This window comes from Caldinitratiruptor microaerophilus, from assembly GCF_025999835.1.
GTDB lineage: Bacteria > Bacillota > Sulfobacillia > Symbiobacteriales > ZC4RG38 > Caldinitratiruptor > Caldinitratiruptor microaerophilus.
The window spans coordinates 459,084-574,426 of the sequence record NZ_AP025628.1; the positions used below are offsets into that span (position 1 = coordinate 459,084).

Sequence of the window (115,343 nt, forward strand, 5' to 3'; positions counted from 1 at the left end):
CGCGCCGGAGCTGGAGGAGATCCCGTCGTGATCACGGTGATCGGCGCCGGCCTGGCGGGCAGCGAAGCGGCCTGGCAGGCGGCCCGCCGGGGCGTCCGGGTGCACCTGTACGAGATGCGCCCGGTCCGGAGCACGGCCGTGCACCGCACAGATCGCTTCGCGGAGCTCGTGTGCTCGAACTCCCTGCGGGGAGCAGCGCTGGAGAACGCGGCCGGGCTCCTCAAGGAGGAGCTGCGCCGGCTCGGCTCCCTCATCATGGCGGCCGCCGACGCGAACGCGGTACCCGCCGGCGGGGCTCTCGCCGTCGACCGCGAGGGCTTCTCCGCGGCGGTCACCCGCGCCCTGGAGGAGCACCCGCTGGTGACCATCCACCGGGAGGAGGTCCGGCAGATCCCGCCCGAGGGGATCGTGGTGATCGCGACCGGCCCGCTCACTTCCGATGCGCTGGCCGAGGACATCCGCCGGTTCACGGGGGAGGAGTACCTGTCGTTTTACGACGCGGCCTCGCCCATCGTGACGGTGGAGTCCCTGGACATGACGAAGCTGTACAGGGCCTCGCGCTACGGGAAGGGCGAGGGCACCGAGTACCTCAACGCGCCGATGACCCGGGAGGAGTACGAGGCGTTCTGGTCCGAGCTGGTGCGGGCGGAGGTGGCCACGCCCCACAATCCGGAGGACCGCAACGTGTGCTTCTTCGAGGGGTGCCTGCCCGTCGAGGAGCTGGCGCGCCGGGGGCCCGACACCCTCCGCTTCGGCCCGATGAAGCCGGTCGGCCTGCCCGACCCCCGGACCGGGCGGGAGCCGTACGCCGTCGTGCAGCTGCGGCAGGACAACGCTGCGGCCACGCTGTACAACCTGGTCGGCTTCCAGACGGGGCTGCGCTGGGGCGAGCAGCAGCGCATCTTCCGGATGATCCCGGGGCTGGAGCGGGCAGAGTTCGTGCGCTTCGGCGTGATGCACCGGAACACGTTCATCAAGTCGCCGCGCGTCCTGCTGCCGACCCTCCAGACCCGCAGGCGCCCCACCCTCTTCTTCGCCGGGCAGATGACCGGCGTGGAGGGCTACGTCGAGTCGGCGGCGGGTGGCCTCGTGGCCGGGGTGAACGCCGCCCGCCTCGCCCTCGGTCAGGATCCGGTCGTGTTCCCGCCCGAGACGGCCGTCGGAGCCCTGGCGCGCTACATCACGGAGGCGGACCCGGAGAACTTCCAGCCGATGAACATCGCCTTCGGCCTGCTTCCGCCGGTCCCTGGCTCCGGGGGCAAGCGGGAGCGTCACCGTCGTGCCGCCGAGGCCGCGCTGCGCGCCCTGGAGGCCTTCTTGCCGGTGATCGAGCCGGAGCCGGCCGGCGTAGGACAGGAAATGACCGTTTCGGAGGCCACCACGGCGCGAAAAAACGAGACCTGAGGTCGTAATTGCCCCTCACCGCTAGCCATGGTCAGGCACCCCGGCTCGTTGTCACCGTTGCCTACAATTTTACGAATAGTAGTCTTGCCTCGGTGGGTATCCCTATGATAGAATGCCACTTGTGCAAGGGCTGGGAGATGGTTGGATGGGGCGGGAGGTCGCCCCACGGTCATCGGCTCCCGCTGGCGACCGCTCAACCGTCCGGTTCTAGCGTTGCGTTCATGTTCCAGCCACGTCAGCACCTGCGGTGGAAGGGGGCTGCCGGTGTTTTCGGGCACCACCATCGTGGCCGTGCGCCGTGACGGCCGTGGCGCCATGGCGGGAGACGGCCAGGTGACGATGGGGCAGAACACGATCGTCAAGCACACGGCCCGAAAGGTGCGTCGCATCTACGGAGGTCAGGTCCTCGCCGGGTTCGCCGGGGCCGTGGCGGATGCCCTCACCCTGTTCGAGAAGTTCGAGGCCCGGCTGGAGGAGGCACGAGGGCACCTACCCCGCGCCGCCGTGGCCGTGGCCAGGGAGTGGCGGACCGACCGGATCCTGCGTCAGCTGGAGGCGATCCTGATCGTCATGGACGCCCACCACCTGCTGCTGGTTTCGGGCAGCGGCGAGGTGCTGGAGCCTGATGACGGGATCGCGTCGGCCGGGTCCGGCGCCGCCTACGCGCTGGCCGCCGCGCGGGCGCTCGTGCGGCACTCCGGGCTCAGCGCCCGGGAGATCGCCGAGGAGTCGCTCCGCATCGCCGCCTCCATCTGCGTGTACACCAACGATCAGGTGACGGTGGAGGAGGTCGGCCCCGCTTGACCGAGTTGACCCCCCGGCAGATCGTTGCCGAGCTGGACAAGTACATCGTCGGGCAGGCCGCGGCGAAGCGGGCGGTGGCCGTGGCGCTGCGCAGCCGCTACCGCCGGAGCCGCCTGCCTCCCGAGCTCCAGAACGAGGTGATGCCGAAGAACATCCTGATGATCGGGCCAACCGGAGTGGGCAAGACGGAGATCGCCCGCCGGCTCGCCCGTCTGGTCGGGGCGCCGTTCGTGAAGGTCGAGGCGACCAAGTACACCGAGGTCGGCTACGTGGGCCGTGACGTGGAGTCCATGGTGCGCGACCTGGTGGAGACCGCCGTCCGGATGGTCAAGGCGGAGAAGGTGGAGGCGGTGAGGGAGCGGGCGGCGAAGGGCGCCCGGGAGCGCCTGCTGGACGTGCTCGTGCCCCTTCCCGGCCCGGAGCACCGTACGCCCCGCAATCCGCTGGAGGCCCTTTTCGGGTTCGGAGGTGGCCCTGCCACCCAGGAGCAGGACGAAGACCTGCTTCGCCGGCGCCGGGAGGCCTCCGAGCGCCGGCGGGAGGTCGCGGCTCGCCTCGACGCCGGCGAGCTCGAGGGCGAGTGGGTCGAGATCGAGGTGGAGGAGACCGGTCCTCCCGTCCTGGAGGTCTTCTCCGGGCAAGGCCTGGAGGGGATGGGGGTCAACTTCCAGGAACTCCTCGGCGGCCTGCTCCCGCACCGGCGGCGCCGGCGCAAGGTGACGGTGGCGGAGGCGCGGGAGATCCTGCTCCAGCAAGAGGCTTCCCGGCTCATCGACATGGACCGGGTTGCCGCCGAGGCGGTGCACCGCGCCGAGAACCACGGGATCATCTTCATCGACGAGATCGACAAGATCGCAGGCCGGGAATCCGGGCACGGGCCGGACGTGTCGCGGGAAGGGGTCCAGCGGGACATCCTCCCGATCGTGGAAGGTTCGACGGTGATGACGAAGTACGGCCCGGTGAAGACGGATCACATCCTGTTCATCGCGGCCGGGGCCTTCCACGTGTCCAAGCCCTCCGACCTCATCCCGGAACTGCAGGGACGCTTCCCGATCCGGGTGGAACTGACGCCGCTTGGCGAAGCGGACTTCGTCCGCATCCTGACGGAACCCGAGAACTCGCTCACCCGCCAGTATCAGGCGCTCCTGGCCGCCGACGGCGTGGACCTGCGCTTCACGGAGGACGGCATCCGGGCGATCGCCCGGGTTGCCGCCCAGGTGAACGCCGAGTCCGAGGACATCGGGGCCCGGCGCCTCCACACGGTGATGGAGCGCCTTCTCGAGGACGTGGCTTTCGAGGCCCCGGACGGGGCGCCCGCCGTCGTGGTCGTGGATCGCAAGTATGTGGAAGAAAAGTTGGCAGGCATCGTCGCACAGCGTGATGTCAGCCGCTTCATCCTTTGAATCCGCCGGAGAATGGAGGCACATTCATGGAAAGCTTGCTCGAAAAGACGCGCCGGATCAACCGACTCCTGCAGCGTAGCGCCGGAACGGCCGTCGACTTCAACGAGATGGCCGAGGTGCTGTCCGAGCTCCTCGGGGCCAACGTGTACGTGGCTTCCCGCAAGGGGAAGATCCTCGGCAGCGGCGTCCGCCACGGGTTCGCCGACGGTTCGGTCACCGGAGCGATGCTCCCGGAGGACGTGAACAACCGGCTGATGAAGATCGACGAAACGACCCCGAACACGAAGCTGGACCGGCTCACCCTCGTCAAGGAGGGGCAGGAGCTGTACTTCGAGGAGCCGGTGGTGACCATCGTCCCGATCGGCGGCGGCGGCGAGCGGCTCGGCACCCTCATCCTGGGCCGCTCGGAGGGCCAGTTCGGCGACGAGGAGCTGATCCTCGCCGAACTCGGCGCCACCGTCGTGGGCATGGAGATCCTGCGGGCGCACGCGGCGGAGATGGAGGAGGAGGCCCGGAAGAAGGCGGCGGTCCAGGTGGCCCTGGGCACGCTGTCGTACTCGGAGCTCGAGGCCGTCCAGCACATCTTCGACGAGCTCGAGGGCAACGAGGGGCTGCTCGTGGCCTCCAAGATCGCCGATCGGGTCGGCATCACCCGCTCGGTGATCGTGAACGCCCTGCGCAAGTTCGAGAGCGCCGGGGTGATCGAGAGCCGGTCGCTCGGGATGAAGGGTACCCACATCAAGGTGCTCAACGACCGCCTGATCGAGGAACTGCGGAAGATGCGCTGAGGGCGGCCGCCTGCCGCGGTGCCAGGAGGTTCCACTTCGCGAACCTCCTGGCACTTTTTGCATGGGTACGTGTAAAGCTGGAAGGAAGGTTGGATGCTGGCGTCGAAGTCAACGTGTGTTACACGCCTGGTACAGGGCGCCCGGATCTCCCCGTAATGTCTCGCAACGAGCAGCAGGAATGTCACTTCCACGTGTCGAAGGCAGGACCATGCATGCCTGGGAACAATCCCCTGGCGCGACGTAGCCGGCGGGGGTGACGCCGTGCAGGTCTTCACGGAGCACATCGGGATCCTGGAGCGGGCGCTGGGGGCGTCGGCCCTCCGGCAGCAGGCCCTGGCGCAGAACCTGGCGAACGTGAACACGCCCGGGTACAAGGCGCTGCGGGTGACCTTCGAGGACGCGCTCGCCAGCGCGCTGGCGGCGCGGGAGGGCCGGGAGACTCGCCTGCGCCTCGTGACCACCGATCCTCGCCACATCCCGGCGCCCACCCCGGCGGGTCCCGAGGCAGTCGCGCCTGTGGTCTGGCGGGACGCGTCCCACAGCGCGCGGGCCGACGGGAACAACGTCGACCTGGAGGCCGAGATGGCCCGGGTGGCGGCCAACCAGCTCTGGTACTGGGCGCTCAGCCGGCAGATCGGGGACGAGTTCGGGCGGCTGCGCCTGGCGGTCACGGAAGGGAGGCGGTAACCCGTGTGGACGGCCTGGTTCCGGGGACTCGAGATCAGCGCCAGCGGGCTGACCGCCGAGCGCCTGCGGATGGACGTGATCGCCAACAACATCGCCAACGCGAACACGACCCGCACCGCGGACGGCCCGGGTCCGTACCGCCGCCGCGTGGTCGTGCTGGCCGCCCGGGAACCCCAGCCCGACTTCGGGACGTGGCTGGCCCGCTTCCTCGGCGAAACCGGGGCCGGGCCCTGGGGGCCGCAGCCGGCGGCGATCGGGGATGGCGTCCGGGTGGTCCGGGTGGCGACGGACCCGTCGCCCACCCGGCGGAAGTACGACCCCGCGCACCCGGACGCCGGGCCGGACGGGTACGTGGAGCTGCCCAACGTCGACCCGATCACCGAGATGGTGGACCTGATCGGTGCGACCCGGGCGTACGAGGCGAACGTCACCGCCCTGAACGCGACGAAGGCCATGATGGTCCGGGCCCTGGAGATCGGGAGGTAACGGCCCATGGTTGACCTCGTGATCGGCTCTCGACTCGACGGGCTCTCGGATGCCCTTGCCGGCAGGTCGGGGGGACCGGCCGGGGCGGCGTCCGACCGCGAGATGTCCTTCAGCGAGTACCTGCGCGAGGCGCTGGCCGGGGTCGAGGCGGCACAGCGGGCAGCCGCACGAGCAGGGGACCGGCTGGCGGCGGGCCAGGTGACGGACCTCGCCCAGGTGGTCATCGCCTCCGAGAAGGCGACGTTGAGTCTCCAGCTCCTGGTGAGCGTGCGGAACCGCGCCCTCGAGGCGTATCAGGAAATCATGCGGATGCCGCTCTAGTTCCTGGGTGGGGGGAGGACCAGGACCTCCTAGATCAAAGGGGTTGAACCAGTGGCGGGGTGGCTTCAGCGGGCTTGGTCCCAGGCCAGGGAACTGTGGAGTCGGTGGCCTGGCTGGGTCAAGGGCCTGGTCCTCGGGCTCGTGGCAGCGCTCGTGATCGCTGCGGTCGTGGCTGTCCCGGGGAGAGGTCCACGCCTCGTACCTCTGCCGGGTCAGCCCTACGGGGGATCTGACACGGCCCTGGTGGTACAGAAGCTGAAGGAGGCGAAGATCCCCTACCGCACGGCCCCGGACGGTGCCACCCTCCTCGTCCCCGAGGATCAGGTCCTCGACGCACAGCTGGCTCTCGCGCAGGCGGGACTTCCCCGCCAGCCGGTGGGATGGGAGCTTTTTGACCGCACGAACCTGGCGGCGACGGAGTTCGACCGCAAGGTCGCCCTCCTCCGGGCGATGCAGGGCGAGCTCAGCCGGACGATCGCCCGGCTGGCGCCCCTCGAGGCGGCCGTGGTCCACCTGTCGATTCCCGAGCAATCCGTCTTCGTCCGGGAGAAGAAGCCCGTCAAGGCCGCGGTGATGGTCCAGCCCAAGCCGGGGGCCGAGCTGAGCCCCCGGGAGGTGGACGGCATCGTCCGCTTCCTGGCGGCCTCGGTACCGGATCTCGACCCGCAGAACGTCATCGTCATCGACAACGGCGGGCGGACCCTGGCCGTCGGCCTGCGAGGCGAGACCTCGCCCGAAGGGGTGCCGCAGACCGGCGACCAGCTGCAGGCGCAGCTGGCCTTCCAGCGCGCCCTGGAGGACAACCTCCAGCGGCGTGTGCTCGATCCCGTCTTCGGTCCCGGGAACAGCTCCGTCATGGTGAGCGTGCGCCTCAACTTCCAGCGGAGCCAGACGGAGAGCACGCGCTTCGAGCAGCCCCAGATCCGCAGCAGGCAGGTGTCCGAGCAGACCTTCTCGGGTACGGGTACGGTCCCGGGGCTACCGCCGGCGGGAGTCGACGCGAACGCCGCCAACCCGCCGACCGTGCAGACGCCTGCCGGGGGCACCGGCGAGTCGAACTTCGAGCGGCGGGACGAGACCGCCAACTATGAGCTGAACAAGACCACGACCGTCGAGGTCGTGCCGCCCGGCCGGATCGAGTCCATCTCGGTCGGGGTGTTCGTGAACCAGGAGGTGCTCGGCGGAGCGACGCCGCAGCAGCTCGCCAGCATCCGCGACGCGGTGGCCCGGGCCAGCGGCGCACCCGTCGAGAACGTGACCATCGCCCCGCTTCCCTTCCGCAACCCCGTGGCCGAGCTCTTCCGGGAGAAGCCGGCGCCCGCTCCCGAGCGGCGCCCGTCGCCGGGGGTCGTGGTGGCGGCGATCGCGGCGGCGCTGGTCCTGGGGCTCCTGCTCCTGGCCTGGATGCGGCGGCGCCGGGCCGAGGCCGTTCCCGCTCCCGCCGAGGTGCCGGCGGTGGGGATGGGGGCGCCTGGGCCCACGACCCCGGTCGTGCTGCCCGAGGCGGCGGCCGCTATGCAGGCCGCGGCGGCCGAGGAGGAAGCGGAGCGGATCCTGCTCGGCGCCGAGTTCCTGGCCCAGCTCGGCGGGGACCCGGCGCGCAAGCGACTCCGCGAAGAGGTCGAGAAGCTCGTGCAGGCCCGGCCGGAGATGGTGGCGCAGCTGATCCGGGCCTGGCTCTCCGAAAACTGATCCAGTAGGTGACGGCGATGCCACTGGCGGCGACAGCGCAGCGTGAAGGCGCCCGCCCGCTCCTTCCGGGGCAGCAGGCGCTCACCGGGAAGCAGAAGGCGGCGATGTTCCTCATCGCGATCGGTCCCGAGCTGGCGGCCAAGGTCTTCAAGCACCTGAGCCAGGAGGAGATCGAGATCGTCAGCCTCGAGATCGCCAACCAGCGGGAGGTCCCGCCCCCCCGCCGCGACGCCGTCCTGCACGAGTTCTACCAGCTGGCGGTGGCGCAGGAGTACATCTCCCACGGCGGTCTCGACTACGCCCGCAGCATCCTCGAGAAGGCGCTGGGGCCTGCCAAGGCCATGGAGATCCTGCAGCGCCTCACCGCCTCGCTCCAGGTCCGCCCGTTCGACTTCATGCGCAAGGCGGATCCCGGCCAGGTCCTCTCCTTCATCCAGAACGAGCACCCGCAGACCATCGCCCTCATCATGGCGTACCTGCACCCGGAGCAGGCTGCCGTCATCCTCTCCGCCCTGCCCCCGGAGCGGCAGGTCGACGTGGCCCGGCGGATCGCCATCATGGACCGCACCAGCCCCGACGTGCTGCACGAGGTGGAGCGGGTGCTGGAGCGCAAGCTCGCCTCCCTGGTGAGCCAGGACTTCACGGCCGCCGGCGGGGTGGAGAACGTGGTGGAGATCCTCAACCGGGTCGACCGGACCACGGAGAAGACGATCATGGAAGCCCTGTCCATCCAGGACCCGGTGCTGGCCGAGGAGATCAAGAAGCGGATGTTCCTCTTCGAGGACATCGTGCACCTCGACAACCGCTCCGTGCAGCGGGTCCTGCGCGAGGTCGACATGTCCCGGGACCTGCCGCTCGCGCTCAAGGTGGCCAGCGACGAGGTCAAGCAGAAGATCTTCCAGAACATCTCCAAGCGCGCCGGCGAGAACCTGCGGGAGAACATGGAGTTCTTGGGTCCGGTGCGCCTGCGGGACGTGGAAGAGGCCCAGCAGAAGATCGTGAACATCATCCGGCGGCTCGAGGAAGAGGGCGAGATCATCATCGCCCGGGGCGGGGGGGAGGACATCGTTGTTTAGCGAGGGCTTCCGCGTCATCAAGGCCGACCGGGCCATCCCCCGCGGCGTCACCCGGCCCGGCCCCCGCCGGGAGGCAGTCGGGACGGTCCCGCTCCCCGGCATGCGCAGCGACGGGCCCGCCCCCGCTGCGGACGAGGCGCTCCTCGCCGAGGCGCGCCGGCGAGCCGCCGCCCTCGAGGAGCGCGCCGCGGGGCTCCTGGCCGAGGCCGAGGAGGCGGCCCGCGCTCGCCGGGAGCAGGCTGAAGCGGAGGCGGCCGCGATCGTGGCCGCGGCCGAGCGGTCCGCCGCGGCCATCCGCGAGCAGGCCCGCGAGGAGGGGCGTGCCGAGGGGCGCCGCCAGGGTCGGGAGGAAGGCATGGCCGCCGCGCGGCAGGAGGCCGAGGCGATCCTGGCCGCTGCCCGGGCGGAGGCCGAGCGGATCACCGCTGAGGCCCGGGCCCGCTGGCAGCAGCGCCTCGCCGAGCTGGAACCGGATCTCGTCCGCCTCGCCCTGGCGATCGCGCGCCGCGTGCTGCGGGAGGAGATCCGCCTGCGTCCCGAGGCAATCGCCGGCATGGTGGCGGCGGCTCTCGAGAAGGTCCGGGGGGCCGGCGAGGCGCGGCTGCGGGTGAATCCGGCGGACGCCGGGCGCCTCGCCGTGGGCGCCCCGGCCCCGGCCGGGGTGGCCGTCGTCCCGGACGCTTCACTCGCGCCGGGCGAGTTCGTGGTGGAGTCGGAGCACGGGACAGTGGACGGGCGCCTGGAGGCGCAGGTCGCCCAGATCGCCGCGGCGCTGGGCGTGGAGGTGCCCGAGGCGTGATGCGGGAGGCGCTGCGGCGGGTGGCGGAGGCCGACCCCCTGCCGCTGGTCGGCCGGGTGGACGGGGTGACCGGGCTGGTCATCCAGTCCCGGGGGCCGCGGGCCAGCGTGGGCGAGCTGTGCCGGATCTCTCCGCCCGGCGCGCCCGGCCAGGGCCTCTGGGCGGAGGTCGTCGGCTTCCGGGACCGGCACACGCTGCTCATGCCGCTCGGCGAGGCCGGAGGGATCGCCCCGGGCTGGGAGGTGCGCCCGGCCGGGCGTCCGCTCACGGTGCCCGTGGGGCCCGCCCTCCTGGGCCGGGTGCTCGACGGGCTGGGCCGGCCGCTGGACGGGCGCGGCCCCGTCGAGGCCGAGACCGAGTACCCGCTCGCGGCCGCCCCACCGGGGCCCCTGCAGCGGCGGCGGATCACGGAGCCCCTCCCCGTCGGGGTGCGGGCGATCGACGGCCTCCTCACGGTGGGGCGGGGGCAGCGCATCGGGATCTTCGCCGGCTCCGGGGTGGGCAAGTCCACCCTGCTGGCGATGATGGCCCGGGGCACCGCCGCCGACGTGAACGTGATCGCCCTGGTGGGCGAGCGGGGCCGCGAGGTGCGGGAGTTCCTGGAGGCCGACCTCGGCCCCGAGGGCCTCGCCCGGTCGGTGGTGGTGGTGGCCACCTCCGACCGGCCGGCACTGGTGCGGCTCAAGGGCGCCTTCCTCGCCACGGCGATCGCCGAGTACTTCCGGGACCGGGGGCTCGACGTGCTCCTCCTCATGGACTCCGTGACCCGCCTGGCGATGGCGCAGCGGGAGATCGGCCTCGCCGCCGGCGAGCCGCCGACCAGCCGGGGCTACACGCCGTCCGTGTTCTCCCTGTTGCCGAGGCTCCTGGAGCGGGCCGGTACCGGCCCCCGGGGCAGCATCACGGGGTTCTACACCGTCCTCGTCGACGGGGACGACATGACCGAGCCCATCGCCGACGCCGTGCGGGGCATCCTGGACGGGCACATCGTCCTCAGCCGCCGCCTGGCGAGCCTGAACCACTACCCCGCCATCGACGTCCTCGCCTCCGTGAGCCGGGTCATGCCCCGCGTGGCCACGCCCGAGCACCAGGAGGCGGCCGCCCGCTTCCGCAGCGCCTTGGCCACCTACCGGGAGGCCGAGGATCTCATCCAGATCGGCGCCTACCAGCCCGGGTCGAGCGAGCGGGTCGACCGGGCGATCGCCCTCCTTCCCCGGATGGAGGCGTACCTCCAGCAGCGGGCAGACGAGCGGTCCGGGTTCGACGAGGCCGTCGGCGCCCTCCGGGCGCTCTTCGAAGATGCGGGCGCCCCGGCCGGGGCCTGATCCCGGGAGGGGCAGGGGGTGAGGCCGGTTGGCCCGGTTCCGGTTCCGCCTCCAGCGGGTGCTCGATTTGCGCGAGCAGGTCGTCGGGGTCCGCCGGCTCGCCCTCGCCGCTGCCCTGGCCCGGGAGCGCGAGGCCCGGGAGCACCTGGACGCCCTGGAGGGCGAGATGAGCCGGCGCCTGCAGGACCTGGCCGCCCGGGAGCGGGAGGGTGCCACGGTGGCGGAGCTGGCTCCGCTCCGGCGGTACCTCGAGCGGCTCGGGCAGGAGCGGGAGCAGGCCCGAACCCTCCTGGAGGCGGCCCGGGCGGAGGTGGCCCGGCGCCGGGACGAACTCGTCCGGGCGCGGCAGGAGGCGAGGGTGCTCGAGCGGCTGCGGGAACGCCGCCTGCAGCAGCACCGCCAGGACGAGCTAAGGTCCGAGCAGGCGCTGGCCGATGATCTTGTACAGAGCCGGCTCCAGAGCCCGACGCAGGAGGTGTAGGCCGTGGGCACGCCCGGGAAGACGGCGGACGGAGCGGAGCCCGAGCGCGGCGCCCAGTCCCGCGGGAGTTCCGCCGCCCAGAAGACGGGGTCCGCGCCCGGAGCGACCCCGCCGGCCGGCGGCGCGCTGAAGACCCTGGCCGCGCCCGTGGCGGGCCCGGCGCCGAAGCCCCGGCGCCGCCGGCGCTGGGGGCTCGTCGTGTGGACCGTGGTCCTGGTCCTGCTAGCCGGGCTGGGCACCGCAGGGTGGCTCTACCGCCGGACGCTCGTCGCCCGGGTGGCGTCCGTGCCCTGGGTGGCCGGCGTGCTGCAGCGGGCCGGCGTGCAGGTGGAGGGTCTGCAGCCTCCGCCGGGTCCGGAGGACCTGCTGAAGGCCCGGGAGGAGGCGCTCGCCGCCCGCGAGGCGGCGGTGGCTGCCCGGGAGGAGGCGGTCCAGCGCCAGGACGCCCAGCTGCAGGCGCGCGAGCAGGAGCTCAAGGCCCGCGAGGAGGCGCTGGCCTCCCGGGAGGAGGAGCTCCGGCAGCGCCAGCAGGAGCTCGAGGCGTCGCTCGAGACCCTCCGGAGCGGGCAGCAGGACGCCGACTTCGCGGTCGACGTGTTCCGCTCCCTGCCCCCGAAGGACGCCGCGGCGATCCTGGCCGGCCTTAGTGACCAGAACGCGCTCTACCTCCTGCGGCGGGTGGGCCCCGACCAGGCGGCGGGCATCCTGCGGGAGATGGACCCGGAGCGGGCCGCCCGGCTCACCCGGAACCTGCTTCCATGAGCGTTTGCCCTCTTGCCCCCGCCCCTGGCGGGCAGGCAAGTTGTCTCCCATCCGAACCGGAAAGGAGGTGAAACGCGTGTCGGTGGAAGCGCTTCTCGTCGCCCTTCCCGATGCCGCCGCGGCCCCCGCTCCGGGAGGGCGGTCCCCGGCGGCGCCGGCCGGCGCCCGGAGCGGCGGTGACGCTGCCGGCGGCTTCCGGAGCGTTCTCCGGCGCTCTCTGGAGAGGGGCACCCCGGCGGCGACTCCGGATGGTGCCGCACCGCCGGACGGGGTGCCGGAAGGCGGCGACGTCCCGGTGGAGGGGAACGGCGATCCCGGCGGGGGCGCGAACCCCTCGCCGGTGCTCGTCATGGCGCTCGTGCCGGCCCTTCTTGCGGGGTCTCCGGTCGTGCCGGGCACGAATGGCGGAGTGAACCTCGCGGAGGCAGTGCCCGCAGAGGCGGTGGCGACCGCCGCGCCTGCTCCCGGCCGCGTGCCCGACCTGCTGCACGGAGGCGGCGCAAGCGCGGAAGTCGGGGGTCCGCTTCTTCCCACCAGCGGTCCACCGCCGGACGGCACGCCGGCAGGAGCCGCAGAGGGCGCCGCGCCCCCGGTGGCTTCTGCCGCCGGCGACCCGCCGGAGCAAGCCGCCGCCTCGCCTCCGGACGCGCCGTCCGTGACGCCTGAAGACGCTGCCCGGGTCGGTTCCGGACCGCATCCGCGGTTCGGCGTACCGGTCCGAACGCCGTCCAGTGCGGGACCGGCGGGCGATGGCCCGGCGATCCCGGCCGCGGTTCCCGCCCCTGGGGCCGGCGGCGAGGGCCACGACCCGGCGGACGGCCTGCGCTCCCGGACCGTGGCTCCGGTCCGCGACGGCCAGGTCGAACAGGCGGCCGGCACGCCCGGCGTGGCGACCGGCCGGTCTGCCCGGGGGCCTGTGGAGATCCCGGCCGGAGAGCCCGGCGAGAGTGCCGGGAACGTGCCGGAGCCGGCGGAGGCGCCACCGGGCCAGCAGCTGGCTGCTCCTCCGGAGCGTCCCACGTCCCGGTCGGAGCCGCCCGGGGTTGCCCTGCGGCCGGCGGAGTCCACCCCCCGTGCCACCTGGGCGGACGAGCCCGGCGGCCAGACCAGCGAGGTGCGGGCCGATGAAGCGGCGCCCGGGACCCGGGTGCACGCAGGGGCACCGCCTCTGGTCGGCCGTCCGGAACCCCGTCCGGATGGTACCGCGGTGGCTGCCGCCCCCATGACCTGGCGCCAGGCCCTTGCTGCTGCGGACCTGTCGGGTCAGCTCGCCGGCGCCGTGCGGGAGGCCCACCTGCGGGCGGAAGCCGGCGGCCCGGCGGAGATGCGGGTGCGGCTCGAGCCGCCTCACCTCGGCGAGGTCACCGTGCGCCTGACCGTCCACGAGGGGGTCGTGCGGGCGGAGATCCTGGTGGCCCGCCCGGAGGTCAAGGCGGCCCTCGAGAGTCAGATGGGTGACCTGCGGCAGCGCCTCGAGCAGCAGGGGCTGGAGGTCGGCGCTTTCCACGTCGGGGTCGGCGGCGGGGAAGCCCAGAGCCGGGACCCGGGGTCCATGCCTGCACCCAGGTGGATCGGGAACGGGCGGTTGGCCGCGTGGAAGGAGCCGGAACCGGTCCGGTCCGCCCCGGATCTGGTGGCGTCCCCGTACTCCCGGTGGCGGCTGGGCCACCGGCTCGACCGGATCGTGTAACGGAAGGAGGTGAGCGAGCGTGAACGTGACGGCGCTCGGGACCGGTGCAGGCCCGGGACAGAGGTCGGGAGCGGTGGCCGGGGGCAGCCGGCTGGGCAAGCAGGAGTTCCTGACCCTCCTCATCACCGAGCTGCGGTACCAGAACCCGATGGAACCCATGGACACCAGCGAGTACATGGCCCAGCTGGCCCAGTTCGGCACCATGGAGGAGATCCAGAACCTCGGCCGCCTGGCCGCCCGGTCGTACTCGGCCAGCCTCCTCGGCCGGCGGGTGACCGCCGCCGACTCCGGCGGGGACACCGTGACCGGCACGGTGGTGGGTGTCCGGGAGGCGCCCGACGGCAGCACGCGGGTGCGCGTGCAGGACGGTTCCCGGGAGGTCGAGGTCGACCTGGGCAGCATCCGTGAGATCACCGCCGCGCCGTGAGGACGGGCGGTTTCGAGGGGGTGAGGCAGGTGACCGAACGGATCTTCCTGGGCGGGGGCATCCCGCCCGTGACTCCGCCGGCGGCGCCTTCCGGCCAGCCGGAGCGGACCCGGCCCGGGGAGGCCGCGGCGCAGCCCGACTTCCGGTCCGTGCTCGACCAGGCCACCCGCTCCATCCGCCTCTCCGCTCACGCCGCCGAGCGGCTGCGCCAGAGCGGACGGCCCCTGAGCCCCGCCGAGGTCGAGAAGGTGGGGGAGGCGGTCGACCGGGCGGCGGCGAAGGGCGCCCGGGAGTCCCTCATCCTGCTGCGGGACCTGGCGCTGGTGGTGAGCATCCCGAACCGGACGGTCATCACGGCCGTGGCCGGCGAGCGGATGAAGGAGAACGTCTTCACGCAGATCGACAGCGCGGTGATCGTCTCCTGACGAGCCGCGGGGGCCGGACCTCTCCGGAGGGGGCCCCGGTGCCGCGGACCGACCGAAGCGGCGCCCCGCGAGCGATCCCTGCGTCTCCGAGAGGAGGTCAGATCGGGCCATGATGCGCTCCATGTTCGCCGGCGTCGTGGGCCTGCAGGCCCACCAGATCCGGATGGACGTGATCGGCAACAACATCGCCAACGTGAACACGACCGGCTTCAAGGCGAGCCGGGCCACGTTCTACGACCTGCTGAGCCAGACCCTCCGCTCCGCCTCGCGCCCGCAGAACCAGCGGGGCGGCACGAACCCGATGCAGATCGGCCTGGGCGTGGGCCTGGCCTCGATCGTCCCCAGCATGACCCCGGGCGCCCCGCAGGTGACCGGCCGCAACACGGACATGGCCATCACGGGCGACGGCTTCTTTGTCCTGCGCGGGCCGACGGGTGGTCAGGTCTACAGCCGGGACGGCAACTTTCTCGTGGACCCGGAGGGGTACCTGACCAACGCCCAGGGACTGCGGGTGATGGGCTGGACGGCGCAGAACGGGCAGATTGACACGACCGGCCCGGTCGATGTGATCCGGCTACCTTCGCGTGACACCATGCTGCCGGCGAAGAGCACGAGCAAGGTGGCGGTGAAGGGGAACCTGGACATGTCGGCGACCAGCAACACCTCGATCACCGTTCCCCTCGTGATCTACGATCAGGCAGGTACGGCGCACACCCTCAACCTCGTCATGACGAAGACCGCCACCCTGCATGAGTGGTCGTACACGATCAACCCGCCGAGCGGGGCCAACTTCGGGCCGGTGGCCGGAGGCACGGATCTTACCAAGGTTGACGGTACCATCACCTTCTCGGCGACCGGGTCCGTCCAGTCCGTGACCGGCGACGCGACAGGGCCCCTGACCTTCAGGCCGCCGGGCGGTACCACTGCCGACGAGTTCACGTTCACCTTTGACTTCGCGTCGCTCACGGAGTTCAGCGGCGACACCACGATCACCCAGTCCGAGGACCTGACGACCTTGGAGAAGGGCTACCCCGCCGGCACCTTCGAGGGCTTCAGCGTCGACAGCTCGGGCGTCCTCACCGGGCACTACTCGAACGGCCTGTCCGAGCCGATCGCCCAAGTGGCGCTGGCGCTCTTCTCCAACCCGTCGGCCCTGGAGAGCCGGGGCGGGTACTGGGTGGAGTCGAACAACTCCGGCAACGCCCGCCTGGGCGCGCCCGGGATCGGCGGCCGGGGCGCGATCCAGCCCGGCGCGCTGGAGATGTCGAACGTCGACCTCGCCACGGAGTTCACGAACATGATCACGACGCAGCGCGGGTACCAGGCCAACTCCCGGCTCATCACCACGGCCGACGAGCTGCTCCAGGAGCTCGTCAACCTCAAGCGGTGACGGAGGCGTAGCCGTCCGGGCCCCCGGGCCCGGCGGGCAGCAGGGGCCATGAGGAGGTAGGGGCGGTGATCCGTGTGACCCGTCTCAGGGCCCGGGAGGAGATCGTGGTGAACGCGGACCTCATCGAGACCGTCGAATCCACCCCGGACACGGTGATCACGCTCACGAACGGGCACAAGATCATCGTCCAGGAGTCCCCGGACGAGATCGTACGCCGGGTGGTGGAGTACAAGCGGGCCATTCTGGGCCCGCGCGGCCCGGATGGCTCCGTCTCCGGCCCGTGACCGGGCCGCTGGAGCCGCCGGCGGGCCGGCCGCACGGCCGGCCCGCCCGTGGCCCGGCACCCCCCGGGCCGCGGAGCGGTGAGCACGCCTCCACTCCCATGGCAGGTGACACGCGGTGGACCTCGCAACCTTTCTCGGCATCGTGGCCGGTACGGCGCTCTACATCTGGGCCATCGGCCAGGGTGGGAGCTTGCTCAACTTCTGGAACCTCCCGTCGCTGGCCATCACCCTCGGCGGCACCCTGGCGGCGACCCTGATCAACTACCCGCTCAGCCGGCTCGTCGGCATGGTCGGGGTGGCCAAGAACGCCTTCTTCCACCGGCCAGTCGACCCGAACGAAACCATCGCCACACTGACCGAGTTCGCCGAGAAAGCGCGCCGCGAGGGCCTCTTGGCGCTCGAGGAGTCCGTCGACCAGCTCGAGGACGACTTCTTGCGCAAGGGCCTCCAGCTGGTGGTCGACGGCACGGATCCCGAGCTGGTGCGCAGCATCCTCGAGACCGAGCTGGCCTTCCTGGAGGAGCGGCACCGGGCCGGAGCGGCCATCTTCGACACCATGGGCATGCTCGCCCCGGCGTTCGGGCTCATCGGCACCCTGATCGGTCTGGTGAACATGCTGAAGAACGCAAACGACCCGGAAAAGATCGGCCCGGGCATGGCGGTCGCCCTGCTGACCACGTTCTACGGGGCGATGCTGGCGAACTTCCTGTTCATCCCCATCGCCGGGAAGCTGCGGGTGCGCAGCGCCGAGGAGATCCTCAACCGGGAGGTCATGATCGAGGGGATCCTGTCGATCCAGGCCGGCGACAACCCGCGGATCGTCGCGGAGAAGCTCCGTTCCTTCCTTGCTCCGTCGCAGCGGGCCACCCGGCGCCGGGACGAGGAAGGGGAGGAGGCCTGAGCCGTGGTGCGGCGCGATCGCCAGCAGAGGCACGAGGTGCCGTCGGGTTCGCCTCCCTGGATGATGACCTACGGGGACATGATGACGCAGATCCTCGCCTTCTTCGTCCTTCTCTTCTCGTACTCGACCCTCGACCTGCAGAAGTACCGGGCGGCGATGGCGTCGCTGACCGGGGCCCTCGGCATCCTGCCGGGCGGCACCTCGATCCTGCAGGGCCCGCTGGTCCCGTCGGAGGAGCCCAAGCCGCCTCCGGTGCCGCCGGGAGTTCGCGGCGAGGAGCCGGGGGAGCTGGAGAGGCTCGCGGGCCAGGTGCGTGAGGCGCTCGAGAAGAGTGGGTACGGCGGACGGTTCGAGCTCGTCGAGGACGAGGACCGCCTCGTCGTGCGTTTCCCGGAGACCGTGCTGTTCGATTCCGGACAGGCGGAGCTGCACCCCGAGTCGCTGCCGGCCCTGGACGCCGTGGCCGAGGTCCTCCGGCGGGTGCCGAACCGGGTGCGGGTGGAGGGCCACACCGACACCGATCCCATCTCGAACTTCCGCTTCCCCTCCAACTGGGAGCTGTCCACGGCGCGGGCCGGGCGTGTGGTGCGGTACTTCGTGGACACGTACGGGCTGGACCCCCGCCGGTTCGAGTCGGCAGGCCTCGGGGAGTACCGGCCGATCGCCCCCAACGACACGCCCGAGAACAAGCAGAAGAATCGCCGGGTCGACATCGTGATCCTCAGCAGCCGTCCCGCCGGACAGGCAGGGCAGGCGACACCGAACAGGTAGGTGTAGGTGGTTGAAGGGACGTTTCGCTTGGATCCTCGGTGGGATCGTGCTTCTCGTGCTCGCGGGCGGCGTCGCCGCCGGGGTGGCGATCGCCGTGGTGGGCCGGCAGGCCGGGGGGAACGCGCCGGCAGCCGCCCAGTCCGCTCCGAAGCCGGGCGAGGGCCGTGAGGTCTCCCTCGGGCAGTTCACCACCAACCTGGCCGAGCGCGGCGCGGCGGTCCAGATCTCCTTCGTGTTCCTGGTGGCGGGGGAGAAGGAGGCCGCCCGGGTCGAGGCGGCGAAGTCCGAGCTCCGGGACGCGATCCTGGGCCTCCTGCGGGACAAGAAGTCGGCCGACCTGGCCGGGGCACAGGGGAAGGACCGCCTGGCCGCCGAAGTCCGGGCCAGGGCGAACGAGGTGCTCGGCGAGCCGATCGTCAGTCGCGTGCTCATCACCGAGATGCTGGCACAGCCGTGAGGGGGGCTCCCGCGTGGCCGAGATCCTGACGCAGGCCGAGATCGACGCGCTGATCGCCTCCCTGATGGCCGAAGAGGCCAAGCAGCCGCAGGGCGGTGCCCCGCCGGCCGAGGCGGCAGCCCACCGCCGGCTCCGGCTCTACGACTTCCGCCGCCCGGACAAGTTCTCGAAAGACCAGCTCCGGAGCCTGCAGGTCATCCACGAGAACTTCGCCCGGCTCCTGACCACGTTCTTCACCGCCAGTTTCCGCACGGTGGTCCAGATCGTGATCGGCTCCGTGGACCAGGGGACTTACGGGGAGTTCATCCGAGCCGTCAACAACCCCTCGGTCCTGTGCCCTTTCCGGCTCCCGCCCCTGGACGGGACGTGCGTGCTCGACGTGAGCCCGGTGGTCGCCTTCCCCATGATCGACCGCATGTTCGGCGGGCCGGGGTCGTCCCTGCCGAAGGCGCGGGAGCTGACGGACATCGAGCAAACGGTCATGATGCGGATCATCCGCGGCATCCTGCGAGCCCTGCAGGAGGCGTGGGAGAACCTCGTCGCCGTCGAACCAGAGCCGCTGGGGATCGAGAACAACCCCATCTTCGTTCAGGTGGCGTCCGCCAACGAGATCGTGGTCACGGTGGCAGTCGACGTCCGGGTGGGGGAGCACGTGGGCGTCATCACCCTGTGCTTCCCGTACGTCACGCTGGAGCCCATCCTGGACCGGCTCACGAGCCACAACTGGTTCGGCACGGGTCCCCGCCAGCCCACCGCCGCGGACCGGCAGGCGCTCGAGAAGCGCCTGGCGCGGACCCGGGTGCCCGTGACCGTCGAGCTCGGCCGGGCGGAGCTCACCGTGCGCGAGCTTCTCGACCTGGCGGTCGGGGACGTGGTGGTCCTCGACCGGCGGGTCGGGGAGGCGTGCACGGTGTTCGTGGGCGACCAGCCCAAGTTCACGGCCGTCCCGGGTACCGTCAGGGGTCGCCTGGCGGCACAGGTGAGGGCACGGCTGCCGGGAGAGGAGCCGCAGGAAGATGAGCGCTGAACACCTGTCCCAGGAGGAGATCGACGCCCTGCTGCGAGGGCACGCGGCAGGCGCCGACTGGTCCCCGGTTCGCTCCGCCCTGGCCGCCGCGCTCTCGCGTGCCTGGGAGGGCGCCAAGGCGCTGTTCGGCGTGCCGGTGCAGGTCGGCGAGCTCGAGGTGCGGGAGGTGGCGGGCGCGGAGGCGACCGCTGCGCTGGGCGGCGGTGACGCCGTGTGGGCCCGGATTCCCCTCGACGACGGCGCCGCGTACGCCTACGTGCTGCTGGACCGGCCCCTGGCCCTGGGCCTCGTGGCCGCCGCTCTGGGCACGGAACCGGAGGCGGACCTCTCGGCGACGGGCGCCGGGGTCCTGTCCGAGATCCTGAGCCAGCTCTCCGGGCGGACTCTGGCCGACGTCCTCGTCGAGGCCGGCTGGAGCGCCCAGGTGGGCGGTGTCGAGGTTCTCGGCCCGGATCAGGCACCTTCTCAGGAGTCCCTGGTGGGCTTCGTGCACACGGTCGACGCCGGTACGGCCCGCGGCTCGGTGATGCTCGCGCTGCCCGCCGCCGTGGCGCGCCGCCTGCGCGGCGGCCTGGAGCCGGAGGCGCCCGCTGCGCCGCCGGCCGGAGCCGGGGCCACCCCGCGCTCCGCCCCTGCACCGGGGCCGTCCTCCGCGCCGGCACCGCCCCGGGAGGCGGCGGGCGCCTCCGGACCCGAGACCGGGCGGCCGGCCGCCACACCCCCGACGGTGGCCTACCAGCCGGCCCAGTTCCCCGAGCTGAGCCCGTCGGCCGCGGCGCCCCCGGTCCGCAACCTGGACCTCCTGTTGGACGTGACCCTGCAGGTCACGGTGGAGCTCGGCCGCACCACCAAGCAGATCCGGGACGTGCTCGAACTGGGGCCCGGCGCGGTGATCGAACTGGAGAAGCTGGCCGGCGAGCCGGTGGACGTGCTGGTCAACGGCAAGCGCATCGCCCGCGGCGAGGTCGTGGTCGTGGACGAGCACTTCGCCGTCCGCATCACCGACATCGTCAGCCCTGTGGAGCGGGCAGGCTCGCTCGGCCGGCAGGGGTCCGGCTGAGCGGTTAGCTGCAGCCTGCCTGCGGTGGTGGGGCGCCGATGGAGATCGTGATCCAGATCGCGACCTTCCTCCTGCTCTTCCTGCTCGTCGTCGCTGCCGCCTACCTGGCGTCCCGGGCGCTCGCCGGAGGTGCCGGCCGCGTGGGCGGTGGCCGCCTGCTGCGGGTGGTGGAGGCCTTGCCCGTGGGGCGGGATCGCCTGCTGGTCCTGGTCGAGGTGGGAGACCGCTACCTCCTCGTGGGGTCTGCCCCCGGCGGGGTGAGCCTCGTGCAGGTCCTGGAGGGCGATGCCGCCCGGGAACTGGCGGGCCGCCTGCGTGCCGGCCCAGCAGGTACCCTGTCCCCCGACGCCTTCCGCCGTCTCCTGGACCGCTGGCTGCGCAGGGGCGGTCCGGGGGAGGGGACACCGTGAGGCGGTGGGCGGGGCCCCTGCTGTTCGCCGCGGTCGTGGCGGCCTGGCTTGTGCCCGCGGCGGTGGCGCGTGCGCAGGCGGCGGACCCGGTCGTCATCCCCCGGGTCGAGCTCGGGGTCGGCCGCAGCGAGGACCCCCGCGACATGGTCGCGAGCCTCCAGATCCTGCTGCTCCTGACGGTCCTTGCCCTCGCACCGGCGATCCTCGTCCTCACCACCGCCTTCACGCGGATCGTGGTCGTCTTCTCGTTCCTGCGCAGCGCCCTCTCGACGCAGAACATGCCCCCGAACCAGGTGCTCATCGGGCTCGCCCTCTTCCTGACGTTCTTCATCATGCGGCCCACGTGGGTGCAGGTGAACGACCGGGCCCTGCAGCCCTACCTGCGGGGGGAGATCACCCGGCAGGAAGCGCTCGCGGCGGCCGAGGAGCCCATGCGGGCGTTCATGCTGCGATACACGCGGGAGAAGGATCTGGCGCTCTTCGTGAACGCGGCAGGGATCGAGGCGCCGGAAGGCCCGAACGACGTGCCCTTCTGGGTGCTGGTCCCCGCCTACGCCATCTCGGAGCTCAAGACCGCCTTCACCATGGGCTTCCTTATCTATGTCCCCTTCGTCGTGATCGACATGGTGGTGGCGACCACCCTGATGTCGATGGGGATGCTCATGCTGCCCCCCGTCATGGTGTCACTGCCGTTCAAGATCCTCCTGTTCGTGCTCGTGGACGGCTGGCACCTCGTCGTGCAGCAGTTGCTCCTGAGCTTCCAGTAGGGCCCGGGGGTGGGAGTCGTTGACCGAAGAGATGATCCTGTCGATCGGCCGCCAGGCCCTGGTGACGGCGCTCCTCGTCGCCGGCCCGGTGCTGGTCCTGGGCCTGCTCGCCGGTCTGGTGGTGAGCCTCCTGCAGGCCACCACGCAGCTGACCGACCAGACCCTCGCCTTCATCCCGAAGATCGTGGTGGTCATGCTCTCCGTCCTGCTGTTCGGCCCGTGGATGCTCCGGACCATGCTCGACTTCACGGGCCGGGTCATCGGCCTCCTGCCGTCGGTGGTGCGCTGACGTGGACGTGCTCGGGCGGGCCCTCGGCCAGCTGGACCTCTTCCTGCTCCTCTTCAGCCGGGTGATCGGCCTCTTCGTCACGGCGCCCGTGCTCGGCAACCCGTCCATCCCGGCGCAGCTGCGGGTGGCCCTCGCCATGGCGGTCGCTCTCCTGGCCCTGCCGGCGGCGGGCGGGGTCCGGCTGCCGGACAGCCTGCCGGCCCTGGCCCCCCTGGCCCTCAGGGAGCTCGTGATCGGCATGGTGCTGGGCTTCGTGCCCACGCTCCTCCTGGCCGCGGTGCAGTTCGCCGGGGAGATCCTCGACGTGGACCTGGGGTTCTCCATCGTCAGCACGCTCGACCCCCTGAACCAGCAGCCCCTTCCCCTTCTCGGCAACTTCCAGTACCTCCTGGCCCTGCTGTTCTTCCTCGCCGTCGACGGCCACCACGGCCTGCTGCTCACGGTCCTGGGCAGCTTCCGCCTCCTGCCCGCCGGCGCGCCGCCGGGCGACCTGGCTGGGCTCGACCGGCACGTGCTGGCGCTGGCGGGTGAGATCTTCCGCCTGGGGCTCTCCCTGGCGGCCCCCGTCCTGGTCGCCCTGTTCCTCACGACGGTGGCGATCGCCGTGGTGGGCCGGGCGGTCCCCCAGATGAACGTCTTCGTCGTCGGCCTGCCGGTGAAGACCGGCGCCGGCCTCGCCCTCCTGGCCGCCCTGGTGCCCCTGTACGCCGCGGCTTTCCGGACCCTGTTCGAGCGGATGCTGGCCCAGACCCAGGTCGCCCTCGAGCTCCTGCGGTGAGGGGGTGACGCCTTGCACTTGCAGTTCTTCGCCCAGGAGCGGACCGAGCCCGCCAGCCCGAGACGCATCCAGCGCGCCCGGCAGCGCGGCCAGGTCGCCCGCTCCCCGGAGGTGGCGGCGGCACTGACCCTGCTCACGGCGTACCTGGCCCTGCGCTTCTGGGGCCCGTCCGCCTGGGGCGTGCTCCTGAGCCTGGCACGGGAAGGATGGGGCGGGGCCTGGGGCATGGTTCCCGAGCTGGGCGAGGGCGACGCCCTCCACCTGGGGCTGCGGGTGCTGGCGGTCACCGCCCTGGCGGCCGGCCCGCTCGTCGTGGCGGCCGGCCTGACGGGGCTCCTGGCGAACCTGGCACAGGTCGGGTTCGTGCTGACGGGCGCTCCGCTGGCCCCCGACCTCGGCCGGCTGAACCCCCTCCAGGGGCTGCAGCGGCTCTTCAGCCGGCGCGCGTTGGTGGATCTCGTCCGGGCGCTGGTGAAGGTCGTCATCGTGGGCATCGTGGCCTACCGGACCGTGAAGGGGCGGCTGGCGGACCTGCCCGGCCTCGCCGACGTGCCGCCGGAGGGCGTCCTCGCCGCCGTGGCCGGGATGGCCGGGACGGTCGTCCTCCGCGTGGGGCTGGCGTGGCTGGTGGCGGCGGCGGTCGACTACGTGTACCAGCGCTGGGAGTACCAGATGTCGCTGCGCATGACGCGGCAGGAAGTCAAGGAGGAGCTGCGCGAGACCGAGGGCGCGCCCGAGGTGCGCCAGCGCATCCGGCGGCGGCAGCGGGAGATCGCCCGCCGCCGCATGATGGCGGAGGTTCCCAGGGCCGACGTGGTGATCACGAACCCGACCCACTACGCCGTGGCCCTGCGCTACGACGCGGCGGAGATGGACGCGCCGCAGGTCGTGGCCAAGGGGCAGGGCCTGGTGGCCCGCCGCATCCGGGAGGTGGCCGTCGCGGCCGACGTCCCGGTCGTCGAGAACCCCCCGCTCGCGCGCAGCCTGTACGAGGCGGTGGAGATCGGCGAGTCGATCCCGCCCGAACTGTACCAGGCCGTGGCCGAGGTCCTCGCCTTCGTGTACCGCCTCAAGGGGCGCGTCTGACGCCGGAGGCGCCGGGGGCGCATCCCGCACGTCCCGCAGGGAGGGGATAGCCGGTGCAGGGCGGCCCGACGCAGAACCTGGCCAGGTACACGGACGTGTTCTTCGCGCTGGCGGTCGTGCTCGTGGTGGCGATGATGATCGTCCCGGTGCCGCCCGTGGCGCTCGACTTCCTCCTGACGTTCAACCTGGCCACCGCCGTCGTGATCGTGCTCGTGGCCATTTACACCCGGGAGCCCCTCCAGTTCTCGATCTTCCCCTCGCTCCTGCTCGTGACGACCCTGTTCCGCCTCTCCCTGAACGTCTCCACCACCCGGCAGATCCTCCTGGCCGGCGACGCCGGCCGCGTGATCCGGAGCTTCGGCGAGTTCGTCCTCGGCGGCAACGCCGTCGTGGGCTTCATCGTCTTCCTCATCCTGGTCGTCGTCCAGTTCGTCGTCATCACCCGGGGGGCCGAGCGGGTGTCGGAGGTGGCGGCGCGCTTCACCCTCGACGCCATGCCGGGCAAGCAGATGGCCATCGACGCCGACCTGAACGCGGGCCTCATCACGGAGGCGGAGGCGCGGCAGCGCCGGCAGGACATCGAGCGGGAAGCCGATTTCTACGGGGCGATGGACGGCGCCTCGAAGTTCGTGAAGGGCGACGCGGTCGCCGGGATGATCATCGTGGGCATCAACCTCATCGGCGGGTTCGTGATCGGGTGGATGCGGGGGCTCGCGCCTCTGGACTCCCTGCGCACATACTCGGTCCTCACGGTGGGCGACGGCCTGGTGAGCCAGATCCCCGCCCTCCTGATCTCCGTCGCTACCGGCCTGGTGGTCACCCGGGCGGCCTCCGAGGGGAACCTCGGGCAGGACATCCTGGCCCAGCTGGGCCGTGAGCCCCGGGCTCTCTTCCTGACGGCCGGGCTCCTCGCCGGGCTGGGCCTCCTGGTGCCCCAGCTGCCCGCCGCGCCGTTCCTGCTGCTCGGCGCGGGCCTGGCCGGCGCCGGGATGGCCATCCGCCGGTCGGTACGGACCCCGGGGACCGAGCGGGCGGCGCGCGAACAGGCCGCCGGACCCGGGGCCGAGGCCGGGCGGCCGGAGAGCGTGCTGCAGCTCCTGCCGATCGACCCGCTGGAGATCGAGCTCGGTTACGGCCTCCTGCCCCTGGCCGACGCCAGCATGGGCGGCGACCTGATGGACCGCCTGGTGATGATCCGGCGCCAGATGGCCCTCGACCTGGGCCTCGTGGTCCCGTACATCCGGGTGCGGGACAACATGGCGCTGCGGCCCAACCAGTACGTGGTCAAGTTGAAAGGAATTGAGATCGGACAGGCGGAAATATTACCCGATCACTTCTTGGCAATGGATCCGGGGGGCGTTTCCGAGCCCGTCCCCGGCATCGAAACCCGGGAGCCGGCCTTCGGCCTCCCGGCCCTCTGGGTGGCGGCCGCCGACCGGGAGCGGGCGGAGCTGGCGGGCTACACCGTGGTGGACCCGCCGGCCGTGGTGGCGACCCACGTGACCGAGCTCATCCGCCGGCATGCCTGGGAGCTGCTGGGCCGGCAGGAGGTCCGCCAGTTGGTCGACCTCGTCAAGGAGACGCACCCGGCGGTCGTGGAGGAGCTGGTGCCCAAGACCCTGTCCCTCGGCGAGGTCCAGAAGGTCCTCCAGAACCTCCTGCGGGAGGGGGTCTCCATCCGGGACCTCGTGACGATCTTCGAGACCCTCGCCGACTACGGCGGCGCCACCCGGGACACCGACCTCCTCACCGAGTACGTCCGCGCCGCGCTGGCCCGGTCGATCTGCCGCCAGCTGGGCCTGGAGGGCCGGGTGAAGGTGATCACCCTCCATCCCGACCTGGAGCAGCGGATCGCACGGGCCATCGACCGCCAGCCGACTGGCACGTACTTGAACCTCGAACCCGAGGTGATCCAGCGCTTGGTGCACGCAATTGCCGCCCGGGCCGGGGAGCTGGCCGCGCAGGGCCAGACGCCCATCCTGCTGACCGCCCCGGCGGTGCGCCCCTACGTCCGGCGCCTCACCGAGCGGGTGGTGCCGAGGCTCGTGGTCCTGTCGTGGGGTGAGGTCGAGGGCAGCATCGAAGTCGAAGCCGTGGGGATGGTGACGGCCTGATGCGGGTCAAGCGGTTCCTGGCGAGGACGCTCCCGGAGGCGGTGTCGCAGGTGCGGGCCGAGCTCGGCCCCGAGGCCGTGATCCTGCACACCCAGCCGGTCAAGGTGGGGGGGATCTTCGGCCTCTTCAGCCAGAAGATGATCGAGGTCACCGCCGCCGTGGAGGGCCTCCCTGCCGTGCCCCAGGGCGCGTGGCGTCCGGCGGGCGCCACCGGACCGGCCCCCGCCGCCGAGGGAGCCGCTCCCGCGCCGGCGGCCGCCCCGGCGGCGCCCGCTTCCGCCGCCCCCGCGGAGCCGCGGCCCGATTCGTTCCCCACGGCGCTCGCCCAGGCCCAGCAGGCCCCTGCGACGCCGGCGGAGGCGAACGGCGCATCCGGCCCGAAGGCGCCGGCGGCCCGTGCTCCGATCCGGGAGGAGGACAGCCTGCGCGCCGAGCTCGCCCGGCTGTCGGCCATCATGGGCCGGGTCCTGGACCACCTGGACCTGCCGGGGGCGAAGGGCCTGGACGGGGCGGTGCGGCCGGTGTACCTGTCCCTGGTGGGTCGGGGGGTGGAGCCGGAGATCGCCGCCGGGCTGGCGCGGCGGGTGCAGGGGCGCCTGAGCCGGGAGAAGGGCCGGCCGCTCGTCGAGGTGGCGCGGGCGGTCCTCGCCGACCACCTGGGCCTGCCGGCGACCGTCCAGCTGGACCCCGGCGGCCACCGGGTGGTCGCCCTCGTGGGCCCGACGGGCGTGGGCAAGACCACGACCCTCGCCAAGCTGGCCGCCCACTGGGCGCTGGCGAAGGAACGCCGGGTGGCGGTCATGACCGCGGATACGTACCGGATCGCCGCGGTGGAGCAGCTGCGCACGTACTGCGAGCTCATCGGTGTGCCGCTGACCGTCGCCCAGTCGCCCGAGGACGTGGCGGCCGGGCTGGAGGCGCACCGGTCGGTGGACCTCATCCTGGTCGACACCGCCGGCCGCAGCCACCGCAACGCGGCCCAGATGGAGGACCTGGAGCGCTACCTGGCGGCGCTCCGACCCGACGAGACCTACCTGGTCCTGAGCCTCACCGCTTCCTCGGCCGACGCCGAGGCCGTGGCCCGGGCCTACGAGAGCGTGGGGTACGACCGCCTGCTCTTCACGAAGCTCGACGAGGCCACCCAGCCGGGGCCCATCATCAACCTCCGCGCCCGGACGGACAAGCCCCTGTCCTACGTGACCACGGGCCAGAGCGTTCCGGATGACATCGAGGTGGCAAGCCCCGACCGACTTCTCCCGCTCTTCCTGGAGGATGTCCACGATGGCTGATCAGGCACAGGCGCTCCGGGACTCGCGGTTCGGCTCCGAATCGCTCCGGCCGGCGGAGGTGGCCGTCCCCCGCCCGGCGGGCGCGGGCGACGGCCCGAGCCCCCGGACCCTGCCCGCCCGGCGGGCCCGGGTGCTCGCGGTGACCAGCGGCAAGGGCGGCGTCGGCAAGACCAACGTGACCGTCAACCTGGCCTACGCCCTCATCCGCCTGGGGCACGAGGTCGTGGTCCTCGACGGCGACCTCGGTCTCGCCAACGTCGACGTCGTCCTCGGCACCACTCCCCAGTACCACCTCGGACACGTGCTGAGCGGGGAGCGGACGGTGCAGGAGGTGATCTACCCCGCCCCGGCCGGGCTGTACTTGGTGGCCGGCGGGTCCGGGCTCAGCGAGCTGGCGGACCTCCCCGAGGAGACCATGAGCGCCTTCATCCAGGGGCTGCGGGCGCTCGAGTCGGAGGCCGACTTCCTCCTCGTCGACACCGGGGCCGGCATGGGCCGGTCGGTGCTGTCGTTCGTCCTGGCTGCCGACGAGGTCATCGTGGTCACGACACCCGAGCCGCCTGCCATCACCGACGCGTACGCGCTGGTCAAGGCCATCGTCCGGCGCCGGCCGGCCGCCCGGCTGTCGCTGATCGTGAACCAGGCGCACGGCTACGCGGAGGCCCGGGAGGCGGCAGACCGGCTCTCGCTGGCGGTGCTGCGGTTCCTGGGCGCCCACATCGAGCTGCTGGGCGTGATCCCGCACGATCCCCAGGTCTACTTCTCGGTGCGCAACCAGACGCCTTTCCTCCTGGCGGCGCCGCACAGCCCCGCCGCCCAGGCGATGCAGGCGATCGCCCGGAGGCTCCTGGGCACGGAGGACGTGCCGGAGGTGCCGAGGGTGGGGCTCTTCTTCGACCGGCTCCTGAAGATGCTGGTGCGGCGGGCGGAGGGGTGAAGGCGAGCGGTGCTCCGGGTGAACGCCCAGGTGGAGCTGCAGCTTCTCGGCGACGAACAGACTCGTTACCGCACGCGGGTCGAGGAGGTGGCCGAGGACCGGTTCCGGGTCTCCCTCCCCACCGCGCACGGAAAGCCGGCCGACATGGTGCCCGGAGACGCCGTGCGCGGGTACCTGCTGAAGGGTCACGCCATGTACGTGTTCGACACCCGGGTGCTGCAGCGCACGGGTGGCCTCATCCCGACGCTGGACCTGGCCCTCCCCACCCACTACGAGCGGGTGCAGCGGCGCGACTGGGTGCGGCTGGATGCCCGGCTGCCGGCGCGCTACGCCCGGGTCGAGCCGGTCGAGCTGGACGGCCCGCAGCCGCCTCCCCCGCGCAAGACCCGCACCGTCGACATCTCCGGCGGGGGGGTGGCGCTCTACCTCGCCGAGCCGCTCGATCCCGGCACGCTGGTCGACGTCTTCATCGACCTTCCCGACACGCAGGTCGTCGCCACCGCCGAGGTGGTCCGGATCATCCGCAGCGAGCCGGAAGGGTACCTGGCGGGCCTGCGGTTCGTCGACATCCGGGAGCGGGACCGCACCGCCATCATGCGGTACATCTTCCAGGAGCAGCGGGAACGCCGGCGCAAGGGGCTGCTCTGAGCGAGGTGAGGCCATGAGTCCGGATCTCGCCGACCTGTGGCGGCGCTACAAGGAGCGCGCCGACCTCCGGGCCCGGGAGGCCCTTCTCCTGGCCTACCTCCCCCTCGTGCGGTACGTGGCGGGACGGCTCTCGATCGGCCTCCCGTCCCACGTGGACCAGGAGGACCTGGAAAGCTACGGACTCTTCGGCCTCATCGAGGCCGTGGAGCGGTTCGATCCCGCCCGCGGCACCAAGTTCGAGACCTACGCGCTGCCGCGCGTCCGCGGCGCCATCCTCGACGGCATCCGGGCCGAGACCTGGGCGCCAGCGCTCCGGCAGCGGGCCCGCCAGATGGAGGAGGCCTACGCCAGGCTGGAAGCGGACCTGGGCCGCAGTCCCACGGACGCGGAACTCGCGGCCTATCTGGGCATCACGCCCGAGGAGCTGGCCCGGCGGGAGGCGGAGGTCGGGGCCAGCGTGGTCGTGTCCCTCGAGGAGACCGGCTGGCAGGGGGGCGAGGGGCAGGGGCCGCTCGGGCGGCTCGTGGACGAGTCGGCGCCGGACCCGGTTCAGGAGGCGCTCGAGAGCGAGCGCCGGGAGGTGCTCGCCCGGGCGGTCGAGCGGCTCTCCGAGAAGGAACGGTTGGTCATCACCCTGTATTACCACGAGGGCCTGACCACCAAGGAAATCGCCGCGGTCCTCGGCGTGACCCCGGCCCGGGTCTCGCAGCTCCACAGCAAGGCCATCCTGCGGCTGCGCGGCCGCCTCAGCCGTCTCAGAAGCCAGCTCATATCGCCCTGATCTGCGACGCGAGTCCGCGACACGAGCGCAGCCCGGGGGGAGGCAGGGACCTTGCCCGATGCCCAGCCGCAGCCCCGTCCCGGCACCGTGCGGGCATGGATCAGCCAGGACGGGCTGGCCGCGTACCTCGAGATCACGCCGCCGGACCCGGAGGGGAAACCCGTCACCGTCGAGGATGCCGACAGGGCCCTGCAGGAGGCCGGCGTCCTGTTCGGCATCGACCGCCAGGCCGTCGAGCGCGCCGTCGCCATGGGCGCCAGGCAGGTGCCGGGCACCCGGCCGGAGCCGGTCCGCGTGGCGACGGGGAAACCGCCCGAGAACGGGCGGGATGCCGTCATCGAGTATCATCCGGCCCTGACCGCCGTGCGGGGCCGGCCCCGGGTGTTGCCCGACGGCAGCGTGGACCTCTTCGATCTGAACATCGTTCAGAACGTCACGAAGGGCGAGGTGCTCGCCACCAAGACCCCGCCCACGCCGGGGACGCCGGGGACCGACGTCCGGGGGCACCCGGTGCCCGCCCGCCCGGGGCGCGACGTGCCGCTCATCCCCGGTGAGGGTGCGGCGATCAGCGAGGACGGGCTCCAGGTCATCGCCGCCACGGACGGCCACCCCATCCTGAACGGGCGCCGCATCCTGGTGCGGAAGGTCTTCAGCGTGGCGGGCGACGTCGGCCCGGGCACCGGCAACATCCGCTTCGTCGGCTCGGTGGTGGTCCGGGGCAACGTTCTCGCCGGGTACAGCGTGAAGGCGGACGGAGACGTGGAGGTGACCGGTGGGCTCGACGGCGGCACCATCGAGGCCGGCGGGAACGTGACGGTGCGCTTCGGCATCCAGGGGGCGGGCCGGGGCAAGGTGATCGCCGGCGGCAGCGTCCGGGCCCGGTACATCGAGAACGCCGAGGTGCGCGCCGGCGGGGACGTGTGGGTGGCTGACGGCATCCTCCACAGCCGCGTCGAGGCCGGCGGCCGGTGCGAGGTGCTGGGCCGGCGCGGCTCCATCGTCGGTGGCCGGGTGGGGGCCCGGGATTCGGTGGCTGCGAGGAACCTCGGCGCCCCGATGGGCACGCCGACGGAGATCGCCGTGGGGATCACGCCCTCGGTCCGCCGCGAGTTCGACGAACTGAAGGGGAAGATGGCGGCGATCCACCAGCAGCTCGAGCAGGTGCAGCAGGCCCTGGCGGCGATCCAGGCGCAGGCCGGCCCCGACGGGAGTCTGCCGCCCGCACGTCAGACGGTGCGCATGCGCCTCGTCCAGCACTACCAGCAGCTGCAGGCCCAGCGCGCGGAGCTGGAGCCACGCCTCCGGGAGCTGGAGCAGATCGTGGAGGACGCCCGCCTGGCATGGGTGCAGGCCCAGGACACCTGTTACCCCGGGGTCAAGGTGACCATCGGGCGGAGCGTGTACGCCGTCACGGACGACCTGAAGCGCGTGCGCTTCACCCTGTCCGAGGACGGGGAGGTGCGGATCGGGCCGATCTAGCGGTCCAGACGAGGGGAGGTGTCCGCATGGCGATCCGGCCGGTCGACACGCAGACGGCGGTGGTCCGGGCCCAGGACGCGGCCAGCCAGCAGCACCAGCGCGACGCGGGCCCCGCCGCCGCCCAGGCGAGCTTTGCCGCAGCGCTCCGGCAGAAGGACGAGGAGGCGCAGACCCAGGTGGCCCGGCCTCCCCGCACGGGAGAGACCGGGGTGCGGCCGCGCGGCGATGGCGGGGGCGCCGGGGGCCGGCGCGAGCCGGGACCCGGGGCCAGGAACCGCCGGGACCCGGGTGGCGGTACGCCCGGATCTTCCCAGGAGCCCGGCAAGGGCGGCCGTCTGGACGTTCGCGTTTAGCCAGTTATGAGTTGTGAGTTGTGAGTCGTGGGGCCGGGGGGCCGGGCGCGCGGGCTGCTCGAAGCCATCCGGCCGCAACCAGCCTTTGCTGTCCGTGCTTAGGCCTCCCACCGTGCGGGTACATTACAAGGATGCACGGCTGGGGGTGGTGCGGGTTGCGCGGCCGCTTCTGGTTCGGGTTCGCAGCCGGCTGGCTGGCCGCCCTCCTGCTGGTGGCTGCGCTCGTGTACCGCCTGAGCGCGCGCGGGCTCGTGCTCACGGTCGACGCCGCCTCGGTGGGCGCTCGCGTGGAGGGCGAGGTGCGGGCGGAGGTCGAGCACGAGCTGCCCGCGGCCATTCAGCGTGCCCGGCGGGAACTGCCGGGGTACGTGGCCGCCAGGGTCACGGAGCGCCTCGCCGGCGGCCGGGTGCAGCTGGGCGCGGTGGAGATCGAGGTTCCGCCGGGGCTGCGGCGGGAGATCGAGCGGCGCCTCACGGCCGAGCTGACGGCCGCCGGCGACGAGCTCCTGGCCCGGGTCGACGTCCGGGCGGTGGCCGCGCAGGCCGGCAGGGTCGCCCGCCGCCTGGTCGAGGAGCGGCTCCTCGGCGACCTGCAGGGTTACCGCCTGGTGTTGCGTCCGGTGCCGTGGCTGGCCGTACCGGTCACGGTGCGGGCGCGTGCGTGACGCGCCGGGGCGGCTGTGGTATGATATCGTACGGCTCGCAACACACACGCCGGCTGACGGCGCCCGGCGGTGGGCCCTTCGGGGTCTCCGGGGCCGGACGAGGCCGGCGGCGGCGGGACGCGGCGTCCGGGAAGCCCGACCGCGCCCCGAAAACCGACAGGAGGTGAGGCGCTTCCCATGTCCGTGATCTCCATGAAGCAGCTCCTCGAGGCCGGCGTCCACTTCGGGCACCAGACCCGTCGCTGGAATCCGAAGATGAAGGAATACATCTTCACCGAGCGCAACGGGATCTACATCATCGACCTGCAGAAGACCGTCCGCATGCTGGAGGCGGCGTACAACTGGGTCCGCCAGCTGGCGGCGGACGGCGGCCGGATCCTGTTCGTCGGCACGAAGAAGCAGGCGCAGGACGCCGTCCGGGAAGAGGCCGAGCGCTGCGGGATGTTCTACGTGAACCAGCGGTGGCTGGGCGGGATGCTGACGAACTTCGACACCATCAAGAAGCGCCTGCAGTACCTGCAGCAGCTCGAGGAGATGGAGGGCTCGGAGCGCTGGTACACGCTGACGAAGAAGGAGCAGGCGCAGATCCTGCACGAGCGGGAGCGCCTGGAGAAGTTCCTCGGCGGGATCCGCGGCATGAAGACCCTGCCGGACGCGGTGTACATCATTGACCCGCGCAAGGAGCGGATCGCCGTCTCGGAGGCGCGCAAGCTGGGCATCCCCATCGTGGCCATCGTGGACACGAACTGCGACCCGGACGAGATCGACTACGTCATCCCGGGCAACGACGACGCGATCCGCGCGGTCAAGCTCATCACCAGCAAGATCGCGGACGCCGTCCTCGAGGGCCGGCAGGGCGTCCAGCTCACCGAGGGCACGGCCCCCGAGGCCGAGGAGGTTGAGGAGCCGGAGGAGCCCGAGGCAGGCGCCGCCGACATCGAGGAGATGCACGACGTCGAGGTGGAAGTGTAAGCGACGACCGGGCGCAAGGCGGGGAAGGGGGCTACGGGCCGGACGAGGGCGCGCCCCCGCCCCGCCTCACCGCGGCCTGGACGAGACTCACCGGGAGGGACTGGCGGAGTGGCCGGGATCACGGCAGCACAGGTGAAGGAACTCCGGGAGCGCACCGGAGCCGGGATGATGGACTGCAAGCGGGCCCTCGAAGAGGCCGGCGGCGACATGGAGCGCGCCGTGGACATCCTCCGGGAGCGGGGGCTGGCCCAGGCGGCGAAGAAGGCCGGCCGCGTGGCGGCCGAAGGTCTGGTGGCCGCCCACGTGGCGCCCGGCGGCGAGGTCGGGGCGCTGGTCGAGGTGAACTGCGAGACCGACTTCGTGGCGCGGAACGAGGAGTTCCAGTCGTTCGCGCGCACCGTGGCAGAGCTTGCCGCGACCCGGCGGCCGGCGGACACCGACGCGCTGCTGCAGCTCCCGTACCCGGGCGCCGGTGGCACCACCGTGGGGGATTTCCAGAAGGGCCTCATCGCCAAGATCGGCGAGAACCAGGCGGTTCGCCGCATGGCCCTGCTCGAGGCGCCGGGCGGCCTGGTGCACCGGTACGTGCACGGCGGCACCGACGCCGGGCGCGTCGGCGTCCTGGTGGCGGTGACGGGCGGCAAGGGCGAGGCCGCAGAGGAGCTGGCCCACGAGGTGGCGCTCCAGATCGCCTCGATGCGGCCGCAGTACCTGCGCCGGGACGAGGTCCCGGAGGCGGTCCTGGAGCACGAGCGCGAGGTCGAGCGCGCCCGGGCCCGCAGCGAGGGCAAGCCGGAGGCCCGGATCCCGCAGATCGTGGAAGGGCGCATCGGCAAGTTCCTGAAGGAGGTTGTCCTTCTCGAACAGGCGTGGGTCAAGGACGACAAGAAGACCATTGCCCAGCTGATCGAGGAATACGCCCGCAAGGCCGGGCAGCCCCTGGCCGTCCAGGCGTTCGTTCGCTTCGAGGTGGGCGAGGGCCAGGCCGCGCAAGAGGAATCGCAGTAATTCGCTGTCGTACTGTATAGGAGCGGCGCAGGGAGGGACCCGCATGCGGTCGCCCATGTTCCGGCGGGTGGTCCTCAAGATCAGCGGGGAGGCCCTGGCGGGGACGAAAGGCTACGGGATCGACCCCGGAGTCCTGGACACCTTGGCCCGCCAGGTGAAGTCCGCCCGGGAACTGGGCGTGGACGTCGCCATCGTGGTCGGCGCCGGGAACATCTGGCGGGGGCGCGTCGGTCAGGAGATGGGGATGGACCGCGCGACCGCCGACTACATGGGCATGCTGGCCACGGTGATCAACGCCCTCGCCCTGCAGGACGTGATCGAGAAGTACGGGGTGGACACCCGGGTGCTGTCGGCGATCGAGATGCGCCAGGTGGCCGAGCTCTTCATCCGGCGGCGGGCCATCCGCCACCTGGAGAAGGGGCGGGTCGTGATCTTCGCCGGCGGTACCGGCAACCCGTACTTCTCGACCGACACCACCGCGGCCCTGCGGGCTGCCGAGATCGAGGCCGAGGTCATCCTCATGGGCAAGACGGGGACCGACGGGGTGTACGACTCGGATCCCCGCAAGAACCCCGACGCCAGGAAGTACCGGGAGATCACCTACCTGGAGGTGCTGAACCAGGGCCTTCAGGTCATGGACTCGACGGCGATCTCCCTGTGCATGGACAACGGCATTCCGATCGTGGTCTTCGACATGCTGGGCCCGGACAACATCGTCCGGGTCGTCCTGGGCGAGGATGTGGGCCAGACGTACATCCGGGGGGATGGCAATGGTCGTCAAGGAAGTCCTGCAAGAGGCCGAGGCCAGGATGAAGAAGACGGTGGAGGCCTTCCGCAAGGAACTGGCGAGCGTTAAGGCAGGCCGGGCCACGCCCGCGCTCCTCGACCGGGTGATGGTGGACTATTACGGCCAGCAGATGCCCGTGAGCCAGCTCGCGACCATCACGGCTCCCGATCCCCGCACCCTGGTCATCCAGCCCTGGGACAAGAGCGCGCTGAAGGCCATCGAGAAGGGCATCCTGAACTCGGACCTGGGTCTCAATCCCAACAACGACGGCAACGTCATCCGCCTCGTCCTGCCGCCTCTCACCGAGGAGCGCCGCCGCGACCTGGTGAAGATGCTGCACAAGCGGGCGGAGGAGGAGCGGGTGGCGGTCCGGAACGTCCGCCGCGACGCCAACGAGCAGCTCAAGAAGATGGAGAAGGAGAAGAAGATCTCCGAGGACGACCTGAAGCGCACCCAGGACGAAGTTCAGAAGCTGACTGACCGCTACATAAAGGAAGTGGACCAGGTGCTGGCCGCCAAGGAGAAGGAAGTCCTGGAGGTCTAGCCGCGGTCCGTCCGGGAGTGGACGTCCGGTGGAAACAACCCGCCGGCCCGCCGGCGGGCTCCTGGAGACTTCCTCTTGCGGCCCGGAGAGGCCGGAGGGGGGTCTGCCGCAGGGCCCCCGGCACGTGGCGATCATCATGGACGGCAACGGGCGCTGGGCGGCCGAGCGGGGACAGCCCCGCATCGCCGGGCACCGCGCCGGGGTCGAGTCGATCCGCCACGTGGTCAGGGCCTGCCCGGACCTCGGCATCGAGGTCCTGACGCTGTACGCGTTCTCCACGGAGAACTGGAAGCGCCCCCGCGCCGAGGTGGAGGCCCTCATGGCGCTCCTCCTGGAGTACTTCCACCGGGAGGTGGACCAGCTCCGCGAGGCGGGCGTCCAGATCCGCGTCATGGGGCGCGTGCACGAACTCCCGCCCCCGCAGCGGCAGGCGGTGGAGGAGGCGGTGCGGCGGACGCGGGGCGGCCGGCGGCTCCTGCTGAATCTGGCCCTCAACTACGGTAGCCACGCGGAACTCGTCGACGCCTTCCGGGCGATCCTCGACAAGGTCCGCCGGGGTGAACTGCGCCCCGAGGACGTCGACGAGGCGGTCATCGGCCAGCACCTGTATACCGCGGGATTGCCCGACCCGGACCTGATCATCCGCACCGGCGGCGAGATGCGCCTGTCGAACTTCCTCCTCTGGCAAGCCGCCTACGCCGAGCTCTGGATCACGCCCGTCTTCTGGCCCGACTTCCGGCGCGAGCACCTCGAGCAGGCGGTGCGCGACTTCGTCCAGCGCGAGCGGCGCTTCGGCGCCGTGCCCGGCCAGTGATCGCGCGCATCGCCACGGCGGCGGTCGGGATCCCCGTCTTCCTGGCGGCCGTCTGGGCAGGCGGCTGGTGGTTCGCGGGCGTGATCGCCCTCCTGGCAGGGATCGGGTACTGGGAATACGCCCGGCTCTGGCGCGCGCAGGGGATCGACGTGGCGGCCGCGCTCGGCATCCCGGCGGCGGCAGGCGTGGTCCTGGCGGCCCACGGCTGGCCGGGGCCGGGTCCCGGGGCGCTCCTCACGTCGGCTACCCTGGCCTTCCTCGCCCGGGCCGTGCTCCGCTTCCACCCGGACAGCGCCCGGGGGGCGCTTCTCGGCGTCGCGGGCGTCGGCTACGTGGGAGGCCTGTTCGCACACTTCGTGCTCCTGCGCGATCGGGAACCGGGGGGCCTGTGGCTCGTCGTGTTCGGGCTGGCGATCACCTGGGCGGCCGACTCGGTGGCCTACTTCGCCGGGCTCGCCTGGGGCCGGCGCCGGCTGGCGCCTGCGCTGAGCCCGGGCAAGAGCGTGGAGGGGGCGGTGGCGGGCATCGCCGCCGGGGTCGCGGCGGGGGCGCTACTCGGCGAGGTGGCCGGTCTGGAACCAGGGTGGATCGGGGCCGCCCTGGGCGCAGTCCTGGCGTTCGGCGGGGTCGTCGGGGACCTCGCCGAGTCCGCCATCAAGCGGCACGCCGGGGTGAAGGACTCGGGGGGCCTCTTCCCGGGGCACGGGGGCGTGCTGGACCGGTTCGACTCGGCCCTGTTCACCGTGCCCCTCCTGTATTACGCGGCGCTTTTCCTGGGGGTGGGGCGTTGAGCGACTCCGTGCGGGTCTGGCTGTGGTCCCTGGCCGCGCTGGCCGGGTTCCTCGTCCTCAGCTACGCGGCGGTGCGCTGGGTGCTCCCGCTCGTGTTGCCGTTCGTGCTGGGGGCGGTCCTGGCCGAGTTCGTCAACCCGGCCGTGGACTTCCTGGTCCGGGGGGCGGGGCGCCTGCGTGTGCCCCGCGCGCTCGCCAGCGCGGTGGTCCTCCTGGCCGGCGCTGGCGTGCTGGGCGGGCTGCTGGTGCTCGGCGTGACCCGGGCGGTGATCGAGATCCAGGCGCTCGTCCAGGCGCTTCCTTACTATTACGCGGCCGTCGTGGACCTGCTCTCCCGCCTCGCCCGCGAGCTGGGCGGAGTCCCGGCCGCCTTGCCGGAGGCCCTGCGGTCGTTTCTCACCCGCAATCCCGAGCAGGTCCAGCGCCTCCTCGGCGAGGTCTCGGGCGCCCTGACCGCCATCCTGCAGGTGTTCGCCGCGCTGCCGGCCATTCTCACGAACCTGCTGATCGCCTTCGTGGCCGCCTTCTTCCTCAGCCGCGACCGGGAGGCGATGGGCCGCTTCTTCCTCGGGCTCCTGCCGCCGGAGGCCCGCTCCAAGGTCCGCCAGGCGAAGGCCGACGTGTGGAACACGGCGATGGGGTTCCTGAAGGGCCTGTTCGTGCTGGTGACCGTCACGACGGTGCTCTCGGTCACGGGGCTGACCCTGATCGGGGCCGATTACGCCCTGCTCATGGGCCTCCTGGTCGGCCTGGCGGACGTGGTGCCGATCGTCGGCCCCGGCGCCGTGTACCTCCCCTGGGCGGCCGTCGAGTTCCTCTCCGGCGACGGGCTCATGGCGCTGAAGCTGGTGGCCCTGTACGCGGGGATCGTCGGGGTGCGGCAGATCCTCGAGCCGAAGGTCCTGGGGGAGCATACGGGCCTGCATCCGCTTGCCATCCTGCTCTCGATGTACCTCGGCTTCCGGCTGCTGGGGGGATGGGGGTTCATCATGGGGCCGCTGATCGCGGCCCTCCTGAAGTCGGTGGTGGGATCGGGGCTCCTGCCCCTCTTCCGCTCGCCCGTCGACTAGCCACACGACAAGGACGCGACGCGACAGGAGACGATCCGGGTTGCTGGCGGTGTCGATCCTGGGCTCCACCGGGTCCATCGGGACCCAGGCGCTCGACGTGATCGGACGGTTTCCCGAACGGTACCGGGTGGTGGCGCTGGCAGCGGGAAGCCGCGTGGACCTCCTGGCCGAGCAAGTACGGCGCTTCCGGCCGGAGCTGGCGGCCGTGGCGACGCCGGCGGCCGCGCGGCGGCTGGCCGACCTGCTCGGCCCCGCGGCGCCGGAGATCGCCGTCGGGGACGAGGGCCTGGTGGCCGCCGCGACGTGGCCGGCGGCAGGCGCCGTCCTGACGGCCGTGGTGGGGACCCTCGGGCTGCGGCCCACCCTGGCGGCGATCCGGGCGGGCAAGCGGATCCTGCTGGCCAACAAGGAGACCCTCGTCGCTGCGGGGGAACTCGTCATGGCGGAGGCGCGCGCCCGCCGGGTCGCCCTCATCCCGGTCGACAGCGAGCACAGCGCGCTGTTCCAGTGCCTGCAGGGTCATCCGGTCGAGGCGGTCGACCGGCTGATCCTCACCGGCTCGGGCGGGCCCTTTCGCGGCTGGACCCGGGCGCAGCTCGCCGGGGTGACGCCGGAGCAGGCGCTCCGGCACCCCACCTGGCAGATGGGCCGCAAGATCACGGTGGACTCGGCGACCCTCATGAACAAGGCGCTGGAGCTGATCGAGGCCCGCTGGCTGTTCGGGGTGCCGGCGGAGCGGATCGACGTGCTCATCCACCCGCAGAGCATCGTGCACTCCCTGGTGCAGTTCCGGGACGGGTCGCTGCTCGCCCAGCTGGGCCCCACCGACATGCGGCTGCCGATCCAGTACGCCCTCTCCTATCCGGAGCGTCTGGAGGCGCCGGTGCGCCCGCTGGACCTCGCCACCGTGGGCCAGTTGACCTTCGAGGTGCCGGACGCCGCCACCTTCCCTTCCTTGAACTACGCACGGGCGGCGGTTACAATGGGGGGGACCCTGCCGGCCGTGATGAGCGCAGCGAACGAGGTGGCGGTGGAGCGCTTCCTGGCCGGCGAGCTGTCCTTCACGGGCATCTTCCGCGTGGTCGAGGGGGTCATGGCACGCCACGAGAATCGCCCCCACCCCGACCTGGAGGAGATTCTGGCGGCGGATGCGTGGGCGCGCCGCACCGCCCGGGCGTTTCCAGGTGAGGACGGTGAACCGGCGCGATGCTGACCCTGACCGACTGGCTTTGGGCGATCCCGGTATTCGGGGCCATCATCCTGGTCCACGAGCTGGGCCACTTCGCCGCGGCGAAAGCCTTCGGGATCCGGGTCGAGGAGTTTGCGATCGGCTTCGGTCCCTCGCTCGCGTCGGTTCGGTTCGGGGAGACCCGCTACAGCCTGCGGGCTCTTCTCGTGCTCGGGGGCTTTGTCCGCATGTCGGGCATGGAGGACGGGAGCCTTGGGGATCCGCGGGGGTTCTCGGCCAAGCCCACCTGGCAGCGGATGATCACCATCGCCGCCGGGCCTGCCATGAACTTCGTCCTGGCGACGCTCCTGTTCGCCACCCTGGTCGGCCTGAAGGGGCACATGGAAATCACGAACCGGGTGGCCGGCGTCGTCCCCGGGTCCCCGGCCGAGGCGGCCGGGATCGTGGCCGGCGACCGCATCGTGGCCATCGACGGCCAGCCGGTCCAGTACTTCTCGCAGCTCGCCCGGATCATCCGCGAGAGCGGGGGGCGGCGCCTCCAGCTGACGGTGGAGGGACCCGGCGGCGCGCGCACGGTCGAGGTTGCCCCCATGCTCGAGGGCGGCCGGTGGATCGTCGGGGTGGAACCGGACCCGAACCCGGTGTTCATCCGCGTCGGTCCGCTCGGTGCCCTGCGGGACGGCGTGCAGCTGACCTGGCTGGTCACCGAGGGCATGTTCAGCGCCGTCGGCCGCTGGCTGACGGGGCAGGAACAGCCGCAGGTGCTGGGTCCCGTGGGCATCACGCGCACGGTGGCGCAGGCCAGCCAGGAGGGCCTCGACATCCTGGTCGGCCTGGCCGGCCAGCTATCGATCAACATCGGGATCATCAATCTCTTTCCGTTTCCGGCGCTTGACGGTTCCCGGCTCCTCTTCCTGGGGGTCGAGGCCGCTCGCGGGCGCCGCATCAATCCCCACCGGGAGAACATGATCCACTTCGTCGGCTTCATGCTGCTGCTCGGGCTCATGTTCGCCCTCACGTGGGCGGAGCTCACCCACTGAGCTCCGGCGAGGCGCGCGCCTGCCCCGGCCGGGTTCTTGCCGGCCGTGCACGCGCCGGGAGGGAAGCGGGGGAAGAGCCGATGCGGAAGAAGACCCGCCGGGTCCGGGTGGGTCGGGTGGAGATCGGGGGCGACGCGCCGATCTCCGTCCAGTCCATGACCAAGTGCGACACCCGGGACGTCCCCGAGGTGTTGCGCCAGATCCGGGCCCTGGCCGAGGCGGGCTGCGATATCGTCCGGGTGGCGGTCCCGAACGAGGAGGCGGCCGCCGCGCTCCGGGACATCTGCCGGGAGTCGGCGCTGCCGGTCGTGGCGGACATCCACTTCGATTACCGCCTCGCCCTCAAGGCCCTCGAGGCCGGCGTGGACAAGCTCCGGCTGAACCCGGGGAACATCGGCGCCCGGTGGAAGATCGAAACGGTGGTGCGGGAGGCGAAGGCCCGCGGGGTGCCGATCCGGATCGGCGTCAACGCCGGGTCGCTCGAGAAGGACATCCTGGAGAAGTACGGCTATCCCACCCCGGAGGGCATGGTGGAGTCGGCCCTCCGCCACGCCGCGATCCTGGAGGACCTGGACTTCCGGGACATCGTCATCTCGGTGAAGGCCTCGAACGTGCCGACCATGATCCGGGCGTACCGGCTCCTCAGCGAGAAGGTGGACTACCCGCTGCACCTGGGAGTGACGGAGGCGGGGACCACCTTCTCGGGCACCGTGAAGTCCGCGGTGGGGATCGGGAGCCTCCTGGCCGACGGCATCGGCGACACGATCCGGGTCAGCCTCGCGACCGATCCCGTGGAGGAGGTCCGGGTGGGCTGGGAGATCCTCCGCAGCCTGGGCCTGCGGACCCGCGGCGTGAACATCGTCGCCTGCCCGTCCTGCGGCCGGGTGCAGATCGACCTGGTGAAGGTCGCCGAGGAGGTGGAGAAGCGCCTCGGCCACATCGACGTGCCCCTGAACGTCGCGGTCATGGGCTGCGTCGTCAACGGACCCGGCGAGGCGCGCGAGGCAGACGTGGCGCTCTTCGGCGGCAAGGGCGTGGGCATGCTGGTCGTGGACGGCGAACCGGTGCGGCGGACCACCGAGGAGGAGATGGTGGACGCGCTGGTACAGAAGGTCGAGGAGATGGCCGCCGAGCTCAGGGCCGCCGGCGATCCGGAGAAGGTGCTTCGCCAGCGCCGGGCGCGCCGGCACGAGCGCGCCGACGGCGACGCGGCTGCCGCCGCCCCGCCCGTCGCCGGCGGGTCCACGGCGGCGGACTCCCGCCTGCCGCCGGCCGGCCCGCGGGGCAGCTGACGCCGAGGGCGCGGCCGCCGACCGGCCGACCGTCAGCGCACCGAACGCCCGGCCCGCCACTCGGTGGCGGCGACGGCACCGCGGCCGGGGACAAGCCGCCAGTGGCCGAGGGCCCGTGACAGGTGGGGCCTGTTGCGGGCCGGTGGCGGTCTGCCGGTGGCCTCCGTCCCCTCTTCCCCCGGGTCCCCGGATGTGCCGCCGCAGCAGCAGGAGCACGGGAAGGCCATCGAGATCCGGACGTGTGGTTTCATGGGCAGGATCCTCCTGCGGGAGGCTTCCGTGCCCATCTTATGTTTTCCCTGCGCGCCGTTCGCGGGGCTGCGGCCGGGAAGCGGAACAGGGACGCCGGGGCCGTGATCGAAGTCCCACCTCACGTGTGACGTCGCACCCAGTCACCGAACATGGGTTCCACCAGTTCATACTGTCCGCGCTGCGTGCCCTTGTGCAGGATCGAGATGCGCATCAGGTAACGCAGGGCTTTGCTGACCGCGGAAGGGTACAGTGGCAAGGCGTACGGCTGTCCACCCTCGACCACGGCCCGCAGGACGGCATCCGCGTGCTGGATACGGCGGATCTCCGCCCACTGCACCGTGTAGAACTCATCGAGGTGGTCCATGGTCTGCTCGTACGCGAAGTGAACCATGTCGCTGGTGATCTCGCGAACCCCCTCGAGCTTGGCGGATAAGTACGCGTTGTAGGCGACCGCCATGACGCAGTAGGGATGGCCACCCGTCTTGCTGAGAAGCGTGTCAAGGGCCGGTCCCGAAATGGTCAGATCGTGATCGGCCAACCGCCTGCGGATGTACTCCTCCCACGCATGCTCGGGAACCGGTGGCAACTGCAGCAGGGTCGCGAAGCGATAGAACGCCTGGCGGCGGTCGCCGAAGATCGTCCGAAGCAGCGTTGTCTGGCTGCCCAGAAAGAGGTAGGCGACGCGGGACTGCTGCTGGAATAGTGCCCGGAGACGCTTCAGGAGGGGTTCGCCTCCGATCCGGTCCACCTCCTGGAATTCGTCCAGGAGGACGACCATCTGACGGCCATCGCGCGTCGCGAGCTGCTCGGCGGTATTCACCGCCGTCTCCAGGACCTCCTCGGGGTCCGGGCTCCCTGTGCTGAAGGTGAGGCCCAGTTCCAGGTCATGCACCTTGGCCTTGAGTTCTGCCCTGGAGAGCCACTCCCGCAGACCCCGTAGTGCCCGCACCGCGTGGTGGTACGGCCCGGTGCGGTTTTCGAGGACGGCGCGCAGCAGCTTGACCCCGAATTCCTCTGTGCTCGTGACATGGAAGAGGTCGAGCTGCGCCGTGTACGCCCCGCGCTCCCGCAGGCGCCTGAGCACTTCCCCCGCGACACTCGACTTGCCGATCCGGCGCGGACCGGCGAGGATCACGCTATGGCCATCGGAAAGGCGTTCGACCAGCTCGGCGATGAACTCCTCACGGTCAACGATGTCTTCCGGCCCCGCCGGCTTTCCGAAGGGGAACACAGCGGCCATCGAACCACATCCCCGAGTCGAATCTATAATACACCCTGTTTAAGTATATCATAGCGACAACGCGTGTATCCAGCGCATCGGGGTAATCCACTCGACACGGAGCTGGTTCTATGGGGCCATCCCTGGAGGTCAGGCACCCCTTGGACTGGACCGACGTGCAGATTCTGCCCCCCACCTGGGGGGCAGAATCTGCACAGTGTCCCGCCGGGCGCCGCCAGTGCCGCCTGGCCCTTCGGTTGACAGCGTTTGGGGCCTTTGCTACCTTGGTACCACAGAACCGGCCTTCCGTCCCGGTCCGGGCGGGGGGCCCAAAACGTGTGCGGTCCGGAGGAGGGTGTCGGGAGTGGCGGAGGGGCAGGCGGTGGTCAAGGAGATCACGCCGCAGTCCGAGGACTTCTCCCGCTGGTACCTGGACGTGATCCGCAAGGCAGACCTGATGGACTACTCGCCCGTGCGGGGCTGCATCGTGTTCAAGCCCGACGGCTACGAGCTCTGGGAGGCGTGCCAGGCGGGGCTCGACCGGCGGTTCAAGGAGACGGGCCACCGCAATGCCTACTTCCCCACGCTCATCCCCGAGAGCTTCTTCCAGCGTGAGAAGGAGCACGTGGAAGGGTTCAACCCCGAGCTGCCCTGGGTGACCGAGGCGGGGGGCGAGAAGCTTGAAGAGCGGCTCGGGCTCCGGCCCACGTCGGAGACCATCATCGGCTTCATGTACAGCAAGTGGATCCAGTCCTACCGGGATCTGCCCGTCCTGATCAACCAGTGGGCGAACGTGTTCCGCTGGGAGAAGCGCACCCTGCCGTTCCTTCGTACCACGGAGTTCCTCTGGCAGGAAGGGCACACGGCGCACGCCACCGAGGAGGAGGCGCGTGAGGAGACCCTCCGGATGCTCGAGGTCTACCGCGACTTCGTCGAGAACGACCTCGCCATCCCGGTGATCAAGGGGCAGAAGACGCCGTCGGAGCGGTTCGCCGGGGCGGTGGACACGTACTCGATCGAGGCCATGATGAAGGACGGCAAGGCCGTCCAGGCGGGAACCTCGCACTACCTGGGCACGAAGTTCGCCGAGGGCTTCGACATCAAGTTCCTCGACCGGGACAACCAGTTGAAGTACGTCCACACCACCTCCTGGGGTGCCTCCACCCGGCTCCTGGGGTGCATCATCATGGTCCACGGCGACGACCGGGGTCTGGCGCTGCCGCCCCGGATCGCGCCGACGCAGGTCATCCTCATCCCGATCGGCCCGGCGAAGGTGCGGGACCAGGTGGTCGGCCGGGCCCGCGAGATCCTGGCGGCCCTGCGGGCTGCCGGCGTGCGGGCTCGCCTCGACGACCGGGAGGAGTACACCCCCGGCTGGAAGTTCAACGAGTACGAGATGCGGGGGATCCCGCTGCGCCTGGAGCTGGGTCCCCGGGACCTCGCACAAGGCGTGGTCACCGCGGTGCGCCGCGACACGGGGGAGAAGCAGGCGCTTCCCCAGGAGGGCCTCCCCCAGCGCGTGCAGGCGCTCCTGGACGAGATCCAGGTGAACATGTTCCGCAAGGCCCTGGCGTTCCGGGAGGCCCACAGCCACCGTGCGGAGACGCTGGCCGACCTGGCCCGCGTGATGGAGGGGGAGGGCGGGTTCGTCCTCGCCGGGTGGTGCGGCGACGACGCCTGCGAGCGGCGGGTCAAGGAGGAGACGAAGGCGACGGCGCGCAACATCCCGTTCGATCCGCCGGAGCGCATGAAGCGGTGCCTGGTCTGCGGGAAAGAGGCGGCGCACACGGTATGGTTCGCCCGGGCCTACTAGGCGGCGCCTGCGGACCCGGGCCGGCTGGTTGGGGGGCCTCGAGTTGCGCGTGGCAGCGGTGATCCCCGCGTACAACGAGGAAGCGACCATCGCCGATGTCGTGGCCGCCGTGCGGCAGGCCGGCGGCATCGACCCGATCGTGGTCGTGGCCGACGGCTGTACGGACCGGACCGCCGAGCGGGCCCGGGATGCGGGGGCGCTGGTGGTGGAGCACCCCGAGAACCGCGGCAAGGCGGCCGCCATGAAAACCGGGATCTCGGCTACCGATTCGGATGTCGTCGTGTTCCTGGACGCCGACCTGGTGGGACTGACCCGGGAGCACGTGCGCGCGCTGGTGGCCCCGGTGCTGGCCGGCGAGGCCGACATGGCCATCGGCCTCTTCGACGACGGCCGGCTCGCCACCGACCTGGCGCAGGTGCTGGCGCCGTACCTGTCCGGGCAGCGGGCGGTGCGGCGGCGGCTGATCGAGCGGATGTTCGCGGAGGAGCCCGAGGCGGACGTCAGCCGTTTCGGCATCGAGGTGGCGCTGACCCGCTTCGCCGAGCGGGCCGGGCTCCGGGTGAAGGAGGTCCCGCTGGAGGCGCTCACCCACCGGACGAAGGAAGAGAAGCTCGGTCTGGTGAAGGGGCTGGCGGCACGCGTGAAGATGTACTGGGAGATCCTCAAGTACGCCCAGAAGGGGTAAGGATGGCGGATTTCGCCGAGTTCGGCCGCACGCTCCTGCCGCTCGGGCTCGCCGGCCTCCTCGGGGGGCTGGTGGGGTTCGAGCGCGAGGTCGCCGGCCGGCCCGCCGGGCTGCGGACCCACGTGCTGGTGGCGATCGGCTCGGCCCTGGTGATGCAGGTCTCGCTGCTCATGTTCGACCTGGTGCTCGCCCGGGGGCAGGGTCAGGCCGACCCGGGCCGGATCGCCGCCCAGGTCGTCTCGGGCATCGGCTTCCTGGGCGCCGGAACGATCCTCCGGGAGGGGCTGACCATCCGGGGGCTGACCACGGCCGCCAGCCTGTGGGTGGTCGCCGGCATCGGGCTGGCGGTCGGCACCGGCCGCATGTACCTTCAGGCGACGGCCGCCTCCCTCCTCATCCTCGCCACGCTGTACGGCCTGTCCCGCCTGGAGAAGCGTTTCATCCGGACGGGCGAGGAGTCGCTGGTCGTCCACGTCACCGACACCCCGGGGCGCCTGGGCGCCGTGGCCTCGGCGGTGGGCCAGGTCGGGGCGAACATCCGCAGCGTCCGCCTGGAGGAAGGGGAGACGCCGGGCACCGTCGCCATCCGCCTGCGCGTCCACCTCCCCTGGGGCCGGCGTCCGGAGGAACTGGTGGCGCGCCTCATGGACATCGAGGGCGTGCGGCAGGTCTCCGAAGAGGAGTGACGGGATGAAAGAGGGTTCGCCGTCTTTCTTGCCCGGCGACCTCGACGGGGCCCTGGGCGGCGCGCGGCCGCTGCGGGTGGAGGTCCGGCGCGATCCCCTGCAGGTCGCCGTGTACGTCGAGACCGGCCGGCGGGTGCCCCTGGGAGAGCGCCCCCGCCTGGCGGCCGCCCTGCGGGAGGTGCTCCTCCCGGAGTACCCGGACGCGTCCGTCAAGCTGGTGCCCGTGCTGCGGCGGCCCCCCTTCGGGGCGCCGGCCGAGGAGCTCGTCCTGGAGGCGTGGGAAGACGTCAAGGTCCTGGCGCGCGAAGAGCGCCCGGGGCTGGGCGGGGTGTTGGAACACGCCCGGGTCCGGGTGGTCGACGACCGCCTGGAGCTGGAGTTCCCGTCCGACGCCCTGCGGGACGTGGCCCGGCAGGCCGGCGGCGAGGCGCTCCTGGGGGAGCTGGTGCGGCGGGAGACGGGCCTCGGGCTGCGGGTGCTCCTGACGGTGACGCCGCGGCCGGAACCCGGGCCGGACCGGCCGGCGCCGCAGGACGGCGCCTTCGACCCCTTCGCCGCCGAGATCGCGCGGGAGGACGAGGTCCTCGACGAGCCGGAGGGGCTGCCGGAGCCCGAGCACCTCCTCGCATACTACGAGGAGCACCGGGCCCGTGCCGAGGAGGTGGCCGCGGCGGCGGAGAGCCGCGGCGCCCTCCCGTCCGGCGTGATCCGGGGCCGGCCCATCCCTCCGGACGAGCCCGCGCGACCTCTCGAGACGGTCCGCGAGGAGGAGCCCGGCCGTCTCGTCATCGAGGGCGAGGTCGTTCACGTGGAGACCCGGGAGACCCGGGCCGGCAAGGTGATGGTCACCTTCGCGGTGACCGACCACTCCGACACGCTGGTCTGCAAGTTCTTCCGCGACCCGGACGGGGAGCCGGCCGAGGAGCACCTCGCCCCCGGCACCTTCGTGCGCGTCCGCGGCCGCCTCGTCTACGACAGCTGGAGCCGCGACGTGAACCTGATGGCGGAGGACATCGTGCGGGCGGAGAGGCCCGTCCGCACCGACGACGCCCCGGAGAAGCGGGTGGAACTGCACCTGCACACGACCATGTCCGCGATGGACGGCCTCGTCGACCCGGAAGAGGCGGTCCGCCGGGCAGCGGCGTGGGGCCACGAGGCCGTGGCGATCACGGACCACGGCGTGACCCAGGCCTTCCCCGCCGCCTTCCACGTGAAGGGCCTGCCGCCGGGGTTCAAGGTCATCTACGGCATGGAGGCGTACGTGGTCGACGACGCCACCCCCATCGTCATCCGCCCCCCGTCCGTCCCGCTGGCGGACGCCGAGTGGGTGGCCGTCGACATCGAGACCACGGGCTTCTCGGCCATCGGGGACGACATCATCGAGATCGGCGCCGTCCGCATCCGCGGCGGTGAGGTGCAGGACGCCTTCCAGACCTTCGTCCGCCCGACCCGGGAGATCTCCCGGCAGGTCCAGGAGCTGACCCACATCACCCCGGACATGGTCCGTGACGCCCCGGAGCCTGCCGAGGCGCTGGCCCGCTTCCTCGACTTCGCCGGCGGTGCGGTGCTGGTGGCCCACAACGCCACCTTCGACTACAGCTTCCTGCGCTACCACACGGAGCGGCAGCTGGGGCGCAGCCTCGACTGCCCGGTGCTCGACACCCTGGTCCTCGCCCGGTCGCTGCTCCCGGACCTGAAACGCCACGGCCTCGCCGACCTGTGCCGGGAACTGAGCATCCCCCTCGAGAACCATCACCGGGCCGACGCCGATGCCCGCACCGCCGCCCTCCTGTTCCTGAGGCTGCTCGGCATGGTGCGGGAGCGCCACCCGGACGTCGACACGGTCGCTGCCCTCAACCGCCTGACCCGCCACATGAACGCCGAGCAGCTGAAGCCCCACCACGCCACCCTCCTCGTCCAGCGCCAGCACGGCATGAAGAACCTCTACCGCCTGGTCTCCAAGAGCCACCTCGACTTCTTCCACCGCACCCCCCGCATCCCCCGCACGCTCCTGGAGGAACTGCGCGACGGCCTCCTGGTGGGTTCGGCCTGCCACAACGGGGCGCTGTTCCAGGCCCTGCTCCGGGGTGCCCCGGACAGCGAGCTGGAGGAGCTGGCCGCCTGGTACGACTTCCTGGAGGTGCAGCCGCCGTCGAACTTCCGGCGGCTCATCGCCGAGGGCCAGGTACAGGACGAGGAGCACCTGCGCTCGCTCCTGCGGCGGATCGTGGAGCTGGGGCGCCGGCTCGGCAAGCCGGTCGTGGCCACGGGCGACGTTCACTTCCTCGACCCGCACCAGGAGCAGCTGCGCACGATCCTCAAGCACGGGGTGGGCTGGCGGGAGGACCTGGACGGCCCCTGCTACTTCCGCACCACCGCCGAGATGCTCAGGGAGTTCGAGTTCCTGGGCGCCGAGGAGGCCCACGAGATCGTGGTCGCGGCCCCGCGCCGGGTGGCCGCGAGCATCGACCGGGTCGTGCCCGTGCCGGACAGGCTCTTCGCCCCCGTGGTGGAGGGGGCCGAGGAGGCGGTGCGGGACATCACCTGGGCGCGGGCCCGGGAGGTGTACGGCGATCCGCTCCCGGAGCGCGTGCGCGAGCGCATCGACCGGGAGCTGCAGGCGATCATCGGCAACGGGTTCGCCGTCGTGTACTACATCTCGCACCTCCTGGTGAAGAAGTCGCACGAGCTGGGGTACCTGGTGGGGTCCCGGGGTTCGGTCGGCTCGTCCCTCGTGGCCTGGTGCATGGGCATCACCGAGGTGAACGCCCTGCCGCCCCACTACGTGTGCCCGGACTGCCACCACGTCGAGTGGTTCGCGGACGGCTCGGTGGGCTCCGGCTTCGACCTGCCGGACAAGCCCTGTCCCCGGTGCGGCCGGGCGAAGATGCGGAAGGACGGCCAGGACATCCCCTTCGAGACCTTCATGGGGTTCAAGGGGGACAAGGTCCCGGACATCGACCTCAACTTCTCCGGCGAGATCCAGTCCCGCATCCAGCAGTACTCGATCGACCTCCTGGGCGGGCCCCAGCAGGTCTTCAAGGCGGGTACCGTCGGCACCATCGCCGAGAAGACGGCCTACGGCATGGTCCGGGCCTGGCTCGAGGAGACCGGCCAGACCCGGCGGGAGGCGGAGATCGAGCGGCTGGCCCGGGGTCTCACCGGGGTCCGGCGGACCACCGGCCAGCACCCGGGCGGCATGGTCGTGGTGCCGGTGGGCGTGGAGGTCGAGGAGGTCACCCCGGTCCAGTACCCCGCCGACGACCGGGAGAGCGGCTGGCGGACCACCCACTACGACTACCACAGCTTCGAGAGCTGCCTGCTGAAGCTGGACATCCTGGGTCACGACGATCCGACGATGCTCCGCCTGCTCCAGGACATGACGGGCATCGACGTGACCACCCTGCCCATGGACGACCCGCAGGTGCTGGCGCTCTTCCGCAACGGCCCCGGCGAGGGGGTCGACGTGCTCGGGGTGCCCCGGGGGGTGTTCGAGCTCGACCTGGGCAGCATCGCCGTGCCCGAGATGGGGACGGGCTTTGTCCGGCGGATGCTGGCGGAGACCCAGCCCCGCACCTTCTCGGACCTCGTCCGCATCTCCGGCCTGTCGCACGGCACGGACGTGTGGACGGGCAACGCCCAGAAGCTCATCCAGGACGGCGTCTGCACCCTGCAGACGGTCATCCCGACGCGGGACGACATCATGCTGCGCCTCATGTACTGGGGGCTGGACCCGGCGATGGCCTTCAAGATCATGGAGTCCGTGCGCAAGGGCAAAGGCCTGACGCCGGAGATGGAGGAGGCCATGGAGAAGGCCGGGGTGCCCGAGTGGTACCGCTGGTCGTGCCGGCGGATCAAGTACATGTTCCCGAAGGCGCACGCGGCGGCCTACGTGCTCTCCGCCCTGCGCATCGCCTGGTTCAAGGTGCACCGGCCCCGGGAATTCTACGCCGCGTACTTCACCGTGCGGGCGGCGGGCGCCGTCGACGCCGAGATCCTGGTCCGCGGGGAGGCCGCCATCCGGCAGCACATGGAGGCCATCCGGGCGAAGGGCAAGGACGCCTCGCCGAAGGAGAAGGAGTCCCTCGTCGAGTACGAGGTGGCCCTGGAGGCGACGCTGCGGGGGATCCGCTTCGCCCGGGTCGACCTGTGGCGCTCCCACGCGGTCCGGTTCGAGGTGCAGGCGGATGGCTCGCTGCTCTGCCCGTTCAGCGCGCTCCCCGGCATCGGCGAGAGCGCGGCCCGCGCGATCACCGAGGCCCGCGACCAGGCGCCGTTCCAGTCGGTCGAGGACCTGCGCGTGCGGGCGCGGCTCGGCAAGAACGTGATCGACCTGCTGCAGGCCCACGGCTGCCTGCGCGGGCTGCCCGAGGGCAACCAGCTGGTCTTCTCCTTCTGAACCTCCTGAAGGGGTGGTCATGATCTTCCGGCTGCTGGGGCTCGACCTGGACGGCACCCTGCTCGGACCCGACGGGCGCGTGGCGGCGCCCACCGTGGCGGCGCTCCGCGAGGCCGCCCGCCGGGGCGTCCGGGTGGCGCTCGTGACCGGACGGTCGGCGGGTTCGGCCGGGCACCACGCCGGGCTCCTGGCGCGCAGGATCGGACACCCGGTAGCCTATGCCGCCTGCAACGGCGCCGGGATCTACGGCCCGTCGGGCGAGCCCCTCCGCCTGCGGCCGATCCCGCGGGGGCTGCTGGCGGAGGCGCTGGAGGCGCTCAGGGGCCTTGGCCTCCTCGTCTCCGTGTACGGACGGGAACACGTCTTCGTGCAGGAGCCGTGGCGCCACGTCCGGGCCTTCTGGCTGCCCCGCCGGCCGCCGCCCTGGCGCTGGCCCGCGGCCCTCCTGGCCACCCTGCGCTTCGGGCTCCAGAACCGGGTCCGCTGGGTGGGCGACATCCGGGACATGGCGCGCGAGGGCGCCGAGCCGGCGCTCAAGCTCTTCGTCACCACCCCGGGCGGAGCGCCCGCCGAGGGCGGGGGCGCGCTGGCGGGCCCGATCCGGGGCTGGGGGTTCGGCACTCCGGTCCTCCCCGGGCGCGCAGGTGCGCGCCTCCTGGAGGCCGCCGTCCGGGTGCTGGCCCGCCTGGCCCCGGCGCTGCACGTCACCCGGTCGGGCGCGGACAACATCGAGGTCACCGCCCCGGGCGTCCACAAGGGGTGGGCCCTCGAGGCGCTGGCGGCGATGTACGGGATCCGGCGCGAAGAGGTCCTGGCGATCGGGGACGGGCCCAACGACGTGGAGATGCTGGAGTTCGCCGGGATGGGGGTCGCCATGGGCAACGCCCCTCCCGAGGTACAGGCCCGGGCCGACCGCGTGGCCCCGCCCGTCTGGGAGCACGGGGCGGCGGCGGCCCTGCGGCGATACGTTCTGGGGGAAGGGTGAGGGGCATGCGCTTGTGGCGGGCGGTGGAGGCCGTGGCGCTCGGGCTGTGGCTCGGGGCGATGGTGGGCTTCGGGGCCCTGGTGGCGCCGCTCCTGTTCCAGATGGTGCCGTCCCGCAGCCTGGCGGGCGACATCGCGGGAGCGGCCATCCGCCGGATCGACTGGCTTGGCGCCGGGCTCGGCGTGCTGGCCGTGGTGGCGCTGGTCCGGACGGCTCCGGCGCGTCCCCTGCGCTGGCTGCGGCTGGTCCTTGTCCTGGGCATGATCGGGATCGCGGTGGCGAACGAGACCTACGTCCGGGGCCGGATCGACGCGATCGACGCGCAGCGCACCCGGCCCCTCGAGGAGTACGCCCCGGAAGACCCGCTGCGGCGGGAGTTCGACCGCTGGCACCGGACGTCGGTGAACCTCTGGGGGATCAACATGGCCATCGGCGCCGTCGCCCTCGGGTGGGCGGCGGCCGAGGGCGGGGAGGCACGCGGACGTGAAGGACGGCGCGAAGCACGGCGCGGAGAAGCCCGAGAGCCCGAACCCACCGGCGAGGGACTGGGACCGGGCGGTCCTGAAGGCCCTGCACCAGGCGGGAGCGGGGTTTGAGGCAGGGCTGGTGCCGTGGGAGGCCGTGGTCGACCTGTGGCGGGCGGCCGGCCCGGAAGACCGCCGGGCGCTGGAGCAGAAGCTCCTCGAGATGCTCGACCTCGACTACCGCAACCCCCATGCCGACTTCGTCCCCGCCGAGGAGGGCATCCCGGGGCTGCCGGCCGGCATGCAGCCGGACGACCTCCTGTGCCTGGAGGCGGCGGCGTTCGCCGCGACCCACCTCGGCCTGCCGGGGGTGCAGGACCGGTTGCGGGCGCTCCTGCGCGAGCCCCGCTTCCACGCGGTCTACCCCCGCCTGCGGCGGCTGCACCTCGAACTTCCGTCCCTTCTGGCAGGCCGGACGGGGGAGGCTGGATCTGGCTGATTGAAAGTTAGATTGACAGTTAGCCGGATGCCGGCTATGCTGGACTCATGATCATCCCGAGAATGGCGGAAGAGACGCTTCGCAGGCTGGCGAAGGGCTACCCGATCGTGGCGATCACGGGCCCCAGGCAGTCCGGCAAGACGACGCTGGCCCGGAAGGTCTTCGCGGAGAAGCCCTACGTTTCTCTGGAGGACCTGGACCAGCGGGAGTTCGCCGCGGAGGATCCCCGCGGGTTCCTGGCGCAGTTCCCGGATGGCGCCGTGCTGGACGAGGCGCAGCGGTGTCCCGGCTTGTTCTCGTATCTGCAGACACGCGTGGATCGAGATGGCCGCGCCGGTCTGTTCGTTCTCACCGGATCGCAGCAGTTCCACCTGCTCGACGGTGTGACACAGACGCTGGCGGGACGCGTGGCCCTGGTGCCGCTGTTGCCCTTCTCGCTCGCCGAGTTGCAGGCGGTGAATCGCGCTCCCGGCAGCCTGGAGGAGCTCCTTCACAGCGGTTTGTACCCGCCGATCCACGACCGGCGACTCGATCCCGGGATATGGTACGGAAACTATGTGGCAACCTACGTCGAACGGGACGTGCGGCAGATGATCAACGTTCGTGATCTGGGCACGTTCCAGCGGTTCGTCCGGATGTGCGCCGCGCGGACGGGGCAGCTGCTGAATCTCTCGGGGCTGGCCAACGACTGCGGGATCTCCCATACCACCGCGCGGGCCTGGCTCTCGGTGCTCGAGGCGAGCTACATCGTTCACCTGATGCCGCCGCACCACAGGAATTTCAGCAAGCGCCTGGTCAAGACGCCCAAGCTCTACTTCCTCGATCCCGGTCTTGCGGCCTGGCTCCTGGGCATCCAGCACGCGGGCCAGCTCTTGATCCATCCGCAGCGCGGGGCTCTCTTCGAGACCTGGGTCGTCAGCGAACTGTTGAAGGCGCGCTATAGCCGCGGCCTGGCGTCGAACCTCTACTTCTGGCGAGACCGGTCCGGACACGAGGTCGACGTGCTCATCGAGCAGGGGGATACCCTCGTCCCTGTCGAGATCAAGGCGGGACAGACCGTGACCCGGGACTACTTCCGCGGGCTCGAGAAGTGGCTCCAGATCGCAGGGAACAGTGCCGGACGGCCCTGGGTCGTGTACGCGGGCGATCAGCGCCAGACCCGTCAGGGGTACCATGTCGTACCCTGGAAAGAGCTCCCCCGATCCGATCTTCTGGGCCCTGGACCTGGCGCCACCGACGAGGCGTGACGTCCGAAGGAGGTGCTTCGGGCATGCACTGCAGGGCCGGGCCACACAGCGTGGCGGACGGAGGTTGTCACGGGCGGGGGCGCGTGCTATTCTATATGAAGGTGTGAAGGCTGTGGCCTTTTCGCAGCCTGCGTCGTAGTGTGTTAGCGGGATTCCCGCAGGCCGGCGCCTCCGGCGGCGGCCCGGGTACCCGGGCACAGGTAGCGTGGGTATCGGCGGAGTGGGTCTTACACCCACTCTTTTACACGTCCGGGGACAGCGCTGCGGGGCCCGCGGGCCGGGGCCGGGGTCCCCTTCCCCGGTCCGGGCAGGGGAGGTCTTTCCTCTTTGTCGAACAAGGTGGAGGTCCTCGTGGAGGACCTCGTCCGCCCGGTCGTCGAGGCCATGGGAATCGAGCTGGTCGCGGTGGAGTACGTGCGCGAGGCCGGCCGCCGGTTCCTGCGGCTGTACATCGACAAGCCCGGCGGGGTGAACCTGGACGATTGCGAGGCCGTGAGCCGGCGTGCGGAGGTGCTCCTGGATCAGGAGGACCCGATTCCGGAGTCGTACTACCTGGAGGTCTCCTCGCCCGGCCTGGAGCGTCCCCTGCGGAAGGACGCGGACTTCGAGCGCTTCGCCGGGCGCCGGGTGCGGATCACGACCTACTCGCCGGTGGGCGGCCGGAGGCGCTTCGAGGGGGAGCTCCTGGGCCTCAGCGAAGGGCGCGTGCGGCTGCGCGTGGCACCGCAGGGCAAGGGAGAGCCGGAAGAGGTGGCGATCCCCCGGGAGCAGGTGGCCAGCGCCCGCCTCCGCGCCGAGTTCTGACGCGGGTGAGGCGCAGGCCCGCCCGGCTGCGGCGGAACTGGGGGGTTGATGATGAACGCCGAACTGATCGGCGCGCTGGAGCAACTGGAGCACGAACGCGGGATCTCCAAGGAGATCCTGCTTCAGGCCATCGAGCAGGCCCTGGTCTCCGCGTACCGCCGCAACTTCGGCTCCGCCCAGAACGTGCGGGTGCACGTGGACCGGGAGACGGGCGACATCAAGGTGTACGCGCAGAAGACCGTCGTCGAGACGGTCACCGATCCACGCCTGGAGATCTCCCTCGAGGAGGCCCGGACGAAGGATCCGTCGGTGCAACCCGGGGACGTCTTCGAGATCGAGGTGCAGCACCGGGACTTCGGGCGGATCGCGGCGCAGACGGCCAAGCAGGTCGTGGTGCAGCGCATCCGCGAGGCCGAACGGGGCATCGTGTACGAGGAGTTTTCCAGCCGCGAGGGGGACATCGTCAGCGGCCAGGTCGCGCGCCAGGACCGCGCGACCCGCACGGTATTCGTGGATCTCGGCAAGAACGTGGAGGGCATCCTCCTCGCGCAGGAGCAGATCCCGGGCGAGAAGCTCGTGGAGGGCCAGACGATCAAGGCGTACGTCATCGACGTGAAGAAGACGAGCAAGGGGCCCACCATCTCCCTGTCCCGGACCCACCCGGGGCTCCTGCGGCGCCTCTTTGAGCTCGAGGTCCCCGAGATCCACGACGGGATCGTCGAGGTGAAGGCGATCGCCCGGGAGGCGGGGGCCCGGTCGAAGATCGCGGTCTACTCGCGTGTCGAGAACGTGGACCCCATCGGGTCCTGCGTGGGCCCGCGGGGGATGCGGGTGCAGAACATCGTCAACGAGCTGCAGGGTGAGAAGATCGACATCGTCAAGTGGGACCCGGACCCGGCGGTGTTCGTGGCGAACGCCCTGTCGCCCGCCCGGGTGGTCTCGGTGGACGTGGACGAGGCGGCACGGATCGCCCGGGTGGTGGTTCCGGACTACCAGCTCTCGCTCGCGATCGGCAAGGAGGGCCAGAACGCCCGGCTTGCCGCCAAGCTCACGGGCTGGAAGATCGACATCCGGAGCGAGTCGCAGGCCCGGAGCGGGTACTGGGGAAGTCCGGAAGGTGAGCGCCAGGTGTGAGGGCTACCACCCCGGAGCGGCGACGGTCGGGATGGCACAGGAGGGGCACTGGAGGTGAGGGCATGGCCAGGGTGAAGAAGATACCGCTTCGCATGTGCGTCGGGTGCCAGGAGATGCACCCGAAGAAGGAGATGCTGCGGGTGGTCCGGACGCCGGACGGCCAGATCCTGCTGGATCCGACCGGGAAGAAGTCCGGCCGGGGGGCGTACGTCTGCCGGAACGTGACCTGCCTGCAGCAGGCGGTCAAGGCGCGCCGCCTGGAGCGGGCCCTGGGCCAGCCCGTCTCACCCGAGGTGCTCGCGGCGCTGGAAGCCGGGGTGGTGAGTTGACAGGTGCTGCCCCGGCAGGTAGGGCAGCTCTTGGGCCTGTGCCGGCGCGCCGGCGTGCTCCTGGCCGGCGAAAGGGCCGTGCGCGCCGCCCTGGGCCGGCGGACGCTGGGCCTCGTGCTCCTGGCGGAGGATGCCGGGGCCAACGCCACCCGCCGTTACGCGGGGCTCGGCGGCCGGGTGCCGGTGTACGTGGCAGGCACCCGCCAGGAACTGGGCGCTGCCGTCGGCCTCTCGCCCAGGGCGGTCCTCGGGGTGGCGGCCGGACCGCTCGGCGACCGCCTGGCGGCGGCCCTGTCGGAAGCGGGCCTGGCACCGGCCGGCGTGCCCGGGTCACGCCCGGCCGGGGCGCAATCGGGTGCGGGACACGCGCCGGGGAGGCGGTGCCCGCTACAGTAACGACCTAGTCCGACCTACGACCGGATGCGGACCGAGACGGTCCACCGAAACTCTTATGTCTGGATGTGATCGCCCGAGATGAGTTCGATGGATCAGAGGACCGAGGAGAAGAAGACGACACGGGGCTCGGGGTCCCAGAGCCGGCCCGCCAGACGGGAGGAGCGGGCGGCGGTCAAGGACGCCAACGCCCCGCGCGCCTCGCTCCTGGACCTTTACTTCGGCGAGGGCGCCAAGCTGCGGGACGAGGAAGGGACGGCCCGCCGCGCGCCGCGCTCGCCGGACCAGAAGCGGCCTGCTGCCGAGCTGGCCGCGGGGGCGGCCGTGCGCCAGCCTTCCGCTGCCCGGCCCCGGCCGGCTCCGCCGCCGGCAGCGCAGCGGCCTGCGGCGGAGGTGCAGCGGGGGGCCGCCCCCGCGCAGCCGCCTGCGCCGCCCAAGCCGCGCGCGGAGGCACCGGCACGGGCTCCGGGGGCGGCGCCGGCGGAGCCGCGCCCGGCGCCCAAGGCGGCACCGCCTGCCGCCGCGGCCCCCCCGGCCGAGGCCCGCCCCGCGGATGCCCGCACGGCCGGGGGCGCCCCCCAGCCCGCGCAGCCGCCTGCCCAGGCGCCTGCGACCCCTCCCCGGGAGGGGCGGCCGGCCGCCCAGGCGGCGCAGCCTGCGGAGCCGGTGCGGCGGGCGCAGCGGCCCGAACCGCCGCGCCCGGCCGCGGAGGTGCGTCCCGCGCAGCGGCCGGCGCCGCCGCCCCTGCAGACGTTCGTCCCCCGGGCGGTGGCCCCGGCGCCCCCGCCTCCCCAGCGAATCGAGAGGGCGCCCGAGCCGCCACGCCCGGCTCGCCCGGCGGCGGAGGCGCGCCCGGCGCCCGGCGCGCGGCCGGACCGCGGGCCGCAGGCGGGCGGCCGGCCCGGCGCGGCCCCCGGGCGGCCCGGCGCTCCGGGGCGTCCCGGCATGCGGGGCCGGGGGCGGCCGCTGGCCATCCCCAAGCTGGACCCGCGGGTGGCGGCCGAGCAGAAGCAGGAGCAGAAGCGCCCGGTCACGGCCGAGAAGCGGCGTGAGAAGCCTGTCGTCGACGAGCTGCTGGATCGCCGCGACCGGCCCCCGGAGGAGAAGCTCTTCGGCCGCCGGGTGGGCCGCGGCGCCGTGGTGGAGCGCCGGGCGGCGCGGCAGTCGATCACCATCGAGGGGCCCATCACGGTCAAGGAACTGGCCCACGAGATGGGAATCACGGCCGGGGAGGTCATCAAGCGCCTGCTCAAGCTCGGCGTGATCGCCAACATCAACCAGGAGCTCGACACGGACACCGCGCAGATCGTCGGGGCCGAGTTCGGGGTCACGGTGAACGTGAAGCCGCCGGAGGACCTGGCCGTCTACGACCAGATCGAGGACCCCGACGAGCCCGCGGAGCTCAAGAAGCCCCGTCCGCCCGTGGTGGTGGTCATGGGCCACGTCGACCACGGCAAGACCACCCTGCTCGACGCCATCCGGGAGACCCGGGTGGCGGCGGGCGAGGCCGGCGGCATCACGCAGCACATCGGCGCCTACACGGTGGAGATCAAGGGCAAGAAGATCACCTTCCTGGACACCCCGGGCCACGAGGCGTTCACCGCCATGCGCGCCCGCGGCGCGAAGGTCACCGACATCGCCGTGCTCGTGGTCGCCGCCGACGACGGCGTGATGCCCCAGACGGTCGAGGCGATCAACCACGCCAAGGCGGCGAACGTGCCCATCATCGTGGCGATCAACAAGATCGACCTGCCCGGCGCCAACCCGGACCGGGTCAAGACCGAACTCACCGAGCACGGGCTGCTGGTGGAGGAGTGGGGCGGCGACACCATCGCCGTGCCGGTGTCCGCGAAGCAGAAGACGAACCTCGACCTGCTCCTGGAGAACATCCTCCTGGTGGCCGAGGTGCAGGACCTGAGGGCCAATCCGGACAAGGAGGCCCGGGGCACGATCCTGGAGGCCGAGCTCGACAAGGGCCGCGGCCCGGTCGGCACCGTGCTGGTCCAGGGCGGTACCCTCCAGGTCGGCGACGTGTTCGTCTGCGGCAGCACCTGGGGTCGTGTCCGGGCCATGTTCGACGACCGCGGCAAGCGGGTCAAGAAGGCCGGGCCCTCCGTGCCCGTCCAGGTGCTGGGCTTCAGCGACGTGCCCGAGGCCGGCGACGTGTTCCGGGTGATCGGCGACGAGAAGAAGGCCCGCGAGATCGCCGAGCGCCGGCGGGCGCAGCGCCGCCTGACCGAACAGGTGCAGGCCCGGGCGAGCCTCGACGACCTCATGGCCCGCGTGAAGGAAGGCGAGCTGCAGGAGCTCAACATCATCGTCAAGGCCGACGTGATGGGCTCCGCCGAGGCCGTCCGCCAGGCCCTGGAGAAGCTGGAGAACGAGGAGGTCCGCGTCCGGGTCATCCACTCCGGCGTGGGCGCCGTCAGCGAGTCCGACGTGATGCTGGCCGCGGCCTCGCACGCCATCATCGTGGGCTTCAACGTCCGGCCCGACGAGCGGGCCGCCCAGGCCGCCCGCCAGCAGAACGTCGAGATCAAGACGTACCGGATCATCTACGAGGCCGTCGACGACGTCAAGGCCGCCCTCCAGGGCATGGTCAAGCCCAAGTTCGAGGAGGTCTCCCTCGGCAAGGCGGAGGTCCGGGCGGTGTTCCGGGTGCCCAAGGTGGGCAACGTGGCCGGCTGCCTGGTCCAGGACGGCAAGGTCACCCGCTCCGCCAGGGTGCGGCTGATCCGGGACGGCACGGTGATCTGGGAGGGCCAGGTGGCATCCCTCAAGCGGTTCAAGGACGACGTCCGCGAGGTGCCCGCCGGCCAGGAGTGCGGCATCGGCCTGGACGGGTACAACGACATCAAAGAGGGCGACGTGATCGAGGCCTACACGGTGCAGGAGGTCAAGCCCGTCAGCGCGTGAGCGCCACGACGCGGGGCCGGCCGGCGGGCCGGCCCCGCAGCGCCCCGGGCCGGGCCTGCCGGGGGGTGCGGGTGCGGTGGTGGTCGCCATCATCCGGCTGGAACTGTCGATCCCCCACGCCACGAACCTGAAGGAGAAGCGCCGGGTGTTGCAGAGCATCATGGAGCGGGTGCGTGCCCGCTACGGCGTGTCGGCGGCCGAGGTCGACGGTCAGGACCTGTGGCAGCGGGCGGTGGTGGGCATGGCCCTGGTGTCCGGCGAGGAGGCCCACGCCCGGGAGGCGGCGGCCAAGGTCGTCGCCTTCGTGGAGAGCCACTTCGAGGGCGAGGTCTGCCGGGCAGACGTGGAGATCGTGTGACCCCCGGCCCCCGGGCCGGGGCGGCACAGCGCCGGGAGGCTCGTCGGCATGCGGCAGGAGCGGCTTGCGGCCCAGATCCAGAGCGAGATCGCGGACATGCTCCAGCACGAGGTGAAGGATCCGCGGATCGGCTTCGCCTCGATCGTCAAGGTTGACCTTTCGGGCGACTTGCGGGTCGCCAAGGTGCACGTCAGCATCCTCGGGGACGAGGCGGCGCGCGAGGCAACCCTGGCCGGCCTGGAGAGCGCCAAGGGCTTCATCCGGACCGAGCTCGGGCGGCGGCTCCGGCTTCGCTTCACGCCGGAGATCCGGTTCGTGCTGGACCGGGGCATCGAGCACGGGGACCGCATCGCCCGGATCCTTCACCAGCTGCGCCCGGAGGGCGGCGGCCCCGCGCCGGCGGAGCGCGGCGAGGGACCCGGGGCCGACGGAGGTGGGACGGACCGTGGCTGACATCGGCGCCCGTGAGGCGGCCAGGCTCATCCTGGACGCGCGGCGGGTGCTGTTCTTCCTGCACGTGTCGCCGGACGGGGATACCATCGGGTCCTCGCTGGCGGTGTGCCGCGCGGCCCGGGCGCTGGGCAAGGAGGCCTGGTGCGTCGGGGTCGACCCGGTGCCCCGGATCTACCAGTTCCTGCCGGGCTGGACCGAGCTGTTCCGCCCGTGGCAGGAGCTCGATGGGGAATGGGACCTCGGGGTGCTCCTGGACTGCGGCGACCGCAGCCGGGTCGGCCCGGCGGAGCCCCTCCTCGGGCGCTGCCGGCGGACCCTGAACGTCGACCACCACGCCACCAACGGCCGCTACGGCGACTACAACTGGCTCGACTTCCGGGCGGCGGCGGTCGGAGAGATGGCCTACCGCCTGGTCGTGGAGATGGGCGCGCCCGTCGACCCGCCGACGGCCACCTGCCTCTACACGGCCATCGTGACCGACACGGGCAGCTTCCGGTACGACTCGACCACCCCGGCCACGCACGAGATCGCCGCCCGGCTCATCGAGGCCGGCGTGCTGCCGTACCGCGTCGCCGAGGCCGTGTGGGAGAGCGAGACCCCGGAGCGGCTGCGCCTCCTGTCGGCCTGCCTGGCCACGCTCCAGCTGCACGCCGGCGGGCGGGTGGCGACGCTGAGGGTGACCCGGGACATGCTCGCCGCCACCGGCGCCACCGACGAGGACGTCGACGGGATGGTGAACTTCGCCCGCTCGATCGCCGGAGTGGAGGTGGGACTCCTGTTCCGCGAGACCGGGAACGGGAAGGTCCGGGTGAACCTCCGGTCCCGGGGCGGCCTCGACGTGAGCCGGGTCGCGGAGCGATTCGGCGGCGGAGGGCACCCGCGCGCGGCCGGCTGCACGGTGGAGGGGGACATCGCCGCGGTGGAGGCACAGGTGGTGGCAGCGGCCGCCGAGGCGCTGGGGTGATCGGGGTCCTCAACGTGAACAAGCCGGTCGGCATGACGTCGCACGACGTGGTCGCCCGCGTACGGCGCCTGGCGGGCGAGCGCCGCGTGGGCCACGCGGGGACCCTGGACCCGGGGGCCACCGGCGTCCTCCCCCTGTGCCTGGGGCCGGCCACCCGGCTGGCGGAGTACATCGGCCAGACCGGCAAGGCCTACCGGGCGGCGGTGACCTTCGGCATCGCCACCGACACCCTCGACGCCGGCGGCCGGGAGACCGCCCGCGTTCCGGTGCCGGGGCTCGGGGCGGAGGCCGTGGCCGCCGTGCTGTCCCGGTTCCGGGGAGAGATCGAGCAGGTGCCGCCCATGGTCTCCGCGCTCAAGGTGGGCGGGCGGCGCCTGTACGAGCTGGCCCGGCAGGGGGTGGAGGTGGCGCGCGCCCCCCGGCGGGTCACCGTGTACCGCCTGGAGCTGGTCGGATACGAGCCGGGCGAGTTCCCCGTGGCCCACCTGGCGGTCGAGTGCTCGGCCGGGTTCTACGTCCGGGCCCTGGCGGCCGACATCGGCGCGGCGCTCGGGGTACCGGCGCACCTGTCGGGGCTGGTCCGCCACCGCGTCGGGCCGTTTTCGCTGGAAGAGGCCGTGGCCCTGGAGGCGCTGGAGGCCGGCGGGGTCGAGCGGTACCTCCTGCCGCCGCTGCGGGCGGTGGCGCACCTGCCCGTGGTGCGGCTCGCCCGGGACGAGGTGCGCGCCGTGCGGCAGGGGCGGCCGCCGCGGCGCCCCGTGGCCGCCGAGCCGCCGGCATGGAGCGGAGCCGGCGCCCGGGAAGCCGCGCGGGACCGGGTGGCGCTGGTCGACCCGGACGGCCAGCTCGTCGCCGTCGCGCGCCGGGATGGCTCCGGCGGCGCGCTGGCCCTCGAGAAAGTGCTCCCGTGAGGAGGGCGATGGGGCCCGAGATGGAACTCGTGCGGAGCGTGGAGCAGGTGCCCCGCCACCCGGGCGGCAACCGGGTGGCCATCGGCATGTGGGACGGCGTGCACCTGGGGCACCAGTCGATCCTGCGCGCCCTGGTGGACTCGGCTCGCGCCGCCGGCGGGCAGTCGGTCGTGATGGGGTTCGACCCCCACCCGATGGCGCTGCTCCGCCCGGAGGAGGCGCCCCGCCACCTCCAGAGCGTGGAGGAGCGCGCCGACGTCCTTGCCGCGCTGGGGGTCGACGTGCACCTGGTCATCCCCTTCACCCGGGAGTTCGCCGACCTCACCGCCGACCAGTTCGTCGACCGGATCCTGATCGGCGACCTCTGCGCCCGTCAGGTGATGGTCGGCTTCAACTTCACCTTCGGCCGTGGCGGACGGGGAACCGCCGGGACCCTGGTGGAGCTCTGCGCCCGGCACGGGGTGGAGGTGCGCGTCTTCGAGCCGGTCCGCCTGGGCGGCGAGACCGTGTCGTCCACCGCCGTCCGTTACCTTCTCGCTGCAGGCGAAGTGGGCCGGGCAGGCGAACTCCTCGGTAGGCCCTTCGCGCTCTCCGGAGAGGTGATCCCGGGCGACCGGCGGGGCCGCCGCCTCGGCTTCCCGACGGCGAACCTGAACACGGCTGCCGGCCGGCAGCTGCCGGCCCCCGGGGTCTACGCCGTACGGGTCACCGTCCTCCCGCCCGGGCGGCACGCCGTGCTGCCCCACGAGGGGGGCGTCACCCGGTACGGGGGGATGCTGAACCTCGGCACCCGCCCCACGGTGGGGGGCACCGGGCTGCGGGTCGAGGTGCACCTCTTCGGGTTCCAGGGCGACCTGTATGGGCGGCGCCTGCAGGTCGAGTTCGTGCGCCGGCTCCGGGCCGAGCGCGCCTTCCCCGACCTGGACGCCCTGGCCCGCCAGCTTCACCAGGACGAGCGCAACGCCCGGGCGGCCCTCGCCGAGTTCGACCCCTCGCTCCTGAGCGCGTGACCGTCCCGGGCGCCTGACGCAGGGGGTGACAGGACGTGGTGGAGCGGGTCCGCGACCCGGCTCGTTACAGCGAGCACGTGGTGCTGCGCGACGGGACCGTCGTCCTCCTGCGGGTGGCCCGGGAAGAGGACGAGGCGGCCGTGGCCGACCTCTTCCGCCGCGCTTCCCTGCAGAGCCTGCGGTTGCGCTTCTTCGCCGCCGTGTCCCAGGTGAGCCCGGCCCTCATCCGGGAGTTCGTCACGGTCGACTTCGAGAACCGGGCCGGCCTGGTGGCGGTGCACGGCGACGAGTCGGGCGAGAAGGTCATCGGCATCGGGACCTACGTCCGCCTGCCCCGGCGCAGCTCCGCCGAGGTGGCGTTCATGGTCGACGACGCCTTCCACGGCCGGGGCCTCGGCAGCCTGCTCCTGGAACGGCTGGCCCGCATCGCCGTCCTGCACGGCATCTACACGTTCGAGGCAGACGTCCTGGCGGAGAACCGGCCGATGATGCAGGTCTTCGCCGAGAGCGGCTTCGAGCTCACCCGGGCCTACGAGGGCGGCACGATCCACGTGCACTTCCCCATGGCCGGAGTGCAGGCCGCCCGGGCCCGGGCCGAGCTGCGCGAGCGGGTGGCGGTGGCCGCCTCGCTCGTCCCGTTCTTCCGGCCCCGGTCTGTGGCGGTGGTGGGGGCCTCCCGGGACCCGGAGACGATCAGCGGGCTCCTCTTCCGCAACCTGATCCACGCCGGCTTCCAGGGTCCCGTCTACCCGGTCAACCGGAGCGCGACGTCGATCTCCGGGGTGCGGGCCTACCCTTCGGTCGCCGAGCTCCCCGAGGCGCCTGACCTGGCCCTCATCGCCGTGCCGGCCGCCGAGGTGCCGGAGGTCGTGCGCGAGTCGATCGCCGCCGGGGTGCGGGCCCTCGTCATCCTCACGGCCGGCTTCGCCGAGCTGGGCGAGGAGGGGCGGCGGCGCCAGAGGGAGATCGCCGACCTGGCGCGCCTCCACGGCCTGCGCCTGGTGGGCCCCAACTCCATGGGCCTCATCAACACGGACCCGGCGGTGAGCCTCAACGCGAGCGTCTCCCGCCTCATGCCCCCGCGGGGCCGGGTCGGCTTCCTGTCCCAGAGCGGCGCGCTGGGCCTCAGCGTGCTCCGCTACGCCACCGAGCTGGGCCTCGGCTTCTCCACCTTCGTGAGCGTGGGCAACAAGGCGGACGTGTCCGGCAACGACCTGCTGCAGTACTGGGAGGAGGACGCGGATACCGACCTCATCCTCCTGTACCTCGAGTCCTTCGGCAACCCGCGCAAGTTCGCCCGCATCGCCCGGCGGGTGGGGGCCCGCAAGCCGGTGCTGGTGGTCAAGAGCGGCCGCACCCCCCAGGGATCCCGGGCGGCGCTGTTTCACACGGCGGCGCGGGAGGCCGGCGAGCGGTACGTGGAGGCGCTCTTCGAGCAGGCAGGGGTGATCCGGGCCAACACGCTCGAGGAGATGTTCGACGCGGCGCTGCTCCTGGCGTACCAGCCGCTCCCGCGCGGCAGCCGCGTCGGCGTGGTGACGAACTCCGGAGGTCCGGCCATCCTGTGCGCCGACGCCTGCGCCGGCACGGGACTGGAGATCCCGGAACTCTCGCCCCACGTGCGGGACGAGCTCATGCCCGTGGTGCCCGCGGGCTCCGAGCCCCGCAACCCGCTCGACCTCGGCCCGGCGGCCGGCCCGGAGGAATACGAGCGGGGGCTGCGGGCCGTGCTCGCCGACCCGGGGATCGACGCGGCGATCGTCATCTACGTGCCCGTGCTCACCGCGGAGACCGGCTCGGTCGCCGCCGCCATCCGCCGGGCCGTGGCGGCGGCGGGGCAGGAGAAACCGGTGGCCGCCTGCTTCATGGGGACGAGCGGCGTGGCGCCCCTCACGGGCCCGGACGGCCCGACCATCCCCTCGTACCGGTTTCCGGAGTCGGCGGCCATCGCCCTGGGGCGTGTGTGCGCCTACGCCCGCTGGCGGTCCCGGCCGGCCGGGCGCTACGTCGACCCGCCCGGCATCCGGCGGGAGGAGGCCCACGCGGTGGTGCAGGGCGCGGCAAGGGCGCCCCGGGTGACCCTGCGGCCGGCGGAGGCGGCGCGCCTGCTGGACGCCTACGGTATCCCCTGCGCGGGCGGCCGGCGGGGCCGGCGGCCGCCCGCCCTCACCGCGCGGGTGGTGCAGGACCCGGTGTTCGGGCCGGTGATCGGGGTGCAGGGGGCGGACGGATGCGGGCGCCCCGCGCCGCCCGTCTTCCGGATCACGCCGCTCACGGACGCCGACGCCGCGGAGCTGGTCGGCCACCTGGGCCCCCTCGCCCCGGGCGGCGCCGGCGAGGAGCCGGTCCGGGAAGGGCTGGCCGATCTCCTCCTGCGCCTGTCGGCCCTCATCGAGGACCAGCCGTGGGTCGACGAGGTGGAGCTGCCTCTCCGCACCGATTCGTCCGGCCGCTGGGTGGCGGCCGGGGCGCGGGTGACGCTGGATACCGGCGGGACGGTGCCGCCGGCCGCCGCGCGCCGCCGGCAGCGCCCCGGCGCGGCCGAGCCCGCCTGAGCCCCGGCGGCCCCCGCGGCCATTTACACGGGACCACGGGTGTGTTACACTCGCTCTGGCCCGGATCTCGGCCGGCACGCCTCCTTCCGGCGGCAGGCTGGGACCGCGGAGGTCGTTGCGAGTCGTGAGCCGTGAGTTGTGAGTCAGGAGGAAGGAGCCCGTGGCGCTGACGCAGGAAGCCAAGAAAGGCATCATCGAGAAGTACCGCATCCACGACACCGACACCGGTTCCCCCGAGGTGCAGGTGGCCATCCTGACCGAGCGGATCAACCAGCTGACCGAGCACCTGCGCGTCCACCACAAGGACCACCACAGCCGGCGGGGGCTGTTCAAGATGATCGGCCAGCGCCGGCGCCTGCTGAACTACCTGCAGCGGGTGGACGTGGAGCGGTACAAGCAGCTCATCGAAGCGCTCAACCTGCGGAAGTAGGCGAGGACCAGGCCCGGAGGGCCTGGTCTTTCTTCTGTTCAGGAAGTGGCCGCAAAGGAAATACTACACCAGATGTGGAATCCTTTCTGGCCCTCGATCGGGTCCTCGACGAAGCCCAGATGAGGCGGGCGGGCCCGGCCCGCCCGGACGCGCACCAAGGGAGGAATTCCGTGGAGCCCCGAGAGTTTCGCATGACGCTGGGCGGCCGGGAACTGGTCCTCGAGACCGGCCGTCTGGCGAAACAGGCGGGGGGATCGGTGCTCGTGCGCTACGGCGACACCGTCGTGCTGGTCACGGCCACCGCGTCCGCCCAGCCCCGGGAAGGGGTCGACTTCTTCCCGCTCACCGTCGACTACGAGGAACGCCTGTACGCGGTGGGCAAGATCCCCGGCAACTGGTTCCGGCGGGAGGGCAAGCCCACCACCAAGGCGATCCTGAACGCCCGGCTCACCGACCGCCCGATCCGCCCGCTGTTCCCGGACGGCTTCCGGAACGACGTCCAGGTGATCTGCACGGTGCTGAGCGTCGACCCCGACTGCGCGCCGGAGTTCTGCGCGATGGTCGGCGCCTCCGCGGCCCTCCACATCTCGGACATCCCGTGGGAGGGCCCGATCGGCGCGTGCATCGTGGGGCGGGTGGACGGCGAGTTCGTGGTGAACCCCACCGCCGAACAGGCCGAGCGCAGCGAGATGCACCTCGTCGTGGCGGCGACCGACAAGGCCGTGCTCATGGTGGAGGCCGGCGCCAGGGAAGTGCCCGAGGAGATCATGCTCGAGGGCATCCTCTTCGGCCACGAGGTGTCCCGCCAGGTCATCCGGCTGATCGAGGAGATGCGCCAGGCCGTCGGCAAGCCCAAGCGCGACGTGCCCCTGTACCGGCCGCCGGCCGAGCTGGAGCAGGCCGTGCGTGAGCTGGCCACGGAGCCCCTGCGCCGGGCGCTGGTGGAGAACCCGGGCAAGCAGGCCCGGGAGGAGGCCATCGCCCAGGTCGGCGCGGACGTGCACGCCGCCCTGGCGGAGCGGTTCCCGGACCAGGAGAAGGACATCTCGGCGCTGCTCAAGACGATCCTGAAAGAGGAGGTCCGCCGGGCGATCCTCCGGCACGGCATCCGCCCCGACGGCCGGCGGCTGGACGAGATCCGGCCCCTGCACATCGAGGTCGGGGTGCTGCCCCGCACCCACGGCTCCGGGCTGTTCCAGCGCGGCCAGACCCAGGTCCTGAGCGTGTGCACCCTGGGCACGGTCTCCGACGTGCAGCGCCTGGACGACCTCACCCTCGAGGAGTTCAAGCGGTACATGCACCACTACAACTTCCCCCCGTTCTCGGTCGGCGAGACCCGGCCGATGCGCGGCCCGGGGCGCCGGGAGATCGGCCACGGGGCGCTGGCCGAGCGGGCGCTGGAGCCGGTGCTGCCGTCGGAGGACGAGTTCCCGTACACGATCCGGGTCGTCTCCGAGGTGCTCGAGTCGAACGGCTCGACCTCCATGGCGTCCACGTGCGGGTCGACGCTCGCCCTGATGGACGCCGGGGTGCCCATCAAGGCGCCGGTGGCCGGCATCGCCATGGGCCTCGTGGAGGGCGAGCCGGGGGAGTTCGCCGTGCTGACGGACATCCAGGGCATCGAGGACGCCCTGGGGGACATGGACTTCAAGGTGGCGGGCACCCGCAAGGGCGTGACCGCCCTGCAGATGGACATGAAGATCTCCGGCACCACCCGGGAGGTCTTCGAGAAGGCCCTCACGCAAGCCCGCCAGGCCCGCCTGTTCATCCTGGACGAGATGCTCAAGGTCCTCCCCGCCCCGCGGCCGGAACTCTCCCCGTGGGCCCCGCGGATCATCACGATGAAGGTGCACCCGGACAAGATCCGCGAGGTGATCGGCCCCGGCGGGAAGATGATCAACAAGATCATCGCCGAGTGCGCGGTGAACGGGCGCAAGCCGGAGATCGACATCGAGGACGACGGCACCGTGCACATCGCCGCCGTGAACGTCGAGGCCGGCGAGAAGGCCCGCCGCATGATCGAGGCGCTCGTCAAGGACCCCGAACCCGGGAGCATCTACACCGGCAAGGTGGTCCGGCTCATGAACTTCGGCGCCTTCGTGGAGATCCTCCCGGGGAAGGAAGGGCTCGTGCACATCAGCGAGCTGGCCGAGGGGCGCGTCGAGCGGGTCGAGGACGTGGTGAACATCGGCGACGAGCTCACCGTCATGGTGACGGAGATCGACAAGCTCGGGCGCATCAACCTCTCCCGGAAGGCGGTGCTCCGGGCCGAGCGGGAGAAGCGCGGCGAACCGCTGCCCGCCGGCGCCGTGCGCCGGGACCGGGACGGCCGGCCGGGCCGGCCCGCAGCGCCCCCGCCGCCGGCCCGGGGCGACCGGCCGCCCGGAAGGCACGGGGACCGAAGGCCGGACAGGGGGCGGCGCTAGGGTGAATCCCGTCGGACAGCGAGGCCGCGGCACGGTAGCCGGCGGCCGTTTCGCGTGCAGGCGCCGGAGGAGGTGATCGCCGTTGCGCCGCTTCGAGGTGGTGCGGGCGTACCGGGGAAAGGGGATCGAGATCCCGCAGCGGAAGACCGCCGCTTCGGCCGGGTACGACCTGGCCGCCGCGGAGGACGTCGAGGTGCCCCCGGGCGGGGTGGCGCTGGTGCCCACCGGGCTCAAGGCCTACATGCCGCCGGGCGAGTTCCTGGCCCTCTACATCCGCAGCAGCCTGGCGGTGAGCCGCGGGCTGATGCTGGCCAACGGGGTGGCCGTGATCGACGCCGACTACGCGGACAACCCCGAGAACGAGGGGCACATCCTCATCGCCGTCTACAACCGGACGGACCGGCCGGTGCGCATCGCGCGCGGGGAGCGGGTCGCCCAGGGCATCTTCCACCCCTACCAGGTCACGGACGACGACCGGCCGGGCGGACCCCGCCGCGGCGGGTTCGGCAGCACCGGCGCGTGACGCCCGCCGGCACGCCGGGTCGGAAATCCTTCACCGGGTGCGTGTTCTGGCAGAAGGACTTCTGGAACCGGCCGTGGAACGATACTGGCAGATTTTCTCTAGAATGGATGGTTCACTTCTGGCGGCGGCGGAGGTGTGAGCGGGCGTTGGCGGAACAGGTGGTCGTCTTCGGGGTGGCAGGGAAGTCGTACGCGCTGCCCATCGACCACGTGCGGGAAGTGGTGGCGTGGTCTTCCCCCACGCCGCTGCCGGGTGCCCCCCCGCTGGTGGAGGGAGTGGTACGCCTACGTGACGAGGTGATCCCGGTCGTCGACCTGGGGCGCCGCTTCGGCACCGGCCGGGTTCGGCCGGACGCGGAGGCGCGGATCCTCGTCGTCGAGTGGGACGGCCAGGTCGCGGGGCTCATCGTCGACGAGGTGACCGAGGTGATGCAGCTCGCCCCGGACCAGGTGAGCCCGCCGGCACCCATCGCCGTGGACCCGGTGGAGCGCGTGGTCTCGGGGATCGCCCGGGTCGGCGAGCGGCTCGTGCTGATCCTCGACCTGCACAAGGTGGTCCACCGGGCGGCGGAGGCCGTGGCCACCGCGTCCGAGGCGGGAGGTGATCCCGTTGCCTGACCCGACCGCCGCCGGCGGGGAGATCCAGATCGTGGTGCTCCAGGTCGGGCACGAACTCTACGGAGCCCCGATCCGGGACGTGCGGGAGGTGGTGCCGGCCGAGAGCTACCGCATCACCCCCATCCCCCGCATCCCGCGCTACATCCGGGGGGTGACGAACCTCCGGGGCCGGGTCATCCCGGTGATGGACCTGCGGATGCGGCTGGGGTTCACGCCCGGGCCGGTCACCCGCAAGACCCGCATCGCCGTCGTGGAGACCGAGGCGAGCGGGACCGTGGGCATGATCGTCGACGGCGTCTCCGAGGTCGTCCGCCTGCCCGTGCGGACGATCGAGCCCCCGCCCGAGGACCGGACGGACGGCAGCCTCGCCTTCGTCCAGGGCGTGGCCCGCCTGGGCGACCGGCTGGTCGCACTCCTGGACCTGCACCGGGTCCTCACGCGTGAGGACCGGCGGCCCGCGATCGAGGGGGGACGGCACGGTGCTGCAGTTTGACGCGACCGAGGAGGACATCAAGGTCTTCCTCGACGAGGCGGAGGAGCTCCTCCAGGTGATGGAGGAGAACGTCCTCGCACTCGAGGGCGGGCAGGGGGGCGCCGAGGCTCTCCAGGAGATCTTCCGGGCCGCCCACACCCTCAAGGGCTCGTCGGCCACCCTCGGGCACCGCAAGATGGCCGAGGTGACCCACGCCATGGAGGGCCTGCTGGACCGCCTCCGCAAGGGGGCCGTGCGGCCCACCCCGCGCGTGGTGGACACGCTCTTCGCCTGCCTCGACGTGCTCAAGACATTCAAGGAGGAGATCGCCTCCGGGGAGGAGGCCGGCATCGAGACGGAGGAGGTCCTGGCCCGGCTGGCCCTCGTCGAGCGGGAGGCAGCGGTGGAGGCGCCGGCGGCGCCCCCGGGCGCCCCGGACGCGCCCGGCGGGCCCGGCCCGGCTCCGGATCCCGCCGACGCCCAGTACCTGCGGCAGGCGCAGGCGCGCGGCCTCACCCCCTGGTGGATCGAGGTGACCGTCAGCCCGGACGCGCCCATGCCGTCCGTACGTTACTTCCAGGCCCTGCTGGCCCTGGGCGAGCGAGGCGAGGTCGTGCGCTCCTGGCCGACCCAGGACGAGATCGAGCAGGACCGGGTCGGCGAGAACCTGCGGGTGCTCTACGCCTCCGCGCAGAGCGAGGCCGATCTGCGCGCCGCCCTGGCGTCCGTGCCGGAACTGCGCGTCACGTCGGTGCGACAAGTGAGCCTCCCGCCGGTGGCCGCGGACGACCTCGCTGCGGTGACCCTGGAGGAGCAGGACGAGGAGGGCGAGGCCGAGCCGGTCCGTCCGGCCGGCGACGGTTCACCGCCGGCAGGGAGCCCCGGGAGCCTCCGGATCAAGGGGGCCCGCACGGTCCGGGTCGACGTCGAGGTCCTCGACAACTTGATGAACCTCGTCGGCGAGCTCGTGATCGACCGCACGCGCCTCGTCCAGGTGTTGACCACCATGGAGGTGCAGCGGGGAGAGGACGAGCACGTGCGGGACCTCCTCGGCGCGGTGAGCCACATCGGACGGGTGACCGCCGACCTGCAGGAGCTGATCATGCGGGCCCGGATGCTGCCGGTGCAGAGCCTGTTCCGCAAGTTCCCCCGCATGGTCCGCGACCTGGCGCACGCCGCCGGCAAGGAGATCCAGTTCATCGTGCGGGGCGAGGAGACCGAGCTGGACCGGTCGGTCATCGAGGAGATCGGCGACCCGCTCATGCACATCCTCCGCAACGCCATCGACCACGGCATCGAGCCGCCCGACGAGCGGGTGCGCCTCGGCAAGCCGCGGGCCGGCACGGTGATCCTGGAGGCCAGGCACGAGGAGAACCACATCATCATCACGGTGAAGGACGACGGGCGCGGCATCGACCCGGCGAGGGTCCGGGCTGCCGCCGTCCGCAAGGGCCTCCTGAGCGAGGAGGCGGCCCGCCGGCTCTCGGACGAGGAGGCCGTCCGGCTGATCTTCGCCCCCGGGTTCTCGACGGCCGAGAAGGTCAGCGAGGTCTCGGGCCGGGGCGTGGGCCTCGACGTGGTGCACAAGAACATCGAGAAGCTGAGCGGGACCGTGGAGATCCAGTCCGAGGTCGGGCGGGGCACCGAGTTCCGCATCAAGCTGCCGCTCACCCTCGCCATCATCCGGGCCCTCCTGGTCGAGCACGCCGGCACCGTCTACGCGATCCCCCTGGGCGCCGTGACCGAGACCGTCCACCTCACGCCCGCCGAGATCCAGACCGTGAAGGGGCGGGAGGTCATCGTCAGCCGGGGGACGGTCGTGCCCCTCGTCCGGCTGGAGCGCGCCTTCGAGGTCGACCTCCCGGCCGGGGAGGAGCCCGGGGAGCTCTTCGCCGTCATCGTCAACGTGTTCGGGCGCCAGGTGGGCATCGTCGTCCACGGGCTGGTGGGCGAGGGCGACGTGGTCATCAAGTCGCTGGGGCAGTACATCGGCGAGGTGCCGGGCATCTCCGGCGCCACCCTCCTCGGCGACGGCAGCGTCGCCATCATCCTCGACGTCGCCGGCCTGATCTCCATCAGCTCCGGTCTCCTGGCCCGTCCGAGGAGCGCCTAGCCGATGGTCTCCCTCACCGCCCGCCAGTTCAGTAGCCTCGAGGCCATCGTCCGGGACGGCCTGGCGAACGCCTCGGCAGGGCTGTCCGCCATGTCCGGCGGGCAACTTCGCCTCGAGTCGCCCGTCGTGCGGATGATCCCTCTCACCGAGGTTCCCGAGGTGGCGGGGGGACCGGCGGCGGTGGTCGTGGCGGTCTACCTGGCGATCGGCGGTGACCTCCGCGGGCACCTGGTGCTCCTGTTCACGGAGGCGGGTGCCCGGCGGGCGGCCGACTTCCTTTTCGGGGCCCCGCCCGGGACCACGGCCGAACTGGGCGAGCTCGAGCTCTCCGCCCTGGCGGAGGCCGGGAACGTCGCCGGCTCGCACCTCCTCAACGTCCTCGCCAACCGTACGGGGCTCGCCATCGTGCCCAGCGCACCCGCGGTCGTGACCGACATGGCGGGCGCGATCCTGCAGCAGGTGGTGCTGGACCTCCTCCTGCAGGCGGACGAGGTGCTCCTCGTCGAGACCGCCATCAACGGGACCGTGCAAGGGTACTTCCTGCTCCTGCCCGACCAGGACTCCATGAGCCGGCTGGTCGCGGCGCTCGAGGATCTTGCATGACGCGAATCACGCCCCTGGGGCTGGGCGAGATGGCGGCGAGTCGCGATCCCGAAGAGGTGCTCGTGTGTTACGGACTGGGCTCCTGCATGGGCGTGGCCCTGATCGATCCCGTCGCCGGGGTGGGAGGGATGGCCCACGTGGTGCTGCCGTCGTCGGAGCTCGCCCGGGGCCCGGTTCAGCCCGGCCGCTTCGCCGACACCGCGATCCCTGCTCTCATCGATTCGATCCTCGCCCTCGGGGGCAGCCGCGGGCGGCTCGTGGCCAAGATCGCGGGCGGCGCCCGGGTCCTGGACGCGATCGCGCCGGGTTCCCGGCTGGACATCGGCACCCGGAACGTGGAGGCGGTCCGCCAGGTCCTGGCGGCGGCCCGGATCCCCCTGACGGCCGAGGATACCGGGGGCAACTACGGACGGACCGTGCAGCTCGTCGTCGCCACCGGCCAGGTACGGGTGTCCACGGTCGGTCGGGGCGAGAAAGTTCTCTAGGGAGGGAGACCCGTTGCCGAAGATCCTCCTGGTGGATGACGCCGCCTTCATGCGCATGCGCTCCGCCAAGCTCCTGACGGAGCACGGCTACGAGGTCGCGGAGGCGGAGAACGGTCAGGAGGCGGTGGCCAAGTACCAGTCCTGGAACCCCGATCTGGTGCTCATGGACATCACCATGCCGGTCATGGACGGCATCACGGCCACCCGGCAGATCAAGAGCATCGATCCCGACGCGAAGGTGGTCATGGTCAGCGCCCTGGGGCAGCAGACCATGGTGATCGAGGCGATCAAGGCGGGGGCGCGCGACTTCGTGGTCAAGCCCTTCGAGCCCGAGAAGATCCTGGCGACCGTGCGCAAGTTCGTCGGCTAGGAGGCCGGCACATGGAGACGCGCCCCATCCGCGTCCTCGTCGTGGACGACTCTGCCTTCATGCGCCGGATCATCTCCCAGCTCCTCGGTTCCGAACCGGATATCGAGGTGGTGGGCACGGCCCGCGACGGCCTCGATGGCGTGGAGAAGGCGCTGGCGCTCGCACCCGACGTGATCACCCTGGACATCGAGATGCCGCGGCTGGACGGCTACGGCGCCCTGCGCGAGATCATGCGGCAGAGGCCCACCCCCGTGGTCATGGTGTCCAGTCACACCCGGGAGGGGGCGGAGGCCACGATCCGGGCCCTGGCCATGGGGGCCGTGGACGTCCTCGCCAAGCCCTCCGGGCCGATCTCGCTCGACATGGCCACGGTCCGCGCCGACCTCGTCCGCAAGGTCCGGGCCGCTGCCGGCGCAAAGGTGAGGTACCGGCGTGCCCTGGCGGAGCTGCCGAGGCTGGCCCGGCCCAAGGACCCCCCGGCGCCGGGGCTGGCACCGGTCGCGGAGGCGGCCGGGCAGGTCGTGGTGATCGCCTGCTCGACGGGCGGCCCCGGCGCCCTGCATCAGGTCGTGCCCCGTCTGCCGGCGGACCTGGGCGCCGGCGTGCTGGTGGTCCAGCACATGCCCCCCGGATTCACCCGTTCCCTGGCGAACCGGCTCGACGAGATCTCACCGATCGCCGTGCGGGAGGCCGAGGAGGGCGACCCCGTGCTGCCGGGTCAGGTCCTGATCGCCCCCGGCGGCCTGCACATGACGGTGACCCCCGGGCGCCGGGTGCACCTCACGGACGACCCGCCCGTGCACGGGGTGCGGCCGGCGGCGGACCCCCTTCTGGAGAGCGCGGCCCAGGTGTTCGGTTCCCGGGTGCTGGCAGTGGTGCTTACCGGCATGGGCTACGACGGGGCCCGGGGCGCGTACGCCGTGAAGCGGGCCGGCGGGCGGTGCGTGGCGGAGCACGAGTCGACCTGCGTGGTCTATGGCATGCCCCGGGCCGTGGTGGAGATGGGGCTGGCCGACGAGGTGCTGCCGGTCCACGAGATCGCGGGCGCGATCGCCCGCCTGGTGGCAGCGCCGCCCGGCGGCGGCGCGGTCGCGGAGGCAGGCGGGGCGGCGCCATGAACCTGGAGGGCTATCCGGTCTTCCGGCGCACGGTGAAGACCCTGACCGGGATCGACCTGGACGCGTACAAGGGGAACCAGCTGGAGCGGCGCCTGCAGGGGATCCTCCGCCGGGTCGGCGTTCCCGACCTGATCCAGTACAGCCGCCTCCTCCAGAGCGACTCCAGGCGCCTGCAGGAGTTCCGCGATTTCCTCACCATCAACGTGACGGAGTTCTTCCGCAACCCGGACCGCTTCGAGGACCTCAAGCACAAGGTGCTGCCGGCTCTCCTGCGGGAGCGGCGCCCGCTCCGGATCTGGAGCGCCGGGTGCTCGACGGGGGCGGAGCCCTACTCGATCGCCATCATCCTCGACGAGATCGACCCGGGCGGGCGGCACGACATCCTGGCCACCGACGTCGACGCCACCGCCCTGGCACAGGCCCGGGAAGCCGTGTACCAGGAGCGGGAGATGAAGGAGGTCTCCCCCGCGCGGCGGCGCCGCTACTTCACGGAGACGCCGTCCGGCTGGCAGGTGGTGCCCCACATCCGCAGCGCCGTCCGGTTCGTCCAGCACAACCTCCTGTCCGACCCGTTCCCGGGAGACCTGGACCTGATCGTGTGCCGGAACGTCGTGATCTACTTCGCCGAGGAAGCGAAGACGGCCCTGTACGAGCGGTTCCGGCGCTCGCTGCGCCCCGGCGGGGTCCTCTTCGTGGGGGGGACGGAGAGCCTTCTCCGGGCCAGAGAGCTCGGATTCACCCCACTCTTGCCGTTCTTCTACACCACGCTTCCGGCCTCCCGGCCGGAGGCCGAGACACGCCAAGGAAGGCAGGGGACGGATCACCCGTGAAAGCCGAGTTCATCAACCCGTTCGTCAGCGCCGCCTACCGGGTCCTTCAGACGGAGGCCCGGTGCGAGGTCAAGCGGGGCACCGTGACCATCGAGGACTCTCCGCTGATCTCCGACGAGGTCACGGTCCTGATCGGGGTCGTGGGGCGGGCGCAGGGGCTCGTTCTCTACGCCATGTCGGAGAAGACGGCGAAGAACCTCGTGAGCGCCATGACGGGCGAGATCATGCCTGTCTTCGACAGCATGGTGGAGAGCGCCGTCGCCGAGATGGGCAACGTGATCACGGGCCTGGCCAGCGGCGAGCTCGAGAAGGCCGGCTACCCGGTCAAGATCGCTCCGCCTTCGGTGGTGGTGGGGAAGGGGACGGCGATCTCCACCCTGAGCCTGCGCCGCCTCGTCATCCCGCTCGAGACCCCGCTCGGGGACATCACGGTGCACGTCGCGCTGCGGGAGTCCAACCACGCCCTCTCCTGACGCGCCCCGGTCTCCGGCGCGCGCGGGCTGCCCTGCCCCGTAGCATCCAATGGGGAGCGGGGGGTGTGCCCGTGCGCTGTCTCGTCCTGGGCGGGACCGGGTTCATCGGCCGGGCCGTGGTGGCGGAACTCGTCCGGCGGGGCCACCGCGTCGCCGTCCTGCACCGGGGGGTGACGCCGTGGGAGCCCATCCCGGGCGTGGAGTACGTGCGGGGCGACCGCACCCGGCTGGGAGACCTGCGGGATCGCCTCCTGGCGCTCAGGCCGGACGCGGTGGTCGACGCGGCGCCGCGAGGCCCGGACTCGGCCCCGGTGGTCGCGCTCTTCCGGGACCGCATCCGGGCGTCGGTGCACATCTCCAGCCAGGCCGTCTACCGGGCCTGGCAGGTGGCGTGGACGGGGCGCGGCAACCCCGACCCGGTGCCCCTGACCGAGGACTCGCCCCTGCGGAGCCGGCCGGGGCTCGGCGAGGACGGTTACGAGCCGCTCCTGACGGAGCAGGCGGTGCGCGGCCAGCCGGGCTTTCCGGCGACGGTGCTCCGCCTGCCGCCCGTGTACGGCCCCGGCGACCACCATGGCCGGGAGTGGCTCGTCATCCGGCGGCTCCTCGACGGCCGGACGATCCTGCCCGTCGGCGGCGGGGCGGCCTGGCTGTGGACCCGGGCCCACGTGGCCGACGTGGCGCGGGCGGTGGCCCTGGCGGCCGCATCGTCGCGGGCGGCCGGCGAGGTGTACAACGTGGGCGAGCCGCGGGCGCTCACCCTGGCGGCCTGGGCCCGGGCCGTCGCCCGCGCCATGGGGCGGGAGATCCGCCTCGTCCGCATCCCGGACCGCCTCCTGCCGCCGCACCTCCAGCTGTTCGCCTACCGGCCCCAGCACATGCTCAGCTCGAGCGAGCGCATCCGGGCGCACCTCGGCTACCGGGAAGGCCGGCCCCCGGAGGAGTCGCTGGCCGAGACGGTGCGCTGGCATCTCGAGCATCCGCCGCCGGGGGGCGGGCCGGCCCCGGACTACGCGGCCGAGGACGCCGCGCTGGCCCGGGCCCGGGAGCTCGGGCTGGCGGCGGAGGACCCCGACGAGTGAGGCCCACCCGCCGGCGCCGGCGGGCCGTTGACAAGCCGTGCCGGACTGTGCGTATTCTAGTGCCAACCGGTCCGCAGCCGAGGTGTCGCAGTGTTGGAGCCGATTCGGGTCGTGGTGGCGGGTGCCACGGGCAAGGTGGGGCGGGAAGTCTGTCGGGCTCTCCTGCGGGAGCCCGGCTTCCGGCTCGCCGGGGCCGTGGCCCGCTCGGGCGCGGGGCGGGACGTCGGCGAGCTGCTGGGGAGCGAGCCCGTCGGCGTGCCGGTGAGCCGGTCGCTCGACGAAGCCCTGGCCCGCTGTACGGGGGACCCCCCCCAGGTCCTGGTCGATTTCACGACGGCCGAGGCCGCACGGGAGACGCTCCCGGCCGCGATCCGAAAACAGATGGCGCCGGTGGTCGGCACCACCGGCCTGTCCCGCGCCGAGCTCGCGGCGCTGGCGGCGGCCTGCCGCGAGGCCGGCGTGGGCGGGGCCTTCGTGGCGAACTTCGCCATCGGCGCCATGTTGATGATGCGCTTCGCCGCGGAGGCGCGGCGCTTCTTCCCCCACGTGGAGATCATCGAGATGCACCACCACACGAAGCTCGACGCCCCGTCGGGCACCGCCATCCGCACCCGGGAGCGGCTCGAGGCGGCCCGGGGCGACCTGCAGGGGCCCTCGGTCCCGGTCCACTCGGTGCGTCTCCCCGGGCTGGTGGCCCACCAGGAGGTCATCTTCGGGGGCCCCGGCCAGACCCTCACCATCCGCCACGACGCCACCTCGCGCGAGTCGTACGTCCCCGGCGTCCTCCTCGCCTGCCGCTGGGTGCTGGCGCACCCTGGCGAGGTTGCCTTCGACCTGGAAGAGATGGTGTAAACGTCCGGCGCCGCCCGTCCGTCCGGGGCATGGCCTCCGCCCCCTCATACACTGGGGGTGAGGTCGGACCCAGAGGAGGGTCGGCGATGAGCGTGGCCGGACGGTCGGTGGCGGTGCTGGGTGGCGACCGGCGCATGGCGGCCGCGGCGGCCGAGCTCGCCGCCCGGGGGGCCTGGGTGCGGGTGACGCATCTGCCGGGGGACGCGGCGCCGCCGGGCACGACCCGCACGAGCGGCCCCGACGAGGCGCTGAGGGGCTGCGAGGTCGTGCTCCTGCCGGTCCAGCCGGTGGGGGAGGACGGCCGCATCTACACGGAGTCGCCCGCACGCCCGCTGTACATCCGCCCTGCCGCGCTGGACCGCCTGGCGCCGGGCGCCGTGATCCTGGTCGGGGTGGCGCCGGATTTCCTGCGGCAGGCCGCCCGGGAGCGGGGCCTGCGCCTGGTCGAGTACCGGGACCGGGACGACTTCGCGGTGGCGAACTCCGTGCCGTCGGCCGAGGGCGCGATCCAGATGGCCATGGAAGCCTCGCCGCTGTGCCTCTCGGGCAGCGAGGCGCTGGTCCTCGGCTACGGGCGCACGGGCATGACCCTGGCCCACATGCTGAGGGGCCTCGGCGCCCGGGTCACCGTGGTGGCCCGGGGCCGGATGGACCGCCTCCGCGCCCACGCCCTGGGGCACCGGGCCGTCGACTTCGGGGCGCTGCCGGACGCAGCCGAGCACGCGGACTTCGTGTTCAACACGGTTCCTGCCTGCGTGCTGACCCGGGACGTGCTCGCCCGGATGCCCGGGCACGCCGTGATCGTGGACCTGGCCTCCGCGCCGGGGGGAACGGACTTCGCCGCTGCCGAGGAGCTGGGCCTGCGGGCCTTCCTGGCGCCGGGCCTGCCCGGCAGGGTGGCGCCGGTGACCGCCGGGCGGATCATCGCCGACCTCGTGACCGCCGACCTCGCCGAAGAGCACCCTGACCCCGCCGGCTCGCCGCCGCAGGGAGCGGGGTGACCACCCGCACGGGGGAGCGATCACGATGGGCATCCTGGCGGGGAGGCGAATCGGCTTCGCGATGGCGGCCTCGCACTGCAACCTCGCCCGCGCCGTGAAGGCGATGGAGCAGGTGGTGGCCGAGGGCGCCGAGGTGATCCCGATCTTCTCCCACAACGTCCAGACCACCGAGACCCGCTTCGGTGCGCCCGAGGACTGGCTGCGCGAGGTCGAGCGCATCACCGGCCGCCGGCCCCTGACCACGATTCCGGAGGTCGAGCCCTTCGGCCCCCGCAAGGAAGTGGACTGCACGGTCGTGTGCCCGTGCACGGGCAACACGCTGGCCAAGCTGGCGAACGCCATCAACGACACGCCGGTGTGCATGGCCGTGAAGGCCACCCTCCGCAACCAGCGTCCTGTCGTGCTGGCCATCACCTCGAACGACATCCTGGGCATCAACGCCCGCAACCTGGGCTTCCTCCTGGCCGCGAAGGGATTCTACTTCGTGCCGTTCGGCCAGGACAACCCGCACGCCAAGCCCACCTCCGTGGACGCCCGGATCGAGGAGTTCCTGGTGCCCACGATCGCCGCCGCCCTGGAGGGGAGGCAGCTGCAGCCCCTCCTGCTCGGGCCGGCCGGTTAGCCCGACCCCGGGCCCGGGCGGCGCCACGTGTGCAGAGAAGGAGGAAGTCCGAACCCGTGAAGAACGTTGCCATCCTCGGCGCCTCCGGGCTCGTCGGCCAGGAGCTGCTGCGCATCCTGGCCGAACGCCGGTTTCCCGTCCGACAGCTGAAGGTGCTGGCCACCTCCCGAAGCGCCGGGCAGACCATCGAGTACATGGGAGAGGAACTGACCATCGAGGAAGCCCGCCCGGAGGCCTTCGAGGGGGTCGACATCGCCTTCTTCGCCGCCTCCAACGACGCCAGCCGGGAGCTGGCCCCGGAGGCAGTCCGGCGGGGCTGCGTGGTGATCGACAAGTCCAGCTACTGGCGCATGGACCCCGAGGTGCCGCTGGCCGTGCCCGAGGTGAACCCGGAGGCCATCCGGCGCCACAAGGGGATCCTGGCGAGCCCCAACTGCTCGACGATCCAACTCGTCATGGCCCTCCACCCCCTGAAGGCGGCTGCCGGCCTCAGGCGCGTCGTGGTGTCGACGTACCAGTCCGTCTCCGGCACCGGCAAGGACGCCGTGGAGGAACTGCGGCAGCAGGCCCCCCGGGTCCTGCAGGGCGACGGGGTGGGCCCCGGCCGCGTCTACGAGAAGCCCATCGCCTTCAACGTGCTCGCCCGGTGCGACGCGTTCGAGGCCAACGGCTACACGAAGGAAGAGATGAAGCTCACCCGGGAGACGCGCAAGATCCTCGAGATGCCGGACCTCCCGATCTCGGCCACGGCGGTCCGCGTGCCGGTGTTCGTTGGCCACTCGGAGTCCGTGCTGGTGGAGACCGGGCGGCCCCTCAGCGTGGAGGAGGCCCGGGAGGCGCTCCGCCGGCAGCCCGGCGTGGTGGTGGTCGACGACCCGGAGCGTCTCGAGTACCCCGACGCGCTCTCCGCCGCCGGGCGGGACGAGGTGTTCGTCGGCCGGATCCGGGAAGACCTCTCGGCACCCGGGAGCCTGTGGATGTGGGTGGTCAGCGACAACCTCCGCAAGGGGGCGGCGCTGAACGCCGTGCAGATCGCCGAGTTCCTGGTGCAGGAGGGCCTCGCGTAGGGAGGCCTTCGGCTTGCGCATCATCGTGCAGAAGTTCGGCGGCACCTCCGTTGCCTCGCGGGAGGGCCGCCAGCGTGCGTGCAGCCACGTCGAGGAGGCGCGCCGCGAGGGGCTGTGCCCCGTGGTCGTCGTGTCGGCCATGGGGCGCAGCGGCGATCCGTACGCCACCGACACGCTCCTCTCCGTGGCCACGGCGGAGAACCCCGAGGTCCCGCCCCGGGACCAGGATCTGCTTCTTTCCTGCGGCGAGATCATCGCCGCCGTGGTGCTGTCCGGCACCCTGCGCGCCCGGGGGGTGCCGGCCGTGCCGCTCACCGGCGCCCAGGCGGGCATCGTCACGGACGGCCACCACGGGGACGCCGCCATCGTGCAGGTACGGACGCAGCGGCTCCTCGAGCACCTGCGCCGCGGCGAGGTGCCGGTCGTCTGCGGCTTCCAGGGCGTCACGGAGGACGGCGAGGTGACCACCCTGGGGCGCGGCGGGTCCGACACCACGGCGGCCGCCCTGGGTGGAGCCCTGCGGGCCGAGGTGGTGGAGATCTACACCGACGTCGACGGGGTGAAGACGGCGGACCCGCGCCTCGTGCCCGATGCCCGCACCCTGCCGGTCACCACGTACGACGAGGTCGCCCAGATGGCGCACCACGGCGCCAAGGTGATCCATCCGCGGGCCGTGGAGATCGCCATGCAGTCCAACGTGCCGCTGCGGGTGCGGTCGACCTTCTCCGACAGCCCGGGTACCCTCGTGACGTTCTCCGTGGAGGCCGCGGGCACGGCGGTCTCGCCGCTGCGCCCCATGGGGGCAGTGACCGCCGTCACCCACGTCTCGGGGCTGGCGCAGGTGGCCGTCGAGGTGGAGCCCGGGGATCCCCGGGGCCTGGAGATGCTCCGGCACCTCGCCGATGCCGGGATCTCCATCGACCTGATCAACCTGTACCCGGACCGCAAGGTCTTCTGCATCGACGAGCGGCGGGCCCCCCGGGCACGGGCGGTCCTGACCGGCCTGGGCCTGGCGCCCCGGGTCCGCACCGGGCTCGTGAAGGTGTCGGTGGTCGGAGCCGGCATGCGGGGCCGGCCGGGGGTCATGGCCACGATCGCGGAGGCCCTGGCGGGGGCGGGGGTAGAGATCCTCCAGACCGCCGACTCCCACGTGACCATCTCGTGCCTCATCCAGCAGGAAGACCTGGAGCGGGCCGTGCGGGCCTTGCACCGTGCGTTCGGGCTCGGGAGCGGGAACTGACCGCTGCCCCGGCTGCCGCTCCGGCCCGCACCGCCACACGCTCCCTGAGGAGGGAAACCGCGCATGCCCCCCTTTGGCCGGCTGGTCACCGCCATGGTGACCCCCATGCAGGCCGACGGCTCGGTGGACTACGAACGGGCGGCGCTTCTCGCCCGCCGGCTGGCGGACGAGGGGAGCGACGCGATCGTGGTCGCGGGTACCACGGGCGAGTCGCCGACGCTGTCCAGGGACGAGAAGCTTCGCCTGTTCGAGACCGTGGCCCGTGCCGTGGGCGCCCGGGTGAAGGTCCTGGCCGGAACGGGCTCGTACAACACGGCGGAGTCGGTCCAGCTCTCCCGCCAGGCGGAGGGGACCGGCGTCCACGGCCTCCTGCTCGTGACGCCCTACTACAACAAGCCGCCGCAGGAGGGCCTGTTCCGCCACTTCGGCGCGATCGCCGAGGCGACCCGGCTGCCGATCATGCTGTACAACGTGCCCAGCCGGACCTCGGTCAACCTGCTCCCGGCGACCGTGGCGCGCCTCGTGCGCGCCTTCCCCAACATCGTCGCCCTGAAGGAGTGCGTGCCCGAGCAGGCGGGCGCCGTGCTGCGGGAAGCGCCGGAGGGATTCGCCGTGTACTCCGGTGACGACGCGGCCACCTTGCCGATCATGGCCCAGGGGGGCGTGGGGGTCGTGAGCGTCGCCAGCCACGTGGTGGGACCCCGGATGCGGGAGATGATCGACGCCTACGTGGCCGGTGACGTGGCCCGGGCCGCCCGGATCCACCAGGAGCTCCTGCCGGTGTTCAAGGCGCTCTTCGCCACCACGAACCCGATCCTGGTCAAGGCCGCCCTGGAGATGGTGGGCTTCCCGGTCGGGGGCCTGCGCCTGCCGCTCGTCGAGGCCACGGAGAAGGAGCGGGAGCTGCTGCGTGAGGCACTGGCCGGGGCGGGGGTGTTGGTGTCCGGAAGCTAGGAGGGCTGAGGCGGCGATAGACAGCCGCAGGCGACGCGAGGACGATGCCAGCGGCCGCGATGCGCTCGTAGGTGCCGCCAGACGGCCCGTCCGCTGTTGCAGCAAGTACACACTGCCTCTTCAATGGCAGTAGTGGATTCGGACTTGGAAGACTTGCCAGGGCTAACCCGCTTCAGGGCAAACCCAGCGAAAGCTGGGGGCGCAAAGCCAGGAGCCTACAGCCGGGGGCGTTCTCGCCCCCGGCCAGGGTCGTCCGGTTGCCGGGTCGCCTCTGAGCAGGTGCACGTGGGCACCTGCCGCCCGGAGCGGGCGGCAGGTGCGTCTCGTTTCAGCGGGACCGCAGGAGCGGGGGATGCGGCCGGGGCCGTGGGGGTGACGGGATGCCCGGGTTGCCCGAGAAGGCGGAGGCGAGACGGTCCCAGGGCGCAGCGCTGTTCGCGCGCGGCCTCTACGTCGCGGCCGCCGCCGCCTTCGAGGAATGGCTGGAGATCGTCGAGCCCAGCGGCCACCCGAACCTGATCCTGCCGCCTCTGAACGCCCTGGCCAGCGTGGCCCTGCAGCGCAACGAGTACGAGCGGGTGCTCGCCTGGCTGGACCGGGCCCTGCCGTACGCGGACGACCCCCGGGCCGACCCGCTTCACGTGGCGAAGATGCGCGTGAATCGTCTGGCCGCACTGGTGTGGTGCGCCCGGGACGACGAGGTGGAGGCCGAGGGACAGGAGGCGCTGGCGGCGGCGGAGAGGGCAGGCGTACCCTACCTGGCCGGCCGTGCGCTGCTCAACCTGAGCAGCTTCCGGGCTCTGACCGGCGACTGGATCCGCATGCGGCACGAGGCGAGGACCGCTCTGACCCACCTCGATCCCCAAGACGACGAAGCGCTTCTCCTGGCCTACCTGAACCTTGGAATCGCGCACCTCGAGCTGGGGGCCCTTCGCCTGGCCGAACGAGACTTGCGGGCGTCGCTCCGGCGCACCCAGCGCATCACCGCGCGCACGGGTTACGTGCACACTGAGCTCGGCCGTCTGGCCCGCCTGCGCGGTGACTACGCCGAAGCGCTGGCCAGCGGCTCCCGGGCACTTGCTCACTTCCTCGAAGACGTCGCGGTGGTCGACAAGGCAGAGGTCGCGCGGGTGTCCGAGCTGTTCGGCGACCTCTTCGCGGCGTCGGGCGACCGGAACCTGGCGCTCAAGTACCTGAACCGGAGCGCCGCGTACTACTCGCAGCTCGGCCATTCCGCCGGCTGGCAGCGGGTGATGACCCGGATCGGCGAGGTGCTGCCGCTCCGGGGACGCGCCCTGGTGGCGCCCCTCCCCGCCCACGTGGTCCAGCCCCTGAGCCTCCTGACCGCCGTTCTGGACCTCACCGACGACATCGAGTGCGTCGACCCCCACCTGCGCGGCCACTCCGAGCGGGTGGCGCAGCTGGCGGGCGTCGTGGGCCGGGCGGCCGGGCTGGCGCCCGACGCCCTGCGCACCCTGCTCCTCGCCGCCCGGCTCCACGACGTGGGCAAGGTGGCCATCGACGTGGAGATCTTGCGCAAGGCTGGCCCCCTCACCGAGCAGGAGTGGGAACGGGTCCGCCTCCACCCGGCGATCGGCGCGGAGATGCTCCGGGCGTACGACCTCGACCCGGCCGGCCTCGAGGCGATCCGCCACCACCACGAGCACTGGGACGGGAGCGGCTACCCGGCCGGCCTCCGGGGCGAGGCCATCCCGCTCCTGGCCCGGATCCTGGCCGTGGCAGACGTCTACGACGCCCTCACCTCGGACCGCGCCTACCGGCCCGCCCACCGGCACGAAGAGGCGCTGCGCCTCATGGAAGAGATGGCCGGGCGCGAGCTCGATCCCGATCTGGTGGATCTCTTCCTGGGACTCCACCGGTTCTCCAGCACGGGGGGAGAATGGAGGTAGAAAGAGATGCGGCGCATCTGGGCAGCGCTCCTGGTCGTCCTGACCCTGGTGGCCCTGTCCACCACCGCAGCCGCCGGGGCCAAGGGCAAGGTAAGCCGCCCGCAGGGCCCGTTCACGATCGGTGGCGGCTGGTGAGCCGGGACCCGGAGGCGAGGCCGGAAAGGCGGAGGGACCTTTCCGGCCTCGCCCGTTTTCCGGACGTTGCGGGTTCCGTGGGGACATCGCTTGTGGACGCTGGCAGCGCATGCTATAATTACTTCGAGTTACGTGGTTCGGCACTGGCGGGGCGCTCCCGCCGGGAGGTTGGGCGCAGGACCTCCCGCACGGCTTCGGCCAGGGGCGCACCCGGACGAGCAGGCACATACCCCGGCGCCGGCAGGTCTGGTCCGGCCAGGCGGGGCGCGGAGCGTGTGCGCGTCCTTCCGTGGATCACTCCGGCCTGGGCCTGGCTTTTGTCGCGCGGCTGCGGGGTGCTACCTGCTACCTCCCCCGGTTCGGCCTGGGGCCAGGGGAGTCGTGCTCGGAACGGGACAAAGGAGGCAAGTTCTTGGCGCGCCAGCAGCGTGAACGCGGACAGCGGGTGCAGGCGATCCCGCTGGGCGGATTGGGAGAAATAGGAAAGAATTGCATGGCCATCCAGGAAGGCGACCACATCCTCGTCGTCGACTGCGGGCTCTCCTTCCCGGAAGAGGAGATGCTCGGCATCGACATCGTGATCCCGGACTTCACGTACTTGCTGGAGAACCGGGACAAGGTGCGGGGCCTGGTGCTGACACACGGGCACGAGGACCACATCGGGGCGGTGCCCTACCTGGTGCGGCAGCTCGAGGTGCCGGTCTATGCCACCCGCCTGACCCTCGGCCTGGTGGAGGGGAAGCTCGCGGAAGCAGGGCTCAAGCTCCCGCCCGGATCGCGGGCGGTGAAGGCCGGGGACACGGTGAAGGTCGGGCCGTTCGCGGTCGAGTTCATCCGGGTGACCCACTCCATCCCCGACTCCTGCGCGCTGGCCATTCGCACCGGCGCCGGCGTCATCGTCCACACGGGTGACTTCAAGTTCGACCAGACCCCGGTCGACGGGGAGTTCGCCGACTACCAGCGCCTGGCCGAACTGGGGCGGGAGGGCGTTCTGGCCCTCCTGGCCGATTCTACCAACGCCGAGCGCCCGGGCTACACCCCCTCCGAGCGGGTGGTCGGGAAGAACCTCGACGAGATCTTCCGGCTGGCCCGCGGCCGCATCCTCCTGGCCACCTTCGCCTCGAACGTGCACCGCATCCAGCAGGCCATCGACTCGGCCGCCCGCTGGGACAGGAAGGTCGCCGTGGTGGGCCGCAGCATGGAGAACACGGTGGAGGTCGCCCTGAAGCTCGGGTACCTGCACGTGCCCGACGGGATCCTGGTCGACGTGGAGGAACTGCGCCGCTTCCCCGCCCAGAACCAGGTGATCCTGACGACCGGCAGCCAGGGCGAGCCGATGTCCGCGCTCACCCGGATGTCGGTGAACGATCACAAGTCGGTCGAGATCATGCCCGGCGACACCGTGGTGTTCGCCGCCACGCCGATCCCGGGCAACGAGAAGGACGTCGCCCGGACGATCAACAACCTGTACCGCCGCGGAGCCGAGGTGATCTACGGGCGGGAGGCAGGCGTGCACGTCTCGGGTCACGGGTCCCAGGAGGAGCAGAAGATGATGATCAACCTCCTGCGGCCCCGCTTCTTCATGCCCATCCACGGCGAGTACCGCATGCTTGTCCACCACGCCCGGCTGGCCCAGGCGTGCGGCATCCCGGCGGACAGCATCCTCCTGGGCGAGAACGGCACGGTGTTCGAGTTCACCCCGCAGACCGCGGCGATCGCCGGCAAGGTGGCGTCGGGACAGGTCCTGGTCGACGGGCTGGGGGTCGGGGACGTGGGCAACATCGTCCTGCGCGACCGCCGCCAGCTCAGTCAGGACGGGATCCTCATCGTCGTGGTGGCCATCGACCGCGAGACCGGGGTGATCGTCGGCGGACCGGACATCGTGAGCCGCGGCTTCGTCTACGTGCGCGAGTCGGAGGGGCTCCTCGAAGAAGCCCGGGACCGGGTGAAGGGGACGCTCTACGAGACGCTCAGCCGGCGCGTGCCCGAGTGGGCCGTCCTCAAGAGCGCGGTCCGGGACGTGCTGAGCAAGTACCTCTTCGAGAAGACCCGCCGCCGGCCGATGATCCTTCCGATCATCATGGAGGTCTGAGCGGTGCAGCACCGGGCCGGCGCCGTGCCGGTGACGCAGAGGCCCCACCCCCACGGGGTGGGGCCTCTGCGTGCGCCGGGCACCGGCCTCACGGCTCCTGGCCGGCGGACAGGCTACGCATCTCGCGCAGCACGTCCATGAGCTCGCGCAGCACGCCCGTCCGATCGCCGTCCTCGTTGGACCCGCCGAGGCATCCCACGACGATGACCACGACCAGGATGATGAACTGGAACTGCCACTGCTGCTGGGCCTGCCACTGCGCCTGGAGCTGCGCCTGCCACTGGGCCTGCCACTGCCACTGGGCCTGCCACTGTTCCTGCCACTGCTTCTGCAGCTGGGCCTGCAGCTGCGCCTGCCACTGCGCCTGCTGCTGCCACTGCTGCTGGAGCTGGGCCTGGAGCTGCGCCTGGGCCTGGGTCTGGGCCTGGGCCATCACCTGCGACTCGGACTCCGCCTGGGTCTGGATGTTCACCTGGACGACCCCGGCGTAGTCGTCGCTGGTGGGCACGATGACCTCGTGCGGGTATCCCTTCGTGGTGGCCCGGCCGTCGCCGTTGCCGTTGCCGTTGCCGTCGCTCCCGGGGCCGGCTCCGGATCCACGGGCGGTGCTGACCCGGATCTGTTCCGGCATGGGGAAACCCCCTTGACTCGGAGTGGGGAGACCCGTCGGATGCTCCCGGTCAACATGTTATGTGGACCACGGTCCAGGTGCGCCTGGCACGGGGACGGGTGACCTGGACGGGCCCACTCTGCCGCCGGCCGTGACCGCGCGCCCGGTCAGTTCGCCCCCCGATCTCCGGTGGGGCGCCCGAGGTCCATCCGGAGATCGGGGATCTCCCGCGCCGTGCGCCCGCCGGGGATGGACCGGCCGGCGGACAGGGGAACCCGGACGGTATGGCGCGCCGTCTCGCCCGGACGCACGCGCAGGTTGTAGACCATCGCCACGGGGCGGCCGGGTGTGCGGATCCGGAGGCTGTAGAAGCCCGCGGGCAGGTCCTCGACGCCGAATTCGCCCTGCGGGTTCGTTCGGGTGGTGGTGACGGGGTAGCCGGCTGCCGTGCCGAAGTAGACCTCGACCTCGGAACCGCCCAGGGCGCTCTCGTCCTCCTCGGCGAGGACACGCCCGGCGAGCTGCCCCGAGTGCGCCGGTTGCGGAAGGATGTTGTGCACGTGGACGTGCAGGGTCTGGGCGTTCGTCTGGGTCACGTTGCCGCGCCCAGGGGGGGCAGGGTCGGTCGTGCGCTCCACCGGTCGCGGCCCTCCTCTCACGCCCGGGTGTCCTCCGGCACCCGGTACACGAGGACGCGGCGCACCCGCATCCGCTTCAACCGGACCCGCTTCCCGGGGCGAACGGGGGGCGTCGCCGGATCGGGGTCGGGTTTCGGGGGCGGGGCCAGCCGCTGCGCCAGCAGCTCGAGCGTCCGTTCCATCAGCCGGTCCCAGTCCTGCGCCGACGCCGGGTTCAGGGAACCGAGGTCGCGGAGGACTTCCCGCGCGGCCGGTGGCAGGTTGAGCGTGGCGAGCAGCCGGCTCATCCGGGCCAGCGGCGCCGGAGAAGGCATGGGCGGCAATGGCGGCAGTGACGGGACCCGGCTCTCCGCGGCCGGCGGCGCCGGGGCAGGTTCCGCTTCCGGGCCGGGCCCGATGCCGGATTCCCCCGTCGGCTCGGATGCGTCGGCCTCCCCGTCCTCCGTCTCGGTCGTCCCCTCCGGGACCATGTCTCCCGCGACGGGCGGTTCGGCGGCCGCCGGCGAGGGTCCCGCGGGCGACGGCGGCGTCGGGGCGGTCGCCGGCTGGGCGATCGTGGCCGAGATCGGGATGCTCGGCTGCCCCGGGGCGTGCAGCGATGCGGTGGGCAGGGGCGTGGGGTGGGTCGACCCGAGGGGGGTGCTCACGACCTGCGGGCGCGCGGTCCCGGCCTTCCCGGCCCGGGCGTTGTCCGGCAGCGGGGCCGGAGGCGTCGCGGGCGGTTCGCTCCGGGGCTCGGGCGCGCGCCGCGGGGGCACGGGCATGGAATAGATGACGAGGCGCGTTCGGCCCATGGTTCTCCCTCCACGTGACGGTTGGCGGGGTACCCGTCAGCAGCTTATGTGAACCGCTGAGGGCGGGTTCCCCGTGAGGCCGCGCATACTAAGCCGAGGTCGGGTTGCCGGCTCCGCGAGCAGGCCGGGACCCCGTGAGGAGCGTGAAGGGGTGGACCGTGACCGTCCGTTCCGCATGGAAGGATACGAACCCCCGCTGCGGGTGAGCCCCTCGCCGCCGCCGGGACCAACGCCGGCCCCGCCCCCTCCACCGGTCACGCACCCGGGCGAACCGGGGAGGCACGGCGCGCCGTCGGCGCCTGCCGGACAGCCTGCGCCCGGGCGGACCTCGGCGCGGATCGAGGCCATCGAGTCCCTGGGAAGCAGCGCTCCGCCGCCGGCGCCGGCGCAGAACATCCACCTGCTGACGGTCATCGGTCAGATCGAGGGCCACCTGGCCCTGCCGCCTCAGAACAAGACCACCAAGTACGAGCACGTGATCCCGCAGCTGGTGGCGGTCGAGCAGAACCCGCAGGTGGAAGGCCTCCTGGTCATCCTCAACACGGTGGGGGGCGACGTGGAGGCGGGCCTGGCGATCGCCGAGATGATCTCCAGTATGTCCAAGCCTTCCGTGAGCGTCGTGCTGGGGGGCGGGCACAGCATCGGCCTGCCGATCGCGGTCTCGACCACCTACAGCTTCATCGCCTCCACGGCGACCATGACCATCCACCCGATCCGGCTCACGGGTCTGGTCATCGGCGTGCCCCAGACCTACGAGTACCTGGACAAGATGCAGGACCGGGTGATCCGCTTCGTGGTCGCCAACTCCCGGTGCAGCGAGGAGAAGCTGCGGGAGCTCATGTTCCGGACCGGCGAACTGGCCCGGGACATCGGCACCGTCGTGGTGGGGAGGGACGCGGTGCGGTACGGGCTGATCGACGAGGTGGGCGGCCTGAAGGAGGCGATGGCGAAGCTGGAGGAACTCATCCGCGAGCGCCGCGCCAGAGTCCCGCACGACCGCCCGCCCGCGGCAGCCCCTCCTCCGCTCGCCGGCGCGGGGCCGACCGGCATCCCGGGTGCGGCAGCTGCACCCGGACCGGCGCCGGGAGGCGGCTGGGCGGAGCCGGCCGGACCCGGGGTCCCGCCGGACCCGCCGCCCGGAGCGGGCGACTTCGACGAGTACCCGGCGGACATTCCCCAGGGGGACGCCTAGCCATGTGCATCCTGCACACCGTGATGCCGCTCGACGTGGTCCTGGCCGGGCTCGACCTCCCGTCAGGGACCGGACCCGTGCCGGCCGGCCTCCCGGCGGCGGGAACAGGCCGGACGCAGGTGGTGGCGCTGGGCGGCGCCCGCTTCGTCGAGGTGGAGGCCGGGCGGCACGGCTTCGTGGTCCGACGGCTGATCTCGCCGCTGCCCCGGGACTACCTCGACCCGGCGCTGCAGCCTGGCAGCCCGTTCCCCTGCGGTGCGTCGCTCGCCCCGGCCTAGCGCCGGGGCCTGTTCATTCCAGGCACCGCGCGCCTTCCGCGCCAGGATGTGCTATCATGGAAGTAGGTGTCCTGCCATGGATGAAACTGGTTGACGCGGAGGCCTGCGATGGCATCGGGAACGGCAGGAGGTTCGACCGAGTTCCGGACCCGCCGGGGGGCGGGCCGGCCATCCGGCAGCCGGGGCGGCGCCGGCGAAGCCGTCTCCGCGCGACGGGCAGGTCGGGACGGCGACCGGCTCGAGCGGGAGGTCGCCGGCGTTGTCCTGGGGGCGGTGGCCGTCTGGCTCTACCTGAGCCTCGCCGGCGGCGGCGGCCTCCTCGGCGGGTACACCGCGGCGGGCCTGCGCGCGGTGGTCGGACAGACGGTCGCCTGGGGGATGCCGGGGCTCCTGGCCGTCCTGGGCGGGTACACCCTGTACCGGCGCGGGGAGCCGGGGTCGGTGCGCCCGGCGTGGGGACTGGCGCTCATTCTGATCGTTCTCACCGCGGGCGTGCAGGTGTGGCAATTCCCCGACGCGGGCACCCGGGCGAGTCCTTCCTTTTCGGTGACGGACTGGTTGAGCGAGGGTCAGGGCCGGGGGGGCGGCGTGGTCGGGTACGTCCTGGCGTACGGTGCGACGCGCCTCCTGGGGACCGCCGGCCGGTGGGCACTCCTGGCGGCGGGCTTCCTCGTCGGCCTGCTGCTGACCTTCCCGCTGTCCCTGGGCGACGTGATCACGGGCACCTGGCACGGGGCCCGGCGGATCGGAAGCACCGCCGCTGCCGGCGCCGGCCGCCTGGTGGTCCGCCACCGGGCCCGGGCGGCCCCGCCGCGGCCGTCCGGGCTCCGGCCGGACGCGGTGGCGACCGTGGCGAACGCGGGGGCTGCGGCGCGGGTGGGTGGTTCCGGGGCGGGGGCAGCTGCGGTACTCGGTCCGGCCCGCGACGTGGAGGGCGGTCCGGGCGGGCGCACCCGCCGGCGTGGCCGGGGCGGGCCGGCGGGGTCCGACCTCCCCGGCGCGGCGGACGCCGCCGGCCCTGCCCGCCAGGGTCCGGCGGGAACGGCGACCGGGGCGGAGGGACCCGTCATCCGCTTTCCGACCGGCGCCAGTCCGGGGGCGGAGACGACGGCTGGCCTGCCGGGCGGCGACACGTCCGGCGCGGGGCCGGTCGGGGCGACTCCGCCCCCCGGCGAGGCGCCCGGCGCGCCGGTGTCCCGGCCGCCGGAGGCAGAGCGCCAGAAAGCGTTGCCGGTCCGGATCACGCGCCAGGGAGACGCCTGGCAGCTCGCCTTGCGGACCGACGCCCCCGGCGAGTACCGGCTGCCCGGACTGGACCTCCTGCGCCGCGGGCAGACGGCCGCGGCCGACAGCCACCGGGCGATCCTCGACCGCGCCCGCCTGCTGGAGGAGACCCTGGCGAGCTACGGCGTGCCCGCCAAGGTGGTGGAGGTCCACCCCGGCCCCACCATCACCCGGTTCGAGCTGACGGTGGAGCCGGGGGTCCGCATCAGCAAGGTGGCGAGCCTGGCCGACGACCTGGCGTACAACCTGGCCGCGCGGGACATCCGCATCGAGGCGCCGATCCCGGGCAAGCGGGCCATCGGCATCGAGGTGCCGAACGCCGAGGTCGTCACGGTCCACCTCCGGGACGTGCTGGAGTCCCCGGAGTTCCAGCAGAGCGCCTCGCGCCTCGTGGTGGGGTTCGGCAAGGACATCGCCGGCAAGCCGGTGGTCGGGGACCTCGAGCGGATGCCGCACCTCCTGATCGCCGGGGCGACGGGCTCGGGCAAGAGCGTCTGCATGAACGGGATCATCTGCAGCCTCCTCATGCGCGCCCGGCCCGACGAGGTCAAGATGCTAATGATCGACCCCAAGCGGGTCGAGCTCTCCGTCTACGACGGGATCCCGCACCTCGTGGCACCCGTGTGCACGGACGCCCGGAAGGCGGCCGGTTACCTGAAGTGGGCCGTCAAGGAGATGGAGCGGCGTTACGACCTCCTCGCCAGTTCCGGCACGCGCAACATCACCGGCTACAACCGCTGGGTGCGCGAGCAGCGGGAGAAGGGCGCCGCGGCCGGCGGGGAGCCGCCGCCCGAGCCGCTCCCGTACATCGTCATCTTCATCGACGAGCTCTCCGACCTCATGATGGTCGCGCCCGTCGAGGTCGAGGACGCCATCATCCGCCTGGCGCAGATGGCCCGGGCCTGCGGCATCCACCTGGTGGTGGCCACCCAGCGGCCGTCGGTCGACGTCATCACCGGCCTCATCAAGGCGAACATCCCGAGCCGGATCGCCTTCGCGGTGTCCTCGCAGGTCGACAGCCGCACGATCCTCGACCAGGCGGGCGCCGAGCGGCTCCTGGGCAAGGGGGACATGCTCTATCACCCGCAGGGCGTTTCCCGGCCGATCCGGGCCCAGGGCGCCTACGTGTCCGACCGGGAAGTCGAGGCCCTGGTCGCCTACGTGAAGAGCCAGGGCCAGCCCGTCTACCAGGCAGAGGCGATGGAGGTCGAGGGGACGGGCCGGGCCCGGCCGGCGGCGGAGGCGGAGCGAGAGAAGGAGTCGGCGGTGGAGGCCATCTTCCCTCAGGCCGTGCGGGTGGTCATCGAGCACGGCCAGGCGTCGGTGTCGATCCTCCAGCGCCGCCTGCGCTGCAACTACACGAAGGCCGTACGCCTCATCGACATGATGGAGGAGCGGGGCTTCATCGGGCCCCACCAGGGCCCCAAGCCCCGGGACGTCCTCATCTCCATGGCCCAGTGGGAGGCGCTGTTCGGGGCGCGGGAGCAGTCCGCCGCCTCGGCCGAGCGCCCGGAAGCCGGCAAGTGACCCGGGCGGGCCGCCGGGTTCGGAAGCGGCCCGCACGGCGATGCCCTCAGCCCGTGATCTTGTACCAGCGGTAGCGGCCGGCCAGCACCATCGGGCCCGACGGGCGGCCGGCCGAGCCGGCACGATCTTCCGCCGTGACGTAGATCGTGTCGAACCGGCGCAGCGGCACCCCTTCCTTCACCTGGAGCCGGTACGTGTCTGACCACACCCGGACCGCCACGCCGGGGCTGGAGAGCTCCCGGGTACCGCTGGAGTGGAGCCAGACCCGGTAGGCGTTGTAGGGCCGGCCGGTCTGCGGGGAGCGCCCGAGTTCCTCGGGCCGCGGCACCCCCCGCAGGGTGACGAGCATGGCACCCGCCCGGAAGTCGAGCTGCGCGCTGCCCCGTCCGGTCGTGGCCACCGTGCCCTGGGGATCGAGCGCCACGGTGACGCTGTCCAGCGGCACGGTGCCGGACGGCAGCGCGGGGGCGTCGGCCTCGACCGGGCGGGAACCGGCGAAGGGGCCCGGTACGGAGGGGCCGGGCGGCGGCGGACCGGCCGCTTCCGGCACGGGCTGGGCCACCGCGCCGGGGGCCTCCGGCGCGCCCTCCGCCACGGGGGCGCCGGCCTCAGGCAGCCCCGCTGGGGGCAGTTCGGCGGACTCCTCCGCGGGCTCCGGGGCCGGCCGGGTCACCGCCGCGGCCGGGCCCGGCCCGTTCACCGCTGCGGGAGGGGCGGGAGGGGCTCCGCCGGCCGGTTCCGGGGCGAACGGGGCGGCCGGCGGCGCCGGGGGGGCCTCCTGTGCCAGGGAGGGACCGGCCTCCGGAGGTGGGGGTACCATGGGCGGCGGCTCCGGCGGCTGCGCCGCCAGCGGCAGCGCGGGTCCCGGCGGCATCCCCGGCGCGCCGGCTCCGCCGAGGGGCGGCAGCGGGGCGACCCCGCGGTAGGCCTTCTCGGACATCGGGTCGTGGGCGGGGTCCGGCGCGCCCGCCGCACCGGGTTGCTGGACCCTCGCCTCCTCCGCGCCGGCGAAGGCGGGGCCGGGCGCGGCAGCGGGCTCGGGTGACTCGCCGGGTTCGTCCGGCGCAGCGGCGGCGCCCCCGTGGTCCCCGGGCGGCGCGGGCGCCCCCTCGGCGGTCCTGGCGGGTTCGGCCAGCAGGCGGCCGGTGAGGACCACCGCGATGGGCCGCTCCTCCTGGCGCGTCCGGACCGTGAGAAGGACGGCGGCCGGGCCCGGGTCCTCCGTCTGGAATGTCGCCATGACGGTACCCCCCGGCGCGGGGCCCACCGCGCCCAGGGGCGTGGCATGGCCCTCGCGGGCGGCGACCCACGCCTCGTACGTGTACGGCGCGTCCGGCGACCGCGGCTGAAGGGGCTTCAGGCCCACCGCCCACAGCCACACCTGGTCCCCGCTGAGGATGGCCCACCCCCGGGCGGGCACCTCCGGGTCGATCCGGAACGGCTGCGCGCCGGCCTCCTCGACGAGCGGGGCCAGCGCGGGGACGCTTGCGCGCGCTTCGCTCACGGACATCCCTCCCGGGGATGGATACGCCGCGCGGCGCCGGACCATGCCAGCCGGGAAGCGCACGGCCGGCGTGGTCCAGGCACGGATAGCAGGATTTCGGAGCGGCGAATCCGAATACGATGTGGGAGTTTTGTCAGGAGAGAGACGCCGGTTCCTTGACCAAACGACTGGTCGGAAGGGAGGCGTGCCGGGACGTGAACTTCGACCTGACCGAGGAGCAGGCCGCGATCCGGCGCATGGCACGCGAGTTCGCGGAGGCGGAGGTGGCCCCCGGGGCGGCGGAGCGGGACGAGAAGCACCTCTTCCCGCTGGACCTCGTCCGGCGGATGGGGGAACTCGGGTTCTTCGGCATCCCCTTCGCCGAGGCGTACGGCGGCCTGGGGGGCGACTACGTCTCCTACGCGCTGGCGGTGGAGGAGATCGCCCGGGCGGACGCGGGCCTCGGGCTCACCTACGCGGCGCACGTGTCGATCGGGCTGGGCCCGGTGTACTCCTTCGGCACGGAGGAGCAGAAGCAGCGGTGGCTGCCCGGCGGCATCCGGGGGGAGTACCTCGCCTCCTTCGGGCTCACGGAGCCCCAGGCGGGGTCGGATGCGGCCGCCACCCGCACCACGGCCGAGCGCGACGGCGACCACTGGGTCCTGAACGGCCAGAAGCAGTTCATCACCAACGCCGGCTATGCCGGGTACGTGGTGTGCACGGCGGTGACGGAGAAGGGGAAGGGCCACCGCGGGATCTCGAACTTCATCGTGCCGACGGACGCGCCCGGCTTCCGCGTCGGCCCTCCCCTCAAGAAGCTCGGCCTCCACTCGTCGGACACCCGGCCGCTCTACTTCGACGACTGCCGGGTCCCGGCAGAGAACCTCCTCGGCCGCCCGGGCGAGGGGTTCAAGCAGTTCATGGCGACCCTCGACGGCGGCCGGATCTCGATCGGCGCCTTCTGCGTCGGGATCGCCCGGGCGGCGTACGAGGCCGCCCTGCGCTATGCGAAGGAGCGCGAGCAGTTCGGGCGGCGGATCGGCGAGTTCCAGGCCATCCAGTTCAAGCTGGCCGACATGGCCATGGAGATCGAACTGGCCCGCACCCAGGTGCTCAAGGCGGCCTGGCTCAAGGACCAGGGCCGCCCCTACACCCGCGAGGCGGCGATGGCGAAGCTCTTCGCCTCGGAGATGGCGACGCGGGCGGCCAGCCAGGCCGTGCAGATCCACGGGGGCTACGGCTACGTCCGGGACTACCCCGTGGAGCGGTACTACCGCGACGTGAAGCTGGGCGAGATCGGCGAGGGCACGTCGGAGATCCAGCGCCTGGTGATCGCCCGGCACATCCTCGGCGAACAGGAGGGGTGAGGTCCCGATGCGGCAGGTCGTGGCGAGCATGGCCGGGACGGTGTGGAAGGTGCTCGTGAAACCGGGCGACCGGCTGGCGCCGGGGCAGGACGTCGTGATCCTCGAGTCGATGAAGATGGAGATCCCCGTCGCCGCCGACGGTGGCGGAGTGGTGCAGGACGTGAAGGTGCGCGAGGGCGACTTCGTCAACGACGGCGACGTCCTCGTCGAACTGGAGTAGAGAGGGGGCGGGCGCCGTGCGATCGGTCCGGATCGGCGCCGGGCAGGGGTTCTACGGGGACTCCCTGCTCCCTGTCCTGGACGTGGCCCGCTACGGCAACGTGAAGTACATCGCCTTCGACACCCTGGCCGAACTCACCCTGGCGATCCTGCAGAAGGGCCGCAAGAAGGACCCGGACGCCGGCTACACCCGGGACGTCGTCCCGATGATGCGCAACCTCCTCCCGATCTGCTACGAGCGGGGGATCAAGCTCATCACCAACGCCGGCGGCATGAACCCGCCCGGGGCCGCCCGGGCCGTGGCCCAGGTGGCGAGGGAGCTCGGCATCCCCATCCGGATCGCCACCGTGACCGGCGACAACATCGTGGACCGGCTGGACGAGCTGGCCGAGAAGGGCTACCGCTTCGAGAACAAGGAGACCGGCGAGGCGCTGGGCGACATCCGGGAGCGGGTCCTCTTCGCCTCGGTGTACCTCGGCGCCCGGCCGATCGCCGAGGCGCTGGCCCGCGGCGCCGACGTCGTCATCACCGGCCGGACGACCGACACCGCCCAGTTCCTGGGGCCGGTCCTGCACGAGTTCGGCTGGGCGCCCGACGACTGGGACCGCCTGGCGCAGGGCATCGTGCTCGGGCACCTCATGGAGTGCTCCGGGCAGGTCACCGGCGGGAACTTCACCGGCTGGCGCGAGGTGCCGGACCTGTGGCGGATCGGCTTCCCGGTGGCGGAGGTCTACGAGGACGGCTCCTTCATCCTCACGAAGCCGGAGGGCACCGGCGGCGCCGTCACCGAGGCCACGGTGAAGGAACAGTTCCTCTACGAGATCCACGACCCCCGGGAGTACATCACCCCGGACGTGATCTGCGACCTCACCACGACCCGGATCGAGCAGGTGGGCCCCGACCGCGTCCGGGTCTGGGGCACCCGGGGCCGCCCGGCGCCCCACACGCTGAAGGCCCTCCTGGGGTACAGCGACGGCTGGGCCGGCGAGGGCTACGTGAGCTTCAGCTGGCCGGACGCCCTGGACAAGGCCCGCGCCGCCGAGGAGATCGTCCGCCGCCGGCTGGAGATGCAGGGCGTGCGGCCGGAGGAGATCCACGTCGAGTACATCGGCTACAATTCCCTCTGGGGCGCCCTGGCCCCCGAGCCGCAGGGCGAGCTCAACGAGGTGCGCCTGCGGATCGCCATCCGCTGCCGCGACCGGGAGGACTGCGAGAAGCTCTCCCGGGAGTTCCCGCCCCTGTACCTCTCCGGGCCGATGAACGCCGCCGCGATCCACGGCACCCCGGCGCCGCGGGAGCTGATGGGGCTCTGGTCGACCCTCATCCCGCGGGAGGAGATCGAGCCGTACATCCGGATCGACGTGACCGAGGTCCAGGTGGAGGGCGCGCCGCCCCGCCCGGCCCCCGCCGCGGCGGCCCCCGCCGCGGACCGTCCCCCGGCCGGGCGCCCGGGCGCCGGCGCGCCGGACCGGCCCCCGTGGCCGGCCGGCAAGCCGGTCCCGACGAAGGGCCGGGTCCGGCTCATCGACCTTGCCCACGGCCGCGCCGGCGACAAGGGGGACGCCAGCGACATCTCCCTCTTCGCCTACAACGAGGAGGCGTGGCAGATCCTGCGCGAGCACGTCACGGCCGAGCGGGTGGCCGAGTACTTCCGGCCGATCGCCACCGGCCCGGTCGAGCGGTACGAGGTGCCGAACGTGCGGGCGCTGAAGTTCATCGTGCACGGGGCCCTGGGCGGCGGCGCCCCCCGGTCGCTGCGCAGCGACAACCTGGGCAAGACGATGGCGGCGGCGCTCCTGCGGATGGAGCTCGACCTGCCGTGAGGAGGGAGCCCCCGTGTCTGACGCCGTGCTCGTCCGGGCCGGCGGGCCCATCGCCGAGGTGATCCTCAACAACCCGGAGCGGCACAACGCCCTGAGCGCGCCGGTCGTCGAGGGCCTGCACCGGGCCGCCGCCCACCTGGCGCTGGCGCAGGACGTCCGGGTGGTGATCGTCCACGGCGGGGAGTCCCCGGCGTTCTGCTCCGGCGCCGACCTCAAGGAGCGCGCCGCCATGACCGACCCGGAGGTGTTCGCCACCGTTCACCGCCTCCGGGAAGCAGTGAACGCGTTCGAGCGGCTGCCCATGCCCGTGATCGCCGCCATCCACGGCGCCTGCTTCGGCGGCGGGCTGGAGCTGGCGCTGGCCTGCGACATCCGCATCGCCGCCGACGACGCCCGCCTGGGCCTCACCGAGCTGCAGTGGGCCGTCATCCCCGGGGCGGGCGGCACCCAGCGGCTGCCCCGGGTGGTCGGGGTCGCCCGGGCGAAGGAGATGATCTTCACCGCCGCCCGCCTGGACGCGGCGGAGGCGGAGCGCATTGGCCTGGTGAACCGGGTGGTGCCCAAGGGCCGGCTCCTGGAGGAGGCGCGGGCCCTCGCCGGCCGCATCGCCGAGATGGCGCCCCTGGCGGCGCGCCTCGCCAAGCGGGCGATAGGCGCCGGCCTCGAGCTCGGCGACGGCCTGGCCCACGAGTGGGAGGCCTACCAGGCCATCATCCCGACGGAGGACCGCCGGGAGGGACTCCGGGCCTTCGCGGAGAAGCGAAAGCCCGAGTACCGCGGGCGGTAGCCCCGGGGCCGGGACACCCTGCTGGACGAGAGAGGAGAGTCCATGAGCCTGGACGAGGAACTCAGGGCCCGCCGGGCCCGGATCGAGGCCGGCGGGGCGGAGAAGTACCACCGGGCCAACGCGGAGAAGGGGAAGCTCTTCGTCCGCGAGCGGCTGCGCCGGCTGCTGGACGGCGGCGAGTGGGTCGAGGACGGCCTCTTCGCGAACGCGCTGGCGGAGGACCTCCCCGCCGACGGCGTGGTGACCGGCCTCGGCAAGATCCACGGGCGGCCGGTGGCCTTCATGGCCAACGACTCCACGGTCAAGGCGGGGTCCTGGGGCGCCCGGACGGTCGAGAAGATCCTCCGCATCCAGGAGACCGCCGAGCGGCTGCAGATCCCGATGCTGTACCTGGTCGACTCCGCCGGCGCCCGCATCACCGACCAGGTCGAGATGTTCCCCGGCCGTCGCCACGCCGGCCGCATCTTCGCCAACGAGGTGCGGCTCTCCGGCGTGGTGCCGCAGATCTGCCTGCTCTTCGGCCCGTCGGCGGCAGGGGGCGCCTACATCCCCGCCTTTACGGACGTCGTGATCATGGTCGAGGGCAACGCCTCCATGTACCTCGGGTCGCCCCGCATGGCCGAGATGGTGATCGGCGAGAAGGTGACCCTGGAGGAGATGGGCGGGGCCCGCATGCACGCCACCGTCTCCGGGTGCGGCGACATCCTGGTGCAGACGGAGAACGAGGCCATTGCCCTGGCCCGGGCCTACCTGGCCTACATGCCGCAGAACTTCCGGGAGTCGCCCCCGGTCTACGCTGCGGCGCCGCCGGCGCCGGGGCGCGACCTGGCCGAGATCGTCCCGGAGAACCAGAACGTCCCCTTCGACATGTACCAGTTCATCGAGCGGCTGGTCGACGAGGGGTCCTTCTTCGAGATCAAGCGCCTCTTCGCGCCGGAGGTCATCGTCGGCTTCGCCCGCCTCGGCGGCCGGGTCATCGGCGTCGTGGCCAACCAGCCCCGGGTCAAGGGCGGGGTCCTCTTCGTGGACAGCGCCGACAAGGCCGCCCGCTTCATCTGGCTCTGCGACGCCTTCAACATCCCGCTGCTGTTCCTGGCCGACGTCCCCGGCTTCATGATCGGGTCGGCCGTCGAGCGGCAGGGCATCATTCGCCACGGGGCGAAGATGATCTTCGCCGTCGCCGAGGCGACGGTGCCCAAGATCAGCGTGATCGTGCGCAAGGCGTACGGCGCGGGGCTCTACGCGATGTCCGGCCCGGCCTACGACGCGGACTGCACCCTCGCCCTGCCGACCGCCTCGATCGCGGTCATGGGTCCGGAGGCGGCGGTGAACGCGGTCTACGCGAACAAGATCGCCGAGCTGCCGACGGAGGAGGAGCGCCGCCGCTTCGTGATGGAGAAGCGGGCGGAGTACCGGCGGGACATCGACATCTACCGGCTCGCCTCGGAGCTGATCGTCGACGAGATCGTGCCGTTCGATCGCCTGCGTGAAGAGCTGATCCGGCGGTTCGAGTTCTACTCGACCAAGCGGGCCCGTCCCGTCGAGCGCAAGCACGGCGTGCCGCCCGTGTAGCGCTCGTGCACCGGCCGCCCCCGGCGCGCCGCCGCGCGATGCGGCCGGCGCGCCCCCCGCGCGTGGTCGCCTGGGCGGGCGTGCACACGGGGTTCACCGGCAGGCCGGCGGCGGTGCCGGCGCAGCGAGAGGTTGGAGGCGAGGTCATGGCCGAGGTGCGGATCGAGGCGCTTGCCGCCCACGAGGGGCAGGAGGTCACCCTCCGTGGCTGGGTGTACAACTACCGCTCCAGCGGGAAGATCCAGTTCGTGATCCTCCGGGACGGGACCGGGCTCTGTCAGGTCGTGCTGGTGAAGGGGCAGGTGCCGGACGGCGTGTTCGAGTCGGCCCGCCGGCTCACCCAGGAGTCAGCGGTCGAGGTCACGGGGACCGTCCGGGCCGACGCCCGGGCGCCGGGCGGGTTCGAGCTGGCCGCCCGGGACCTGACCGTGATCCACCTGGCCGAGCAGGACTACCCCATCACGCTGAAGGAACACGGGGTGGAGTTCCTCCTGGACCACCGGCACCTGTGGCTCCGAACCCCGCGCCAGGTGGCGATCCTCCGCATCCGGCACGAGATCACGCGGGCGATCCGGGAGTTCCTCGACGGCCGCGGCTTCGTCTGCACGGAGTCTCCGATCCTCATGGGCACGGCGGCGGAGGGGACGACGACCCTCTTCCAGACCCAGTACGTGAGCGGTGAGCCCGCCTTCCTGAGCCAGTCCGGCCAGCTCTACGTGGAGGCGACGGCCGCCGCCCTGGGCAAGGTGTACACCTTCGGCCCGACCTTCCGGGCGGAGAAGTCGAAGACCCGGCGCCACCTGATCGAGTTCTGGATGGTGGAGCCGGAGATGGCCTTCTGCACGCACGAAGAGAACATGAAGCTGCAGGAGGAACTGGTCACGCACGTCGTCGAGTCCGTGCTTCGGAACCGGCAGCGGGAACTGGAGACGATCGGCCGGGACCTGGAGCCGCTCAAGCGGGTGCAGCCGCCCTTCTACCGCCTCACTTACGAGGAGGCGCTGGAGGTGCTGCGGGAGGAGCATGCCCGCACGCCTGACGCGGAGTGGGAGCCCGTCCCGTGGGGCGAGGACTTCGGTGCGCCGCACGAGGCCACGCTCAGCCGGCGCTTCGACCGGCCCGTGTTCATCGAGCGGTACCCGGCCAAGGTCAAGGCCTTCTACATGCAGCCCGACCCCGACCGGCCGGAACTCGTGCTCAACGACGACCTGCTCGCCCCGGAGGGGTACGGGGAGATCATCGGGGGCAGCCAGCGCATCCACGACCTCGAGGTGCTGAAGCAGCGGATCCGGGAGCACAACCTGCCGGAGGACGCGTACCAGTGGTACATCGACCTGCGCCGTTTCGGCTCGGTGCCGCACTCCGGGTTCGGCCTGGGCATCGAGCGCCTGGTGGCCTGGATCTGCGGTCTGGAGCACGTGCGGGAGACCATCCCGTTTCCGCGCCTTCTCAACCGTCTATATCCATAGTGGCATCCGGGCGCGCCACCGGCCCGGATCCGGCGCCGTGCAGGAGGTCCGTGACAGGGCGGAGAATATCCAGAACCGGCAAATATTGAAGGAAAAGCCCGGACCGGGGGGGAGGAGGCAGGCCCTTGACCGCGGGACTCGGGGAGATCGGCCGGCGCCTGCGGGAGGCGCGCCAGGCAAGGGGCATCAGTCTCGCCGAGGTCGAGGAGCAGACGAAGATCCGCAAGCGGTACCTCGAAGCCATCGAAGCGGGCGCGGACACGATCCTCCCGGGCGAGGTCTACATCAAGGGGTTCATCCGCACGTACGGGAACTTTCTCGGCCTCGACGGCGCGGCGCTCGTCGAAGAGTACAAGCGTCTCGTCGCGGCCGAGCGCCAGTCCCAGAAGACGGGCGAGGGACGCCCCCGGGAGGACGCCGAGGAGACCGGGACCTCCCTGACGCCGTGGGCGGCAGGCGCGCCGCAGCCGGCGGCCCGTGGGGCGCGCCCGCGCGCGCCGGTCCGGTCGGGGGCAGCCCGGGCTACCCGGCCCCGCGCGGGGGCCCGGCGGGGGGGCCGCGCGGCCTTCGGGCGGTGGCTGGTCGGGCTCCTCGTGGCTGCCGCCGGGCTTGTCCTCCTGTGGCTGCTGTACGTGCCGCCCGCACCGCCCCCCGTCGCGCCGGGGCCGCCCGCGGTGCCGGGGCCGGCTGCCGGTGGTCCCGCGCCGGCCGCACCGTCCCCGGAACCGGCGACCCCGCCCCCGGTCACCCCGCCACCCCCGCCGGAGCCGGAGGTCCGGGTCGAGCGGGGCGAGCGCGGGCCGGGCGGGGTGATCCCCTTCACCGTCAGCCCGGGCCCCGTCGAGCTCGAGCTGGCTGCCCGGGACCGGTCGTGGGTCTCCGTCGTGGCCGACGGCCAGGGGGTGTTCGAGGGCATGCTCTCGGCCGGGGACACCCGGCGCTTCACGGCCAGCGAGAGGATCGACCTGGTGATCGGGTGGCTCGACCCCGTCGACGTGACGGTCAACGGCAAGGCCTTCGGCCCCCTCGGCACGGGGGGCCCGGCCCGGGTACGGATCGCCGTGGCGGGCCGCTGAACGGGCGTACCACCCCCGCCCCCGGCATAGCGGCCGGGGGCGGCCTCGTACATGTTGCCGGGGGGTGGTGCCCTTGCCGGCGAGGCGGCGCGGGGCGGCAGTCGGGGGGTGGGTCGCCCTCGGCCTCGCCTGGCTCTTCGCGCTGCGCCCGGGGCCGGCGCCGGAGATCCCCGCAGGCGTGCACGGTCTGCCGCCGTGGGCGGAGGTCGGCAGCGCCACGGGCGCGCGGGCCGGCGCCGGGGAGCCGGCGCCGGTGCCGCCTCCGCCCCGGTTGACGGCGGCGGCCGCGATCCTGATGGACTGGGAGACGGGGCAGGTCCTCTACGAGAAGAACGCGACGCAGAAGCGGCCGCCGGCGAGCACGACGAAGGTGCTGACGGCGATCCTCGCCCTGGAGCGGGCGCGGCTCGACGACGTGGTGACGATCTCGAGCCGGGCCGCCCGGGTCCCGGGGTCGAGCATGTACGTCCGCGCGGGCGAAACATATACCCTTCAGGAGCTCCTGTACGGCCTCCTCCTGCACTCGGGCAACGACGCGGCGGTGGCGATCGCCGAGCACGTGGCCGGGTCGGTGGAGGCCTTCGCGCAGCTGATGAACGAGAAGGCGCGGGCGATCGGCGCACGTTCGAGCCACTTCCTGAACCCGCACGGCCTGCACCAGCCGGGCCACTACAGCACCGCCTACGACCTGGCCCTCATCACCCGGTACGCCCTGGAGAACCCGGTCTTCGCCGAGATCGTGCGGCAGCGCCATGCGGAGATCCTGGTGGGAGAGGAGACGCGCGCCCTCCGCAACACGAACCGGCTGCTGTGGATGTACGAGGGGGCCGACGGCGTCAAGACGGGCACCACGAGCGCTGCCGGGGCGTGCCTCATCGCCTCGGCGACCCAGTCCGATCCGGACAGCTTCCTGCCGCAGAAGCTCGTGACCGTCGTCCTCGACGCGGACGGCCGCTGGCGGGACTCGATCCGCCTCCTGGAGTGGGGGTTCACGAACTTCCGGCTCGCCCGGGTGGCCCGGGCGGGGGAGGTGATCGGCTACCTGCCGGTGGCGGGCGGGCTCGACCCCTGGGTCCCGATCGTGCCGCGGCGCGACCTGGCGGCGGCCGTGCCCAGGGCCGAGCGCGGCCGTCTCAGCGTCCGGGTCGACCTCCCGCCCCGGATCCGCGCCCCCGTGGCCGCCGGCCAGGTGCTCGGCCGGGCGACGGTCCTCCCGCCGGGCCCGAGCGCGGGGCGTCCGGTGGACCTCGTGGCGGGGCAGCCGGTGGGCCGGGCCACGTGGGCCACGTACCTGGCCAGGGCCCTCCTGCCGTGGCTCCGGTGGTCGGCGGCGCGCTAGCGCGAGTCCGAGCGCGCATGGAGCGCCACGCGCGGGCGCAGCCTACCCGCGACGACGCGCATGGGGGGCTGGCACATGAACGGCGCGGAGTTTCTCGTCAACTGCTTGAAGAACGAGGGCGTGGACACCGCCTTCGGCGTTCCCGGCGAGGAGATGCTCGACTGCCTGCAGGCGATGGGCCGCGGCGGCATCCGGCCGATCGCGACCCACTCCGCGGCGTCGGCGGTGTGGGCCGCCGCGGGCTACGGGAGCATCACCCGCCGGCCGGGGGTCGCCTTCGGCGCGCCGGGGCCGGCCGCCCTGCAGATGGCGCCCGCCCTGGCTTCCTGCACCCGGGACGGCTACCCCGTCGTGGCGATCATCGGCACCACCCGGCGGGACCGCCACCTCTCGACCGACCGGGGGCACCTGGACCTCACGGGCGCGCTCGCCCCGTACTGCAAGCACGTGGCCGGCGTCGCCAGCGGGCCCGTGATCCGGGACGAGGTGCGGGAGGCGTTCCGCCAGGCTTACCGGGACAAGGCGGGGGCGGTGGCGCTGGTGCTGCCGGAGGACATCGCCGCGGCGCCGGTGGACGAATCCCTGCAGCCCGTGACGCGGTACCGCCAGGGGAGGCCCTTCCCCGAGCCGGAGGCGGTGGAGGAGGCGGCCCGGCACCTGGACGGCGCCGAGCGGCCGGTGATCATCGCCGGGCAGGGCGTGGCGCGCAGCGGCGCCCACGAGGAACTGATGGCCCTGGCCGAGAAGGCGGGGATCCCGGTGGTGGCCACGTTCGCCGGCAAGGCGGCCATCGCCTTCGACCACCCGATGCTCGCGGCGTACGCCGGGCTCCAGGTGGACGACCACCCGGACAGCCTCCTGCACCGGGCCGACGTGGTCCTCTGCGCCGGCTACGAGCCCGCCGAGTGGGACCCGCAGCGCTGGAACCCGCACCTGACGCTTCGGGTCATCCACGTGGGCGAGGCGCCGGCGCACGTGCAGGTGCACTACAACCCGGTGGTCGAGATCGTCGGCGACCTGAACGCCGCCCTCAGCCGGCTGACCTCGCTTCTGGAGCCCCGGGTCCGGCCCGGCTGGGCGGGGCCGGACGGCATCGCCGGTCAGGTCAAGCGGGGGCTCGAGGACGAGATGGAGCGCCTGCGGCGCGACCACTCGTTCCCGATCGAGCCGGGCCGCCTGGTGCTGGAACTGGCACAGGCGATGCGCCGGAGCGACCTCCTGGCCGTCGACGTGGGGGCACACGCCGCCTGGGCGGGGCGCCTCTTCCCCGTCCGCCACCCCGGCACCTACTGGACATCCGGGGTCTTCAAGGCGGTGGGGTTCGCCGTCCCGTTCGCCCTCGGCCTGGCGCTGGCGATGGCCCGGGGCGAGGGCAACCGGGTCGTCGCCCTGTGCGGCGACGGCGGCTTCCTCCGCCACGGTACGGAGGTGCAGACGGCGGCCCGGCTGGGGCTGCCGCTCGTGGTGGTCGTGGCACACGACGCGCGGTACGGCCTCACGGACCAGCAGGCCGTGAACGCCGGTGCCGGACCGTGGGCCACCCGGTTCGGGCCCTTCGAGCCCGGCCAGGTGGCGCGCATGGCGCAGGCGCTGGGGGCCCTGGGGATCGAGGTCCACGATTCGGACCACCTGCCCCGGGCCCTGCGGGAGGCGCTCGATTCCGATCGGGCCGCCGTCGTGGCGGTGCCGGTGGACCCGCACGCGCACCAGAAACTCGGCCGCCTGGAGACGGTGCGCGCGCGGGTGTAACCCGGGGCGATCGCCGTGGCCCGGACGGGCGGAGGGGGCGCCGTGTGCTTCGCCCCCTCCGGCCCCGGCACGGATCCCCGGGGGCGATGGTGCCCCGGGGCCGTCCGGCCCTGCGGAGCGGGCCGGCAGCCGGGGCCGTGGCGCTGCCGCCGTTCCCGGTGGCCCGGGACGTGTGCCGTTCTGCGGTGCATGACGGTGTTCCGCCGGGTGGCCCGACAGGCAATCGGTGCGCGTCGAGAGGCGAGGTTGTGTAGCACCGATTGCCTGACCACCCCCGTCCGCCCCGCCGGGAGCGCCGGCCAGGGGCGTGAGGTCGACCGGAATCGATCCTTATGTCGACAACTCCGGGCCACCAACTCTCCGACCGGGCCGTCATGTCAAGTGCAGTCCGCCGGTGAGGCAAGAAATGCGACTCTACGGTCCCGGTCAACTGTCACCGATTGCCTCTCTGAGGGAATATTTCCCAGATACAACACCCAGAGCCATGTACGCCAGTTGGAGGGTGCTGGCCGTGTGCAGCAGGTCCCGTGGCAGACGGTGCCGGTCCCCGCGTCTGGCGGGCGGCGGTGACCGCGGGAGCCGTGGACCACGTGGCAACGCCGAGGTGCCGGAAGCGGGTATAGAGGCGTTTCACACGGACGGACGGCCCAGCGAACGGGAGACTCTGGACGCGCGCCCGCCGCTGTGGCAATCTGAGAGGTGTACGCCGCCGAGATTTGCACTTCTTCGGGGTGGCATATCGGGGAGCCGCTTGCTATACTGTGTATGAGTAATTCGCATGAACCTTATTCCGCCTGAGAATCCGCAGGTTTTCTGCGCGCCAGTTCGTGAGAGTTGTAACAAAATAGGCGGTCGCTTCCAGTTCCGTGCTCCCGGGCCCTCGAAGCGGGCCCTTCCCGTTGATCCCCGCCCACCCAAAGGAGGCCACCTGCCGTGCACCCGTACCTGCCGCTCCTCGTTTATGGGGTTTTGGCGGTGGCCGTGCCCCTGGTCATCTCGTGGCTGTTCCACCGGGTCGCCCCGAGACGGCCGGAGCCGGCCAAGTACCTCCCGTACGAGTCCGGTCACCCCACGGCGCCGCTTCTGGGGCGCATCCCGGTCAAGTTCTACCTGGTGGCGATGCTGTTCGTCATCTTCGACGTCGAGGCCGCCTCCTTCTACCCCTGGGCCGTGAACCTGCGGGACCTGGGGGCTTTCGGCTTGTGGGAGATGCTGGCCTTCCTCGTGGTGCTGGCGGTGGGTTACGCCTACGTGTGGAAGAAGGGGGGATTCTCGTGGCGGTGACCGGCCTCGAGCAGGACCAGTTCCTGGTCACCACGGTCGACCAGTTCGTGCGCTGGGCGCAGAAGTCGAGCATCTGGCCGCTGACGTTCGGTCTGGCGTGCTGCGCCATCGAGATGATGGCCCTGGTCACGCCCCGTTACGATATGGCGCGGTTCGGCGCGGAGGTGTTCCGGGCATCGCCCCGGCAGGCCGACCTGATGATCGTCTCCGGCCGCCTGTCGAACAAGATGGTGCCGGTCATCAAGCAGATCTACCAGCAGATGCCGGAGCCCAAGTGGGTCGTCGCCATGGGCGCCTGTGCGAGCTCGGGCGGGATCTTCGACAACTACGCCATCGTCCAGGGGGTCGACCAGGTGATCCCCGTCGACGTGTACGTGCCCGGCTGCCCGCCCACCCCCGACGCGGTGATGGACGCGGTGCTGAAGCTGCAGAAGGGGATCATCGAGGGCCGGGTGAAGGGTGGGGTGATGGCCGGATGACCACCGCCGCACCCGGCCCCGCCGCGCTGGAACACGTACGCACCACCATCGTGCCCGAACTGCTCGCCGCCTTCCCCGGTGTCGCCGAGGAGCTGCCGACGCCCTTCGAGATCCCCCAGGTCCGGGTGAGCCCGGAGGCGATCCGGGGCGTCGCCGAGTGGCTGAAGGCCCGGGGCTTCAACATGCTCCTGGACCTGGGCGGTGTGGACTACCACCCGCACCGGCAGGGAGAGGACCGCTTCGAGGTCGTGTACCACTTCTTCGCCCTGCCGCAGCTCTGGAAGCTGCGGGTCCGGGTGCCGGTCGGGGGGCAGAAGCCCGAGGTGCCGAGCCTCTCCGACCTGTGGCCCAACGCCAACCCGGCGGAGCGGGAGGTGTGGGATCAGTTCGGGATCCGGTTCCGGGGCCACCCGAATCTGACCCGCATCCTGAACCCGGACGACTGGGAGGGGCACCCGCTCCGCAAGGACTACCCGCTGCGCGGCCCCCGGGCCATGGGGCCCTATCTCCCTGCCGACCTGAACCGATTCCACCCCTTCAAGGACGAACCACCGGATGAGGGGTGACGAACTCGCCATGAGCACGCTCGACCGGGAGGACGTCGAGGTCCTGGACGAGAAGCAGGACCGGATGACGATCTCCGTCGGCCCCCACCACCCGTCGACCCACGGCGTGCTCCGCCTCGTGCTCGAGCTCGAGGGCGAGACCATCGTCAAGGCCCAGCCCGAGCACGGGTTCCTGCACACCGGGATCGAGAAGAGCGCCGAGAACCTGACCTGGACCCAGGCCATCACGGTACTCGACCGGATGGACTACCTGTCGCCCCTTTCGAACAACCTCGGCTACGTCCTGGCGGTGGAGAAGCTCCTTGGCGTGGAGGTGCCGCCCAAGGCCGTCTGGGCCCGGGTGCTCCTCACCGAGCTCCAGCGCATCGCCAGCCACCTGGTGTTCCTGGGCACCGGCGGGCTGGACGTGGGGGCGCAGTCGCCGTACTTCTACGCCTTCGACATGCGCGAGGGAATCCTCGACATCTTCGAGGAGACCACGGGCGCCCGCATGAACCCGTCGTACTTCCGGGTCGGCGGGCTGGCGAAGGATCTGCCGGAGCACTTCGACCGCATCGTCCGGGACTACCTGAAGAAGTTCCCGGGCCGCCTGCAGGAGCTGAAGGACCTCCTGGAGGAGAACCCGATCTTCCTGGACCGCACGAAGGGCATCGGGGTGCTGACGGCCGAGCAGGCCATCGCCCTGGGCCTCACCGGCCCGAACCTGCGGGCCAGCGGGGTCGCCTACGACGTGCGCAAGGCCTTCCCCTACTGCGGCTACGAGAACTTCCAGTTCGACGTGCCCGTAGGGAAGAACGGCGACGCTTACGACCGCTTCGTCCTCCGCATCCGGGAGATCGAGGAGTCGTACAAGATCGTCCAGCAGGCCCTCGACGGCATGCCGGAGGGCCCGCACATGACCTCGAACCGCAAGGTGGCCCTGCCGCCGAAGGAAGAGGTCCGGCATTCGATGGAAGCGCTCATCCACCACTTCAAGCTGGTCTCCGAGGGCTTCAAGGTGCCGGCCGGCGAGGTGTACCAGGCCATCGAGTCGCCGCGGGGGGAGTTCGCGGTCTACGTGGTGTCCGATGGCGGCAACAAGCCCTGGCGGGTCCGGGTCCGTCCCCCGAGCTTCTACGCCGTCCACGCCCTGCCCACGATGCTCCAGGGCGCCATGCTCGCGGACATGGTCATGATCATCGCCGCAGCCGATCCGGTCTTCGGGGAGGTGGACCGCTGATGCCCGTGTTCGAGGCCCCGGCCTGGGTGAAGGAGCGGGATGCGGAGATCCGCGAGATCCTCTCGCGCTACCCCGACAGCCGGTCGGCCCTCATGCCGCTCCTGCACCTGGCCCAGGAGGAGCGGGGCTACATCAGCCAGGAGGACATCGAGGCCGTGGCCGGGATCCTGAACCTCACCCCGGCCTACGTGGAGTCCGTCTGCTCCTTCTACTCCCTGTACCACCGCCACCCGGTGGGCAAGTACGTGCTGCTCGTGTGCAACAACGTCTCCTGCGCCCTGCGGGGCAGCGGCCGCATCGCCGAGCTCCTGAAGCAGAAGCTCGGGGTCGAGAGCGGCGGCACCACCCCGGACGGGCTCATCACGCTCGAGGTCACCCACGAGTGCCTCGCGAACTGCGACGCGGCGCCCGTGCTCACCGTCAACGGCGAGTACGTGGTGAAGCTCGACGAGAAGAAGATCGACGGGCTCCTGGCCGACCTGCGGGCCGGCAGGGGTCCCGACGCCTGGATCGAGCGCAGGCCCGAGACGGGCTACTTCGCCGAGCCGGAGGCCGCACCGCCCGGCTACTGGGGCAAGCCCGGCCGGGCCGAGGCCGAGGTCGCGGCCGCCGGCGAAGGCGAGCCCGCCCGCGAGGGCGGGGCCGGGGAGGGACAGGCATGAGCTTCGAGCCGGTCCTCACCCGGGGCATCGGACAGCTCGACCTCAACGACATCGAGGTGTACGAGAAGCAGGGCGGCTACCAGGCGCTGCGCAAGGCCCTGAAGATGACCCCGGACGAGGTGACCGCCGAGGTCACGAAGTCGAACCTGCGGGGCCGCGGCGGCGCGGGCTTCCCCACCGGCCGCAAGTGGGGGTTCCTGCCCAAGGACGGCCGGCCCCGCTACCTCGTCTGCAACGCGGACGAGTCCGAGCCCGGCACCGCCAACAACCGCATCCTCCTCCAGTGGCACCCGCACCAGCTCATCGAGGGGATCCTGATCTCCGCCTACGCCATCGGGGCGGCGAAGAGCTTCATCTACATCCGCGGCGAGTTCTACCGCGGCTACCGGGCCCTCGTGGAGGCGCTCGCCCAGGCCCGGGCGAAGGGGTACGTGGGCGAGCGGATCCTGGGCACCGACTTCAGCCAGGAGATCGTGGTGCACCGGGGCGCCGGCGCGTACATCTGCGGCGAGGAGTCGGCCCTCTTGAACTCCCTCGAGGGGAAGCGGGGCGAGCCCCGGGTCAAGCCCCCGTTCCCGGCCGTGGTCGGCCTGTACGGAATGCCTACCATCATCAACAATGTCGAGACCCTCTCCTGCGTCCCGCACATCATCGAGCGGGGGGCGGACTGGTTCCTGTCGATCGGCCCGGCGGGCAGCCCGGGGCCGAAGATCTTCACGGTGAGCGGCCTCGTGCGCCGGCCCGGCAACTACGAGCTGCCGATGGGCGTGCCCCTCCGGGAGCTCCTCTTCGAGCACGCCGGCGGCATGCTGCCGGGGCGCAAGTTCAAGGCCGTCCAGCCCGGCGGCGGCTCCACCCCGCTCCTGGTGGAGCAGCACCTGGACACGCCGATGGACTTCGACTCCGTGCGCCAGGCCGGGTCGATGCTCGGCACCGCCGGCGTGATGGTCTACGATGACACCGTGAGCATGGCCACCGTCGCCGCCTACCTGGCCCGCTTCTACGCGAACGAGTCCTGCGGCCAGTGCACCCCCTGCCGGGAGGGCACCCGCTGGATGAACGTGATCGTGGACCGCATCGAGGCGGGCGGCGGGCGGCCGGAGGACCTGGACGTCCTCCGCAGCTTCGGCTTCAGCATGATGGGCACCACGATCTGCCCCTTCAGCGACGCCTCTCAGGGCTTCATCCAGTCGGCCCTCAAGTACTTCCCGGAGGACTTCACGGCCCGCATGTCCGTGGCCGCCGGCCGGGAGGAGGTGCGAACCGCGTGAGCCAGGAACGGGTCACCGTCACCATCGACGGGCGCACCGTCCAGGTCCCGAAGGGCACGCTCATCATCCACGCGGCCAGGCAGGCGGGCGTCGAGATCCCCTTCTTCTGCTACCACCCGCAGATGGAGCCGGCCGGCGTCTGCCGCATGTGCCTGGTGCAGGTCGAGAAGATGCCCAAGCCCGTCACCGCCTGCAACACGCCGGTGGCGGACGGGATGGTCGTGTACACGCAGAACGACAACGTGAAGGGCTACCAGGAGGGCGTGCTGGAGTTCCTGCTGCTGCACCACCCGCTCGACTGCCCGGTCTGCGACAAGGGCGGCGAGTGCCAGCTCCAGGACCTGACCTTCGCCTACGGCAAGGGCACCAGCCGCCTGCTGGACCCCAAGCAGCACAAGCCCAAGGCCGTGAACCTGGGGCCGTTCATCGTCCTCGACGAGGAGCGCTGCATCCTCTGCCGGCGCTGCGTCCGCTACGATGACGAGATCGCGGTGGAGAACCAGCTGGTCATCGAGGAGCGGGGCCACGACAACCTCATCACGACCGCGGCGGGGCTGCCGTACGAGCACCCCTTCACGGGCAACGTGATCGACATGTGCCCGGTGGGCGCGCTCACGAGCGACCTCTACCGGTTCAAGTCCCGGCCGTGGGACCTCTCCAAGGTGGAGAGCGTCTGCACGGGCTGCTCGCTGGCGTGCCGGGTGCGCCTCGACTTCCGCCACGGGCGGCTCCTGCGGGTCGTCACGGTGGACGCGACGAACGAGGGCCAGTGGATCTGCGACCGCGGCCGCTTTGGCTACCAGTACGTGCACTCCGGCGAGCGCGTCACCCAGCCGCTCGTGCGCCGGGACGGCCGGCTCGTGCCCGTCACCTGGGGCGAGGCCCTGGCCGAGGCGGCCCGTCGCCTGGGCGAGATCCAGGCGGCCCACGGCGCCGGGGCCATCGGCTTCATCGGCGGCGGCCGGCTCACCATCGAGGAGGCCTACCTGCTGCAGAAGTTCGCCCGGGCCGTGGTCGGCACGAACAACGTCGACCACCGGGTCACGGGCCAGGTCACGGCCGGGCTCGCCGCCTTCCCGGGCCGCCTCGCCGACCTCAGGGACGCGGACGTGTACCTCCTGGTCGATGTCCTCCCGGCCGAGAAGGCCCCGGTGATGGACCTGCCGATCCGCCAGGCGCTCCGCCGCCGGCGGGCGCGGCTCGTCTCGATCGGCCCCGCCACCCCGAAGTACCGGTACCGCCACGGGCGCATCGCGGTGCGGCCGGGGCAGACGGCCGCCGTGCTGGAGGCGCTGGCCCGGGCGGTCCGTGGCCAGGTGCCCGCCGGCGTGCCCGAGGGCGTGGCGCCGGAGGCCGTGGAGGAGACGGCGAAGCTCCTGACGGGTGCCCGCAAGATCGCCGCCGTATGGGGCGGCGAGGGCGCCGCGGCCGGCAAGGCCCTGCTGGGGCTCCTGCAGGCCCTGCACAGCCCCAAGGACGGGCGCACGGTCCACCTCCTGATCCCGGGCGAGCAGAACCAGAGCAGGGCCGCGGCCGCCGCCGGCGTCCTGCCCGGCTACCTGCCGGGCTTCCGCTCCGTGCAGGCCGGCCCGACCCGCGACGCCGTCCAGCGCCTGTGGGGCCGTCCGGTGCCGCAGGCCGCCGGCCTCGACACCGGCGCCATGCTGGCTGCCGCCGCCCGGGGCGAGCTGAAGGCGCTCTACCTCGTGGGCGCCAACCCCGCCCTCACCTGGCCTGACGGCCGCCTGGCCCGCGAGGCGCTGGAGCGGGCGGACCTGGTGATCGTGCACGAGCTCTTCCTGACCGAGACCGCCCGGATGGCGCACATCGTCTTCCCGGCCGCGCCCTTCACGGCGAAGGCCGGCCACTACGCCGCCCTCGACGGGGAGGTGCGCCCCCAGGCGCCCGCCGCCCAGCAGGCCGGCGGGCAGGCGCAGCCGGACGGCGCCATCCTCGCGGCGCTGGCCCGGGAGATGGGCGTGGCCTTCAAGGCGGGCCCGCGGGAGGTGGCCGCCGAGCTCGAGCAGCTCCTGGGCGGCATCCGGCCCGGGGCGGTGCTGCCCGGCGCGCCGGCGGAGATCCTCGACCGGCCCTTCTACGAGGCGCCGGAGGCCGGCGCCGGGGAGGCCGGCCACACCCTCGCCGTGGTTCCCGTCGACCGCCTCTTCGCCGGGGGCGGGACCGTCGCCTTCGACGAGGGGGTGGCCCGGGTCGCCAACCGGGCGCAGGCGCTCCTGCACCCGGACGACCTGGCCCGCCTCGGCCTGGCCGAGGGCGCCCCGGTGCGGCTGGAGGCCGGCGGCGAGGCGATCGAGCTCACCGCGGTGGCCGACGACCGGGTGATCCCCGGCACGGTCCAGGTGCCGCGCCACCTGCCCGAGGCGCCCGTGAACCGCCTCGGCCCGGGTGCCCGGGTCACCGTCAGCCGGGCGGCCGTGGAGGTGACGGCGTGATGGCGGCGGCGCTGGCGTGGATCGCCCTCAAGTCGCTGATCCTGATCCTCGTCCTCCTGGGCGGCTTCGCGTACATCATGGTGTTCGAGCGAAAGCTCCTGGGCTGGATGCAGTACCGGCTGGGGCCCAACCGGGTGGGACCGTGGGGGCTCCTGCAGCCCATCGCCGACGGCGTGAAGATGTTCTTCAAGGAAGACCTCATGCCCCGGGACGCCGACCCGATCGTGTTCCACACGGCCCCGATGATCGCCCTGGCCGTGGCGCTCCTGGCCTACGCGCTGATCCCGGTGGCGCCGGGGTGGGCGATCGCCTCTCCCGACGCCGGCATGCTCACCCTCCTGGCCATCACGAGCCTGGGGGTGTACGGCATCGCCCTGGGGGGCTGGGCGTCCCAGTCGAAGTACGCCCTCCTGGGGTCGCTGCGGTCGACCGCCCAGATGGTCTCCTACGAGCTGGCCATGGGCATGGCGGCCCTCAGCGTGATGGTGGTGGCCGGGTCGGTGCGGTTCGCGGACATCGTCGACGCCCAGGCGGGGCTGTGGAACATCGTCCGGATGCCGGTCGCCTTCCTCGTCTTCTTCATCGCCATGTTCGCCGAGACGAACCGCACGCCGTTCGACCTGCCCGAGGCCGAGGCGGAGCTGGTCTCCGGCTACAACACCGAGTACAGCGGCATGCGCTTCGCCATGTTCTACATGGCCGAGTACGTCAACATGATCACGGCCGCCAGCCTCATCACGCTCCTCTTCCTTGGCGGCTGGCGGGGCCCGTGGCTGCCCCCGGTCGTGTGGTTCCTGCTCAAGGTGGTCTTCCTCCTCTTCGTCTTCATCTGGGTGCGGGCGACCCTGCCCCGCCTGCGCTACGACCGGTTGATGCACTTCGGCTGGAAGGTGCTCCTGCCGGCTTCCGCCGCCAACCTGGTGGCTTACGCCGCCTGGGTGGCCCTGAGGTGAGGGGGTGGAGGGCGTGCTGAAGGCGATCGCCAAGGGCCTGGGCACGACGCTCAGGGTCCTGTTCAAGCCGCCGAGCACGTACGAGTACCCGGAGAAGAAGAAGCCCCGCGCGGCCCGCTTCCGCGGCCGGCACGAGCTGCGGATCTACGAGAACGGGCTGGAGATGTGCGTCGGGTGCGAACTGTGCCAGGTGGC

General features: G+C 72.3%; 113 protein-coding genes, 1 pseudogene and 1 riboswitch (2 of these 115 cut by a window edge). Of the genes and pseudogenes, 109 read left to right on the top strand and 5 right to left on the bottom strand.

Annotation, left to right across the window (positions count from 1 at the left end):
• The 47 genes from topA to ispG all read left to right on the top strand — a co-directional run.
• Positions 1-31: the final stretch of a type I DNA topoisomerase gene (gene topA / locus caldi_RS02165; protein ID WP_264843475.1), read on the top strand. Its footprint begins 2,087 nt before the window's first position; the window shows 31 of its 2,118 coding nt (coding positions 2,088-2,118); the start codon falls outside the window, past its left edge; its stop codon occupies positions 29-31.
• Positions 28-1,404, top strand: a complete 1,377-nt coding sequence (gene trmFO / locus caldi_RS02170) for a methylenetetrahydrofolate--tRNA-(uracil(54)-C(5))-methyltransferase (FADH(2)-oxidizing) TrmFO (RefSeq protein WP_264843476.1) — start codon at positions 28-30, stop codon at positions 1,402-1,404. The genes topA and trmFO overlap by 4 nt, the downstream gene beginning before the upstream one ends.
• A gap of 264 nt (positions 1,405-1,668) precedes the next feature.
• Positions 1,669-2,208 (top strand): ATP-dependent protease subunit HslV, encoded by a 540-nt coding sequence (gene hslV, locus caldi_RS02175; protein ID WP_264843477.1) that lies wholly within the window; start codon positions 1,669-1,671, stop codon positions 2,206-2,208.
• Complete coding sequence (gene hslU, locus caldi_RS02180; RefSeq protein WP_264843478.1) at positions 2,205-3,611, top strand: ATP-dependent protease ATPase subunit HslU; 1,407 nt, start codon at positions 2,205-2,207, stop codon at positions 3,609-3,611. Before hslV ends, hslU begins: the two co-directional genes overlap by 4 nt.
• A gap of 26 nt (positions 3,612-3,637) precedes the next feature.
• Positions 3,638-4,399, top strand: coding sequence for a GTP-sensing pleiotropic transcriptional regulator CodY (gene codY, locus caldi_RS02185; RefSeq protein WP_264843479.1), 762 nt, complete (start codon positions 3,638-3,640; stop codon positions 4,397-4,399).
• A gap of 261 nt (positions 4,400-4,660) precedes the next feature.
• Positions 4,661-5,086: a flagellar basal body rod protein FlgB gene (gene flgB, locus caldi_RS02190; RefSeq protein WP_264843480.1), complete on the top strand. Its 426-nt coding sequence runs from the start codon at positions 4,661-4,663 to the stop codon at positions 5,084-5,086.
• A gap of 3 nt (positions 5,087-5,089) precedes the next feature.
• On the top strand, positions 5,090-5,572 hold the full coding sequence (flgC, locus tag caldi_RS02195; RefSeq protein WP_264843481.1) for a flagellar basal body rod protein FlgC: 483 nt from the start codon (positions 5,090-5,092) through the stop codon (positions 5,570-5,572).
• A gap of 6 nt (positions 5,573-5,578) precedes the next feature.
• Complete coding sequence (gene fliE, locus caldi_RS02200; RefSeq protein WP_264843482.1) at positions 5,579-5,893, top strand: flagellar hook-basal body complex protein FliE; 315 nt, start codon at positions 5,579-5,581, stop codon at positions 5,891-5,893.
• Positions 5,894-5,944: 51 nt separating this feature from the next.
• Entirely contained in the window at positions 5,945-7,585 is a 1,641-nt protein-coding gene (gene fliF, locus caldi_RS02205) for a flagellar basal-body MS-ring/collar protein FliF (protein ID WP_264843483.1), read from the top strand.
• 17 nt (positions 7,586-7,602) lie between these two features.
• Positions 7,603-8,661 carry a flagellar motor switch protein FliG gene (fliG, locus tag caldi_RS02210; protein WP_264843484.1) on the top strand — a complete coding sequence of 353 codons (1,059 nt, stop codon included), beginning with the start codon at positions 7,603-7,605 and terminating at the stop codon, positions 8,659-8,661.
• Positions 8,654-9,460 carry a FliH/SctL family protein gene (locus caldi_RS02215; protein WP_264843485.1) on the top strand — a complete coding sequence of 269 codons (807 nt, stop codon included), beginning with the start codon at positions 8,654-8,656 and terminating at the stop codon, positions 9,458-9,460. Before fliG ends, caldi_RS02215 begins: the two co-directional genes overlap by 8 nt.
• On the top strand, positions 9,460-10,785 hold the full coding sequence (fliI, locus tag caldi_RS02220) for a flagellar protein export ATPase FliI (RefSeq protein WP_264844712.1): 1,326 nt from the start codon (positions 9,460-9,462) through the stop codon (positions 10,783-10,785). Before caldi_RS02215 ends, fliI begins: the two co-directional genes overlap by 1 nt.
• 28 nt (positions 10,786-10,813) lie before the next feature.
• Complete coding sequence (fliJ, locus tag caldi_RS02225; RefSeq protein WP_264843486.1) at positions 10,814-11,266, top strand: flagellar export protein FliJ; 453 nt, start codon at positions 10,814-10,816, stop codon at positions 11,264-11,266.
• Between the two features lie 3 nt (positions 11,267-11,269).
• Positions 11,270-12,028, top strand: coding sequence for a MotE family protein (locus caldi_RS02230; protein ID WP_264843487.1), 759 nt, complete (start codon positions 11,270-11,272; stop codon positions 12,026-12,028).
• Between the two features lie 76 nt (positions 12,029-12,104).
• Positions 12,105-13,718, top strand: a complete 1,614-nt coding sequence (locus caldi_RS02235) for a flagellar hook-length control protein FliK (RefSeq protein ID WP_264843488.1) — start codon at positions 12,105-12,107, stop codon at positions 13,716-13,718.
• 19 nt (positions 13,719-13,737) lie between these two features.
• Entirely contained in the window at positions 13,738-14,145 is a 408-nt protein-coding gene (locus caldi_RS02240; protein ID WP_264843489.1) for a flagellar hook assembly protein FlgD, read from the top strand.
• A 29-nt stretch (positions 14,146-14,174) separates the two neighbouring features.
• On the top strand, positions 14,175-14,570 hold the full coding sequence (locus tag caldi_RS02245) for a TIGR02530 family flagellar biosynthesis protein (RefSeq protein WP_264843490.1): 396 nt from the start codon (positions 14,175-14,177) through the stop codon (positions 14,568-14,570).
• A 109-nt stretch (positions 14,571-14,679) separates the two neighbouring features.
• On the top strand, positions 14,680-15,960 hold the full coding sequence (locus caldi_RS02250; RefSeq protein WP_264843491.1) for a flagellar hook protein FlgE: 1,281 nt from the start codon (positions 14,680-14,682) through the stop codon (positions 15,958-15,960).
• A gap of 65 nt (positions 15,961-16,025) precedes the next feature.
• Entirely contained in the window at positions 16,026-16,244 is a 219-nt protein-coding gene (locus caldi_RS02255) for a flagellar FlbD family protein (RefSeq protein WP_264843492.1), read from the top strand.
• Between the two features lie 115 nt (positions 16,245-16,359).
• Entirely contained in the window at positions 16,360-17,145 is a 786-nt protein-coding gene (locus tag caldi_RS02260; RefSeq protein WP_264843493.1) for a motility protein A, read from the top strand.
• 3 nt (positions 17,146-17,148) lie between these two features.
• Positions 17,149-17,916, top strand: coding sequence for an OmpA family protein (locus caldi_RS02265; protein ID WP_264843494.1), 768 nt, complete (start codon positions 17,149-17,151; stop codon positions 17,914-17,916).
• 10 nt (positions 17,917-17,926) lie between these two features.
• Positions 17,927-18,373, top strand: a complete 447-nt coding sequence (locus tag caldi_RS02270; protein ID WP_264843495.1) for a flagellar basal body-associated FliL family protein — start codon at positions 17,927-17,929, stop codon at positions 18,371-18,373.
• 13 nt (positions 18,374-18,386) lie between these two features.
• Complete coding sequence (fliM, locus tag caldi_RS02275; protein WP_264843496.1) at positions 18,387-19,400, top strand: flagellar motor switch protein FliM; 1,014 nt, start codon at positions 18,387-18,389, stop codon at positions 19,398-19,400.
• A complete protein-coding gene (gene fliN, locus caldi_RS02280; protein ID WP_264843497.1) occupies positions 19,390-20,460 on the top strand; it encodes a flagellar motor switch protein FliN in 1,071 nt (356 codons plus the stop codon). Before fliM ends, fliN begins: the two co-directional genes overlap by 11 nt.
• A 38-nt stretch (positions 20,461-20,498) precedes the next feature.
• On the top strand, positions 20,499-20,870 hold the full coding sequence (locus caldi_RS02285; RefSeq protein ID WP_264843498.1) for a flagellar biosynthetic protein FliO: 372 nt from the start codon (positions 20,499-20,501) through the stop codon (positions 20,868-20,870).
• Positions 20,867-21,637: a flagellar type III secretion system pore protein FliP gene (gene fliP / locus caldi_RS02290; RefSeq protein ID WP_264843499.1), complete on the top strand. Its 771-nt coding sequence runs from the start codon at positions 20,867-20,869 to the stop codon at positions 21,635-21,637. The genes caldi_RS02285 and fliP overlap by 4 nt, the downstream gene beginning before the upstream one ends.
• 19 nt (positions 21,638-21,656) lie before the next feature.
• Positions 21,657-21,926 carry a flagellar biosynthesis protein FliQ gene (gene fliQ / locus caldi_RS02295; RefSeq protein WP_264843500.1) on the top strand — a complete coding sequence of 90 codons (270 nt, stop codon included), beginning with the start codon at positions 21,657-21,659 and terminating at the stop codon, positions 21,924-21,926.
• Position 21,927: 1 nt separating this feature from the next.
• Entirely contained in the window at positions 21,928-22,704 is a 777-nt protein-coding gene (fliR, locus tag caldi_RS02300) for a flagellar biosynthetic protein FliR (protein WP_264843501.1), read from the top strand.
• Between the two features lie 12 nt (positions 22,705-22,716).
• The gene (flhB, locus tag caldi_RS02305) at positions 22,717-23,790 is read left to right on the top strand and encodes a flagellar biosynthesis protein FlhB (protein WP_264843502.1); all 1,074 of its coding nucleotides are present in this window, start codon (positions 22,717-22,719) and stop codon (positions 23,788-23,790) included.
• Between the two features lie 53 nt (positions 23,791-23,843).
• Complete coding sequence (gene flhA, locus caldi_RS02310; RefSeq protein WP_264843503.1) at positions 23,844-25,904, top strand: flagellar biosynthesis protein FlhA; 2,061 nt, start codon at positions 23,844-23,846, stop codon at positions 25,902-25,904.
• Complete coding sequence (flhF, locus tag caldi_RS02315) at positions 25,904-27,193, top strand: flagellar biosynthesis protein FlhF (RefSeq protein WP_264843504.1); 1,290 nt, start codon at positions 25,904-25,906, stop codon at positions 27,191-27,193. The genes flhA and flhF overlap by 1 nt, the downstream gene beginning before the upstream one ends.
• Positions 27,186-28,130: a MinD/ParA family protein gene (locus caldi_RS02320; RefSeq protein ID WP_264843505.1), complete on the top strand. Its 945-nt coding sequence runs from the start codon at positions 27,186-27,188 to the stop codon at positions 28,128-28,130. The genes flhF and caldi_RS02320 overlap by 8 nt, the downstream gene beginning before the upstream one ends.
• Positions 28,131-28,139: 9 nt before the next feature.
• On the top strand, positions 28,140-28,778 hold the full coding sequence (locus caldi_RS02325) for a flagellar brake protein (protein ID WP_264843506.1): 639 nt from the start codon (positions 28,140-28,142) through the stop codon (positions 28,776-28,778).
• Positions 28,779-28,791: 13 nt separating this feature from the next.
• The gene (locus caldi_RS02330) at positions 28,792-29,559 is read left to right on the top strand and encodes a FliA/WhiG family RNA polymerase sigma factor (protein ID WP_264843507.1); all 768 of its coding nucleotides are present in this window, start codon (positions 28,792-28,794) and stop codon (positions 29,557-29,559) included.
• A gap of 51 nt (positions 29,560-29,610) precedes the next feature.
• Positions 29,611-31,038, top strand: a complete 1,428-nt coding sequence (locus caldi_RS02335; protein WP_264843508.1) for a DUF342 domain-containing protein — start codon at positions 29,611-29,613, stop codon at positions 31,036-31,038.
• A gap of 26 nt (positions 31,039-31,064) precedes the next feature.
• Positions 31,065-31,391 carry a hypothetical protein gene (locus caldi_RS02340; protein ID WP_264843509.1) on the top strand — a complete coding sequence of 109 codons (327 nt, stop codon included), beginning with the start codon at positions 31,065-31,067 and terminating at the stop codon, positions 31,389-31,391.
• A gap of 155 nt (positions 31,392-31,546) precedes the next feature.
• On the top strand, positions 31,547-32,056 hold the full coding sequence (locus caldi_RS02345) for a hypothetical protein (RefSeq protein ID WP_264843510.1): 510 nt from the start codon (positions 31,547-31,549) through the stop codon (positions 32,054-32,056).
• A 177-nt stretch (positions 32,057-32,233) separates the two neighbouring features.
• On the top strand, positions 32,234-33,028 hold the full coding sequence (gene rpsB, locus caldi_RS02350; protein ID WP_264843511.1) for a 30S ribosomal protein S2: 795 nt from the start codon (positions 32,234-32,236) through the stop codon (positions 33,026-33,028).
• 108 nt (positions 33,029-33,136) lie between these two features.
• Positions 33,137-34,036 carry a translation elongation factor Ts gene (tsf, locus tag caldi_RS02355; protein ID WP_264843512.1) on the top strand — a complete coding sequence of 300 codons (900 nt, stop codon included), beginning with the start codon at positions 33,137-33,139 and terminating at the stop codon, positions 34,034-34,036.
• A 43-nt stretch (positions 34,037-34,079) separates the two neighbouring features.
• Positions 34,080-34,892, top strand: coding sequence for a UMP kinase (pyrH, locus tag caldi_RS02360; RefSeq protein ID WP_264843513.1), 813 nt, complete (start codon positions 34,080-34,082; stop codon positions 34,890-34,892).
• A complete protein-coding gene (frr, locus tag caldi_RS02365; RefSeq protein ID WP_264843514.1) occupies positions 34,846-35,367 on the top strand; it encodes a ribosome recycling factor in 522 nt (173 codons plus the stop codon). The genes pyrH and frr overlap by 47 nt, the downstream gene beginning before the upstream one ends.
• Before the next feature lie 28 nt (positions 35,368-35,395).
• Positions 35,396-36,181: an isoprenyl transferase gene (locus caldi_RS02370; protein ID WP_264843515.1), complete on the top strand. Its 786-nt coding sequence runs from the start codon at positions 35,396-35,398 to the stop codon at positions 36,179-36,181.
• A complete protein-coding gene (locus tag caldi_RS02375) occupies positions 36,178-36,972 on the top strand; it encodes a phosphatidate cytidylyltransferase (protein ID WP_264843516.1) in 795 nt (264 codons plus the stop codon). The genes caldi_RS02370 and caldi_RS02375 overlap by 4 nt, the downstream gene beginning before the upstream one ends.
• A complete protein-coding gene (ytvI, locus tag caldi_RS02380; RefSeq protein ID WP_264843517.1) occupies positions 36,969-38,042 on the top strand; it encodes a sporulation integral membrane protein YtvI in 1,074 nt (357 codons plus the stop codon). The genes caldi_RS02375 and ytvI overlap by 4 nt, the downstream gene beginning before the upstream one ends.
• A 40-nt stretch (positions 38,043-38,082) precedes the next feature.
• Positions 38,083-39,255 (top strand): 1-deoxy-D-xylulose-5-phosphate reductoisomerase, encoded by a 1,173-nt coding sequence (locus caldi_RS02385; protein WP_264843518.1) that lies wholly within the window; start codon positions 38,083-38,085, stop codon positions 39,253-39,255.
• Positions 39,249-40,271, top strand: a complete 1,023-nt coding sequence (locus tag caldi_RS02390; RefSeq protein ID WP_264843519.1) for a M50 family metallopeptidase — start codon at positions 39,249-39,251, stop codon at positions 40,269-40,271. Before caldi_RS02385 ends, caldi_RS02390 begins: the two co-directional genes overlap by 7 nt.
• A gap of 80 nt (positions 40,272-40,351) precedes the next feature.
• The gene (gene ispG, locus caldi_RS02395) at positions 40,352-41,563 is read left to right on the top strand and encodes a flavodoxin-dependent (E)-4-hydroxy-3-methylbut-2-enyl-diphosphate synthase (RefSeq protein ID WP_319951790.1); all 1,212 of its coding nucleotides are present in this window, start codon (positions 40,352-40,354) and stop codon (positions 41,561-41,563) included.
• A 370-nt stretch (positions 41,564-41,933) separates the two neighbouring features.
• On the opposite strand, the gene caldi_RS02400 is transcribed toward ispG, so the two are convergent.
• Entirely contained in the window at positions 41,934-43,055 is a 1,122-nt protein-coding gene (locus tag caldi_RS02400; protein ID WP_264843520.1) for an AAA family ATPase, read from the bottom strand.
• Positions 43,056-43,398: 343 nt separating this feature from the next.
• Here caldi_RS02400 and proS point away from each other — a divergent pair, with 343 nt between their 5' ends.
• The 41 genes from proS to caldi_RS02605 all read left to right on the top strand — a co-directional run bounded on the left by proS (position 43,399) and on the right by caldi_RS02605 (position 87,054).
• Positions 43,399-44,847 carry a proline--tRNA ligase gene (gene proS / locus caldi_RS02405; protein WP_264843521.1) on the top strand — a complete coding sequence of 483 codons (1,449 nt, stop codon included), beginning with the start codon at positions 43,399-43,401 and terminating at the stop codon, positions 44,845-44,847.
• Between the two features lie 49 nt (positions 44,848-44,896).
• Complete coding sequence (locus caldi_RS02410; protein ID WP_319951818.1) at positions 44,897-45,532, top strand: glycosyltransferase family 2 protein; 636 nt, start codon at positions 44,897-44,899, stop codon at positions 45,530-45,532.
• 2 nt (positions 45,533-45,534) lie between these two features.
• Positions 45,535-46,218, top strand: a complete 684-nt coding sequence (locus tag caldi_RS02415; protein WP_264843523.1) for an MgtC/SapB family protein — start codon at positions 45,535-45,537, stop codon at positions 46,216-46,218.
• A gap of 4 nt (positions 46,219-46,222) precedes the next feature.
• Entirely contained in the window at positions 46,223-50,617 is a 4,395-nt protein-coding gene (locus caldi_RS02420) for a PolC-type DNA polymerase III (RefSeq protein ID WP_264843524.1), read from the top strand.
• A 19-nt stretch (positions 50,618-50,636) separates the two neighbouring features.
• Positions 50,637-51,602, top strand: a complete 966-nt coding sequence (locus tag caldi_RS02425; protein WP_264843525.1) for an HAD family hydrolase — start codon at positions 50,637-50,639, stop codon at positions 51,600-51,602.
• Positions 51,603-51,607: 5 nt separating this feature from the next.
• Complete coding sequence (locus caldi_RS02430) at positions 51,608-52,198, top strand: DUF4149 domain-containing protein (RefSeq protein WP_264843526.1); 591 nt, start codon at positions 51,608-51,610, stop codon at positions 52,196-52,198.
• A 10-nt stretch (positions 52,199-52,208) separates the two neighbouring features.
• A complete protein-coding gene (locus caldi_RS02435) occupies positions 52,209-52,565 on the top strand; it encodes a hypothetical protein (protein WP_264843527.1) in 357 nt (118 codons plus the stop codon).
• Positions 52,566-52,612: 47 nt separating this feature from the next.
• Positions 52,613-53,812 (top strand): ATP-binding protein, encoded by a 1,200-nt coding sequence (locus tag caldi_RS02440; protein ID WP_264843528.1) that lies wholly within the window; start codon positions 52,613-52,615, stop codon positions 53,810-53,812.
• A gap of 327 nt (positions 53,813-54,139) precedes the next feature.
• Positions 54,140-54,616 carry a ribosome maturation factor RimP gene (rimP, locus tag caldi_RS02445; protein WP_264843529.1) on the top strand — a complete coding sequence of 159 codons (477 nt, stop codon included), beginning with the start codon at positions 54,140-54,142 and terminating at the stop codon, positions 54,614-54,616.
• 51 nt (positions 54,617-54,667) lie between these two features.
• A complete protein-coding gene (gene nusA, locus caldi_RS02450; RefSeq protein ID WP_264843530.1) occupies positions 54,668-55,750 on the top strand; it encodes a transcription termination factor NusA in 1,083 nt (360 codons plus the stop codon).
• Between the two features lie 62 nt (positions 55,751-55,812).
• Positions 55,813-56,079, top strand: coding sequence for an RNase P modulator RnpM (gene rnpM, locus caldi_RS02455; protein ID WP_264843531.1), 267 nt, complete (start codon positions 55,813-55,815; stop codon positions 56,077-56,079).
• A gap of 3 nt (positions 56,080-56,082) precedes the next feature.
• Positions 56,083-56,475, top strand: a complete 393-nt coding sequence (locus tag caldi_RS02460; RefSeq protein ID WP_264843532.1) for a L7Ae/L30e/S12e/Gadd45 family ribosomal protein — start codon at positions 56,083-56,085, stop codon at positions 56,473-56,475.
• An 87-nt stretch (positions 56,476-56,562) separates the two neighbouring features.
• Positions 56,563-59,388, top strand: a complete 2,826-nt coding sequence (gene infB / locus caldi_RS02465) for a translation initiation factor IF-2 (protein ID WP_264843533.1) — start codon at positions 56,563-56,565, stop codon at positions 59,386-59,388.
• A 76-nt stretch (positions 59,389-59,464) separates the two neighbouring features.
• Positions 59,465-59,746 carry a DUF503 domain-containing protein gene (locus tag caldi_RS02470; protein WP_264843534.1) on the top strand — a complete coding sequence of 94 codons (282 nt, stop codon included), beginning with the start codon at positions 59,465-59,467 and terminating at the stop codon, positions 59,744-59,746.
• A 48-nt stretch (positions 59,747-59,794) separates the two neighbouring features.
• Positions 59,795-60,199, top strand: coding sequence for a 30S ribosome-binding factor RbfA (gene rbfA / locus caldi_RS02475; RefSeq protein ID WP_264843535.1), 405 nt, complete (start codon positions 59,795-59,797; stop codon positions 60,197-60,199).
• Positions 60,192-61,163, top strand: coding sequence for a DHH family phosphoesterase (locus tag caldi_RS02480; RefSeq protein WP_264843536.1), 972 nt, complete (start codon positions 60,192-60,194; stop codon positions 61,161-61,163). Before rbfA ends, caldi_RS02480 begins: the two co-directional genes overlap by 8 nt.
• Complete coding sequence (gene truB, locus caldi_RS02485) at positions 61,160-62,074, top strand: tRNA pseudouridine(55) synthase TruB (protein ID WP_264843537.1); 915 nt, start codon at positions 61,160-61,162, stop codon at positions 62,072-62,074. Before caldi_RS02480 ends, truB begins: the two co-directional genes overlap by 4 nt.
• 8 nt (positions 62,075-62,082) lie before the next feature.
• Positions 62,083-63,084 (top strand): bifunctional riboflavin kinase/FAD synthetase, encoded by a 1,002-nt coding sequence (locus caldi_RS02490; RefSeq protein WP_264843538.1) that lies wholly within the window; start codon positions 62,083-62,085, stop codon positions 63,082-63,084.
• 35 nt (positions 63,085-63,119) lie between these two features.
• The gene (locus caldi_RS02495; RefSeq protein ID WP_264843539.1) at positions 63,120-65,639 is read left to right on the top strand and encodes a bifunctional acetate--CoA ligase family protein/GNAT family N-acetyltransferase; all 2,520 of its coding nucleotides are present in this window, start codon (positions 63,120-63,122) and stop codon (positions 65,637-65,639) included.
• Between the two features lie 166 nt (positions 65,640-65,805).
• On the top strand, positions 65,806-66,069 hold the full coding sequence (gene rpsO / locus caldi_RS02500) for a 30S ribosomal protein S15 (RefSeq protein ID WP_406568117.1): 264 nt from the start codon (positions 65,806-65,808) through the stop codon (positions 66,067-66,069).
• Positions 66,070-66,260: 191 nt separating this feature from the next.
• On the top strand, positions 66,261-68,495 hold the full coding sequence (pnp, locus tag caldi_RS02505; protein WP_264844713.1) for a polyribonucleotide nucleotidyltransferase: 2,235 nt from the start codon (positions 66,261-66,263) through the stop codon (positions 68,493-68,495).
• 82 nt (positions 68,496-68,577) lie between these two features.
• Complete coding sequence (gene dut, locus caldi_RS02510; protein WP_264843541.1) at positions 68,578-69,018, top strand: dUTP diphosphatase; 441 nt, start codon at positions 68,578-68,580, stop codon at positions 69,016-69,018.
• Between the two features lie 146 nt (positions 69,019-69,164).
• Complete coding sequence (locus tag caldi_RS02515) at positions 69,165-69,635, top strand: chemotaxis protein CheW (RefSeq protein ID WP_264843542.1); 471 nt, start codon at positions 69,165-69,167, stop codon at positions 69,633-69,635.
• Complete coding sequence (locus caldi_RS02520; protein ID WP_264843543.1) at positions 69,628-70,128, top strand: chemotaxis protein CheW; 501 nt, start codon at positions 69,628-69,630, stop codon at positions 70,126-70,128. The genes caldi_RS02515 and caldi_RS02520 overlap by 8 nt, the downstream gene beginning before the upstream one ends.
• Complete coding sequence (locus caldi_RS02525; RefSeq protein WP_264843544.1) at positions 70,115-72,220, top strand: chemotaxis protein CheA; 2,106 nt, start codon at positions 70,115-70,117, stop codon at positions 72,218-72,220. Before caldi_RS02520 ends, caldi_RS02525 begins: the two co-directional genes overlap by 14 nt.
• A gap of 3 nt (positions 72,221-72,223) precedes the next feature.
• Positions 72,224-72,823 (top strand): hypothetical protein, encoded by a 600-nt coding sequence (locus caldi_RS02530; RefSeq protein ID WP_264843545.1) that lies wholly within the window; start codon positions 72,224-72,226, stop codon positions 72,821-72,823.
• On the top strand, positions 72,820-73,308 hold the full coding sequence (locus caldi_RS02535) for a chemotaxis protein CheD (protein WP_264843546.1): 489 nt from the start codon (positions 72,820-72,822) through the stop codon (positions 73,306-73,308). Before caldi_RS02530 ends, caldi_RS02535 begins: the two co-directional genes overlap by 4 nt.
• A 13-nt stretch (positions 73,309-73,321) precedes the next feature.
• Positions 73,322-73,678, top strand: coding sequence for a response regulator (locus caldi_RS02540; protein ID WP_264843547.1), 357 nt, complete (start codon positions 73,322-73,324; stop codon positions 73,676-73,678).
• Positions 73,679-73,689: 11 nt separating this feature from the next.
• The gene (locus caldi_RS02545) at positions 73,690-74,796 is read left to right on the top strand and encodes a protein-glutamate methylesterase/protein-glutamine glutaminase (RefSeq protein ID WP_264843548.1); all 1,107 of its coding nucleotides are present in this window, start codon (positions 73,690-73,692) and stop codon (positions 74,794-74,796) included.
• Positions 74,793-75,626 carry a CheR family methyltransferase gene (locus caldi_RS02550; RefSeq protein WP_264843549.1) on the top strand — a complete coding sequence of 278 codons (834 nt, stop codon included), beginning with the start codon at positions 74,793-74,795 and terminating at the stop codon, positions 75,624-75,626. Before caldi_RS02545 ends, caldi_RS02550 begins: the two co-directional genes overlap by 4 nt.
• On the top strand, positions 75,623-76,099 hold the full coding sequence (locus tag caldi_RS02555; RefSeq protein ID WP_264843550.1) for a chemotaxis protein CheX: 477 nt from the start codon (positions 75,623-75,625) through the stop codon (positions 76,097-76,099). The genes caldi_RS02550 and caldi_RS02555 overlap by 4 nt, the downstream gene beginning before the upstream one ends.
• 71 nt (positions 76,100-76,170) lie before the next feature.
• Positions 76,171-77,181: an NAD-dependent epimerase/dehydratase family protein gene (locus caldi_RS02560; RefSeq protein ID WP_264843551.1), complete on the top strand. Its 1,011-nt coding sequence runs from the start codon at positions 76,171-76,173 to the stop codon at positions 77,179-77,181.
• A 93-nt stretch (positions 77,182-77,274) separates the two neighbouring features.
• Positions 77,275-78,033, top strand: a complete 759-nt coding sequence (dapB, locus tag caldi_RS02565; RefSeq protein WP_264843552.1) for a 4-hydroxy-tetrahydrodipicolinate reductase — start codon at positions 77,275-77,277, stop codon at positions 78,031-78,033.
• A gap of 86 nt (positions 78,034-78,119) precedes the next feature.
• Positions 78,120-79,034, top strand: a complete 915-nt coding sequence (gene dpsA / locus caldi_RS02570) for a dipicolinate synthase subunit DpsA (RefSeq protein ID WP_264843553.1) — start codon at positions 78,120-78,122, stop codon at positions 79,032-79,034.
• A gap of 25 nt (positions 79,035-79,059) precedes the next feature.
• Entirely contained in the window at positions 79,060-79,656 is a 597-nt protein-coding gene (gene dpaB / locus caldi_RS02575) for a dipicolinate synthase subunit B (protein ID WP_264843554.1), read from the top strand.
• A gap of 56 nt (positions 79,657-79,712) precedes the next feature.
• Entirely contained in the window at positions 79,713-80,723 is a 1,011-nt protein-coding gene (locus caldi_RS02580) for an aspartate-semialdehyde dehydrogenase (protein WP_264843555.1), read from the top strand.
• A gap of 13 nt (positions 80,724-80,736) precedes the next feature.
• Positions 80,737-81,963, top strand: a complete 1,227-nt coding sequence (gene dapG, locus caldi_RS02585; RefSeq protein ID WP_264843556.1) for an aspartate kinase — start codon at positions 80,737-80,739, stop codon at positions 81,961-81,963.
• Positions 81,964-82,026: 63 nt separating this feature from the next.
• Positions 82,027-82,917, top strand: coding sequence for a 4-hydroxy-tetrahydrodipicolinate synthase (gene dapA, locus caldi_RS02590; RefSeq protein ID WP_264843557.1), 891 nt, complete (start codon positions 82,027-82,029; stop codon positions 82,915-82,917).
• A gap of 166 nt (positions 82,918-83,083) precedes the next feature.
• Positions 83,084-83,182: riboswitch (cyclic di-GMP riboswitch) on the top strand.
• Between the two features lie 115 nt (positions 83,183-83,297).
• Complete coding sequence (locus tag caldi_RS02595; RefSeq protein WP_264843558.1) at positions 83,298-84,827, top strand: HD-GYP domain-containing protein; 1,530 nt, start codon at positions 83,298-83,300, stop codon at positions 84,825-84,827.
• Between the two features lie 6 nt (positions 84,828-84,833).
• Positions 84,834-84,962: a hypothetical protein gene (locus tag caldi_RS02600; protein ID WP_264843559.1), complete on the top strand. Its 129-nt coding sequence runs from the start codon at positions 84,834-84,836 to the stop codon at positions 84,960-84,962.
• 412 nt (positions 84,963-85,374) lie between these two features.
• Positions 85,375-87,054, top strand: coding sequence for a ribonuclease J (locus caldi_RS02605; RefSeq protein WP_319951791.1), 1,680 nt, complete (start codon positions 85,375-85,377; stop codon positions 87,052-87,054).
• 88 nt (positions 87,055-87,142) lie between these two features.
• On the opposite strand, the gene caldi_RS02610 is transcribed toward caldi_RS02605, so the two are convergent.
• The 3 genes from caldi_RS02610 to caldi_RS02620 all read right to left on the bottom strand — a co-directional run bounded on the left by caldi_RS02610 (position 87,143) and on the right by caldi_RS02620 (position 89,096).
• A complete protein-coding gene (locus caldi_RS02610; protein WP_264843560.1) occupies positions 87,143-87,685 on the bottom strand; it encodes a hypothetical protein in 543 nt (180 codons plus the stop codon).
• A gap of 146 nt (positions 87,686-87,831) precedes the next feature.
• Positions 87,832-88,302 (bottom strand): carboxypeptidase-like regulatory domain-containing protein, encoded by a 471-nt coding sequence (locus tag caldi_RS02615; RefSeq protein ID WP_264843561.1) that lies wholly within the window; start codon positions 88,300-88,302, stop codon positions 87,832-87,834.
• A 17-nt stretch (positions 88,303-88,319) separates the two neighbouring features.
• Positions 88,320-89,096, bottom strand: coding sequence for a hypothetical protein (locus caldi_RS02620; protein WP_264843562.1), 777 nt, complete (start codon positions 89,094-89,096; stop codon positions 88,320-88,322).
• Positions 89,097-89,271: 175 nt separating this feature from the next.
• Here caldi_RS02620 and caldi_RS02625 point away from each other — a divergent pair.
• The 3 genes and pseudogenes from caldi_RS02625 to caldi_RS02635 form a co-directional block, all read left to right on the top strand.
• Positions 89,272-90,081, top strand: a pseudogene (locus caldi_RS02625) (ClpP family protease); the annotation flags it as partial.
• A gap of 209 nt (positions 90,082-90,290) precedes the next feature.
• The gene (locus caldi_RS02630) at positions 90,291-90,566 is read left to right on the top strand and encodes a YlzJ-like family protein (protein ID WP_264843563.1); all 276 of its coding nucleotides are present in this window, start codon (positions 90,291-90,293) and stop codon (positions 90,564-90,566) included.
• Positions 90,567-90,674: 108 nt separating this feature from the next.
• Positions 90,675-93,377, top strand: coding sequence for a DNA translocase FtsK (locus tag caldi_RS02635; protein ID WP_264843564.1), 2,703 nt, complete (start codon positions 90,675-90,677; stop codon positions 93,375-93,377).
• Positions 93,378-93,423: 46 nt separating this feature from the next.
• Here the strand turns inward: caldi_RS02635 and caldi_RS02640 are convergent, their stop codons facing one another.
• Positions 93,424-94,881: a hypothetical protein gene (locus caldi_RS02640; RefSeq protein WP_264843565.1), complete on the bottom strand. Its 1,458-nt coding sequence runs from the start codon at positions 94,879-94,881 to the stop codon at positions 93,424-93,426.
• Between the two features lie 194 nt (positions 94,882-95,075).
• On the opposite strand from caldi_RS02640, the gene caldi_RS02645 reads away from it, so the two are divergent.
• From caldi_RS02645 to nuoI, 18 genes are all read left to right on the top strand, one after another.
• Positions 95,076-96,227 carry an acyl-CoA dehydrogenase gene (locus tag caldi_RS02645; protein ID WP_264843566.1) on the top strand — a complete coding sequence of 384 codons (1,152 nt, stop codon included), beginning with the start codon at positions 95,076-95,078 and terminating at the stop codon, positions 96,225-96,227.
• A 7-nt stretch (positions 96,228-96,234) separates the two neighbouring features.
• Positions 96,235-96,447, top strand: a complete 213-nt coding sequence (locus caldi_RS02650; protein WP_264843567.1) for an acetyl-CoA carboxylase biotin carboxyl carrier protein subunit — start codon at positions 96,235-96,237, stop codon at positions 96,445-96,447.
• A 16-nt stretch (positions 96,448-96,463) separates the two neighbouring features.
• Positions 96,464-98,269 carry an acyclic terpene utilization AtuA family protein gene (locus caldi_RS02655; protein WP_264843568.1) on the top strand — a complete coding sequence of 602 codons (1,806 nt, stop codon included), beginning with the start codon at positions 96,464-96,466 and terminating at the stop codon, positions 98,267-98,269.
• A 13-nt stretch (positions 98,270-98,282) separates the two neighbouring features.
• Complete coding sequence (locus caldi_RS02660; protein WP_264843569.1) at positions 98,283-99,056, top strand: enoyl-CoA hydratase-related protein; 774 nt, start codon at positions 98,283-98,285, stop codon at positions 99,054-99,056.
• A 42-nt stretch (positions 99,057-99,098) separates the two neighbouring features.
• Positions 99,099-100,628, top strand: a complete 1,530-nt coding sequence (locus tag caldi_RS02665; RefSeq protein WP_264843570.1) for an acyl-CoA carboxylase subunit beta — start codon at positions 99,099-99,101, stop codon at positions 100,626-100,628.
• 146 nt (positions 100,629-100,774) lie between these two features.
• Entirely contained in the window at positions 100,775-102,097 is a 1,323-nt protein-coding gene (asnS, locus tag caldi_RS02670; RefSeq protein WP_264843571.1) for an asparagine--tRNA ligase, read from the top strand.
• 125 nt (positions 102,098-102,222) lie between these two features.
• Positions 102,223-103,173 (top strand): helix-turn-helix domain-containing protein, encoded by a 951-nt coding sequence (locus caldi_RS02675; RefSeq protein WP_264843572.1) that lies wholly within the window; start codon positions 102,223-102,225, stop codon positions 103,171-103,173.
• A gap of 73 nt (positions 103,174-103,246) precedes the next feature.
• Entirely contained in the window at positions 103,247-104,512 is a 1,266-nt protein-coding gene (locus caldi_RS02680; RefSeq protein WP_264843573.1) for a D-alanyl-D-alanine carboxypeptidase family protein, read from the top strand.
• A 75-nt stretch (positions 104,513-104,587) separates the two neighbouring features.
• Entirely contained in the window at positions 104,588-106,261 is a 1,674-nt protein-coding gene (locus caldi_RS02685; protein ID WP_264843574.1) for a thiamine pyrophosphate-dependent enzyme, read from the top strand.
• 933 nt (positions 106,262-107,194) lie between these two features.
• Entirely contained in the window at positions 107,195-107,545 is a 351-nt protein-coding gene (locus caldi_RS02690; RefSeq protein WP_264843575.1) for an NADH-quinone oxidoreductase subunit A, read from the top strand.
• Complete coding sequence (locus caldi_RS02695; RefSeq protein ID WP_264843576.1) at positions 107,536-108,024, top strand: NADH-quinone oxidoreductase subunit B; 489 nt, start codon at positions 107,536-107,538, stop codon at positions 108,022-108,024. The genes caldi_RS02690 and caldi_RS02695 overlap by 10 nt, the downstream gene beginning before the upstream one ends.
• Positions 108,021-108,590 carry an NADH-quinone oxidoreductase subunit C gene (locus caldi_RS02700; protein WP_264843577.1) on the top strand — a complete coding sequence of 190 codons (570 nt, stop codon included), beginning with the start codon at positions 108,021-108,023 and terminating at the stop codon, positions 108,588-108,590. Before caldi_RS02695 ends, caldi_RS02700 begins: the two co-directional genes overlap by 4 nt.
• Entirely contained in the window at positions 108,580-109,809 is a 1,230-nt protein-coding gene (gene nuoD / locus caldi_RS02705) for an NADH dehydrogenase (quinone) subunit D (protein WP_264843578.1), read from the top strand. The genes caldi_RS02700 and nuoD overlap by 11 nt, the downstream gene beginning before the upstream one ends.
• Positions 109,809-110,471, top strand: coding sequence for an NADH-quinone oxidoreductase subunit NuoE family protein (locus caldi_RS02710; RefSeq protein ID WP_264843579.1), 663 nt, complete (start codon positions 109,809-109,811; stop codon positions 110,469-110,471). Before nuoD ends, caldi_RS02710 begins: the two co-directional genes overlap by 1 nt.
• Positions 110,468-111,742 carry an NADH-quinone oxidoreductase subunit NuoF gene (gene nuoF / locus caldi_RS02715; protein WP_264843580.1) on the top strand — a complete coding sequence of 425 codons (1,275 nt, stop codon included), beginning with the start codon at positions 110,468-110,470 and terminating at the stop codon, positions 111,740-111,742. The genes caldi_RS02710 and nuoF overlap by 4 nt, the downstream gene beginning before the upstream one ends.
• Positions 111,739-114,195 (top strand): NADH-quinone oxidoreductase subunit NuoG, encoded by a 2,457-nt coding sequence (gene nuoG, locus caldi_RS02720; protein WP_264843581.1) that lies wholly within the window; start codon positions 111,739-111,741, stop codon positions 114,193-114,195. The genes nuoF and nuoG overlap by 4 nt, the downstream gene beginning before the upstream one ends.
• Positions 114,195-115,148 (top strand): NADH-quinone oxidoreductase subunit NuoH, encoded by a 954-nt coding sequence (gene nuoH / locus caldi_RS02725; RefSeq protein ID WP_264844715.1) that lies wholly within the window; start codon positions 114,195-114,197, stop codon positions 115,146-115,148. The genes nuoG and nuoH overlap by 1 nt, the downstream gene beginning before the upstream one ends.
• Positions 115,149-115,161: 13 nt before the next feature.
• On the top strand, positions 115,162-115,343 hold the 5' portion of the coding sequence (nuoI, locus tag caldi_RS02730) for an NADH-quinone oxidoreductase subunit NuoI (protein ID WP_264843582.1). Its footprint extends 307 nt past the window's final position; 182 of the gene's 489 nt are visible here — the first part of the coding sequence; its start codon is at positions 115,162-115,164; its stop codon lies off the right edge, out of view.

Coding starts and splice junctions, on each gene's coding strand:
- codY (WP_264843479.1), top strand. CDS start 3,638: ATGGAAAGCTTGCTCGAAAAGACGCGCCGGATCAACCGACTCCTGCAG.
- fliE (WP_264843482.1), top strand. CDS start 5,579: ATGGTTGACCTCGTGATCGGCTCTCGACTCGACGGGCTCTCGGATGCC.
- fliG (WP_264843484.1), top strand. CDS start 7,603: ATGCCACTGGCGGCGACAGCGCAGCGTGAAGGCGCCCGCCCGCTCCTT.
- fliI (WP_264844712.1), top strand. CDS start 9,460: ATGCGGGAGGCGCTGCGGCGGGTGGCGGAGGCCGACCCCCTGCCGCTG.
- caldi_RS02250 (WP_264843491.1), top strand. CDS start 14,680: ATGATGCGCTCCATGTTCGCCGGCGTCGTGGGCCTGCAGGCCCACCAG.
- fliN (WP_264843497.1), top strand. CDS start 19,390: ATGAGCGCTGAACACCTGTCCCAGGAGGAGATCGACGCCCTGCTGCGA.
- caldi_RS02285 (WP_264843498.1), top strand. CDS start 20,499: ATGGAGATCGTGATCCAGATCGCGACCTTCCTCCTGCTCTTCCTGCTC.
- flhF (WP_264843504.1), top strand. CDS start 25,904: ATGCGGGTCAAGCGGTTCCTGGCGAGGACGCTCCCGGAGGCGGTGTCG.
- caldi_RS02320 (WP_264843505.1), top strand. CDS start 27,186: ATGGCTGATCAGGCACAGGCGCTCCGGGACTCGCGGTTCGGCTCCGAA.
- caldi_RS02330 (WP_264843507.1), top strand. CDS start 28,792: ATGAGTCCGGATCTCGCCGACCTGTGGCGGCGCTACAAGGAGCGCGCC.
- caldi_RS02340 (WP_264843509.1), top strand. CDS start 31,065: ATGGCGATCCGGCCGGTCGACACGCAGACGGCGGTGGTCCGGGCCCAG.
- rpsB (WP_264843511.1), top strand. CDS start 32,234: ATGTCCGTGATCTCCATGAAGCAGCTCCTCGAGGCCGGCGTCCACTTC.
- pyrH (WP_264843513.1), top strand. CDS start 34,080: ATGCGGTCGCCCATGTTCCGGCGGGTGGTCCTCAAGATCAGCGGGGAG.
- frr (WP_264843514.1), top strand. CDS start 34,846: ATGAAGAAGACGGTGGAGGCCTTCCGCAAGGAACTGGCGAGCGTTAAG.
- caldi_RS02390 (WP_264843519.1), top strand. CDS start 39,249: ATGCTGACCCTGACCGACTGGCTTTGGGCGATCCCGGTATTCGGGGCC.
- ispG (WP_319951790.1), top strand. CDS start 40,352: ATGCGGAAGAAGACCCGCCGGGTCCGGGTGGGTCGGGTGGAGATCGGG.
- caldi_RS02400 (WP_264843520.1), bottom strand. CDS start 43,055: ATGGCCGCTGTGTTCCCCTTCGGAAAGCCGGCGGGGCCGGAAGACATC.
- caldi_RS02415 (WP_264843523.1), top strand. CDS start 45,535: ATGGCGGATTTCGCCGAGTTCGGCCGCACGCTCCTGCCGCTCGGGCTC.
- caldi_RS02420 (WP_264843524.1), top strand. CDS start 46,223: ATGAAAGAGGGTTCGCCGTCTTTCTTGCCCGGCGACCTCGACGGGGCC.
- caldi_RS02425 (WP_264843525.1), top strand. CDS start 50,637: ATGATCTTCCGGCTGCTGGGGCTCGACCTGGACGGCACCCTGCTCGGA.
- caldi_RS02430 (WP_264843526.1), top strand. CDS start 51,608: ATGCGCTTGTGGCGGGCGGTGGAGGCCGTGGCGCTCGGGCTGTGGCTC.
- caldi_RS02440 (WP_264843528.1), top strand. CDS start 52,613: ATGATCATCCCGAGAATGGCGGAAGAGACGCTTCGCAGGCTGGCGAAG.
- nusA (WP_264843530.1), top strand. CDS start 54,668: ATGAACGCCGAACTGATCGGCGCGCTGGAGCAACTGGAGCACGAACGC.
- rnpM (WP_264843531.1), top strand. CDS start 55,813: ATGGCCAGGGTGAAGAAGATACCGCTTCGCATGTGCGTCGGGTGCCAG.
- infB (WP_264843533.1), top strand. CDS start 56,563: ATGGATCAGAGGACCGAGGAGAAGAAGACGACACGGGGCTCGGGGTCC.
- rbfA (WP_264843535.1), top strand. CDS start 59,795: ATGCGGCAGGAGCGGCTTGCGGCCCAGATCCAGAGCGAGATCGCGGAC.
- caldi_RS02490 (WP_264843538.1), top strand. CDS start 62,083: ATGGGGCCCGAGATGGAACTCGTGCGGAGCGTGGAGCAGGTGCCCCGC.
- pnp (WP_264844713.1), top strand. CDS start 66,261: ATGACGCTGGGCGGCCGGGAACTGGTCCTCGAGACCGGCCGTCTGGCG.
- caldi_RS02530 (WP_264843545.1), top strand. CDS start 72,224: ATGGTCTCCCTCACCGCCCGCCAGTTCAGTAGCCTCGAGGCCATCGTC.
- caldi_RS02535 (WP_264843546.1), top strand. CDS start 72,820: ATGACGCGAATCACGCCCCTGGGGCTGGGCGAGATGGCGGCGAGTCGC.
- caldi_RS02545 (WP_264843548.1), top strand. CDS start 73,690: ATGGAGACGCGCCCCATCCGCGTCCTCGTCGTGGACGACTCTGCCTTC.
- caldi_RS02550 (WP_264843549.1), top strand. CDS start 74,793: ATGAACCTGGAGGGCTATCCGGTCTTCCGGCGCACGGTGAAGACCCTG.
- dpsA (WP_264843553.1), top strand. CDS start 78,120: ATGAGCGTGGCCGGACGGTCGGTGGCGGTGCTGGGTGGCGACCGGCGC.
- dpaB (WP_264843554.1), top strand. CDS start 79,060: ATGGGCATCCTGGCGGGGAGGCGAATCGGCTTCGCGATGGCGGCCTCG.
- dapA (WP_264843557.1), top strand. CDS start 82,027: ATGCCCCCCTTTGGCCGGCTGGTCACCGCCATGGTGACCCCCATGCAG.
- caldi_RS02595 (WP_264843558.1), top strand. CDS start 83,298: ATGCCCGGGTTGCCCGAGAAGGCGGAGGCGAGACGGTCCCAGGGCGCA.
- caldi_RS02600 (WP_264843559.1), top strand. CDS start 84,834: ATGCGGCGCATCTGGGCAGCGCTCCTGGTCGTCCTGACCCTGGTGGCC.
- caldi_RS02610 (WP_264843560.1), bottom strand. CDS start 87,685: ATGCCGGAACAGATCCGGGTCAGCACCGCCCGTGGATCCGGAGCCGGC.
- caldi_RS02620 (WP_264843562.1), bottom strand. CDS start 89,096: ATGGGCCGAACGCGCCTCGTCATCTATTCCATGCCCGTGCCCCCGCGG.
- caldi_RS02630 (WP_264843563.1), top strand. CDS start 90,291: ATGTGCATCCTGCACACCGTGATGCCGCTCGACGTGGTCCTGGCCGGG.
- caldi_RS02635 (WP_264843564.1), top strand. CDS start 90,675: ATGGCATCGGGAACGGCAGGAGGTTCGACCGAGTTCCGGACCCGCCGG.
- caldi_RS02650 (WP_264843567.1), top strand. CDS start 96,235: ATGCGGCAGGTCGTGGCGAGCATGGCCGGGACGGTGTGGAAGGTGCTC.
- caldi_RS02665 (WP_264843570.1), top strand. CDS start 99,099: ATGAGCCTGGACGAGGAACTCAGGGCCCGCCGGGCCCGGATCGAGGCC.
- asnS (WP_264843571.1), top strand. CDS start 100,775: ATGGCCGAGGTGCGGATCGAGGCGCTTGCCGCCCACGAGGGGCAGGAG.
- caldi_RS02685 (WP_264843574.1), top strand. CDS start 104,588: ATGAACGGCGCGGAGTTTCTCGTCAACTGCTTGAAGAACGAGGGCGTG.
- caldi_RS02700 (WP_264843577.1), top strand. CDS start 108,021: ATGACCACCGCCGCACCCGGCCCCGCCGCGCTGGAACACGTACGCACC.
- nuoD (WP_264843578.1), top strand. CDS start 108,580: ATGAGGGGTGACGAACTCGCCATGAGCACGCTCGACCGGGAGGACGTC.
- caldi_RS02710 (WP_264843579.1), top strand. CDS start 109,809: ATGCCCGTGTTCGAGGCCCCGGCCTGGGTGAAGGAGCGGGATGCGGAG.
- nuoF (WP_264843580.1), top strand. CDS start 110,468: ATGAGCTTCGAGCCGGTCCTCACCCGGGGCATCGGACAGCTCGACCTC.
- nuoH (WP_264844715.1), top strand. CDS start 114,195: ATGGCGGCGGCGCTGGCGTGGATCGCCCTCAAGTCGCTGATCCTGATC.